Source organism: Paenibacillus sp. D51F (genome assembly GCF_053345695.1).
Map to the genome: position 1 here is coordinate 57672 of NZ_JBKFAO010000009.1, position 115343 is coordinate 173014.

A 115343-nucleotide genomic window follows, 5' to 3' on the forward strand; every position below is an offset into this window, starting at 1 on the left:
AATCACTTTCCTTCAATACAACGTGCTTACCTTTGTAGCCTCGTCGGAAATCCCCATGCACTTTAAGCAAAAATCTGGAGGAAGTCGCTTTTGCGACATCATGGTCAGCGCTAATCACACTGAAATACCGACCTCGTTTCCAGCACGATTTTTCAATTAAGTCATCGTAGTTTGTCGTTATGATATGAACAGGGCTTAATGCTAGAATCTTGTCATGTATCGAGTTAGTTGGCCTTTCCACAGAAAAAACTTCTTCAAGGATTCTGTCGTATTCGTTTTCTCCTTTTACATCATAGAAGATTTGTGGAATACGCAAATATTCGTCTGATGAGTATTTGTCATCTTTGGATTTTCCATATAGTCCTACATGATATTTGTCAACCAGTTCCCGCCATTGCGGGTAGTTTGAAAGAGCTGAAAGCCCTGCACCAACAAAAAACACAAGTTTCCCATTCCTTGAAGCTGTAGTGAGATCGCTTACATACTCATTTAGCTTGTTCATTAGAATCCTCCCTGTTGAGTCATTGTTACTCAACTTCATTTTTCAGTAGTGTTTCCATTTTGTTTCTCGGTTACGACATGTTTATGTACCAAATAAAACTGTTGAGCTGTTCTAAGGTCAATTGGCATATCTTCATTATAAGGATAATCATCTGACTGAAGTTGGTCACCATAAATAGACTGGAGGGCAGAAAGAATGACTTCTGGATCTATAATAGAAACAGCTGAATTATACTGTTCCCGTTCAAAATCTGCGGTACGTCCAATACCATCTGAACCCCAAGCGGTGGGTAAAAATAGTCTCAAAAATTCCATAGCAAAGATTGTTTTTTTTTTCAAATAATTCTTTGATGAAATTTTTAGCTTCATTCTCAGTTCCGAATTTATTCCAAATGAATAACAAATGAAGTACATTCTTCTCATTTCTTTTTATGAAGTCCTCACCTTGCTGTTTTAATTCTTCAGCAATTCTTAATGCTAATTCCGATGCAATCTTCGCTTGTTCATCTGCGGAAAAGCCTCTTGGATTAGGTCGATCTACAGTATCTCGTTTTAACCAACGATAGCATTCCGATGCAAAAGAGAGTGGAGTGGCATTTTTAATCATCTCAGTCGATAGTCGAATTCTTTCGTCCCTATCATCGTTTAAATCAATGAGATCATTGATCAACATTGCAGCTTGTGAAAAAGGAAGTCTGAAATCAAACAAGGCTTCGGTGTGTGGAAAATTGTCTCCTAAAGGAACTAAGGCACTAATCATTACTTCTGCAGCAGAGTTGTTGAAATCTTTAACTCTTCCCCTGAGCTTCATGATAAATGAGTCAGCATTTTGTTCATTAAGTAAATTTAACAAAGAATTTTGAATATCTTCTTTGGACTTATTTGCTGTCTCTGTAATTAGCTTAGAAATTTCTTGATCAGCGATATCACCTTCAGGAACCGTATAAGAAAAATACCGGTTAAAATAATTATCAGAACAGATCCGCTGATTCTTTTCCCATACTTTATCCCAAGATGAGCCATAGGAGGAATCATTAAGTCGTGGGAATAGGAACTTTAATAATTCCTGAACATCTTTAAATGAATCTTCTGAGTAGTTCACGAGTGACGACCTAATTTTGTTTTTCAATTTTTCCTTTTCTTCTTCACCTTTTTTCCTGAATACAGTGGATTGCTCATTTAGAAACAAATCAGAATTTGTACGAATAATTTCATAAAGCTCAGGATAAAAAACTCGCACTGCTTCAATGAGCATAAGATCTACTGGGTTCACTTCACTCTTTAAAATAGGTAGAGAAAAAGTGAGAATGTTCGAATAGAGTTTCGCTTGCCTTGGGGTTTTAAGTTGCCTTTCAATTCCTCTAATAAAATGATTTACGAAAGCTTGTTTTTGCTCATCATTTAATTCAATTCCTGATTGTGTCAATGCATGTTCAATTCCATCAAAGCAAAATTTCCGTAGAGATATAGCACCAGCAGCAGGCAGTTGGAGAGGTACTTGGATTATCTTCTCCAAAAAAGCTTTTCCCGACTGTTTGTTCCCAGTTCCGTAGCGTTCTTGAAGCACGGAGGCAACCATTTCATGATCGAACGCAAGCACATATGCGGTATATTTAAAGTCTGCTGTTAGTTTTACAAGACGAAAAACAGCATGAATTTCATGTGTATCAAGGCGATCAATATCATCAACCAAAACCACAACACGACGTTTTTCTTGTTGTAACGTATCCTCTATCCGCTGCCGTAATTTAACTAAATCTGCCGCAGAAAAAAAAGAGGAGACGCCTTCTGCTATTCGGCCTTTTCCAAAAATTTCTGCGGTTGGTTTACCAAATTTCCTAATAAAGTCACCTATTTTCTCCTTTTTTGAGATGATTGTTCTATCTACAGCCGTGGCTAAATCAAAAAAGAAGGTTTTTAACATCTGCTCTTCTTCGCCGAATCTCCAAGGATTAAAATGTAGACAAACGGTATTTCCATCATTTTTTAATTCTTCTTCAATAAAGTTAAAAACAGTTGTTTTTCCTTCTCCCCAGGCGCCGTAAATACCAATAACTATACTGCTGGGGTCCTTCCTTTCCGCAATGACTCTAGCTACACGCTGTGCAAAAGGCCAACGGCCAAATTTATCTAATTCTGGCGAATGTATAGGTGAGTCGGACGAGTAAGGCTCTGTCATGTTTATCGACAACTCCTTTGGGCTGCAGACGAGATGTATATCTACACTTTTTTACCATTTTATCATGGGTTTTTATATTTAGGACAGGTTTCTACAGCATCTCTCGATCTATTGTTTTATTATAGATGCAAACAGATTTGGAGGAAATCATGCGAAAAGCAGTCGTATTGCTCTTTGTATTCGTGTTCGTTATGACCTGATGTACCTCTTCATCCAATCCAACAATGGTAAGCCAAGCACCAAGCGGTACACCAGCAACCAGTACCCAACCGACGCCAATAAGTGCAGCACCATCTGTTTCTCCTGGGTAGCAGCCTCCAATTGACCCAGCACTCGACTCCAGTAAAAAACCAGCAATCACATACGCATTTACTCAGGTTGGCCAACATCAGGATATGCTCCTGGTTGACGTGAGCGATTCAGCGAAAACAACTCTCACATTGCCATTTATAGCATCACGTATCCCGAAATCGTGAAGGCTATCAAGGAGGCGAGGAAGCGGGGCGTGGTTGTGCGTGTCATCACGGATCGAACGGAGGCCACAGGAAAAACACAATCAGAAGCTTTGAACTGCTGGCCAATGATAAGATTCCGATCAAGCAAAACACGCATAAAGGCCTCATGCATCTGAAAGTGACGATTGCAGACCAAAGCGTCTTCACGACCGGCTCTTATAATTACTCCGCCGCTGCGACTACGACGAACGACGAGGTGCTGGTGAAAATATCGGATCCGGTCATGGCCAAAGAGTGGGATGCGCAATTTGAATGGATGTGGAATGATACCAAAATTTTTTGAAGTCCTGAAATAAACAAACCCCCTGACTTTGCCTGTCGGAGTGTTATTTAATGAGTAATAATGTGAGCAACTTCAATGTGTTCGTCTTCTGGTGTCCGTTTATATTTGTGGCTTGCGACCAAGGCTCAAGGCCCTGGTCCAATTCCGGAATTGGACCAGGAGCGGGTTGCTTCGGAGTCAGTTAGTCGATTTTGTTTTATAATGGATTGAGAAAAAACCGTCCTAGTATTGGGCTGTATTCAAATGGATCGTATCCGTTGGAATAGCAAAGTCTGTGATCATAGACCACGACTTTCGCATACTTGTTGAGTCAATAAAGGGATAATCCGAACTTAGCATCGAATTTGTACTACATGGGAGAGGAAGCCTCCATTTAAACTGTTGGGGGAAGGAAATCCCTCCATCATGTCGAATTTTAGGTTGAGGAGTGTAGGTAAATGGACATACTTGTGTTTCCCTAATGCCCAGCGTCGGTGTTCATCCAAAGGAGGAGCTCCTCGGCTATTCGTCGATCACGGCGACGCTGGATTTTTACTCTCACGTTATGCCGAACATGCAGCCATATGCCGTGAAGGCACTTGAGCAAATATTGAATTGACCACAGCTGCAAAAGGTTGAGGAGGATCAGATTCCCGCAATTGTGGATCGACAATTATTTGATCTGGTACAGCGCATTTTGGATGAACGTGGTCGTGGCAAGAAAGGAAAAGTTGTTGATTTCCTGACCACGAACCAAGATGCTCTTTCAGACAAACTTTTCTGTGTGGATTGCGGACAATCTATGCATTAAATTGAGCGTTCGTGGGGCGAACCTCATTATATCTGTTCCACTCACCACCAGAAAGCGAGATTGGGACATGGATGTATAGGGCGGCACTCTGTCAACAGTAATGAATTGTGGAAGTCGATCTGCGGCAGCAATATCTTTGACATCAATCTAAAATGCCTACCTTCGCTCAATACAACGTTTGATTGAAGGCTACAAAAGTCAGGTGACCAGTTACAATAGGGAAATTCGGAAGATTGAAAATAAAATTTGGCGAATTGAGGATGACAAATATGAGGATAAGATTTCCGAAGATCGGGCAGCTTTTCTAACAAATAAATATGAACTTGAAATGACACGGGTTCATTCCGAAAAAGACAAGTACGAGGAATTGCTCGAACAGCTTAAAACTGTTCCCTCCCTTTCTTTGGAGGACATTCATGCACTGTGTCAGGAACCATCCATTCTTGTGAATGCCCTCATTCGTAAAATATGGATCGACGTGAACGGAAATGTAAGTAAGATTGAGTTTGAATGCAGCCCGTCGATGTCTGCTGCAGCCGCATAATGGGAAAAATGAATATATGTCTGTATACCCGCAAAAAGGAGGATCATTCTTTTGCGGGTCGCTGTTTATATACGGGTCAGTACCCACAACGAGTCACAAAGCACAAGTCTCGATAATCAGGAAGGAGGAGCATTCGAAGCAATCTCCCGCAATGGGTGGATCATCTATGATGTCTACAAAGAGCGTCAGAGCGGTTTGAAGTTAGACAAACGGACGGAGTTTATTCGTTTGGTAAAAGACGTCCGACAAAAGAAGTTCGATGTAGTATGGGTTAAGTCGCTTACCCGTTTTGGGAGGAAGATAGCGGATCTTCACCATTAAGTAGAACAACTGGTTCGGTTGAACATTCGTTTTGTGGCGGAAATTGAAGGAATCGATACGAATCTGAATGACTGGTCAACAAAACTGTCCATGTGGGCCATGTTCGCACAGTGGGAGTCCCAGCAGGAGCGACTGTTCACTAACGTATTGTTTTGTGGGGATTGTGGGGCTAGTATGTATTGCATCGCACGTACATGGGGGCATATCCATTATGCATGTGGCCGCTACATAAGGACGAGACGTTTGAAGTGCTCCCGGCGTTCCGTTAATGAGGCTAAACTGGCTACCGAGGTCTTGGAAAAATTGAAGAGGGCGGTTTACACCAACATTGACATTGATCCGGAGAGCGCTTGCCAGGCGAACATACGAATTGCCTCACTTGAAGATCAAGTAATGGAATTGGTTACCCGTAGAAATCGGGCACAGGATCTCTTTGTCGATGGGAATCTCGACAAGAATGCGTACCATGAGATCCTCGACAGAATCGACAAAACGCTTTCCGATCATCAAGAACAAATCCTTCGACTGCGTAATCAAACTCAGATTACGGGTAAAGGACTGAAGCTACAAGAACAGTTGATGATTGAAAATGCGGACAAATTAACACCCGAGCTGCTCATCAGTTTTGTAAAAAGGGTTGATGTGGCTGTAGATGCAAGTATCCAACGCATTGACTTCTTTTTTTAGCTATTTGTGTATACAGTGCGCAAACCGTACATGTGGAGTGCTGTGTGTCGCTGGTCAGAAAGTAATTATAAGAGCCTCATTTATCTGAATATATGATGAATTAAGCATCTATTTGCTCCATAGTTTGGAGCAAATGATGCTTTTTTATTACTTCAATTTTGTATGGCCTTATCTAGGCAGGAAATATGTCACATTAAATCGAATTCTTCTGTCAATAGTATATTCTTGGCTCTAGTAATTGAAAACTATATTACAAACCAAAGACATATAGTTTCGGAATCAAAGGATCAAACAAACCTTCAGATAAGTGAAAATCTCGCTAACAAACTAGTTAAGGAGAAAGTCGCTAAAGGAGAGGTTTTAGAAAATGAGTCTATTATTAAGGTGTTCGCTTAACCGTGGGTCAACATTGAGTTAAAGGGTAATGAAGTTATGGCTAAAACAGAAAAGTTAATTATTGCATTATAAATTTATCCGAATAAATTTGATTCGAACAAAACCTATTTCATGCTTTGGGAATCTCTTTCCACATGTATAATATCAAAATTATTGAGAAGCCTTTCAAAAATTTTGATATTTATTTTCACACTAGCATTTATTACGTAGATACCTATTCGAAAAAAAATCAAAAGATGAGGTTGAGATTTATGAACATCACTTATAGTAAAGATAATGATATAGTAAGGGCGGCTTTATACTTGGAGTATGGAGGGAAATGTTTTTATGAAGGCTTACCTCTAAGATTCAAAGAAATGCACATAGACCATATTATTCCGGAATCTATAAACAATGAAGAACTTCAAGGTATCATTTCAGAGCTGGGTTTACCTATCGATTTTAAAATTAACAGCTTATATAACTTAGTTCCCTGTTTTCCTAATGTTAATCAAGTAAAGAATAAAAATCAGTATCCACATAAATTTCTAGGGCATTGTATCTATGATGGTGCTGCTAAAAAAGTAGAGGGTGTAAAAAAAAGAATTGAGCAATTATCAAAAGAGTATAAGAATGATAAAGAATTAGCAAAACTAATTGCGCGTTTAAATATATCTGAAAATAAGAAGGACTTGGAAGAATTATATAATGCTTTATCAAAAGAAAAGCCTTTTGAGTTGAAAAGGAAAATCAATAAAGATGAGAATTCTTACACATACGAAAGAAGTTTTCCGAATATCAGATTAGCAGCATTTTTACCTACCTATCCTGAAATGAAGGGAAGTTGTTTAATAACTTTTAGTAATCTAAGGCTAAGGGACTGCATGATATCACTAAATCACAAACAGATAATGGATCAATTATTCGAAGGCGCTAAAAGTAAGCTAGAAAACAAACTCAGAAGCTTTGTGAATTTTTCTGAGGAAATTGAACCAAATACCTACTATGTAAATTTAGCTAATGTTCGGCTCCCCCTTGAAAAGAATGAAGTTGTACAACTATTAGAAATTATTGACGATTTTTATGATTTATACATGGAAGAGTCAACGCTTTTATATAAATCATTTAATCGAGATATTTTTGAAAGTACTGGTTCAGGAAATCGCTTGCGCTTGTTTAAAATAAAAAGACAATTATGGTTTGCACTCCAGAAATTTTGCAAGCATTTCGATTATGCTAATGGCGATTCTGATTGGCATATATTTGATGCGAGCGGTTCAATGCTAAAAGTATATGATAAAATAAAAGAGGAGTTCAGGTTATTTGTCTTCCCGCAAGTAGAACAAAAAGATTTTTTGATAGCAAAAGATGATGATGTATGGTTAGTTTGGACTGATGAATTTTATTGGAATATCAAACTATCCAATTTTGAGAGCAATGATTGTTGGAGTCCCTTATTTTCATATCAATGGTTAGTTACGGAGTTAATCCCACAAGTGATGTTTTGGAATGAGAGCGGCAATGAAAAAATGTTTCGTAAGCGACAGTCTATTGAAGAATTTAAGAAAAGATTTGATTTAACAACATATGTAAGCTCCACGCCTAATTTAACTAATGAAGAAGCTTTATTGGATTTCGTTTCCAACTTACAAGAGTTCTTTCACATTAGACCACATAATACATTCCAACTCAATGGACTCTCTGTAGTATATGGTTGTTTAATTAAAATAATTGAGAAATCAAATATCAGTTCAAGTGAGATTCACTATGTTTCCGGAAAATTAAACTTACGAAATATTAGCGATAAAGAAACATTGCTCCAAGGTATTTCTACCTTGCTGTTAGATGACAAGAATGAAGAAAGCGTTATTTCTTCTTTTTCTCTCGATCTTATTTTTCGATGTATGGTAGTCGTTTTGAGGGATTGCAAGAACTCTTTATCAGTATTGGATACTAGGGAAATCAAATGCAAACTCAATAAGTATTATAATTTGATGATACAAGAAACAGTAAGAAGCGAACTGTAAAAATAAGTGCCACATTTAATCTCTTAGGCATAACAGTAAATTCAGAGCAAACACCATTCAGAAAATTCCTGTTCTCACTGTCTACTCGACACACGTAGAATCGGTGGCTTTGTTGGTGAGGGATGGGTACAGAGGGCTAAGATTTCAGTGGTGGAGCGGGTTTGGGGAGTAGTACAGGCGAAGCGGAAGTGTGAAACACAGAGGCAAGGAAATAGTAGAGTTGACTGATTGTTGACGAAATTGAATTAATAACCAGAGTGAACACCCGACTCTAAATCGGGTGTTTTTAACAACATTTTGGATGATTTATTTTATTTATTTTGGGGCCTCTAAGAAGTTCTTTTTACACGGATGCCATTAGTCCAAGTCGGATGATTCGTGAGATAGTCATTTTTAATTTCCAAGCATTGCGTCGGCAGTTAGGAAGCGAGGAGTCAAATCTTATTCGAAACTAATGATTCAAGCAAATTGCTTGATTCTCTTATTTTTGAAAAAATTAAAGAAAAGGAATAATATATTGGAAATAATCTGTTTAATTAAGGAGTTATAAGATGATGAGTGATAGCATCGAATCCATGCTTCAGTATCTCCCTCATGAAGCCTTGCAAAGGATGGAAGACGAGCTCCATATTTACAGCAAAGGGCGCCGAGCAATTTACTTCGTGAACGAAGAAAATATGGATCGGGCCACCGGGGCATGGGCTCTTGATACGTTGCTGTTACGTTGGTTGCAGTATTCTACGATATCAGACGACCCTAGAAGCGTGAGCAATCTTAATTACCTTCTTAAGGAATACAATCGTGAGAACTCGGATGCGAACCTCAGTCTAGAGGAACTGGTGTCCAACGGTTGGGTTCGAATTGTATGGGACACATACCATTTGCCGAGTAACTTCATTTTTCATAGAAAAAATGTGAATGAACAGTCGGAACATCTTTTCCGGTTTATGAAACGCCTTTCGGAGGTTCCGTACCCCGACTCTTGCGTGATTCTGCTTCAGAATGCTTCCCAGATATTGCAGGAGCATCAAAGCTATTACCCGGGAACTCCGGAATTCGCCTGGTTCCTTGAGTGCGAGATCATAATCGAAAAAGAGGGTGGATACGTTCTAAATTACCGCTCTAATTACGTGGCATTGTACGGGAGCTTTCTTCTTTCGAGGCTATGGATGGAACGGGTGGTCGGACCATCTAACTCGGATCATAGGTTAAACTGGTGGATACGTTATGAGGCGCTGGTCGGTTATAGCGGAGATATCATCCATTTGATTTCATCTTCGTTACTGGGGGACTTGTTGGATGCATGTCTCAATCGACTGTTGAGGGAACGTGATGGGCTCAGTTGGGAAGCAGAAAGACGTCGAATGGCGGCTGAGGCTCTGGCTGAATCTGGCTCAGGGCAGATGGAGCAATATGTGTCCGGAATCTCTCTCCCTAGGGAGGATCACGACCTAGAGAAGTTGTTCTGGTTTGATCGGCCATCGGAGGCCGCTATCGTCATACATCGACCAAGAGAACTCCTACAACAGTTGTTTCACTGGGTTATGAGAGGAGAGGGCATTGGCACGCCATGGCCAGATCGCCCTCGGCTTCAGAGATTGCTGTCAGAACGGAAGGATCGTCCTTTCTTATACCACTACTTGAGGAATGCCGATGCTATAATCATCCCTACGCTACTGACGCACCCGGATTTTGTGGTCGTTGGGATAGCTCTATTGGCGTTATGGGAGCCCTCCTACCCCGGAGATTATTTTAGCCGGGAAACGAGAGAAGAAGCATGGAAGGTCGAGGAACGCCTCTGGTTTAACTCGTTTGCCTACCTTAATCATACGGTGGGCCAAGTGCTTCACGTTGAACAGGGAGTTGTGGCTAAGTGGTTTGAAGAGATCCTCACTTGGTTTGAGAAGCGAATTAGGCGGAATTCATTTCAGTCCCCCGTTGCTCAGTCATCCAAGCTTCAAAGGAAGCGGGAACACCTGCTAGTATGGCTTCGCCAGAAACTCATGGAACGGGATGCGGCCTCGTATGAAGCAATCCTTCTTCAGCATTGGTCAGACGGTCTTCTTAAGGTGCTTGACGGGGAGAACAATCCTCTAGCTCATCTGTCCTTTCCTCAACTTTTGTGGCTTATTGAGCTCAATAAATATGGGGGCCCTGTCGAGCAAATCGAGGAAATGATGGGGCGTGTCATTCAATATTACAGTCAAACCCATCAGCATTGCCGCGACGGCTGGATATGGATAGACCGCATAGCCAACGTCCTGATGCATCCTGCTTGGAACTTAGTCGCAGTGTGGGCGATGCAAAAAACGGAGCAGGAGTCCGAAGATGATAAGTTATTGCAACTTCTTCGGCCGTTCCAAATGGAGGATCTCCAAAAAGAGATCCCCCAAGATGAAGACAAACAATACAGCTGGAATCGCATGACGAGTGATCGAATTGCAATTCACTTGAACCGGTTGGCGGGATGGGTAACGGATTTAAGGGATCGGCAAGATACGACGGGTTACCGCACGCTTGTATCGGCTTTCTCTTCGCTACTGGTGGATAGCCATAAGCAGTATGGAGAAGTTATGTTTCAACCTTTCGGTCCATCGCTCGGTTATACTCCTATGTTCTTTCGTGATGAACCGAATCTCGTGGTCTCAGTCTCCAGTGCGATAAATGTCCTGTCAGATGAGCACAGGGAACACCTGATTCAAGATTTACTAAAAGTGCAACAGGATCCTGGGTTATGGGCTCAACTTTATAGCAAGTTCGAGAGAGACAAGGACAAGCAGGTCATCTTGAGTGAATTGAGCGGCCGTAAAGACGAGCTTCTTCCCGAGGGAGTCGGTTGGGGAAGTGAGTTGCGAGTCAAAATTACGGAGCTACTCAATACCCAGAATGCTGAATTGGCAAGCTTAGCAAGTAAATGCTTGGAAAAATTCCGTTCTGAAGCCTCTCCACGTGTACAAGCCGAATTTCAGGACTGGATGTTTCGAGAACAATTGCGTATTTATTTGGTGAAAAAGGAGTACGATCAAATCCTGAACTGCAACGCGCAACCGGTGGCAGGCAATCAAGCCAATACGTTATCCTTCTACCGAGCGCTCGCTTATCTCGATATGGACCCACCGAACATCGACCAGGCGGTTGTGCTCCTGGAACCTCTTGTCCGGGAGGATGCGGGCAACATAAGCTATTTGGTTAACTTGTATGCTGCATATATTAGGTCCGCTGTGGCAGCAACAGAGATAGGTGAGCAAAGCACATCCGAGGTTTTTGTCGCTAAAGCTAATGGTCTGTTGGCAAGGATTCAGGCATTACCCAAGGAGACGATCGAAGCGGTTAGTGGGTATATCGACACAAATCGCCTATTTATGGAGAGCGTATTGAACAATTCAAGCGCCTTCTGGCAAATCTACGGGGATCTGGACTACGGTCGGCAGCATTCCATCCCAATAGGAACGTATGCGGTTCAGATACTGCTGCACGAACAGAAGTGGGAGGAGGCGGAGAGGAAGCTCGAGATCCTACATCAGCGGCATGGGGAATTCGAGTCGTATACAGAACTGGTACAGACCGTTAGGGAACGTAGGCAAGCGACAGCCCAGCTTATTCCCCCCCACCGTTTGTTACAGGAGCTGCTTCAGTGGCCCTCGATCTCTACCGCGCTTCGCAATTTAAGTATGCTTGACTCCGAAGATCAGGTCAAAGCGATGAAAGGCGACGATTCGGTTACCATACAGGATTATATCTTAGAAACCTTCTTGGACATTTGCAGAGAGGTCTTGAAGTTCTCGCCAAGTATTACGCCTTCCACGACGCAGCAAGCGGAGGAGGACCGATATACCGATCTGCTCGTACTCCTGCTTAACCAAAGGTTATTGCCGATTGGATGGTCGGCCGTTTCGCAGTCGCGTGGAGGTTACACTGGAAAAGCGATGGGTCACCGAGGTGGTATCGGCGAACGGGACATCATCATACAAAACCGGATGCGCACCGAATTGGCAATTGGAGAGGCGCTGAACTTGGGGGGGTTCAGCACTTCTGATATCAAAGTCCATACTCAGAAGATTTTCGGTTACGATACGACCCGCTGCTACTTCCATATCGTACTCACCTGGGGATTTGCGAAAAACCCGGATGATTTGTGGTCGAAATATAAAGCCCTAGTAGCATCAAAGAAAGACCAGCCGTTCCCAGTCGTGGATTGGGGGGAAGCGATGAGAAGGTTCCCAAGGCACGATTTCCGAGGGTTGCGCAGCATCTATTCGCTACACGAAACCGATACGGAGGCGAAGCAAGCGCTAGTGGTTCATCTCTACGTGGACGTGCTTAGCGAGAAGATTAAAGAAGCGGCGGAGAAGGCTCGGAAATAGGTTGTACGCAGGTATTTATAATGGCTGTGGATATGACGGATGGCCGCCAATATGTTGGTTCCGCATACCGTTCGCATAGAATCGGTGGCTTTGTTGGTTAGGAATGGTGCAGAGGGCTGAGATAGCAATAGTAGACCGGTTTTGAGGATTAGTACAGGTGAGGCGGCAGCGTGAAACAGAAACGAAAAATAGATTAATATTTGGTAACACCTGATGTTGAAGTCAGGTGTTTTTTTGATTGTTAAGTAGATAATCTGGTAATAGCAAATAGGTCATCCAAGCTACTCTCTGTTAACTAGTCATGGACTATAATCTATTGATACTAGTTAAGAGTAAGGAAAATACTTAATCATTGAGGCATAAAATATGTGTCTCAATATAGTACCTAAAAGAATAAGGTACTGTTTTCCTTTTCGAAGAATTTATAAAACGCTGTAGAACTATTAGAGTCAGACAATCTGTTGAGTAAACTAAGCAGCACTAAATTATTAATGGTGCTATTTTTGACCCTAAGAGAATTGCTTTTCAACAAGTATTATTTTAACTAAAGGTGAGGTGACTTTCTTGTTCTCTTTAAAGAGATGGCAAATATACCAAATGCCTGAGATTAATTCTGAAGTTAAGTTATTTATTGAATGGTTGGATTTACAGAGATTTTGAATGGGGGAAACCCCCTCAATATATAGTTTTACAGACCAAAATATAAGAGAATATAGGACGAGTTTATACTTTTCTCCGTCGACCCTCTATGAAGATTACGCCATCAATGAAAGTCTCTTTCATTGGCAAACTCAGAGTCGGATTTCGGAAGAAACGAATACAGCTAAGCGATATATCCATCATAAACGCATGGGAATAGAATTGCCTTATTTGTCCGTGAATATAAGGAGGAGAATAACTTTACTTCGCCTTTATCTTCTTAGGAGAAGCCGAGTATGTAAGGCACGATTGGAGATTGAAGGAAGAGATGTCTCCGGAATTGGTGCCAGTGGCAAATAAGGCAATTGGATAGGATGTGAAGGCGTTGATTGAGGTGGCTGCAGTGATAATTGAAAACGAACATGGTCAGATTCTAATAGCTAGAAGTAAGAAGGGGAAGGCGCAAGAAGGCTTGTGGGAGTTTCCAGGTGGTAAGATAGAGAAAAATGAAACGATCAAGGAATGTCTTGAGAGAGAACTGTTAGAGGAAATGAACATTAGGATTCAGCCGTGTGAATCATTTGTTGTAAAATGACCATTATTATGGGTAGTGCGATTTTTGCCTATGTATTTATAGAGGGGGTGGTTGTGCCCCCAGACATATCCAGATGCTGCACGCATTCTCCACACCACCTCGGAGGATTTCTCAACCGGTCATTGTCCTCTCATTCTTTCATTACGCCTGTCCAAGGGGTTGAGGCCCGTCTTGCTCAGTTTCCTGCAGACTCCTGTAATACAAGGTGATGCCTTAAAACCAAGGGACGGGCAGTTATGCGTAATAAAATAGCACGGATATTGACATAACTTTCGGTAGTAACTATAATGGTTACAACGGTGGTGATGCACTTGAAACAAATAAGTACTCGCTTTTCTATTGCTGTCCATATCCTTTCCCTGATTGCTGTCAGCCCAAACGAATGTACGGGGGACTTCATTGCGGGCAGCGTAAATACAAATCCCGTTATAATCCGGAGAATTATGGGGATGTTAAAAAAGATGGGGTTAGTGGAAGTACGGCCTGGGGTTGGAGGTGCTTCTCTACTCAAAGCACCTGAGGAAATTACGCTTCTCGATGTTTATCGGGCTGTAAATGTGATTGAAGACAACCAATTATTCCGTGTTCACGCAGATCCGAATGAGCGATGTCCAGTCGGGCGGAACATTGAGTTGGTTCTCCAATCCGAGTTGAATGAGGCTCAATCCGCTATGGAACACAGGTTGGCACAAACGACTTTGAGCCAACTCACACCAAGGTTCAAATAAATGAGAGCTCCTTTAAGAGAGCTTTTATTTTATAGAATTGTTGTAACTAATACTGTTATAACAATGGGAATTACAACAAAACATATTTGGAGGAATAGAAGATGAAAATGTTAGTCACAGGAGCGACAGGGAATTTAGGGACTTTAGTTGTAGAGACGCTATTGAAATCTATACCAGCGAGTCATCTGGCTGTCAGTGTCCGCAATCCAGAGAAAGCGGAAGGATTGCGGGCTCGTGGAGTAGAAGTTCGTGAAGGAGATTTTGACCGTCCAGAAACATTGGATTCTGCTTTTGCAGGTATCGATCGTTTATTAATTATTTCTGCGGATGGAGACAACGAAACAAGAATTCGGCAGCACACAAATGCTGTTGCTGCTGCAGAGCGTGCTGGAGTTAAATTTATTGCATATACCAGTGCAACGAATGCAAATGAAAGCAAGTTATTCCTTGCTGAAGTACACCGTGTCACAGAAGAAGCCATCGTCAAAACTGGCATTCCTTACTCCTTCTTACGCAACAACTGGTACTTGGAGAATGAAATTTCAAGCATTCAAGGCGTGATAGCAGGAGCTCCTTGGGTGACCTCGGCTGGATCTGGCAAAGTGGGTTGGGCACTGCGCCAAGATTACGCGGCGGCGGCTGCAACAGTATTGGCGGGGAACGGACACGACAATACAATTTATGAACTTTCGGGTAAACTGATGACTCAAGAAGAACTGGCGTCTGCTCTTGGCACGGTACTAGGCAAGGAAGTGCCTGTCCAACAGGTCGATGACGCCACTTATGCCGACATCATGAAAGGCGCAGGTGTACCCGACTTCGTTATCCCTATTCTCGTAAGTATCCAGCAAGACATTCGAGAAGGCGCACTGGAGATCGAAAGTAATGATTTCGAAAAGCTGCTCGGTCGTCCAGTTACGCCAATTAGCGAGGCACTAACTCAAATAGTTAACGCGTAATCTCTCAAACAAAATAATTGAACTTTATCGAAAACCGACCTCTCGTAATGTGAGGTCGGTTTTCGATTTGAAGGTTCAAATCTTGCCAAGTCATTACGAGGAACGACAGTGAAATTCATCGCCCTATCATAGATGATTTTTTCTTTATCTGATGGATTGTCAAGCTAAGTGCGACAGTTCGTTCGATTTGATCCTGGCGTCGTAGATAAAGTGAAGGAGTCGAGCCATCCATTTATGGAGGAAATGAATGAGCATCAAGATGGATTGGACGTGATAGTGCGCGTTCGTCGACGTGATGATTTGCTGCCAGGGGTGCTTGGCTGGGGAGCGGGTGTAATCGTATTGGAACCTGAATCCTTCCAAGACAGAATTCGTGAGGAAGTCCAAAAATGTTGAAACGCTACTGACATAACGCTGTCAGCAGCGTTTTTTTATAATCGGAATGTAAACGTAAAGGAGTGGTGAGATAAAGGTGAAGTACGTCTTGTATCGGTTGGGAGATACAGCCAATCGATATCCACAAGCTCATTCACGGCAGGCGTGACTTCCGCCTAAATTTGAGAGGAAAAAAGCACTTGGTTATGAGTACTGCTACAGCTAATCGGTGAAGCAGGTTACTTTATCAATTATTATAGGAAGGATGATATCTTGTGAATTTCGCTTCTGTGCGCATCATTACCAACGATGTAGATCGTCTCGTCGAGTTCTATGAGAAAGTCATGGGTGTTTCGGCGGAGCGCCCTACGCCTGTGTTTGCCGAACTCGTTGTGCCATCATGTACCCTGGCAATCGGCCACTCCCAGACGGCGCAGCTATTCGGCGCTGGTTCCGTAGCGGCAGCCCATAATCACAGTGTCATCCTCGAGTTCCGCGTCGACCATGTCGAAGCCGAATACGCGCGCTTGAAGCCATTTGTCGATGAATGGGTACAGGAACCGACGACGATGCCATGGGGGAACCGTTCGATTCTGTTCCGGGATCCCGACGGCAATCTTGTCAACCTCTTCGAGCCGGTGACTGAGGAAGCGATCGAACGGTTCAGTGGAAGGCGAACCCTCTAATCAAAAAATAAAGCAGGTCTTCTCCTTGTTTGGGCAAGACCTGTAAAACTTGTATCCAGCCTATCTTCTGTTCGATAATGAAGTAGGCTCTTTTGCCGTTTGATTGATACGCTGAGCCATAAATAAGTAATGGCAAGTTTTTTCGGGAACACTGAGAAAAAAGGAGAGATGAAATTGTCCGATATCGTTGATTTCAAAAACGTATCTACGGTTGGTTTGGAGTCTTCGCCTGTTGCAGAAGCGCTTGCGGGATTGCGCGCGAATGAAGCCCGTTATTTTATGAACAAGTACAAGCATGAGTTTGTGGTCGTGCCAGCCGGCGAAAGCCAGGAAGCCCTTGATTATGTGAACCGGATTTTGAAAGAAGAACGTGAACTTGAGTTTGCGGCCAAGCCTCTAGAAACGTCGCAGTTTCAAGTCGAGAATATCCAATTTACGTACGTCTTTTATGAGGATGGCCTTTCGGTCAATGTCATGTATACGGTTGATGACCCTAAGAAGCGGGCCGTTGGTTTCAAGCTGTCCGAGGGGATGGAAATACCCAAGGAGCTGGAAGAGAAATTCAAGTTCGCCAGGCAGAAGTCCAAGCTGGCTGGAACAATCCGGGGTTCGTTTTTTGTCATCAAAAAAGAATATTTGAGGTAACCGGATGAACGGCTCGAGTCGGGGCGCTGTGCCGGCTCCGTCTCGTCATTCATAAGCGAGCCAAGCATGGCTTGGTTATGCCCAGTGATGCTTCATGAGCAGGCGAGACTTCATAAGCATCGATGTTGGGAGCAAGCTTGGAGCTTTTGTACCCGTTCCCTCATGAGACGACCAAATCCGCTGCTTGCTCCTGTGATAAGCCATGTCCTTTGAGTCGGAATTGGCGGTCGTGTTTCAAGAGCAATCTGGAAAATGCCAAAAAAGCGGCTTGTCCAAGCCGCTTTTCCTGAACGTATAGACGGCGGCTGACGGCAGTCGGCAAAATGACCGCCAGTCCGACACATACTGATGTGGCTCCATCCGTCCGGCTCGCCTATTTCCACCAAGCCGACGTCATCTCTTCCGGAGCGCCGACAACCACAGGTTGTCCGAGCCTAGGGGTTGCGATCGCGACTCCCTCTTGGCGTGCAGCTGCAACGACACGTTCGATGGGATCGGTCCATTGGTGCAGCGCTAACGTAAACGCGCCCCAGTGAATCGGAATCAGCAGATTCGCCTGCACATCAAGATGCGCCTGCACCGTCTGCTCCGGCATCATATGAATGGCCTCCCAGCTTGCATCGTACTGGCCGCATTCCATCAAAGCGACGTCGAAAGGTCCATGCCGTTCGCCGATTTCCTTGAAGTGGGGGCCGTATCCGCTGTCTCCGCTGCAGAAGACGCTCGTATGCCGGCCCTTCAAAACCCAGGAGCACCATAGGGTCGCATTCGAATCCACTCCGCGCCTGCCCGAAAAATGGCGCGCCGGCGTGCAAGCAAGCTGCAGTTCTCCCAAATCAGCGGCATCCCACCAGCCAAGCTCCTCGATCTTGTCCGGAGCGACACCCCATCGGATCAAATGAGCCCGCACGCCGAGCGGTACGAAAAAGCGGCCGACCTTATCCTTGATCCGTTTGACAGTGCCGTAGTCGAGATGATCGTAGTGATCATGGGTAATCAATACGGCGTCCAGAGGCGGCAATTGCTCGGCATCCAGCGGCGGCTGCCCGCTGAATCGTTTGCCGCCGAATATCGGAAAGGGCGACGGCGCGCGGCCAAGCATCGGATCGACCAAGATCGTGTGCCCCTCTATGCGAAGCAGAAACGTCGAATGTCCAAACCAGATGATGCTCGTCTCCTCGGAGCTCGTGAATTCGCCCGGATCGACCCTGTCGACCGAGAGTGCCGCTGCAGGCCGGCGATTATTTCCGCCTTTGAGGAATTCCTTCGCCACGGCCAACATGGTGGCAGGATTGGCAGCCATAGGGGTTTCAATGATGTTGTTGAATCGACGGCCTGAATATAAAGCTTCTTTTGATGCGAACTTCACGCGCTCCTCGCGAGATACCCGTCCGCCTAACGCCGGATAGATTAAAAACGTTGCATAAACAACGGCAATGACTCCAACAATAATGATCAACCACGTCAAGCTGCATCCCGCCTTCGCTCCAACATTCTTCAGTAGAACGGAAAAGATTCGTCCGCGAATCACGAGACTCGCCTTTGGTTCTATAAGTACACGGCCTTATTCATCATAACGCGTCCGACGAGAATTTGCGAAGCTGACTTTAAGTCAAGCTCTCTATTCGAATTAGAGGCTTGAGGACGTAAAAAAACGATCGTCGGCTGCTGCCGAACAATCGTTTTTTTTGCGTTGACTGGTTGATCACCCTCCATTAACGATGGCTATTCGGTAAAATGTTGCAAGTCCTAAAAAAACCTCCCCCGGCATAAACATGCTGGTGAGGAGTGTGAGGATATGGACAAGATGGCGCAGCGTTTTTACCAGTTGAAGCAGAAGCAGAAAGAGATCGAGCAGGAGCTTTCCGAACTCCGCAGTGAAATCATCCATCATTGTCTGGAGCTGGCGGCGCCTGAGCTTGAAGCGGGGAGTTACAGGATCAAGCTCATTTCCCAGGAGCGCAAGGAATACGACGATAAGAAGCTGTATGAGGCTTTGCCCGACCCCGAGCTGTGGCGGCTGCTATCCAAGGCCGATTCGGCCAAGATTGCGAGCCTGATCAAGCTGAAGGTTCTAACGGAAGACAGCCTGAAGGACACCTATTCGGTCAAGAAAGTGACGCTGCTGCAAGTGGATAGGAAGTAATGCGACTGTCGTCGGAAATTTGAAAGCAAATAAAAAAGACAGGGGGATTGAATTCGAGGCCACTGAAAAAGCAGCGTAAGGCGCGAAATCGTTCTGGAGAAACGGAAGAATGATTTCCGTCTGCAGCGACACATTTCAGTGGCCTCATTGAATTCCCGCCTATCTTTTGCCCGTATTCGTGGGGTTATTTCACCATGCCCTGGTCATCCGCAACCGCAAAGTTGTAGTTCACCGATCGGACGAGCTTCTCGCCTTTGTCGTTCAAGCCCTCCACGTCGAAGGAGATGTTGTAGATGCCGGGCTCGGCCGGCGCCGTCAGGGACATGTTCAGGCTGCCGTCGACGGCCAGGTCCGGAAGCTCGCGGGTAGAGGATAAGGATGCCGGGCGGCCGGGGACCGATTTGGTCAGCTTGGGACGCTTGACGCTGCCTTTGATCGGCTTGCCGAAGTCGACGGAGAGCTGGAACGCTTCGCCTTTGCGAACCACTTTGCGGCTCGCCTTCAGCTTCGTGGAGGCTGAGCCCTCGATCTGCGCCATCGCGAAGTAGGCGTCGTTCTTGCCGTCCAGCTTCAGGCTCCATTCTCCCGCCTCCGGCTGCATGATCTGGAATACCCGGCGGACCGCCTTGCCGAAGATGCCGTCCGGATCGCTGTCCGCCGAAGCGGCCACGGAAGGATAGACTTGGCCGGATGGGGAAACGAGAGACAGCGCCGTGTCCTCCCGGCTCGTTATCACTTCCAGGGCGACGCTGCCGATCCCGCTCTCGAGCGGGAACGAGACGGCCGATGCGCCGTCAACGGGGCCGCCGCGAAGGATCAGGCTGGCATCCTGCTCTCCCGCATTTGCAGCAAGAGACGGCGAACCGAGTGTCGCTTGCAGCTGTCCGGACGGAGCCGCTTCCGGCGATGCCTGCAGCTGCCCGCTCGGCATCGCCGCTCCGGACGGGGCAAGAGCGGCCGTGGCCAGCTTCAGCTTCGGCTGCACGAGGCTCCACGTCTGGGAAGCGCGCGCCATGGCGCTGTGGGAGATGTTTTTCGTAAAGCTCCGGATGCCGTAGGGCAGGCCCATGGCGGAATATACGGATACCGCCCCGTCGTCCTCGCCCGGAAGCACGGCATGGGCGAACCAGTAGCTGGTGAAGATGCCGTCGTCTCCCTCGCCTCCGGACATATAGGTCTTGGTCGCATTCACTTCCGGCTTGACGTCGGTCTGGGCGCGGAAGTTCGCCATATAGGACGTTTGCAGCGAGTAGACGGCGTCATCCTGCTGTCCCATGATCGCGCCGAGCCAGGAGGTCCAAGTGCTGTAGGCCATATCCGCCAGCTCCGAGCCCCGGTTGGGCGTCGAGAGCTGATGGACCACGTTCACGTAAGGGGAAGCCCCGTAATAGACGAGCGCCGTCTGCGTGTCGATGCCGCCTTTGGAGTGGGCGATGATGTTGAGCTTGGGCACGTTGTAGTAGGCAGCGACCTTGCGGATCAGGGAGGCGAGAATCGGGCCGTTCTTCCACATGTCTCCTCCCGGACCGTCGGCGTCGGGCAGCTGCACGAACGCCGTCCGGTAGCCGGCATTGTAGGCGGCATCGTAGTAGCTGTCGGTCCCGATCCAGCGCTCATAGTTGGAATGAAGCCCCTGGACGAACAGAAGGACGGGCTTGTCGGACGAGGCTTGGGACGGCACCGCGCCGGTATACCAGTTGCCTGACTGGCCGGATGCATTTTCCTTATGCAGCAGAGGAGCGGGAGCGGCGTGAATCGCTTGAGGGAATGCCAAGGCCGCCCCCATGACCAGCGCAAGCGCGGCTTTCAACCGTTTTGTTCTCAACGTAAATCTCTCTCCCTTCAATAAATGGAATCGTTTTCCACCTATAAATTAAATGAGAAAGATTTACGGAGTATTCGAACGAAATGAAGGTTCTACAAAGACGGCCCGTCCATGGGCGGCAGCGATCACGTCAACGCATCGGTTCCTTCCTGAGGTAGGTCAGCATCATCTCTTCCATCTGATCCAGAATCCGCCGATATTCGCCTTCAGCCCCGTCCAGCATGAAGTTGACAGCCAGCCCGTCCCGAAAGGACCAGAAGATATAGGATGCCGCGGCATCGTCGAGGTCGGAACGGAATTCCCCGCTTGCCTTGCCCTCGTCCAGCAGCCTTCCGATGATGCCGAGTCCCTTGTCCCGGTAATTATTATGCATGCCGATCAGGTCGGGATTGCGGGAGACATAAACCATGAATTCCAGGTGGAAAGTCAGCCATTTCCGCAGATCCGCCAGCGGCTGGCTCCGGAAGCGGGTGAACAGGCTGCGGATTTTAGCCGTAGCGCCATCCAGCTGCTGGAACTGGCCGTGCACCATTTCTGTCATTTCATCCATGCGGCTGTGTGCCAGCTCGATATACATCTCTTCCTTGCTGGAGAAATACCCGTATAGGGCGCCCTTGCTCATGCCGGAGCTGCGGACGATATCGTCCACGGATGTCGCCAGAAAGCCTTTCTCGACAAAACAGTCCAGGGCTGCGTCCAAAATGGAAGCCCGTTTTTCTTTTCGATACTGCTCGGTAACCTTCGGTGCCATCGTTGATCTCCTTCGGCTTTGTTTGCGTGTCATATGTTGTCCGCTAGGGAAATGATAGCATACATTTCTTCCTATGGAGGCTGGATGGAGGAAGAAAGCAAATCCAGTAAGTTTTATCCTTGCCATCCATATAATGTCCATTCTATAATAAAGACTGACCAGTCGGTTTTATTTACGCTGCTCCTATTCTATCATTCCTTGCGGAGGGATCAAGCTTTGATCACATTCAAATGTTTGAGCGAATGCACGTTGGAGGAAGCCGTCAACGTGTGGAATGAAGGCTTTGCCGGGTATTCCGTTCCCATCTCCATGTCTGTCGAGTCTTTTGTGAACCGCCTGGTGCTGGAAGAGCTGTCGCCGACCCTTTCCTTCCTTGCTTGCCGCGACAACCGTGCTGTCGGCATCGTCCTGAGCGGAATCCGCGAGGTGCAGGGCCGGAAGGTCGCCTGGAACGGGGGGACAGGGGTTGCTCAGGAGGAGAGGGGGACCGGAATCGGCCAGGCGATGATCGACCATGCGCTTGAGCTTTACCGGGAACAAGGCGTGGACATCGCGACGCTGGAGGCGATCAGCGAGAACGAAAGGGCGATTCGCCTGTACAAGAGCAGGGGATACGAGGTTGTCGATGAGATGGTCTATCTGGCCTGCGACTCCAAGCTGCCCGATCTCGCGGGGGACGTGGATGGCTTGACGGCTGTGCCTGGCACCGCGCTGGACCTGAAGCCTTATGAGAGGATGCTTCCTTGGCAGTTCCAGTGGCCGAACTATCGGCGCGACGGACAGTCTCTGGTTGTGCTTGAACGGGGAAAGCCAGTCGCCTACGCTCTATACCGGCGCAGCTTAGATTCGGCAGGAACGGGCATCGGCGTTACGATCAGCCAGCTGCGGGTGCTGGATGCAAGAGACGATCACGATGCTCTGCTTCGTTTCCTGCTGGCCCATATTGCCGAGCCCGAGCGGAGCTCGTACAAGCGGACGGTGCCTATGCTTCGTTCCGACGACGCACTGCACCGGCTGTTGACGGAGCTTGGATTCAAGCCGTCCAATCTGGAGCAGGTGTTCATGCTGCAGGAGCTGCAACGCGGCTAATAGGCTATCATCGGAAAGCAGCGAATACAGCAGCCTCTGTTCGGAGTACTTCCGAATGGGGGCTGATTTTATTTGTCCCGAAAGAGGGGAGAATGAAGGGAGGCCACTGAAAAAGCAGCGTAAGGCGCGAAATCGTTCTGGAGAAACGGCAGAAATCAGAGAAATCTGGGGACAACAGCGATCGGAAGATGATTTCAGTCTGCAGCGACACATTTTCAGTGGCCTCGAATGAAGGTGAACCCTTTCAAAGGCTTCAAAGTGGGTATATACACATTAGACAACAATCTGAAGGAGGCTGTGCATATGAGCGACCAATACAAGATGCAGGATCCGACCACCCAATATCAGAAGGCGGGTCCGGATTTTCAGCAGAAGCAGAACCCGCCTGGTCTGGAAAAGGAAATGACGCCGAAGCCCGACGCAGGGGAGAAGTCGTATCGCGGCACCGGCCGCCTAAGCGGCCGCAAAGCGGTCGTTACCGGCGCCGACAGCGGCATCGGCCGCGCAGTTGCGATTGCATTTGCCCGGGAGGGAGCGGACGTCGTGCTGTCCTATCTGCCCGAGGAGGAGCCGGATGCCAAGGAAGTCGTGAAGCTGATCGAAGAGGCCGGCCGCAAGGCGGTCGCCATGCCCGGCGACGTGAAGGACGAGTCCTACTGCGAGTCGCTTATCACTGCTGCGGTGGAGCAGCTTGGAGGCATCGACATTCTCGCGAACGTAGCCGGCATGCAGCAGTTCGTGGAGGATATCGCGGATCTGACGACGGAGCAGTTCGACGCCACGTTCAAGACGAACGTCTACTCGCTCTTCTGGCTGTGCAAGGCAGCTGTCAAGCATATGCCTCCGGGCAGCGCGATCATCAACACGAGCTCCATTCAGGCGTACAAGCCTTCGCCTATCCTGCTCGACTACGCCACGACCAAGAGCGCGAACAACACCTTCACCAAGGCGCTCGCCCAGCAGGTCGCTCCCAAGGGCATCCGCGTGAACGCCGTCGCGCCGGGTCCGGTATGGACTCCGCTGCAGATCAGCGGCGGTCAGCCGCAGTCCAAGCTGGCGAAGTTCGGCGAGAACACGCCGCTTGGCCGTCCGGGGCAGCCAGCGGAGATGGCGCCGGCGTATGTGTTCCTGGCGAGCCCGGAATCGAGCTACGTCATCGGGGAGACGCTGAACGCGAACGGCGGCGAGCCGACTCCTTAAGCCGCGGCCGCTGGAAATTCAGCCTGTTATTGAAGCTGCTGTCGCCTATTCACGTCATAAGCGATTTAACGGATAGATGAAGAACCCGAGCCTATATGGATCGGGTTCTTCTTTTTGATGCCTAATTAATTGAGGGGATATTTGACCTCTAGTATAAATTACCCAGGCCTTTCGTCCGATCTAAGTTATAAACTTACTGGAATATGATTCGTTTGGGGGATGCAAGGAAAGATGTCTTTTTGCGGAAATTGCGGCACCAGACTAAATGAACGCATGTTGTTTTGCAAAGAATGCGGGACAAAAGCAACCATGTCGATCGAAACAGGTTCAATGGAAAAATCGGCAGAGGATGAAGCATTGATCATTGCTTATCCGCCTGAACCGGTCCAGTCTTCAAGCAAAAAAAGGAAGCCGGCAATCTTCCTGGCAGCGGCAGTACTGATGGCAGTCGTGCTGCTGGCCGGAGGCTTTAAGTTCGGTCAATACTGGTTGTCCGCCGATCGCTTGGTCAGCCGGTTTGAGCATGCCTTGCTGCAAAAAGACGGGCAGGCTATCGTTGGCCTGATGACCACCGATGACGAGCGTCTGGACCTCCAAAAGGCAGATGTGCAAGGCTTTCTCGCCTATCTTGAAGAGCATCCGGAAGCGGCGGGAGAATTGACGGGCAGCCTCCGCAAGCAAAGCTTTCTATTGGCAGGGGGAGAAAGTATCTCTCCCGACAGCGAATCAGCCATTCATCTGGTCAAGTCGAAAAAGCTGCTCGTATTGGATTCCTACCGGCTGTCCGTCTCTCCGGTATTCATCGAGCTGAGTACGAATTACAAGGGCGCTTCTTTTCTGGTAGGTGGCAAGGAAGTGGCAAAATCCCAAAATCCGGGCGATCCGTACGTGGATGGTCCGCTCCTGCCGGGAATCTATGCCGTGGAAGCCAGGCTGAAAACCGATTACGTCGATTTGTCCTCCGTGCAAGAAGCCGAGTTATGGGGCGGGGTTCGGGAATATTCAGCGACGCTCGATCTTCAAGGCGATGAGGTGGAGATAAGGACGGGCTTGGAGGGAGACGGATTGCAAGGCAGATTGTACCTGAATGACAAGGATGTCGGCGTGAATCCGTTCGAGAACCGTTCTTACGGACCTGTGACGACAGACGGTTCCCTGAATCTGGCAGTTGAAGCAGACTTTCCGTGGGGGGCTGTCCGATCGAATGAACTTCCTATAATGGACTCGTATATGGAAGTGAATGTGGCGGATTCCGAACCGCTGCAAGCGGCTTTGATCGAGAAGGCGAACCAATTCCAGCAGGAGTGGCTGGAAGGAATGGCGACAGGGGATGCCGCCAAGCTCAAGTCGGGAACCGAAGCCATGAGAGGCGAGCTAAGCCGCAGCATTGAAGAGGCCGGATTGCAGGGGAGGCTGATGACCGCATCCTTTACCGGAGCGGCCTTTGACCTGGACTCGTTCCGTTTGGAATCGGCTGGCGGCCAGTGGCACGGCATGCTCGATACAGCGGTTCACCGTCTGAGGGCGGATTATAGGGCCGATGACTTGCCTCCGCAAGAGCTGAGAGAGGAAGTCGAGCTGCAGGGAATGACGCTCATATACGATGAATCGGCCGCAGTCTGGATGGTCGATTCGGTTCGAGGCTTGTACGGCAGCGAATTAACTAATGAACGGGTGAAATATGTGGAGAATTCCCATCCACAGACCTTTAAATCATCCCCAAGCGCTCTTTTGAATCCTTCGGCAGATTCCGGCAAATCCGAAATCGGTGCTTTCCTTCTCCGCTATCTTGAAGCGTCGGTCGAAGCGATCAATGCGCGGGATTTCCAAGTCGTTGCCGCCATGCATGACCCTGACGGCCCTTCGTACAAGGAGTCGGAGAACTATATTCTCCATCTGGAAGAGAAAGGAATTACCGAGCAGCTGCTGAGCGCCGAAGTGGACGGAATCGAACTCCAGGAGGATGGCAGCTACAACCTTTCGACGAGTGAATCATACGCCATCGCTTACAAGGACGGTACCGAGAAAACAAAGGCCTTCAAGTCTTCTTATAAAGTCGTCCTGATAGACGGCAAGCCGCGCGTGCGGAAATTGCTTGAAGTGAAAGAACAGTAGAAGAAAGGACAGGTTGAATCCATGTATTGCAAATATTGCGGCAGCGAGCTGGAGGAGCAGGCGAAGTTCTGCGTCAAATGCGGGGAGCAAATAGCGCCGGCGGCATCTGCTGCCGAATCGGCTCCGAAACCAGCCGCAGCTATGCCTACAACGGTGGCAGCGGACAATCTGGCGATGACATCAACGGCAAAGTATCGAAAACCGATCCTATTCGGAGCGGTTCTGGTCGTTATAGCCTTGATTATGATCGGCATGAATTCGTTCAGGGGAGGCTCATCCCAATCCAACCCTTCGGCGACAGTGAAGAGTTTTATGAAAGCCGCCGGCAAGCATGACTTCGATGCCATGATGAAGCTCGTCCCGCCCGATGCAAGGCCTGAAGGCGCCGATCTGAAATTGGCCAAGGAAATGCTGAATTACCGGCTGAAGGAGAACAAGGTTGAAATCGTCAGCTTCAAAATCTTGGACGTCAATAAGAGCGAGAGCAGCGCTACCGTTCGATATATGGTTCAAATAAGCCGTGACGGGGAGAAGGACGAGCCTGAGGATGATTCCATTGATTTGGTCCGGATCGGAAAGAAATGGTACATAGAGGAAGATAGTTTAGGATTTTAAATCAAGGAGGCTGTTTTAAATGCAGAAATTTTCCGAGGTTTTAAAGGCACTGAGAAATTGGTATGAATCGTTTGCGTGGTACTCCCTGCTGCGCTCCTTCGAAATGCATCTTCTGTTCGGCGGACTCGGCGTTTTGCTGCTCAAGGTTTTGCTCTACCAGATTCTCCCGTACTCCAGCTATACCACGCTTAATACGCTTTTCTATACGATTCCGCTCTCGGCAATCGCCTATCACGCATTTCTGCTCGGAATATGGCTGACGCTCGCTTCGGTGAATGTAAAGTACACGCCGTACGGCCTATGGGCTTATGCTTTCATTGATCTGTTCCCCTTCACGGGCATGTCCCTTTCATCCCTGATTACGCCTGCCGTTTATATCGTGCTCGGATATGCACTGTTCCGGTATACGAGTTCCTCTTATTCCGAATTGGCAAGCCGTGCTTAGCTTTTGTACATCCCTAATTTGAGGAGGTTGGCGAAATGAGCTTCATGAAGAAAATGAAGTCGGGCTTGAATCAGGTCAAGGACAAAGCGCAGCAAACCGTAGAAACAACCCGCATCAGTTCCCAAATTGCAGGTAAAAAGAAAGAAAAGAGCGCTTTATTTGAACGGATGGGAGAATTCGTTCATCAGACGCTTCAGAGCGGAGAATTATCGGATCAACAGGATCAAATCCTGGCTATGTCGCGAAGCGTAATCGAGCTTGAAGCCGTCATTGCGGAATTGGAGGCTCAGCTGTTCAAGGTAAAGGGAGAGCGCATCTGCGCTTGCGGCTCGGCGGTTTCCCTGGACTCCCGATTCTGCAACAGCTGCGGTCAGCCTATGCAGCATGAGGGGACGATCGAACAGACGGAAGAACCGCTGGAAGAGCTGAAGCCGTCCAAAAGCTGCGGGAACTGCGGCTCCATGATCGATGCCGATTCCAGATTCTGCGTCCTTTGCGGTCATAAAGCCGAGTAGCGGATGACCCCCAAGACCGAGATCGATCGGATTGGGGGTCTGCTGCTTTTGGAGGGGGAGGTACAACATGATTTGTATGGACTGCGGCTCGGAAGAGAAGGGGAATTTCTGCAGAAAATGCGGAGCTGACCTTCATGGGCCATCCAAGGTTTCAGACCCTCGGATGGCTCAGGCAAATTACTCGCAAGAGCCGGCCGCTCTTAATAAGGAAGCACAGAAGCCGGAGCTTCCGGACATAAGCGCGGGGCCTTCCGTGCGGCAATCGGTCCGGCTGAAGGCGAATTCTGCCGTCGTGATTTCCGGCGAGCCTTCGGCACCGGCATTTCGAAGCTGGCCGACTTTGGCGTATAGTCTTGCTTTTGCAGCTCTTTTTATTTATGCCTGTGTCCGCTTATGGACTTGATGGGCTGGGGGGAACGATTTTATGTGGGTCCGTATCATCATGCTGGCTCTGTTCGCAGCGGGGATAGCAGGATTATATGTCTATTTCGAGCATCAAGACAAGCTGCCTGCAGCTTCGATAGCCGCATCGGCTTCGGAAGCTCGACTCAAGGAGCAAGGGCAGCAGAGGGATGAGGAGTGGTGGGCGAAGAAAGAGCAGCCGCTCGAAAGCCGTCTGACCTTCCGTAAAAAATGGACCGTCGTGCATGTGGGGGAGCTGAATACGGATCTGGTTTACGGCAAGAAGCTGGGCGATCTTTCCGAACGGGACGTGTCGCTCAATCCAGATACGGCGGCGATGTACTTTTATCGGCAAGATCTGCTTCCGGATCAGGAGGACCGGCTGGCGGTCATACACGATGTGAACTCCATGGATCGGTTCGTATCCCAGCAGGTGAGCTGGACAAGCCAGGACCGGATCCAGTTGGATTTTCCTGAATTCAACCAGCCGGATGCGCAGTCGAACCCGGACTACGGTTATCTGAACGAAGCAAGGCTGTATGGCGAAATCCCGATGAAGGTCACCCTCGAGGATGAGGAAGGATCGATCCTGATCGAATTTGACGGACAAAGCAAGAGGCTGAAGCCTGGAGAGCGCGCGTCCTTCGTGAAGAGCAAGGAAATCAGCAGCGTCAAGGTGCGATCCAAAGTCGTCGTGAGCAACTATGGCTTATGGGATTCTTCACAGGTGAAATACGTTGTCAGCGGAGAGGGGGCGCAAGGATGAGGAGTGGGGTCGCGCTCGTTCTTGCCGTATGCTTCCTGATCTTGCTCGTCCCTCCACCGCCCGTTCATGCGGATATCATCAATTACAAGGCTGTGAAGCCGTTGCCGGTGTTGTTCGTGCATGGTTATAACGACAAGGGAGAATCGTGGGAGCAATCGGAATTTTATAATTATGTCCAGACACTCGGCGCCAAAGTGATCAGTCTGGATTACAGCGAGTACAACCGGAACGACATCACATCCACGGCCGTTCAGAATCGATTTGCCGAAGCATTGGAAAAGCTGCCTGACGGTAAATTCGATATCGTCGCCCACAGCATGGGCGGCTTGCTCACGCGGTACTATTTGCTTCAGAATGAGGAACTGCGCAGCAGAGTCCGAAGAGTCATCATGATCGGAACGCCTAATCACGGTTCTCCTGTTGCTTTTCTCAATCGGGTGCAGGATATGATCGACGACCCGTCCGACTATTGGATCGGGGGGAGCAAGAACGAGGATGTACGGAAGTACCGCAGCTATTACGAGCAATATGCGGATGAAATGTTTGATCGTTACATTGGGGGGCAGATTCCAAAGCAGCCCTATGAATACTGGCTCAGCGAGCACAAGGATAAGCCCGTCGAACAGCTCCGCAGCGACGAGCTTGCAGAGGCGGGCAATGCCGACTTCCTTAAGTCCGTCGGCACCAATGTTTTGCCGGGCGGGCTGGATTACAGATACAGCCGGGCATTCGATGACTACGCCAAGCTGGCTGCGGCTCGTTCCTATTATCTCGATGACCGGGCGAGACTTTTGGGAGCCTCAGGGCTTGTATTCGACGATGTCGACGGCTCGCATCTCGCCCAAAGAGGCAAGCTGGATGAAGCCACTGCGTTGAAGGAGACCAAATGGTGCAACTTCTGGTTTACAGATTGCCAGAAGGCCAGCGCAAAAAATATCGTCATGGATCGCCTCATGATGGAGCGCTTCGACTTTTTGTACCAAGTCGATGAGGATGGAAGGATGAAATCGCAGCAGTTCGTGGCCAATCTGTTCCTGCACCGCTTGGAGCAAGAGGAGTCCCAATACCGCAGCAAGGCATTGAGCAGCAACCGCTATGTGCCGCAGTATATTACGATCGCAACCGTAGACGACCCTTGGCATGCGATGGGAAGATTGGCCGTTGACCCCTTCATCATCAATCAAAGTTCCTGGAAGTATGAGGAGCATGATTCCGTAGTTCCCATCAGCAGTGTGACGTTGGGTGGAGGACTGGACAAAAATGCAAGGCTGCTGGACCGGAATGTCAAGGATATTCCCGACCCAGGCAAGCTGAAGGAAGATACGGGCCTCCTGCAGGTCAATCGGACCGGTTATGTGGCGCACGGCTCTCAAATGCAGGCAACGGAGCTGCTTCGTCGGGAGTACGACAATCCCTTGACCGGCATAGACGATCAAAGCATCCTTGTGAAGCTGGACGGCTCGGAACAGACTTCCTCGCAAGGCAATCTCTTCGTCGTGCAGCCGACGAATGTATCGTGGGGACAATCGTACCGAATTGAGATCCGCTCGCCCAAGCCTCTTTCCGTCAAAGTGGCGCAGCGGGACGAGTACCAAACCTGGGATGTCATGGAGACCGTAGCTCTTGCGAGAGGGGAACAGGATTTTGTCGGAGAGTACAACTTGAAACCCGAGAGCAAGATAAGCGATTACCTGATTGTCTCTCCTGATCCCGTCTCGATTCGAATCGTTCGCGAAGCCGAGGAGGATGCCGAGGGAGGGGAGCCGTTCACAGGCAACTACCCTTATTATTTGCAGGCCTTGGATTGCAGGCTGGAGAATGGTCGGATTCAGCAGACATTCCGGATTGTGGACCGGATCACCGATCAAGCGCTGCCGGGACTTTCCGGTCAGGACTTTGTGTTCCGACTGGATGGCAAGCCGATTGCAGATGCGAAGCTTACGGTCGATAATCAGACGATTCGATCGGCAAGCAGCATTCTCATGGCGCTGGATTATTCCAGCAGCATGAATGGCAGGCCGAAGCTGCTCTCGATGAATGGCGCCGAAAGATTCATCCTCCACCTTGAGGGAAAAACAACGGCCCAGGTTGGCGTGCTTGGTTTTACGGAGAATGTCAAGGTTCTGTCCGGACTTACGGACAACTACAAGGCGGCCAGCAGAACCGTGTTCACGGACTTGACCGGAGGCACGGGCCTCTATGACGCGATCGTCTCCGGATCGGCCATGCTCTCGGCGGAGAAGGGGCGCAAGACGCTGTTTCTTATGACGGACGGAGAGGACTCCGGGAGCGGCGCGACGATGGAACAAGCCATTCAAGCTGCGAAGGACGCAGACGCGGCGATCTATATCCTGGCGCTCGGACAAGCCAATATGGGCGTTCTGCAAAAGCTGGCTGCAGAGACTTCCGGCAAAGCAGCCTATTCATACAGTGCGGAGGAACTATCGGAGCTCTATCAAATCATGACCGAGCAACGTGATTATATCTATACGCTGACATACAGCGCTCCCGATCTGGACCAAGCCCATTTGCTTGCCATGCGAATGACTGGCAATCGATCCAATAGCTCGGAGACGGCTTACGGCCCGCTGGTGCCGGATTCCCTTCGCAGCTGGTGGACGAAAGGCGTCCAGCTATGGGAAGATTTGAAGGAGGCGTACAAGCCCTGATGGGACGCGTCATACGCTTAGTGGAACCGGATGCGGTTTTGGCTGCGCTGCTTGCGTCGGCCGCGCTGCTGCTGGTCAACGATCAGCTCTCTTGCGCTGTCATTCTTCTCTGCTCGGTATGGTTGTTAACGAGAGACAGAGGTTTTTGGAGCCGGTATTTGAACTTCGCTTTTTTTGCAGGAATCGGTTATTTTGCCGCCCACCGCTTCGATGTGGACAAGCTGCCGGATTGGGGAATAGGAATCATGCTGCCTTTGCTGGCCGTCATTGCCCTATTGCGTCTGCACTCAGCGCCCGAATCGAATCCTGTCCTGGCTGCCGGATTCAGCCGTGTGCTAGGCACGCTACGCCTGCACTGGCTTCCTTTCTCCCTTCTGGCAGGAACGATTCTCTCCTTGCTGGCTGGGAATCGGCTCTCCGTCTATGCTGGAGCGGCACTTATCCTGCTGATTCTGCTTTTGCTCGAGCGGAGCGTTCGTCTGAGGGCAGGATTCGTCCTAATGGGCGTTTACGTTCTTTTGCTTACTCTTTTTGCGCAGCATGGATTGACGGAGCTCAGAATCCGGCCCTTATCTTTTGCTGCTTCTCATTGGGAGCAGGCCGTCTCGCCGCTGCTGATCCTGCTGATCTTGCATGCGGCCGTACAATGGCGTTCGAAGGGGAAGGGGAGGCAGCCGTGACCGAAAAGCTGCGGAAAGCCGTTTTTATTGCAGGCAATGTCATCTTCATCCCGTTGACGCCTATTGTAGCGCTGTTTCTATTGGCGGGAATTTTTTTGAATACGACCGATGCTCCTGCAGATGCGACTTTTCATGTGATGATTGGAGCCGTCTATGGGATTATCGTCTGGTGTTTTTATGCCTACTTGAGGAAGCCATATGAAGGAAACAAGCTGCAGAGGATAATGATCTATGCCATCAGCGCGCTGATCGTACTGCTGATCGTATACGCGGCAGCGTTAGCCGTCTACAAATCCCGCTACTAAGCGGATCCGACCGCATCCTTGGAATAGACAGAGGAGATTCGTACGAACAACTCCGCTGCTGCACCGAGGCCACTGAAAAAGTTGCCGCTGCGTGCGCGGATCATTCTTCCGATCGCTGTTGTCCCCGTATTCCTCTGATTCTTGCCGTTTTGCGGTTGAAATCCGGTGACACCGGGGGCTGGCCGAAAAAGCCGGTTTGCAAGCTGCAATTACGGCGGCTTGCTCTTAGACAGCTTCACGGCAAGCTGCCTTGATTTCGCGGGCCGATCTGTTTATGCCCATACGATCCGAAATAGTGCACTCGGAGCGCGATGGAGCATAGGAATGAGGAGATGAAGGAGGTTGGCGGAGATGGGCAGAAGCTTGCGGTTTCGCAAGGACGGCACATTCAAGATCGTTCAATTCACGGATACGCATTGGCAAAATGGAGAGGCTGAGGATCAGTTGACCCGTGCCTTGATGGAAAGGGTGATCAAGGCGGAGCAGCCGGATCTCATCGTTTTCACGGGCGATCTGATCTACAGCCTGTATTGCCGCGATCCGCTTGGATCGGTGCGCGAGATCGTCTCGGCGGCGGCAGAGAGCGGCATCTCATGGGCGGCCGTGCTCGGCAACCATGACGCCGAGGAAGGCTGCGGCGTCAGCCGCGAGGCGTTGCTGCGAGAGCTGCAGAATGCCGGCGGCAGCGTCACGGGCCATACGCCGGGCATCGGCGGCTGGGGCAATTACGATCACGCCGTGCTCGGCCGCGACGGCAAGCCAGCTGCCGCGCTGTACTTCCTGGACAGCGGCGATTACTCCCGCGTCGATCGGATTCCCGGCTACGGCTGGATCGGCAGGGACCAGTGCGATTGGTACCTCTCCCGCTCGGCGAAGTACCGGAAGCTGGGCGGCGGCGAGCCTTTGCCGTCGCTGGCCTTCTTCCACATTCCTCTGCCGGAGTACAATTCCGCTTGGGAATCCGGCTGCTGCTCGGGCAACAAGCATGAGCGGGTATGCTGCGCCGAGGTGAACAGCGGCTTTTTCGCCGCTATGGCGGAGGCCGGCGACGTGATTGGAACCTTTTGCGGCCATGACCATATCAATGACTTCTCGGGAGAGTGGCTCGGCATCCGGCTCTCCTACGGGCGCGCTTCGGGTTATGCTACCTATGGCCGGGATGGCTTCCAGCGCGGAGCCCGCGTCATTCAGCTGACGGAGGGAAGCCGGGAGTTCGACTCCTGGCTGCGGCTGGAGGACGGAACGGCCGAACGGCAGAGAACGAGCGAGGCTCCGGATGACGTGCCGCTTGAATGAAAAGCAATCGCTGACTGTTCATAAAGGTTTCCATATGCGGCGATAGACGGGTGTTCCCGGGTAATACGGCCCTTGTGAAAATGAGTCTTCATCAACCTAGACTAAAAGTCCCCGTTTCGGGACTTTTTTTCTTATTTAGAACACATGTTCGCATACCAACTCTCTCCAAGCGGCGTTTTAATCTTGCAGGGATTCGCACATACTCGAGGAGGGTATCATCATCCATGATTCCAACCCCAACTGTAAGCTTTACATATGCATGGAGCCGTCCCTATTTGCCGGCGGACGGAACCGGGAAAATCCAGCTGGTCATTGAGGCTCAAGGAGCCGCAAGCGGACAGGCGGCTTCGGAAGGAGCGAGGGAGAACGGCGCCTCTGACACGACTGCCTCCGACTTGTTCCGGGAAGAGCTTCAAAGCCAGTTTGCGCTTGCCGCCCGCCAATTGAGGCTGACACTGCAGCCTTCGGATTACGTCCGATTCAGCGGCATTTCAGGACTTTATGCGGAGGATATTTTCGGCGAAAAAATCATTCATGCTGGAGATATTTACCATAAGCAGGATAAAGCCGTTCTTGTGGAGCTCGAAATCATGCCTCATCAGACCGGCATCCATCCGGTTATGCTCATGGGACTGGAGTATAAGCACGGAGACAGCGGTTCTTCCATCAGCTCGTCCACCCTGGAGGTGACAGCGGAATTCACTCGTGATTCGAAGCTGCTGGGCCTTCCTCCTCATGCCGGCCTGAATCAACGGATCCAGAGCCTCAAGCAGGCTGGAGAAGCTGCCCGGGCGCCATTAGAAGTTAGAGACTTTGGAAGTACAGAAGCTTTCCCGCCGGTATTGCTTCCGTCTGCCGGGGGACGGGTTTCCATAGCGGGTACTATCATCCGTTTTTGACTTTCATTAGCAACGCTAAGCATGACGATGTTCCCTAGCAAGAAGCAGGCGTGAAGCAGTTGGCCGAGCGGCTGAAGGCGCTGCTTCCGGGTTGCCTTAGAGTACCTGGCTAGTTATGTCATGTTGTCATTCGTACTCAGGTGGAAGCTTACCGAGAGGTGCTGCAATCGGAGTTCGGACTGTAGGTGAAAGAGGCGGGGTTCCTTGCGCCGGCCGGAATCAACAGGGTGTCTTTAATTTTTGCATGAAAAAAAGCAGCTCCCCCAGGGATCGGGGGAGCTGCTTGGATTCGTACCCTACTTCTTCACCTTGATCCCCATCGCCTCCGCCAGCTTGTGGAACACATCCGTGTTCTGGAACACGCCGCTGAACAGCTCGGAGCCGCGGCCCGTCGCAGTGACCGGCACGTCTACGCCGGTATGGCCGGAAGTCGTCCAGTCGACGACGAAGCTGTCCTTGGAGCCGACAATCGCGAACGGACCGTCTTCCTTGGAGATGCCGTCGCCGGACTCGTCCTTGTCGTCCACGGCTTCGATGGAGAAGCCGCCCGTTTCATGGTCGGCCAGCACGAGCACGAGGGTATCCGGATTCTTCTTGGCGAAATCCTTCGCGATCTGGACCGACTTGTCCAGCTCCTGGCCGGCCTTGATCGTCAGCTTGGCGTTGTTCTCATGCGCCATCTCATCCGTCGCTTCTTCCTCCACCATCAGGAAGAAGCCTTTTTTGTTCGAAGACAGGGTGCTGAGCGCCTTGCGCGTCATATCCGGCAGCGAAACGACCGGATTGTAGATGTCTCCATCGCCTTCCTCGCGCTGTTGGAACATTTCTTCGTTGGCGAACAGGCCGAGCAGCTTGCCGCCTTTCGCCTTTTGCAGATCGGACGCGCTCGTTACATAGCTGTAGCCGAGCTTTTTGGCTTTCTCGACGAGGTTGCCCTGTGTTCCCTTGCTCTTCTCCGATGGATCCTCAGCAGGCTCGTCCTGGAATTTCCCCGCTTGTCCAGCCGGATACCAGAAGTCCTCGCCGCCGCCGAGAATGACGTCGACCTTGCTCTTGGTCAGGTATTGAAGGGCGATGTCGCTCTGGGCGGAGCGGTCCTCGACATGGGAGGCGAACGCGGCTCCTGTCGCGTCGGTCACCTGGCTCGTCGTCACGATCCCGGTGGAGCGGCCGGTTTCCTTGGCATATTCGAGAATGGTCTTGACGGATTTCTTGTTGGCGTCCATGCCGATGGCGCCGTTATAGGTTTTGACTCCGCTGGCGTAGGCCGTGGCGGAAGCGGCGGAATCGGTAATCGGGCTGGTGGAGCTGGTGTGGATCAGACCTGCGTAAGGCATGGCGTCCATGGCCAGCTTGCCGTTTTGGCCTACGGTAGCGAGCCGGATCGCTTCGCGCTGGGCCAGTCCCATTCCGTCGCCGACGAACAGGATGACGTTTTTGGCCTGCTTGGGGGCCGCGTCCGCCTTTTCGCCGCCAGCAACGGTGATGAGGCCTGCAACCAGAAGAGCTGCGGCTGCCGATCCGGCAAGCGCTGATTTCATGAACGTCTTTTGAGGCGATTTCATACGAATTCCTCCTTAGCGGGTTGAAGTGATTCCAATTTATCACATAAACATCATCGACATATTAATAATTGACGAAGAAATGATGAAGGAAAAGAAAATATATCGGTCGCAATCAGGCTTTGGCTGGCTGCGCATGCTGTCTATAATCCGAACCGATCGGATGCTTCTTCGCAACGTCATTTTCCCCAACCCGCCCAGTTGTGGTAGGGTAGAAGCAGAGGCTTGCAGCCAGAGGATGAATCGGAGGATTCGGCAGTTTAAATACATATAATACAGGCGGCTTACTTGCATTTTTTTCTACATGGGCGTATCTTTCATTATTACAGAAGATTTAGCATACAGGCCATGGCCGTCCTGCCTCATAGCGGGACTCCAGCTTGATTTCGGAATAGGAGGGACCAGGATGCAGCTCATCAATGCGCTTGAAGTGCAGCGCCGCATCGACCAATTGAAGGATCAGGACATTTATCTTCACCTCGAAATGACGACGGGCGCCTACGCGTCCCATAACGATAGCTCTAAGCACCCGGCGGCTACGTTCATCAGCAACGCCTCCATTCAATATTCGCAGGGCTCGATTTCGGGTGTCGGACCGTTCCGCGTCGGCCTGAAGATGGAGCGGGGATGGGTATATTCCGAAGGATTGACCCACTACGAAGAGACCGAGCCGGAGCGGCTGATCATGGCCGGCCATGACAGCGCGGGCAAGCTGGTCGTGGCGCTGCAGCTGAGCCGGGAGCCGTTCTGATGGCGGCGAAGAAAGGAGAGTTGGGTATGAACAAACGCATAGTAGTCGTGCTCCCTCACCCCGATGACGAATGCTTCGGCCTGTCGGGGACACTGGCCAAAATGATCCGGGAAGGCGCCGAAGTCACCTACGCCTGCCTGACGCTCGGAGAGATGGCGCGCACGATGGGCATTCCGCCGTTCGCTAACCGGATCACGCTGCCCCAGGTGCGCAAGCTGGAGCTGGAGGCTTCCTGCCGCATCATCGGCATCCAGGATCTGCGCATGCTCGGCTTCCACGACAAGACGATCGAGTTCGAGGACCGGGAGCTGCTCGACGGCAGTATCGGCGCCATTCTGGAGGAGCTGAAGCCGGACATCGTGTTCACCTTCTATCCGGGCTACAGCGTGCATCCGGATCACGATGCGACCGGCGCCGCCGTCGTCCGCGTCATCGGAGGCCTTCCGGAGAAGGAGCGTCCGGTCGTATACTGCATGGCCTTCGCCAAAGATCATCAGCTGGCGATCGGAACGCCGGATACCGAATTCGATGTCAGCGATTATTTGAAGCAGAAGATCGGCTCCATCCAGGCGCACCGTTCCCAGTTCCAGGTTCCGGGGCTGGATGAGAAGAAGCCGTCCCGCGAGGTTCGGGAACGTTTCGGCACGGAGAGGTTCTGGACGTACCGATTCGAATAATGGCAGCAGAGATCGTCCTTTTCAGGGCGGTCTCTTTTATTTTGCCCTCATGCGACAAGGCCGCCTATGAAGGCAGCTTCGACGCATTCGCCGCTCTTGGCGTCGCCTTGCCGTCCATGCTTTATCAGGTATACACCGGGACGGATGCGGACAAGACGAAGGTCACTGTCCATATCCAGGACCAGGCATCGGGCGAAGTGTTCAATACGGTCGTGTATCCCGACGCCATGAAAAACGGCTGATCGGCTGCAATGTGATGGCCGTCCAGATACGTCAAAAACCCGCCCGAATGAGGCGGGTTTATTCATGCTGCTCAGAGCCTGATTCCAAGCTCTGCGGCCACGCTGCGGATATAGGCGGCTGCCTGCCGATAATCCTCGTTGGTCGACAGATGCTCGATGATCAGCGTCGTATCGGGATGAAGCTTGTTCAGCTCCGTCAGGAAGATCCGGTAGTCCAGCGCTCCCGTGCACGGGATAACCTCGTCCAGATGCACGGTCAGCTTGCTGCCGAGCCGGATATCCTTGGCATGGCAATTGCGGATATGAGGTCCAAGCTTGCGGAAGAAGTCCTGGATCAGCTCCCCGTTCCGGTAATAGGCGCGAGGGCTGGAGATGATGTTGACCGGATCGAAATGCACGCCGAATCCGGGACGGTCGATCGCCCGGATCAGATCCAGGTAGGAATCCGCGGAGTCGGGGAATACCCAGGGCATCATCTCCAGGGCGAATACGGTCCGCTCCGGCTTCACGGCGTCGATGATGCCGCGGGTCGTCTCGACGATCAGCTCGAACGTCTCGCTGCTGAAGTTGTCCGGATCGGGGCCGTCCCATTGCTCGCCCCGCGATCCGGCGATGTTGACGCAGCAGCCCGCGCCGATATGCTCCGCAAGCTTCAGCCGCTCGATGCAATAGGCGGCCGCTCGGCTCCGGGTCTCCTCATCCCGGCTGATCGGGTTGCTCCAGGCGCCTACCTCGGAGATGAGGATGTCGCGCTTGCGCGCAGCCTTCACGTATTCGTCGATCTCGGAGAGGCCGTTTCCTTCTACAGGGAAGGGGGCGGCGCGGAAACCCGCTTCCGCCAGCGCCTCCGACCAGGACTCGGGGTTCATCTGCTCCAGCAACACTTGTCCGCCTAGCCTCATTCGCGATCCCATCCTCTGCTTGTATCGTGCAGCGGGTTTGCCGCCGCCATGCAATCATCCCGACACGGCTGCTCTTGCAAGAGCGCTTCGTCGGTTCTGCCGGCTTGCCTGCCAGTTTCGGCTTGGCTTTGCCAGCGCTTTCAATACTCATTATAGCATAGTATAAACACGCGTTTATACATGCAGGCAGCTTGTCGCCATTCGTATTCCCTCTATGCCCGCTCCATGTTGACAGCGCTTTCCAACTTACGTATAGTGGTATTCATAAACGCGTGTTTACGCTGAAGGGAGCTGGCAGCCGGATGAAAAAGACAGATATCAACAGCGTAGAAATCGCGCGGCTGGCCGGGGTGTCCCGCAGCACCGTGAGCAGGGTCATCAACAATTACTCCAATGTCCCCGCCCACACGCGAGAGAAGGTCATGGAGGTCATCCGGGAACATAATTATTTCCCGAACGCTTCCGCGCAGATGCTGGCCGGCAAGAGCTCCCGCACGATCGGGCTGTTCCTGATCGAGCCCGGCACTGTCGCCAGCGACACGCTGACCAACATGCTCATCGTGAGCGTCATCGAGCATGCTTCGTCCCTCGGGTACTTCGTGCTGACCCATATCATCCGGGATCCGGCCGATACGGTCACACTCCGGAGGGTCAAGGAAATTTTCTTTCAGCGCCGAATCGACGGCGGCATCTTCATCGGAGCGGCGATTCGGGACCCATTCCTGGACGAGCTGGCGGCGGAGGGCTTCACGATCGGGATCGTGGATCAGGTGCAGGACGGCTTGATGCGGCCGGGCCGGCTGACGGCGGAGTTCAACAATGCGCTCGGCATGGAGCAGGCGGTATCGTATTTGCATAAGCTCGGCCACCGGAATATCGCTCTCATCAACGGCGATATGAACCGGCTGTCCGGTCCGCAGAAATACGAAGGCTATGTGGACGCCATGCGGAAGAACGGCCTGACCGTCGCTCCCGAGTGGGTGCTGCCCGGAAGCTTCAGCGAAAGCGGCGGTTATGCGGCCGCGCAGCATCTGCTCCAGGCAGGCGGACCGCTGCCTACCGCCCTGATCGCAGCCAATGACAGCGCAGCCTTCGGCGCTATCCGGGCACTGCGGGAGCATGGGCTGGCCGTGCCGGAGGAGATGTCCGTCATCGGCTTCGACGACCATCCGCTCAGCAGCCGGCATCACCCTGCGCTCACGACGATCCGCTTCGATATGGGGGAGATGCTGCAGAGGCTGACCTCGGCGCTCATCGGAGAGATCGAGCAAGGACAGTCCGATGGAGACGAGGATGATCCTGCCGCCGTCCTCGTCCGTTCGATCAGGCAGGACTGCAGCCTCGTCATCCGGGATTCCTGCCGGAGGATTTGACCGCAAGGCATCGACAAGGGCATTTTCATGAGAGACAACACTCCCAAACCGGAAAGGAAGCTGCTCCCTATGGCAGGATTGCTTGGAAACAACGTCATGACGCAGATCGGAATTCTCGTCCACGATATCGACAAGGTCAGCCAGGCTTACGCGGATTTCTTCGGCATTCCGAAGCCGGAGGCGATGCTGACCGATGCGGCCGACGCCGCGCAGACCGAATTCATGGGAGCGCCCAGTCCCGCCCGCGCCAAGCTGGCGTTCATCGACATGGGCTCGCTGCAGCTGGAGCTGATCGAGCCGGACGAGCATCCCAGCACATGGAGGAACTACCTCGATGAGCATGGGGAAGGCCCCCATCATATCGCTTTTGTCATCGAAGGGATGAAGGAGAAGATCATGCTGCTGGAGGGCAAGGGATTCCCGCTGCAGCAGAAGGGTGAGTATACCGGAGGCCGGTACTCCTACATCGACACGATTCCACAGCTGAAGGTGCTCGTGGAGCTGCTGGAGAACGACTAGAGCAAGGCAGCATGGACTTGCCCGCGTCCGGAGCGGAGCATGGACAGGCGGAATTCAGCCTAACGGGACAGCATCTGGACTCGCCCAAAAGGATGGACAGGAGCCCAGCCCGATCCAAGGAGGTAACACGGACATGAACATTCTCATTACGATTTTCCCGGCAAGCTGGCAAGCGTGCGTCTTGACGTGAGAGACGAAGCGGGAATCGCGGAGCTGGCCGCCTCGCTCAAGCGGAAGGGCGTGAATCTCGGCGCCATCGTCAACAACGCAGCGGTGCTGAAGGCTCGCGACACGGCTATCGAGGAGCTCGACATGAAGGATGTCGAGCATTCCTTCGACATCAATCTGTACGGGCCGATGCGCGTCGTGAAGCATATGCTGCCGCTGCTGCTCCAGCCTCGGGCTTCCATCGTCAATATTTCCTCCGAGGCCGGCAGCTTGACCCACGCTCATCCCGGCGACTACCCGTACGGCATCACGAAGGCGGCGCTGAACATGTTTACCGAGCAGCTGCGCAGCCTGCTGGGCGCGGGCGGCGTGCAGGTGCTCAGCGTGCATCCGGGCTGGATGCGGACGGATATGGGCGGGGAGAGCGCGCCGACGGATCCTCGCCGCAGCGCGGCGGGCATTCTGGACTTGATCGAGCGCAAGGCGGAATTGCAGCCGAAGTTCCATTTCGTCGATTACGAAGGCAAGGAAATGCCGATCTGATCCATCATCTCTGCAGAGCGGAGGCAAAGCCATGAAAACAAGAAGAGGGCAGGGAGCCCGCCTGAAGGAAGACCGCGGCGTCGTCAGCATCCTCGAGACGCTGGATATCGGGACGGGCGAGCGTACCGTGCTGGCCGAATTCGAGGAGCTCATCGAAGCGCCGAACTGGACGGCCGACGGCAAAAGGCTGATCTACAACAGCGGCGGTCTGCTGCATTCGTTCGATCTGGCAGGCCGGACGAGCACACAGATCGACTCCGGCTTCGCCGATTGGTGCAACAACGACCATGTGCTTTCTCCGGACAATTCGCAGGTCGCCGTCAGCCATCATGCCGAGGAGGACGGGCAATCCCGGATATACGTCCTTCCGCTGGCGGGCGGACAGCCGGTGCTCGTGACGCCGATGGCGCCGAGCTACCTGCACGGCTGGTCGCCGGACGGCCGCATGCTGGCCTACTGCGCCGAGCGGGACGATGCGTACGACATCTACACGATACCCGTCCATGGCGGGGTGGAGAGAAGGCTGACGGACGCGCCTGGACTGGACGACGGGCCGGAGTATTCGCCGGACGGCAGGCATATCTGGTTCAACTCCACCCGCAGCGGCCTGATGCAGATCTGGCGGATGGACGCGGACGGCGGGGAGCAGATCAGAATGACGGACGAGGAAAGCAACAACTGGTTTCCCCATGTCTCGCCGGACGGCCGCTCCGTTGCCTATATCGCCTACCGCAAGGGAGATGTCGCCCCGGCCGATCATCCTCCGAACAAGCAGGTGGAGCTTCGTCTCATGCCGATCGCAGGCGGTCCTTCCCGGGTGCTGGCCGAGCTGTTCGGCGGACAGGGGACGATGAACGTCAACTCCTGGTCGCCGGACAGCCGGCAGCTGGCTTTCGTGAGCTATCGGCCGCGCTGAATCGGTTCGCTCCAGCTGATTGATATCGGTCTGGAGGGTAGTATCCACATGTTTAAAGACGAATCCTATTCCAGTCGGAATCAGCCGTTCGATCTGAACGAACTCAAGCCTGGCTCCGCCGATCTCTCCGCCCGAGAGATCAGCGGAGCCTTTTTGCTGTTCCGTCGACACCTCTCTGCCTCCTTCTATAGGAGGAGATCCGCTCCGGCAAGAAACCGATTTACAACGTAACAATGTTATGTTACGTTATTGGCAACAAGGGAGGCTGCTTCATGGAGGAAGATTTGATTTCCAAGAAAGAACTGCTGGAGATGACCGGTATCTCCTATGGCCAGCTGTACCGGTGGAAGCGCAAGCAGCTGCTGCCGGAGGATTGGTTCATACGCAGATCCGCGTTCACGGGGCAGGAAACCTTTTTCCCCCGCCAGCAAGTGCTGGGACGCATCCGTCAGATCATGAACATGAAGGAAGGGCTGTCGCTGGACGAGTTGGCGGATCTGTTCTCGCCGGCTCCGGCAGAGGTGGATCTGAGCCGCGGAGATCTGCTTTCGCGCAACATTGTTTCGCGAACGGCGCTGGAGTACAGCGAGCCCTATCTGGGGACGCCGCATACGTACAGCTTCCAGCAGCTGCTGATTTTGTACGTGTTCGATTGCAGCCTGCAGACGGGACAGATTCATTTGGAAGAGGGCAAGGCCATGCTGGCCGTGCTGCTGGATGATCTTGGCCGGCTGGAGGAGTATGAGGGCGAGCTGGTGCTGCTGCGCAAGATGGGCATGTCCCTTGTCCTGCTTCTGTCCGGGGACCGGGAATTCTATGCCGAGAAGGATGCCAAGATCGTGCTGCGCATTCCGATCGCGAAGAAGACCGAAGAGCTGAAGCTGAAACTATCGGCCCAGGAAGGGCGAATGGAGGATTCAAATGGGAACGAGGAATGATTTGATCATCACCGGAATCGGCGTATCTTCCGGCGGAGACGTCGGAGCGGTTCAGATCGACGGCGTGGGCACGATAAACGGAGCTCTGTCCTGCGAAGAAGAATTCGTCGTGAACGGCAAGGCGACCGTGAAGGGCGGCGTGGAGGCGCGGAAGACCGTCATCAATGGAATGGTGACGATTGAAGGGCCGCTTCGGACGGAAGGATGCACGGTTGAAGGCAAGCTCAAGATGGAGGGCAACCTGGCGGCGGAATCGATCCAGATCAACGGCAGCGTTACCGTCCACGGGAGCGTCGAGGCGGAGAGGCTGGCCTCGAACGGCAAGCTGCAGATGGACTCGCTCAATGCGGACGAGATCAAGCTTATGCTGCAAGGAAGCAGCAACATCCGCGAGATCGGAGGCGGCACGATCGAGGTCATCGAGCTGGAGAAATCGTCCTCAAGGTGGCTGAAGCTGCTGCCGGTGTCCTTGGAGAACAGTCTCACCGCGCAAGTCATCGAAGGCGATGTCATCTACCTGGAGAACACGGCGGCCGGAGTGGTGCGCGGCGCAGTCGTCCGCATCGGACCGGGCTGCGAGATCGGCCTGGTGGAATACAAGGAGAGCTTCGAGCTGTCGGACGGCTCCGTTGTGAGAAGCAATGCCCGGCTGTAGCGCCGGAAGGAGGGATTGGCTGTGAATACGGATTCTGCAAGCCCGCACCAGGGAAATCTGAAGCTGACGGGGACTTCCTCCACGATGGGAGGCAGCTACGATAAGGTCCGGATCGTCGGGGATGCCGTCGTGAGCGGCGGCATCGCATGCAGCGGGATGAGATGCATCGGCACTTACGACATCAAGGGCAGTCTCGAAGCGGGGAGCATCCGGCTCGTAGGCGACGGGGTCTCGGAAGCTCTGCGCGCCGGAACGGTGAAGCTGACCGGGAAGGCGATCGTCGGACGGGATGCCGAGATCGGCGAGCTGGCGGGAGCGGGGGATATCGAGGTGGGCGGCGTTCTCAAGGCCGGAGACATCAGCCTGCGCGGCAGCTTGAGAGTCGCAGGAGATTGCGGAGCGGAGCGGTTCCGGCCTAAAGGGATGTTCGCGATCGGCGGTCTGCTGAACGCCGGGGACATCGACATCAAGCTGTATCAGAACTCTTCCGCCAAGGAAATCGGAGGCGGCAGGATCGAGGTCGCTCGCGGAAGCGTCATCAGTCCGCTCAGCCTCGTATTCCGTCCCTCGTCGGATGCGGTCCTTGAGGTTTCCGTCATCGAAGGCGACGATATTCATCTTGAGCATACTCGCGCAGGAATCGTGCGGGGCATCCGGATTACGATCGGAGAGGGCTGCGAGATCGGCCAGGTGGAATATAAGGAGCGGCTCGATGTGAAGCGCGGCGCCACGGTGGGGGAGCAGCGGAAGGTCTGACCTTTCAAGCGGGAGACCAGGCGGTAGACGCGTGAATCGGCTGATGCTCTAGGAATGAGGCCTGGTCGAAGGAAAAGGCAAGGCCGCTCCACATGAATAGGAGACGCAAAGAACATACGAATCAACGTATGTTCTTTTTTGCGTTCCTTGATTTCCTGATCTTGTTCGCGCTTCTTCGTTTAAAGACGCTGCAGCATTTGTTCGGGTAGAGAATGCTTGCTTATTTAGGGAAGGTTTCATTTTCCCTTTATCTCATTCATTTCACTTTCCTCACTACATTCTCCGCGTTTTTGTTCAGCAAAGCGATTCATCATTTCAGCTACAATCTTGCCTATGCAATTACGTTCATGGCTTCCATGGCGCCCTTATTTGTGTTGTCGCATTATTATATGAAATATATCGATCAAGGCGCTTTGAAGCTGGCTCGCCTAGTTGAAAGGAAGATGGCCGCATCGAACGATAAACGCAAAGCCAAAACCGACAACTCTGCGTTTTTTGGATAGATTATAGAGCTTTGCATGGAGGGGTTCCTCCAGCTCGCCAGGTGTGGTACAACTAGGAAAACGCCGAAGCGAGGTGCCGACGATGAACCTGCAGCCATTGCCTTTGCCGGATGCCGAATTCTTGTCCGATCCGATGATCGATGCCTATCTGGAGCGCATCGGTTACGAGGGCGCGCGAGAGGCGTCCGCCGAGACGCTCTTTGCCCTTCAGAAATGCCATGTCCACACGGTTCCCTACGAGACGCTGGATGTCGTGGGCGGCATCCCGATCTCTCTGTCGATCCAAGATCTGTACGACAAAATCGTCCAGCGCCGGCGGGGCGGCTACTGCTTCGAGCAGAACGCGCTGTTCGGAGCTCTGCTGCAGGCGCTGGGCTTCCGGGTGACGAATTACTTCGGCCGGTTCTGGCGGGACGAGAGCCCGCTGCCTCCGAAGCGTCGCCACCATATCCTGCAGGTCGCGCTGGACGGGCGGAGGTACATGTGCGATGTCGGCGCCGGCGCCGGGTCACCGGTCTATCCCTTGACCATCGAGGAAGGAACCGTGCAGGAGCAGGACGCGGAAGCTTACCGCTTCACACGGGACGAGGTCTACGGCTGGATGCTCTGGGAGCGGAAGCGGGGCGAGTGGAGCTGGGTGTACAGCTTTGTGGAGGATCCGCATCTGCCGATGGATTTCGCCGCATCGTCGTTCTGGTGCCAACATGCCCCCGACTCTCCCTTCCGCCAGGAGAACAAGGCTTCGATTCGGACTCCGCATGGCCGCAACACGCTGCTCGGAGGCGAATTCCGCATCTTCGAGCACGATTCGGTGCGGATAGAGACGCCTGCTGATGAGGAGCAGTACGCGGAGGCTCTGGAGCGCTGCTTTGGGATCCGCCGTGAATAGGGGATAGCGGCGGCGCGATGCCGGAAGCCTGTATTTTTGTGAGTTGAGGCCAATTCTTTCGCCTGCTTCCCCGCTTGGAGAGGTTTATGCAAAAGAGCCAAATTTCTGCGCCTTGCTCGTTTTGGAGCGAGAGCCGCTTGAGATCAAAAAAAATGATGTCCCGTCTGCTGGCAACAGCTTGGGACATCCTATTTCTACTGTTTTCGGACATACGATCCGTTAAATGGTCTCTCGGACAGGTTTTTTCGATTTATCGGACATACGATCCGTTATTTGTCTGGTTCATCCGCTATTCAGGGCTAAATCAGATGAATAGCGGAACCAATGTCCGATAAATCTGTTTTCAAGCCATATTGGCTAAAATAGCGGAACCAATGTCCGGTACATAGGAGATTCCATTAAAGCTCCGAGTGCTTGATGCCGCTGATCCGATCGACCGTGAAATCCGCCTCCGACAGATCCTGATTGCCCGAGTTGGGATTGATGAACCCGATCGCCCGCATGCCGGCGGCCTTGGCCGCTCTCACGCCGTTGCGCGAGTCTTCCAGCACGACGCAGTCGGCAGGCTGGACGCCGAGCACGGCTGCCGCTTCCAGGTAGACGTCGGGAGACGGCTTGCCCTGCGGGACTTCCTCGCCGCTGACGATGCAGCCGAAATAATCGGCGAGGCCGAATTTGCCCAGAACCGCTTCAATGAAAATGCGCGGGGAGGAAGAAGCCAAGCCGATTGCGATGCCGCGGGACTTGAGCTCATCCAGCAGGTCGCGGATGCCTTCGATGGGTTCAATCTCCAGCTTCTCCAGCTCCTGAAGCTTGTCCTTGAGCTGGTAGGCGATGATCTCCTCGGTCGTATGAGTGAAGCCGTATTGTTCCTTGATTGCCGCCCACATGGCGGGATTGGTCATGCCCACGTAGGGTTCGAGTTCCGTCTGCGTAATTTCCGCTCCAAGATAGGCCATCACCCTGATGTCCACGTCAAAATGTAGCGGCTCGCTGTCGATGATGACTCCGTCCATGTCGAACAAAAAGGCTTTGATCATGCGGATATGCCTCCGAATAGGGTTATATTTATGTGGTGTATTGGATGCTGAGTCAGGCTTCGCCAGCCATTAGGCAGCTTCTATGATTGTCATTTGCCATCGTTTTGGTGAAGCTTTCGTGATCGCTTCATTAGAATGATCGCTTCATTTGAATAATCGCTTTAATAGCTTCCTATAACCGGAAAATGATCGCTTCATTAGCTTCATATAACTGGCCTTTAAGCAATCGGAGTGCCGCAAGGCACATCGCTGTCGGGACGAAGCAGCACGACGTCGCCTTCTTCCGGACAGCCGCCAAGCACTAGCACCTCGGACTGGAAGCCGGCGATGCGGCGCGGCGGGAAGTTCACGACAGCGGCGATTTGCCGTCCGATCAGCTCCTCCGGAGCGTAACGATTCGTGATCTGAGCCGAGGACTGCTTGAGGCCGAGCTCCCCGAAATCAATAGTCAGCTTGATCGCCGGCTTGCGCGCCTCGGGAAAAGGCTCCGCCGTCCGGATCGTGCCGATGCGGATGTCCAGCTTCAAAAAATCCTCCAAACTAGATTCCATTCCTTCAGCCTCCTTCGAATCTCTTGAACGATGAACCCAGCGTATTTGCCGCGCGGGCCTGCAATAATTCTGATCCTTCATTCATTGCCGACATCCGCCGGAACAGGCTTCAAGCCTGCGATCGGCTGCCCGATCTCCCGCAGGTTGCCGAGGGCGCCGTAGCGCTGGCGAACCGGCTGCAGCGGATGAAAGGCGAGTTCGGTCCGTTCTTCGATCTGTCTGCCGTTCAGCGCCGGACAGGCCGAGCTTTTTGGAATCAGCGGCTCTGGTGCATGCGCTCAAGTCCGCTCTCCCGCAGCGGCTTCAATGGCTTCCCACTCTTCCCGCAGGATGCCCATCCGGATGGAGTCGTAATACTCCCCGTTCCAGTACCGGCATTTGCGCAGCCTGGCTTCCATCGTCATGCCGAGCTTTTCGCCGACCCGGATCATCCGCATGTTGCCGGACCAGGTCGTATACCCGACGCGTACGAGCGGCATCGTCGAGAACATCTCTCTCATGAGCAGGCGGACGGCTTCGGTGCCGTAGCCTCCGCTCCAATATGCAGGCTCGTAGATGACGATTCCCATTTCCGACCAAAGAGAAGGCTCATGCTCCCAGTAGAAGCCGGCCGTGCCGATGACGGTTCCCGCCGTTTCGATGACCCACCGGTTTTGCGCGAAGGCTTCCTTCCCGTTCAGGAACTCTTCATAGGGAATCGGCTTATGTTCGTAGTAGGGCGCATCCCATTGTTTCCATTCCGGCGCCTCGTCCTTGTAAGCAAGCTCCCAGATGCGCAACAGATCCCTGTCTTCTATTTTTCGCAAAATGACATCCGAATGCATGACCAAACCGCCATCCCCCGCATCTGTTCAATTGTATTTGAATTCGGCATCTAGTTTGGTTCTCTCTGCTAGAGCAAGCAGCCGATACTCCCTAGACGGGATGCAGCCGACCGGAGTTGCATCCAGCCTTCAATAGCTTCCAGCTCTCGACTGCAACCAGCTCTTGACAGCAACCAGCTCTCGACAGCAACCAGCTCTCGACAGCAACGAGCCCTCGACAGCAACAGCCCTCGATTGCAACCAGCCATCGACTGCCTTTTCGCCGCCAAGCAGCCGAAATCCTACACGAGCCGGCGGAATTGAGAAGGAGAAACGCCGACGAGCTTTTTGAAATGCTTGTAAAAATGCGCCGTATCCCAGTAGCCGACAGCTTTGGCGATGTCATGGTTTTTCATCCCCGTGCCGCGGAGCAGCTCCATCGCCTTGTCGATCCGTACCCGGTGCAGGCAGTCGGAGAAGCTGTGGCCGGTCTCTTTGTGGATGAGCTGACCGAGGTAGACAGGATTGACATGGTAGGCGGCGCCAAGCGTCTTGAGCGAATAATCGTGCATATATGACGTCTGGATCTCAGCCAGAATCTGGCGTACGACCGGACTCTGCTCCTGCCTGGCCCCTAGCGCCTGCAAGGCGGTCCGGGCGATGCGCCGCACCTGCTCCTTGAGCTCGTCGAGGGAGGCGCAACGGTACAGGTCGGCGGCGGCTCCCTGAAAGGGAGGGAGATCCCCCTGCTGAAGCGCGTCTCCGACCTGCCGCTTTATTTCCAGAACCATCTCCGTTGCTGCGAGCCGGACATCCTCGGGCCGGATGCCGGAGCTTCCGGCGAGATCGTCCAGATCCCGGCTGATTTTTTCCATTAAAGCTTCCTCGTCCAGCGCCAGCAGCAGCCTGCCATACGTTTCGGTCGGCATGGAAGGGCGAGCCGGCACTGAAGCCGACTCCTCCGAAGCGGCGGCAACCTCATCATACGCCAGAAGCAGCTTCTCCGGGTGAAGCAGAGCGTACTCGAGGGAGGTCAGAGCCTTGCGGTAGGAATTCGGGGCTTGATCAAAACCGTGCTCCGCCGTACCTGCACCGATTCGCAGCGGGCAGCCGATCGGCGATTCCAATTCAATCCTGAGCGCCAGCAGCAGCGAGTGGGCTTGCTCCAACGCTCCGGCATCTGCATCCGGCAGTCCGAGCAGGACGACGAGGCGGTCGTTGTCGTCGAGAAACAACAGATGCGGCGCGCCTGTCTGACTCAACCAGGCAGATGCGGCGAAGCGGATCATCTCTGCGGACGAGCCTTCCGGCATCGAGCCTGCGGCACCGGCTGTCATCATGCCTTCATCCCCTGCGGCCGATGCATCCCCGGCAGCAGCGTCCCATTCCGCAACCGCCGCCATGATGTACGGACTGTCCAGCTTGAGTCCCAGGAACTCCGCCCGCGCCTCCCATTGCTCGGCGCTGATGCGGCCGTTCATCCAGCGGTACATGATGTTGTCGCGGACAAGCTCCACCTGCTCGCCGGTCAGCGCTTCGATCCGGGCGCGGTTCAGCTTCTCCACCGTGGCGCGCAGCGTTTCAGCCAGCTCCGCCATGTCGATCGGCTTGAGCAGATAGTTTTCGATGCCTAGGCGCATGCCTTCCCGGACATAGTCGAATTCGCTGTAGCCGCTCAGAATGATGCATTTCAGGGCCGGATTCCGGATGCGGCAGGCACGGATGAGCTCGAGCCCGTTCATCTCCGGCATGGAGATATCCGTAATCAGAATATCGACTGCCGCCTCGGAAGCTTCCATGTCCTTGAGCGCCAGAAGTCCGTCCTCGGATTCGCCGGCCAGCCGCAGCTGCAGGGAAGGCCAGTCGACGAGGCGGGCGAGACCTTCAAGGATGAACGGCTCGTCATCTACGATCCAGACGTTGTACATCATCTTCCTCCTTTACATGAAGGGGCAGGCGGAGCGTGATCCGCGTGCCTCTGCCCTTTTGGCTGGTCAGGGTGAGGCCGTAGGCGTCGCCGAATTGAAGCCGGATGCGCTCGTTCACGTTGCGCAGACCGATGGAAGAGCCGGCAGACGGGCCGCTACCTGCGGGCGCCGAGGCTGTTGAAGCCCCCTCGGCAGGCGAGGAATCCGCGGCGCCACCTCGTCTCTCCAGCAGCTTCTGGATGGCGAGCAGCCGGTCGATCTCCATGCCTTTGCCGTTGTCCTCCACCTCGATGATCAGGCATGGCTCGCCGTTCGCCGTTTCCTTCCGGGCGGAGATGTCGATCCGGTTATCCGGCGACTTCGGGTTGAACCCGTGCACGACGGCGTTCTCCGCCAGCGGCTGCAGGCAGAGCTTCAGCAGCGGAGCTTCGCGGAGTCCTTCCTCGATCTCGATGGAATAGTGGAGCTTGTCCCGATGGCGGATGCGGTGCAGCTCCAGGTATTGGCGGCAGTAAGCCATCTCGTCCTCCAGCTTGACGATCGTCTCGGGCCGCACGGAATAGCGGAAGAGGGAGGCGAGCACGAACGTCATTTCGCCGACGTCGTCAGCTCCCTGGATCATGGCGCGCATCCGGATAGCTTCCAGCGTGTTGTAGAGAAAATGCGGATTGATCTGCGCCTGCAGAGCCGTCAGCTCAGCCTGCTTCTGCCTGGCATCCGACACATAGACCTGATCGATATAGGCGCGCAGCTCCTCCAGCATCCCGTTGAAGGTCGAGGAAATCTCGCCGAGCTCGTCCTGGCTCCCCACCGGCACCCGAATCGAGAGATTGCCCTGCTTGGCCTGCTTCATCGCCCGGATGAGAATCCTAGTGCGGCGCGCGTGCCGGTACACGGCTCCGTAAGCGAGACCGATCATGATGAGGATGCCGAGAGCGGTCAGCGTAAGCAGCTTGAGCTTGAGCCCCTTGTACTGCAGCTCCATCTCGGCTTCCGGCACGATCGCTCCGACGAACAGATTGCTTCGAGGCGTCCAAAGCGCGGACGTATAGGAGGCCCGGTCGAGCTTGGCGTACCCTTGGGAAGCCAGCAGCGGCTGCATGTGCGGATAGCTGCCTTGCCACTTGCCGGAGGAGTCGAACAGCACCTGCCCGTTCGGATAGAGGACGAGCTGGGAGCCCATGGCGGTTCCGGGATCGCTGCGCAGCAGGTTTCGAATGCCCTCGGAGCTGTAGGTGACGAGCAGGGCGCCTTCATTTTGCAGCGTATCGGGATCGTTGATATCGAAAGTGAACGTATAATCGCCGCTGCCAAGACCGAGCACCGCATTCAGCCCGGCCGTTCGGGAGCTTGCCGTCCGGCTCCCCCTCATGGCGTCGATGGCGCGCTGAACCTCGTCGCCGTCGCGGCTGATCCAGCTGATTCCTTGCGTGTTGCTGCTGTTGAACACGAAGAAGAAACGCTGGCTGCGGCTGTACAAGGCGATCTGGCGGATGTCGTCCTTCTTCTTCATCTGGGCCCGGACATACGTCTCGATGTTCCGGTCCTCCGAGCCGCCGGAGGCGATATATTGGTTCAGCCGGTTTTGGATATAGGAAGGAAAGTCGTAGCGGAGGCAGTAGAGCAGATCGCTCAGCACCGGCTGGTTCTGATAGAGAGTCAGCATGATGTCCTGCGCCTGGTCGAGCCTCTGGTCCAGGTATCGGCTTACGCTGCCCGCCGTCTCGGCCTGCAGCCCGCGCTCCTTGCCCAGCACGGAGTCCCGCGAATAGCTGTACACAAGCGCTCCGAGCGAGCAGAAGGTGACGATCGTGACGAGGGAAAAAACGAGGATGATGCCGTTGAACAGTTTGGAACGGAAATAGATATGGTAGATTTCGGTCAGTTTGGCCAAGTCCGGTTCCCTCCAGCGTCAGTATGCAGCCAGCCTTACCATAGCATGAAGGGAATAGGCGGGCAATGGAATCGGAGGCGTCAGGAAGCTGTTTGGAGGGATTACCTTTAATCTGTACATCAAAGCTAAAGTATCGTCTCTACTAGGGCGCAAATCCGCCGTGCTACAGTTGAAGGGCCGGTAATACCGAGGCAAACTTCGGAAGGGGGACAACTCATGAATAGGCTTGCAACCGCATTCCGGGACCTTCGGCGGAACGGCGCGTTCCTCCTGATGGTGCTGCCGGGCGCCGCCTGGTTCATCCTGTTCTGCTATCTGCCGATGCCGGGGGCGATCTTCGCTTTCAAGGAGTTCCGCGTCGATCTTGGCGGTGGATTTTTCGGAGCGATCTTCCGCTCGGAATGGGTCGGATTCAAAAACTTCGAATTCCTGTTCAAAGCCCATGACGCTTATATCATTACGAGAAACACAGTTCTCTACAATCTCGTGTTCATCGTCCTTGGCCTCGTCTGCTCGGTCGCGATGGCGCTGCTGCTCTTCCAGCTGACGCAGAAGCGGCTCGCCAAGCTGTACCAGACGGCGATGTTCATGCCTTATTTCCTCTCTTGGGTCATCGTCAGCTACTTCACGTTCAGCTTCCTGAGCGTGGACAAGGGCGTCGTCAACCAGCTGCTCGGCACGCTCGGGGTCCAGCCGATCGACTGGTATTCCGATCCCAAGTATTGGCCGTACATCCTCGTGTTCATGAACCTGTGGAAGGGAGTCGGCTACTCCAGCGTCATCTATCTGGCTGCCATCGCGGGCATAGACAAAACCTATTACGAGGCGGCGATGATTGATGGGGCGAGCAAATGGCAGCAGACCTTGCGCATCACGCTGCCGCTCATCCGGCCGATGATGATCATTCTCACGATTCTGGCGGTCGGCGGCATCTTCCGGGCGGACTTCGGCTTGTTCTTCCAGATTCCGCGCGATTCCGGAGCGCTGTTCCCGGTCACCAACGTCATCGATACGTACGTCTACCGCTCGCTCAAGGTGCTGGGAGACTTCGGCATGAGCACCGCGGCCGGCCTGTATCAGTCCGTTGTCGGCCTGATCCTCGTGCTGACCACGAACAAGATTGTCAAAAAAATCAATGAAGAGCAGGCGTTGTTCTGATGAGCATGATCCCGAAAACTGCAGACGCCGCCGCTGTGCCGGCCGGAACAAGCCGCCGCAGCCGCGACTTCCACCGCCTCTCGCCGTTCTGGAACACCGTTTTCCATCTCGTGTCCGGGGGCTTCGCCCTGGCCTGCGTGTTCCCGTTCATCTTTGTTGTCATCATCTCTCTGACGAGGGAGCAGTCGCTGCTGGAGGTGGGCTACCGGATCATTCCGGATGCCCTGAGCTTCAGCGCTTACCGCTATATTTTCCAAACGGGTGACCAGCTGCTGCAATCCTATCTCGTCACGATCGCCATCACGGTGCTGGGAACGTTGCTTACGGTCGTGATGACGACCCTGTATGCCTACGCATTGTCCCGAAAAAGCTTCAAATATCGCGGCTTCTTCTCGTTTCTGGCCTTCTTCACGATGCTGTTCAGCGGCGGTCTCGTGCCGACGTACATCGTCGTGACGCAGTTCCTGCATCTCAAGGATACGCTGTGGGCGCTCATCCTGCCGATGGCGATGAACGCCTTCAACATTCTCGTGCTGCGCACGTTCTTCCAGACGATGGTTCCTGATCCCATCATCGAGTCCGGCAAGATCGACGGAGCGGGGGAGTTCCGCGCGCTGTTCAGCCTCGTGCTGCCGATCTCGCTGCCCGGACTCGCGACGATCGCCCTGTTCAGCACGCTGGGCTACTGGAACGACTGGTTCAACGCGCTGCTCTACATCGACTCCAACAAGCTCGTTCCGCTGCAGGCGCTGCTGATGCGGATCCAGAACAGCATGCAGTTCATCATCCAGAACTCGTCGCTGCTGAGCAGCGGCCAGAGCAAGGAGATGATCCGCTCGCTGCCGCAGGAGACGTCGCGGATGGCGATGGTCGTGCTGGCCACCGGCCCGATCGTGCTGGCTTATCCGTTCTTCCAGCGGTATTTCATCCAGGGGCTGACGATCGGGGCTGTGAAGGACTGACCGGCTCGATGGCCGATGGCAGATAGGGTCCGCTCCGCGGCAGGCTGAAGCTGCTGTAAGGCTAAAAGACCGGTGGGGCCGCTCCGCGGGCCAAGGCTGAACACCGCGTGACGCCGCTTCGCGGCAGGCTGAACACCGGATGATGCCGCTCCGCAGGCGGATGGCCATTCCGATCGCTGTTGAAGTCCGGATTTTCTCGATTAGTTGAGGTCAAGGTGGAAATCCGGCCTTCAAAGGCGAACGCTGACGCTTCTCCACGGCCATTCCGCCTGCTCCGGGCATCCGGCTCAGCCTAGTAGACAGCGCCGTCGCCAAGCAGCTAATCTTCGGCTTCACGGATTCGTGTCGCAGCCGTCGCCGAGCAGCCATGCTTTGGCTTTACGGATTCGTGCCGCAGCCGTTTCCGCTCAGCCAGGTCAGCTCAGCAAGAATCCGCGCAGCTGCTGACGCAGCCATGCTCCGGCTTCGCACGGATTCGTGCCGCAGCCGTTTCCGCGCAGCCAGGTCAGCTTCTCAAGAATCCGCGCCGCTGCTGCTCCGCAGCCATGCTCCGGCTATCGGCAGCGAAGCTTTCGGCACTCCGCCGACCGGCTGGCTGCCTTCGCCAAGCCGGTTCCGGGCCGCTATCGGACATACGATCCGTTATTTGGCCGATTCGGTCGGAAATGGACTTTTATCGGACATGAGATCCGTTATTTGCCCGAAAAAGGGTGATTTAGGTGCTGAAAGCAGGAAATAGCGGAACGTATGTCCGATAATTCCGAAAATCGCTCCAAAACATCAAAATAGCGGAACGTATGTCCGATTGATCCGGCGCCGATTGGCGGAAGAGCGATCAGGATTCCGGGGAGCAACCGATCCAACGAATATTTACGGCCGCCCTCTGTACCGGGCGTCCCTGAATAGATAATCTTATACTTACGGGGGATGAGAACATGAAGAAACGGATGGGAATCATGGCCCTGCTCTTGCTGGCGGGAGCTGTAGCCGGCTGCTCGGGCGGCGGCAATAACAATAATGGCGGCGACAATGCCGCAGCGGGCAATGCCGGAGCGGCGGCCAACGCCGGAACGCCGAAGGCGGACGAGAAGCCGGTCAATCTGGTCTGGTACACGATCGGCACGCCGCCGAAGGATCTGGCCGCCGTCAACGATGAGATCAACAAGTATATCAAGGACAAGATCAACGCCACCGTCGAGATGAAGATGCTGGACTGGGGCGATTATTCCCAAAAGATGCAGATTACGATCAACTCCGGTGAAAATTATGACATCGCTTTCACCAGCTCGTGGGCCAACGATTATTTCGCCAACGCCAAGAAAGGCGCCTTCTACGAGCTGGACGGCCTGCTCGACAAGCAGGGCTCAGGCATCAAGCAGGCTCTGAATCCCACCTTCCTCGAAGGCACCAAGGTGAACGGCCACAACTACGGCGTGCCGACGAACAAGGAGCTGCCGCAGCAGCGCGTATTCCGCTTCAACAAGACGTATGTCGACGAGCTGGGACTGGATATCAGCAACGTGCGTACGATCGACGACCTGGAGCCCCTGCTCAAAACGTTCAAGGAAAAAGAGCCGGGCATCGCGCCGATCCCGGCCAAAATCGCGGAATTCCTGCCGTTCGACCTTCCCGTCAACGATCTGCCGTTCATCGGAGTGCCGCTGAACACGACGGATTACAAGCTGATCAACGTCTGGGATACCCCGGAAGCGATGAGCTACCTCAAAACGATGCACAAATACTATGAAGCCGGCTATCTGCCGCGAGACGTAGCGACGCAGAAGGATGCAGGCGATTACTTCAAGACGGGCAAATGGCTTGTGGACGTCGCCGACGCCCAGCCATACGCCGACAACCTGTGGTCCGCCGACGCCGGCTACGAAGTCGTCTCCAAGCCGATGCAGGACCCGATTACGTTCAACTGGTCCGTGGCCGGCTCCCTGCAAGCTATCAATGCCAAGTCCAAGCATCCCGAGAAAGCGATGGAGTTCCTGAACCTGCTGTATACGGATGCGAATCTCATCAACCTCGTCGACTTCGGCATCGAAGGCAAGCACTACAAGAAAACGGGCGACGAGGTGAAGGAGACGATTCCGGACAGCGGTTACGGCTTCCCGGCTTTCTCCGTCGGCAACATGATGCTGACCTACCTGAATCCGACCGATCCTGCCGACAAATGGGAAAAGTTCAAGGAATTCAACGAATCCGCGACGAACGCTCCGCTGCTCGGCTTCCAGCTTGATACGAGCAGCATTACGACCGAGCTCGCGAACCTGAAGAATACGAAGGAAGCCGTCTACAACGGCCTGTTCTCCGGGACGCTTGATCCGGAGAAGAATATCGCCCAGATCAACCAAAAGCTGAAGGACAACGGTCTCGATAAAGTGATGGCCGAGGTTCAGAAGCAGATCGACGCCTGGAAAGCGTCCAAGTAAGTCCCCGTTATGACCGAGCAGGGTCCTGAAGCCAATAGGCTGCCGGTTCGGGAATGTCGGGAAAGCGTCCAAGTAAGCTTGCGCCATAATCAAACAGGCGTCCTGAAGCCAAGCCGGCTCAGGAACGCCTGTTTTTTGTCTTCCCAACATTCGCGGCGGAAGGTAATATAGGATATTACTAGAGAATTCGAGCGGCCGTGGAGCCGGGGTGCGAGGAGCAGGCTGTGCAGCAGCAAGCGATGAACAGATAAGCAGCAAACAAAGTTTACGATGAACAGATAAGCAGCAAACAAAGTTTACTTTGAACAGATAAGCAGCAGACAAAGGTTATGATGAACAGATAAGCAGCAGACAAAGTTTACTTTGAACAGATGAAGCGGCAGCAAGCGAAGTTACAAGGTGAGTTAGGCTAAGTATCAGAAGGTAAAGTTGTAGGTTATAAGAGCCGACGAAGTTTAGATTCAGGAGCCGACTATGAGAGTTGGCGGGGGCGGAGATTATCATTTCCTCCGCCTCCAATTAAGCAGGAAGGGGCTGGAAAAATGAGCGCTGGAGCTTTGCTGGCATTTAGCCTTGTATCGCTGGGCATGGTCTGCGCGCCTGGACCGAACATGATTTATCTCATTTCGCGGTCGGTCACGCAGGGCCGCAGGGCGGGAGTTATTTCCCTGCTGGGGGTCATGCTGGCCTTTATCGTCTACATCACGGCGACGATGCTGGGGCTGTCCGCTCTGTTCACCGCCGTGCCGGCGATGTTCGTCATCGTGAAGACAGCCGGGGCCGCCTACCTGCTGTGGCTGGCTTGGAATGCGTTCCGCACCGGCAATAAGCAGGGCTTCGCGCTGCGCGCCCTGACGATCGATCCGCCAAAGAAGCTTTTCCTGATGGGCTTCATGACCAACCTGCTCAATCCGAAAAGCGCCATGCTGTATGTCTCGCTGCTGCCGCAGTTCCAAAATCCCGGCGCAGGCTCGCTTCTCGTCCAGAGCGCCACGCTGGGCGCGGTGCAGATGACGGTCAGCTTCGCGGTCAACCTGCTCGTCATCCTGGCGGCCAGCACGATCGCCTCCTGGTTCGGACAGCGGCCGTCGTGGCTGAAATTCCAGCGTTGGTTCATGGGAACGGTGCTGACGGCTCTTGCCGTCCGGATGGCTTTTGAGCGCCGGTAACTTCCTGGTGCAGATGCGGGCATTCTTGTGACGGCTGCCGCCAAAAGAATGCCCGCATCCTATAAGGGCTTTGCCCGGAGTTGACTCCGCGGGCCATCGTGCCGGCAGCGGTTGAGTGCAATTACGGCTGCATTTCCTGCCGAGCCGCCGGCCATCGGAGCAGGCGCCAGCCTGTTCAAAGGTGAGAAGCCCACGTTTTATTTTCTTTCGTGCCCTCTGGGAAACAACGAAAAAGACAGCTTCCGAATAGTCGGAGGCTGTCTTTTTTAGTCCTTGAGCTCCTCCGTCTCTCTGACCTGATTCCGCCAATTCACGGGGGCCAGCGCGTTGACGATCAGCACATAGACGGGGTATGCGAGCAATGCCCCCAGAAGCATCAGCCCGACGGCCGGGTTGGGCTTGTCTCCCGGATCCGTAATCGGGAAGAAGGAGGCGAACGCATAGAAAAACAATGCCGAATAGGGAAGCCACAATATCGCGGATATATAGCGGCTGCGCTTTTTCCCGAATTTCCTCCTCGTCCAGGCATAAGCCAGTACGGTCACGGCAAGCCATAGGATCGCAGGACAGCCCTCTACGACAAGGCGCATCTGCGATCGGCTCCAGCCGGTGAGCCGTCCGATCCGGTAGTAGTTCGCGCCAAGCTCGAAATAGATCGTGAACGGCAGCGCATAAAGCGCGCTGATCAGGTTGAGCCGCAGAAAGCCCGAAGCGAATCCCTGCACGGCGATCCCCTCTTTTCTCTCCCTTATATCCCTGTCAATACTGACGATTGGGGAGGGGAAAAAGACCGCCTGGCTTTCTCAAAACGAAAGGGTTCTGCAGCAAGGCGCTTTTGCAGCTTTCTCAAAAACGAGAGGATTATGCTGCAAGACGCTTTTGCAATCCGGGCAGATAAAGAAGCAGAAAGACCGACCGTCCGGCGGCGAAGACGATGAAGGCGGCCCATAAGCCGTCATTCCCCCAAGCAGGGAAGAAGAGAAGGGCGCTGGCTGCGAATGCCGCCAGAGACAGCAGCATGGAGTTCCGGATCGGTCCCGTTGCGGTCAGGCCGGTAAAGACGCCGTAGAATGCAATTCCCGCGCCCGCTGCGGCGGGGAACAGCATCAGCCAGCCACTATAGGCGAGCGCGCTGCGGATCACCTCCGGGCTGCTGGCGAATAGAGGAATCAGCAAGTCCTTGAACGCCAGGTAAAGCAGCGTCATCAGCAGCGCAGCAGCAGCTGTCCAGACCCAGGTTAGCCGGACCGCGCGGCGCAGCAGGGCGGCGTTTTTGGCCCCTTTGGCTTGGCCGGCGTACAGGCTTCCGGCGTTCCCGATTCCGTCATAGAGATAAGCCATGAAATAATGGATCTGAAGCAGGATGACGTTAGCGGCCAGCAACGTCGTGCCTAGAGCTGCGCTCGCCGCCGTGAAGCCGTTGATCATTCCGAGCAGGCACAAGGTGCGGATGAACAGATCGGCGTTGGCCCGGAACATCCCGGCCCATCCGCCTGCTCCAAGGGCGGCCGCCGCGCCCGGCAGGCTCAGCCGGAAATGGGGTGAACGCAGCACATAGGCCAAGCCGAGCAGCAGGGCGCCGCTCTCCGCGATCAGGACGGCCCAGGCCGCGCCGGCCGCTCCCCAGGACAGCGCCTGCACGAACAGCAACGCCAGCACGAGATTGAGCAGGTTGGCGCCGATTTGGAGGAATAGCGTCTGGCGGATATGCGCCATTCCGAGCAGCCAGCCCAGAAGCGCGTAGTTGGCGAGCGTCACGGGAGCGCCCCAGACGCGGATGCCGTAGTATTGCCAGGCGAAGCGGGCGACGTCGGGATCGGGCTTGTACAAGGCGATAAAGCCGGAGAAGATCGGCTTTTGCAGCAGGATGAAAGCCAGGCCGAGCAGCAGGGACACCGCCAGCGGACGGATGAGCTGGGCGGAAGCCTGCTCCAGGTCGCTACTTCCTCGGGCTTGCGCCGCAAACCCCGAGGTGCTGACTCTCAGGAAGCCGAACAGCCAGTAGAGGGTGTTGAACAAGACTACCGCCAGGGCTGTGCCGCCAAGCACGGCGGGATCCCCGAGGTTTCCGACGACCGCGGTGTCGACCATGCCCAGAAGAGGCGTGGACAGCGTTGCGGCCGTGAGCGGGAGGACGAGCCGCAAGTAAGCGCGGTGTCCGGGAAGGGAAGGATTGTCGTTCACTCCAGAAAGACCTCCAGCAACAGCTTCGTGTAGTCGTGGCGGGCATCGTCGAACAGCTCGTTGTTGCGGAACCGGTCGACGATATGCCCGTTTCGCATGACCATCGTCTCGTCGCTCATGAAGTGGACGGCCGCCAGATCATGCGAGATGAACAGGCAGGACAGCGACAGGTCCTTCTGCAAGTCCTTGATCAGATCCAGAACGGCCGCCTGGGTAGTCATGTCGAGGCTGGCCGTCGGCTCGTCCAGCACGAGGAAGGACGGAGCCGCGCTGATCGCTCTGGCGATGGCGATCCGCTGCTTCTGCCCGCCGCTCAGCTCATGGGGATATTTGCCCATGGCAGAGGCAGGCAGCCGCACCAGCTCAAGAAGCGCGGCTGCGGCAGCCTCCCTTCCGGCCGGTACGCCGTCCAGAATGGCAGGTCGGAATCCTCTCCGCTGGTCGAGCGGCTCCAGGAGGGAGTCGATGATGCGCAGGCGTGGATTGAGAGAGGCGGAGGGATTCTGGAAGACGGCGCCCATGTGCGGCCGGGCTTGCCTGAGCTTGGCTTTGGAGGCCTTGGCAAGCGGCTCGCCTCGAAAGATGATTTCGCCTTCATCCCAACCGCTCAGGGTGAGCAGGCAGCGTGCCAGCGTGCTTTTGCCGCTGCCGCTTTCGCCGACGATGCCGAGGCATTCGCCTTTCTTCAGCTGGAAGCTGATGTCATGCAGCACCGCTTTGTCTCCGTAATTTTTGCGGACGTTCCGGACGGTCAATAGCGTGTTATCGCTGATGGTCATGAAGATCTTCTCCTTCCAGGCCGGCGGAGGAAGCCAGCCGCTCCGGCATCTCGCGCCGCAGCGGGGGAATGGAAGCGATCAGCCGCCGGGAATAAGGATGGGCGGGATGCTCCAGCATTTGCCGGGCGGTCCCGGTCTCCACGATGCTTCCCGTCCTCATGACCGCGATCCGGTCCGCATGCCGGCGGGCATGCCTCAAGTCATGGGTGATCCAGACAATCGAGATGCCGTAGCGGGATTTGGCGGCATCGAGCAGCCCCAGCACTTTGCGCGAGGAGACGCTGTCCAGCGCTGTTGTAGGCTCGTCTGCGATCAGCAACTTAGGGCGCAGCAGCAGGGCGGCGGCGATGGCGGCGCGCTGGAGCTGGCCGCCGCTCAACTGGTACGGATAGCTGCCGAACACCTGCTCGGCAGGCAGACCCGCCTGCTCCAGCTCCTCCAGGCATCGCTGCTTTCGGTCGCGGGCAGCAAGGGATAGATGGGATCCGAGCAGCTCCGTCAGCTGGGAGCCGATCGTCAGGAAAGGGGTGAACGTATTCCGGTAATCCTGGAACACATAGCTGATCTCGCGGCCGAGCAGCCGGCGCCGCGACTTGGCGTCAAGGGCGAGCAGCTCCAGGCCATGCCAGAGAATCGATCCGCTGCATGACAGCTGCCGGGGCAGCAAGCCTCCGATGGCGGCTGCGGTCAGCGACTTGCCGCTGCCGCTTTCCCCGGCGAGCGCCAGCCATTCCCCTTCCTGCAGCTCCAGGCTCAGCGAGCGGACGAGCTCTTGGCTGCCGCTGCGGATGGACAGCTCCGATATCGCGAGCATTATTCCGCTCCCCCTTTGAGCTTGACGTCGTACCGGTCGCGCAGCCGGTTGCCGGCGAAGCCGGCGAGCAGCACCGCGCCCATGACGGCCAGGCCCGGCGCAAGCATGAGATGCGGCGCCGCATGGAAGTAGGCGCGCCCTTCGCTCAGCATGGAGCCCCATTCCGGCGCCGGCGGCTGGGAGCCGAGGCCGAGGTAGGACAAGGAAGCCATCAGCAGGATGATCTTGCCGAGATCCGCGGCCGCGAGCGCGGCGACATGGCCCATTGCATGCGGAAGGATATGCTTCAGGACCAAGCGGACCGGCCGGAGGCCGCTGAGCAGAGCCATCGCGGCGTAGTCCTTTTCCTTTTCCGCCAGCGCGACGCTGCGGGCGAGACGGGCATAGCGCACCCATTTCACGGCGATGACGGCGATGAGCATGGACATGAGCCCGGGTCCCAGAAGCGCGCTCAGAATGATGGCGGACAGGTAGTCGGGAAACGTCATGAAGCCGTCGATGATCGGCTTGAAGATGCTGTCCGTGCGGCCGCCCTTCATGCCGGACAGCAGTCCGAGGGGCACGCCTATGGCGATGGAGACGAGCAGGACGGCCAGGCCGATCCCGATGGTGGGACGGGCTCCGGCGATGATTCTCGCCAGCAGGTCCCGTCCCAGATGGTCCGTGCCGAGCCAGTGCGCCGTTCCCGGCGGCAGCAGGCGTTCTCCCATGGAGATCTCATACGGATTCCAAGGAGTGGGCGATGGGATCGTGACGAGTGCGACAGCCGCTGCGGCAGCAAGCAGCAAGCCGGCGGTTCGCATGCTTATGTTCATGAATGGCGCAGCTCCTTTCGTGCCAGTTCGGGATTGGCAAGCCGGCAAGCCGCTTCCGTCGAACGGTTGACGAGAACGATGAACAGGGCGGCGAACAGCACATAGCCCATAATGACGGGATAGTCGCGTGCAGACACCGCATCGACGATCCATTTGCCGATTCCCGGGTAATTGAACAAGGTTTCGATGACGACCGTTCCTCCGAGCAGGCTGCCCAGGCTTTCGCCGAGCAGCGTCAGCAGAGGGACGAGGCTGTGCCGGAGCTGATGCCGGAAAAAGATGCGGAAGGGATGGATGCCGCGCGCCCGCGCCGACAGGACGAACTCCTGGTTCCCGCTTTCGATCAGGCTGGAGCGGATCAAGCCGACATAGAGGGCTGCCATGGACAGGCCCAGCGTTGCGGACGGCAGGATGAGAGAGGCGATCCCCTCGTTGCCCATAGGGGGAAGCAGTTGAAGGCGAGCCGCGAACAGATCGATCAGCAGCAGTCCGAGCCAGAAGCTGGGCATGGAAGAAACGGCTGCCGAAAAGTAGCGGCTCACCCGGTCCGGCCATCGGTTCCGATGCCTGGCGGCGAGCGCTCCGAGCGGCAGGGAGACCAGCAGCATGACGAGCAGCGAGCCGGCTGCGAGCGCCAGCGTATGCGGAAGCTTCTCGGCGAATTCGGCCGCGACCGGCAGACCGCTCAAGTAGGAGGAGCCTAAATCCAGCTTCAGAAGCTGGGACAGCCAGATGCCGTACTGGCGGTGCAGCGGCAGGTCGAGTCCGAGCTCCGTGCGGATTCCGCCCATCTGGTCCTGGGTTGCGGCCATCTCATCCACCCTCAGGATGCCCCGGACTGGATCTCCCGGCACAAGCTTCAGCAGGCAAAAGCTCAGGAAGGTGAGGCCGAGCAGGAATACAAGCAGGCGCAAGGCTTTTTTGGCGATAGCCGCAGCCATGTCAGCTCGCGACGTCCAGGTCTTTGGTGAGCAGATAATATTCGCTCATCGTCGTTTTCCAGCCGAGGACCTTGCCGCTGTAGACGACAACGTTATTGGGATGGACGATGAACGAGTTCAGCGTCTCGCTGTCCGCGATAGCCATCGCCTGGCGGCTCAGCCGGAGCCGTTCCTCGGCGTCGACGGCCTCATTGAGGGTGCCGATCGCTGCCTGCAGGCCGGGATGGTCGATATGGCTGTAATTCAGAGCTCCCTCCGGCAAATACCCGCTGTTCAGGAAGTAGGAGGCCTCGCCCCGCGGCGCCGTGACCAGACTGTAGGTAGCCAGGTCCCAGTCGTCGTTGGCGGCGAGATATTCATCGATGTTCTCCGCCTGGCGTATATCCAGCTTGATGCCGAGCTCGCCGGCATGGGCTTGGATAAGCTGGGCGATCAGCGGCAGCTCGGCTCGGGAGGAGTAGGTGAGAAGGCGGAAGGAGAGCGGTTTGCCTTGGTCGCTCACCTTGCCCCCCTCGACGGTATAACCCGCCTCGCGGAATGCTTCGCGAGCCTGGTCGAGGCTGAACGCCTTGGGCCTGTAGGCGGGAGAGAACGGCGCTTGGGCCGGGAAGGCGCCGGCCGCCGCCGTAGCCTGGCCGGCCATGATGTCCCTGGTGATCGTCTCGCGGTCGATGAGGAGATCGAAGGCTCTGCGCACTTGCTCCTGCGCGAGATGCCCGTTGCGCATATTGTACATCAGGAGGTGGGTTCTCAGGCTGGACCGGGATTCAAGCGTGAGGGACGGGTCGTTCTGGAGCTGGGCGAAGCTCTCCAGCGGCGGACGGAAGACGATATCGGCGCTCCCGGCCTTGATCGCCATCAGCCTCGCGTTGGCGTCCGAATTGAATAGGATTTCGGCATGATCAAGCTTGACCGGACCGCCCCAGTAGCCGGTATTCCGGTCGACCTTGAGGCTGCTGCCGGAGCGGAAGGCAGCCAGCTTGAAGGGGCCGGTGCCGACCGGATCGGAGTCCGTGGAGGCGGCAGCGACGATGGCGGTGTTGGGGTGGACAAAGCTGGAGGGAAGCTCCGGGTTGGGAGTTTCCGTCACCAGCCTCAGCTGCTGGCCGTCGGCATGGATTTCGCGAAGGCCAAGCGTGTTCCGGACAGCCGGGTTCAGCTCCTGGGCTCGTTCCAGGGACAGCTTGACCGCTTCCGCGTCGAGCGGTTGTCCATCGTGGAAGGCGGCTCCTTCCCGGATATGGAATGTCCAGTGCTGGCCGTCCTTGCTGCTCCATTCGTCCGCCAGACCGGGCTGCAGGCCGAGCTCGTCGCTGATCACGACCAGCGTTTCGGCGATGCCGGCTCTCACGGCGATGTAAGTCGTATCGGTATGAGGGTCGATCGCATGGCTCTGGATATTGAAGAGAAGGCGGAGGTTCTTCCCGCCGGATTGTACCTGCCCGGAATTGCCTGTTCCGGCTTCCTTGGCATCGGAGCAGGCGGCAAGCAGCAGGAGGGAAATTAAAAGAGACGGAAAGAGAAACATCTTCTTGAACATGATACAGGCATCCCCTTGCAGATAATCGTATTTTTTACTATTAACAATCGCGATGGTTCTCATTATAGGGAGAGCGGCACCCTCTGTAAACCTTTTTTTAGGGACATCAACTATCCTTTATACATCGGAGATTTAACTTGGCAGCTGGCAGCACGGGAGATCGGCGGTTCCGGTAGAAGAGGAAGGGCAGGCCAATCCGCCGCGCTCCGAGCATCTGCAAGCGGTATCAGGATCGGATGCGGTACGACGGGGGAGCCGGCAACAGCCCCTCTGCCTGGAGCTGCGCCTTCGGACTGACTTCATGCCCGGCCTTGCGGGCGGATTCATGCGGCTCTAGGACGATATTCTCAAATACTCGCAGTACGGCTCGGCCGCGTATTATGCCGGCGCTATCAACAGCGCCGTCAGCGGCTCCGCGGGGAGCGGCTCGCTCGGATTGCACGCCTGAACGAGGATGACAGCGGGCGGATGATGGTAGCATTTTGTAAATTCTCCTGATATAGTCGTTCTATCAGACTATAGGGGGAATACCTTCATGCCTGCATCCCGCACTATGAAATGGCTGACGGGGGTTATGGAACTGGTCCTCGGCATCCCGCTGGCAGGAGCCTTGATCGTGATCGGCTTCGGTTATGTGCCTTTATTCGTCATGCTTATCCTGCATATCATTACCTTTGCCTTGTCCAAGAGCAATGGCGAATCCAGCAGCGGCTCCATCCTCGGCATCATCACCTCGCTGATTGCCTGGATTCCGTTTGTCGGCATGGCCATGCATCTGGCCACCGCCGTTACGCTGTTCGTCAGCGCGTCCAGGACATTCGCTCCGAATCCGCCCTCGCATCCTCCCGTACCGCCGCCGCCGAGCAGCTTCTAGGCGGCGCGGCTAAGCTCAGCAAGAAGCTCCCTTCGGCGAAAGGGAGCTTCTTTTTTTGTGCAGGCAGCGTCAGCAGAGGCTGGCTGGCGGCATCGGTCCTAACGCGTTCCGAGTGATCGGAATCGGCGCGGCGGCTTCCTTCCGGAACTACTATCGCTAGCGACATCTTGGCTTTCGTCTCGTGCTCCTCGTAGCCCAGATGCGTGTCCATCTCCGCCTCCAGCATTTCCTGAATCGTCTCCGCAAAGAGGTCTTTCAGCGCGTTTTGAGCATCCTGTGCCGTGACCAGCTTGTTCTCCTTAATAAATGCCCGCAGTTGCTCCTTCGTCCACAATCCTATGTGTTCTCCCCGACCTTTCGTCATCTATCTTCATCTTTTACAGACTGAAATAAAATGACAGCTGCCTTAGTTCTTTTCATATTGCTGGTTATCATAACTAGTTCTTTCTGTTTCTAAACAAATAACATTTTTAAACCCTGCCAGCTTTGTACTGACAGGGTTTAAAAGTGCTCTTAAAGTCCGTTTCTCAAAATTTCGTAAACTAGCGGAATCTATCATGTAGAGAGTATAACTGCCGCGACCTCTTTTCCAACACGTTCATATGATGCTTTATTAAAGAAAGGGATGATGAGATGGAAACCTATTATTGCTGCATGCGACACATGAACCAGAGAGTCCGCATTACGACTAGAGACGGTCGTGTACACGAAGGAAGAATCGTAAGAGTGGATCGTGGTAACGTGTACTTGGAGACAGATCGAAGAGACGGACCTGTAACGACCTCCGCTTTCTTGCCCTATGGATTCAGGGCTCGCACCTCCATATTGACGTTAAGCCTGTTCACACTGCTCGCGATTGCTCTAATCTAATGTGCCGATCCCCTCGCTACGAGGAGATTTTTTTGGAATCAAAAAACACGAAGCGTAGCCAAAAATGCGCTTCGTGTTGCATCAATCCACCGTTACTTCCAGATTTCACGAGCGGTTTCAACAACTATCCCCAGCGACCCTGCTGCGCGTTTGTTGGCAGGGTTTTTTGTATAACAATTTGATTGTGTAATATAAGTATAAATACAACATATACGGACACGCCGTTATACAATCCGAAAGCATCGGTAAATAGACTCACCTGCATTTTGGAGGCCGCTGAAGAACTTGCGGTTTTTCGGAGAGTACAGGAGGTAGACGGAAAAATGCGACACCCGATCCGGATTTTCGGACGGTGTCGCATTTTTCATGGGTTCTTTCGCTGTTTCTTAGTCTGCCATCCTCATGATTCGCTATAAATTCACTGCGAATATTGCCATTGCCCCTTGTATTTGCATGTCTAACAGACCCGAGGAATCGGCTACGTCGTAACGATGCCAATTCTTGAGCTCGCTGTTTTTTGCTTCTATTTTATAGCGTTCTTTCTCTTTTTCTTTAAAGAACTCTGTTTCCTGAAAAGCCATTTGCTCTGTGTGCTCTCCTGATTTTATGCTCACCGAGTACGTTTGCTCTTGGCTCCTTCTTTGCAGCATCCCTCTTTGAAAGGGCATCCCTTACACATTATGCCGAGTAATAAAGTAAGTTTGATTCCGAGTGGTGGCAACATCCTCAACTGCAAAGACAAATATGCCGAAATCATTCGCGTTGAGCTCTCGATCTAGTTCTTCCATTGTATAATCGTTAGCTCCACAAGTGCTGGCATACCAGGAATTAACCTCAATCTGTCGTTCAAGAGCCGCGGCAATCTCTCTAGCATAAGGGATCGCTTCTCTCGAGCTGCCAATAAAAGCTCTAGGTTTTCTATTCATCGTCATTTGTATAATCTCTTAAAGTGTATGAATTACCATGACCGCGAACATCTTAAGTATACAGACTCCTACCCATATAGGAAAAAATTCTCCATCTAACCGATAACGGCTGAAGAACCTGGCGGAAGCATGTCAAAATTCATCTGAAGCTCAGAATATCGCCTTTCCAACGAAGCGAGCGTTCGCACGTTGAAACCTTTCCAACCGAAAAAGACCGATCAGCCTATGGCGATGACTTCGTGGTCTTCAGCGACCATCTCCTCCAGCACATCAAGTGAATTCTGAACGTGAAAAATCGGGATCGGTTTTCGGCCGACGACACGAGCAAGGTAATCGGTATTTTTCCGCTTTGAACCGGGTCCCCGATCACCCACTCGTTAGGTATTGATGGATCACGTCCGAATGTGCTTTAACGAAATCTGCGTACACGCACTTATAATTGAACCCGAGCTCCCGAAGATTGAACAAAAGAAGAACTGCTCCCGTGCTTCGGAAACGGCACGGGGGCAGTTCTCTTTTTAGCGGCCCATTCACGCTTGCCGGGCGGGGTTGGGGATAAGCCGAAATGGGCGTCCATTCCGCTCGAAGCTTGCTGCCCCGTCTAAGGGAGAGATTTTGCCGCATCCGAGCCGACGGCTTTGAAGTATTGCCGGACATGCCCCCGGAACTGCTGCGCCGCCTCGGACAGATAACGGCGGCTGCCGAAAGCCATTCCGATCGTCCGCCTGCAGGAGGGACCGGCCAGCTTCAGCAAGCGAAGCTCCGGGGAGAGAGGCCGGTTGACCGACAGCTCAGGCACGAAGGCGATGCCGAGCCCCCGCCGCACGAGGTTGCCGATCACCTGGGGCTCGTCGCCCTCGAAGGCGGTGAACGGGCTGAAGCCCGCCTCGCCGCACAGCCGGTCGGTCAGCACGCGGAAGTCATGTCCGGCATTCATGCTGATGAAGCGCTCTTCCCGCAGGTCTTCAAGCTGGACCGAGGCCTGTCCGGACAAGCGGTGAGATGCGGGCGCCAGCAGGAAAATCTCTTCCTCATAAAGAGGCTCCCAGACGACTTCTTTCCCTTCTACGACGGCGGAGGAAAGGACGAGGTCGGCTTCGCCGCTCTCCAGCTGGCGCTTCATCGAGGCGGAGGAGCCGATGCGCTGCCGCAGCCGCACCAGCGGGAATTGCGTCAAGAAAGGGCCGAGAAGCCCCGGAAGCAGATGGGGGAGAGAGACGGCGATCGTCACGGAGCCCTCCTGCAGGCCGGCCAGCTGCCGGATTTCACGGCGTCCCTCCTGAAGCTCCACGAACGCCTTGTCTACACGTTCCAGAAAGGCGCGTCCAAACGAATTGAGCCGCAACTGGCGGCCCTGGCGGTCGAACAGCGGCACGCCTAGATCGTCCTCCAGCCGGGAGATCGTCTTGCTGAGCGAAGGCTGGGCGATCTTGAGCTCCTCCGCGGCCCGGGTCATATGCTCCAGACGGGCGACCGTCTGGAAATATTGCAGCTGGAGCAGTTCCATTCCGCATTCTCCATTCATAGCTTTGAGTGTATGATATTATTCATTTTCATGTATTATACATAATCGATTCTACCGAGTAAAATGGGAAGCCGATACGGTCCGCTCGGAGCGTGATTATGGAGGAGGAATGAATGGCGTGGAAGGATTTCGGCATATATTCGGGGATTGGAAACGGCTGCTGCATCATGCGCATGGACGGATCGCGCTGGGCTTCCTGATTCTGGTTCCCTTGATTTATTTGGGACTGTTCCTGTCCGGCTACTGGAATCCGTACGGCAAGCTCGACAAGCTGCCAATCGCGGTCGTCAATGAAGACGAGGGAGCCATGCTCGGCGGCAAGCCGATTCATGCCGGAGCTGACTTCGTAAGCGAGCTGCAGCGGAAGCGGACGATGGATTTCCGCTTCGTCACGGCCCGGGAGGCGCATGACGGCCTCAAGGATGGAACGTATTACATGACGGTAACCGTTCCGGAGGACTTCTCCTCCTCCGCGGCCAGCCTGATGGACGCCGATCCGAAGCCGGCACGGCTTCTGTACGAAACCGACGCGGGACGCAACTTCGTCGCCTCGCAGGTCGGCTCAAGCGCCGTCAAGGAAATGAAGGCTGGCATTCAAGCCAGCCTGACCAAGGCTTATGCAGACGGCGTGCTCAGCTCCATGAAGAGCATGGCGGATGGACTCGGGAGCGCGGGCAGCGGCGCGCTCACGCTGCATCAAGGCACGGAAGCAGCCTATGCGGGGCTGAAAAGCGTTGCGGACGGGGCCGTAGAGCTGGCTGCAGGAACGGCCAAGCTCAGCGGCGGCGGAGCCAGGCTGTCGGCGGCATCGCAGCAGCTGAAGCAAGGCGCCGCAAGCGCGGCTGCAGGCAGCTCCAGCCTTGCGGATGGCATGGCGAAGCTCGCAGCGGCGCAGAAGCGGCTTCAGACCGGTTCGGACACAGCCATCTCCGGCATGGACGGACTTGCAGCTTCAAGCTCCCAAGCCGCGGCCGATCAAGCCAAGCTGGCGGCCGACCTGGCGAAGCTGCAGGATGAGCTTGCCGCCTATGCGAAGGATAAGGAAGGAGCGGGCGACGACTCCGCTCTGGGCCGGCTGCGGGAGCAGCTGGCTCAAGCCGGGGCGGCCTCGCAAGCGTTGGCGGCAAGCCAGCGTAAGCTGGCTGCCGGAGCCGATAAGCTCGCAGCCGGGGAGCAGAGGCTCCAGAGCTCGCTGAAGCAGTTCGGCGGCGGGCTTGCCGATGCCGCCGCCGGAGCTTCCGGCTTGAAGGCCGGCACCGCCAAGCTGAGCGCCGGCATGGACGGCTGGGCCGCAGCCTTTCAGTCGCTGCGCAGCGGCATGGAAGGCCTCGCAGGCGGCGCGTCGGGGTTGGACAGCGGCACCGCCAAGCTGCTCGGCGGCATGAGCAAGCTGGACGCCGGCACGGGCGAGCTGTCGGCCAAGCTTGCGGATGCGGCGCAGCGCACGGGCAGCCTGCGCACGGGCAGCGGCGTCTCCGCCATGCTCGCGGAGCCGGTGCAGCTGGTGGAATCGGAGCTGCACGAGGTTCCGAGCTACGGCGTCGGCATCGCGCCTTATTTCCTGTCGCTCGCGCTGTTCGTCGGCGGCATCATGGGCGCCAACATCCTGCCGCTCGGGCGGAGGCAGGACCAGGCCCTCGGCGGCACGGCCCAGTGGATCAACAAGCTGGGCCTGTTCTACACAGTCGGCATCGCGCAGACTGCGATCGTCGTCGCCATCGCTCTCTTCGGCTTCCGAATCGAGCCGGCCAGCACGCCGGCATTCATCGGCTTCAGCCTGCTGGCGTCGCTGACGTTCCTGACGATCATCTACATGCTGGTCACGGTCTTCGGCTTCATCGGCAAGTTCCTGTCCGTCACGCTCCTTGTCGTGCAGCTGGCTACTTGCGGCGGCACGTTCCCGCGCGAGCTCAGCGCGCCGGTTCTGCAGGCTGTCGGCCGATACCTGCCCATGACCTTCTCGCTGCACGGCTTCCAGAGCGCGATCTCGATCGGAGACGGCTCCTGGACGGCGGCGAATGCGCTGGCGCTGACGGCATGGCTTGCAGCCGCCGCTCTCGTCAGTCTCGCCTTCAACATCGCGCATGCCCGGCGGGATCCGCGGCTGGCAGGGGAGGCAGGGGCGGCTTAGAGAGCCGGCGGCCGCCCGCAGACCCCGATGCGATTCGACACCGTGCTGATACCGAACCATGAATGTCCAAGCTGCCAGCTGGATTCCCCGAAGCTGGGACAGAACGCCGGTTTTCGTTTAATGTTCCTTATCAGCATCCAGGCTCGGACAAGATCGGAGGCGAATAGACAGTGGAACAGAGACGAATCGCAGCGAAGGAATGGGACGGCAGGCTGCGCCGGGGAATGGTCGATTTTTTCAACTATTTGCTTTCGGGCGGATTCAGAAACGGCGTGATGGAGGAGGGGAAGGAAGCTGCTTCCCTGGCTCAGGAGCTGTTGGATGCGGAAGCAGCGGCAAGGTACAGGCAGGAGCGGCTGGGCGGCTTTCTGACCGAATGCAGCCAGCTGATCCTGCTGCCCGGGGCCACGGAGGATGGATTGGAGAGAATCGCTTTTCGGGTGAACGGGATGCGGCTTGAGAATCTCAGCCTGCTTGCTCCCCATACGACACAGGGCAACCGCGCCGAGGCGTTCGTGAACGGGCCGGACAGCCTGGCGGTCATTCTTGAAGAAATCGGACGCGCCGAGCGCTACATCCATTTCTCCGTCATGCTCTTCTTCAACGACAAGTCCGGCAACCGGGTGGCTGCCGCTCTGGAAGCGGCTTTGCAGCGCGGCGTCCAGGTGCGCCTCATGGTCGATGCCACGCTGAGCGCCTTAGGCTACGACCATGATCTGGAGTACGGCCGTTTCGCGCTTCTCAAGGAAAGGCTGGAGGCGGCGGGCGCGGAAGTCGTCAACACGTTCGAGAGCTGCTGTCCCAAGGAGGCATGGCCGGCGAAGCGCAAGGAGCTGGCGGAGAAGGGCGTGCCGGACAGCAGCCTGTATGTCCACGATTTCGCTCAAGCCCAAGCAGAGACGGGGCTCAACATCATCAACCACCGGAAATTCATCGTGCTGGACGGGCATACGCTTATACTCGGCAGCCTCAACGTAGGCGATCAGTACCTGGGCGACACGCCGATCATCGCGGAGGGGAATGTCATTGCCGGCGGCCGTCGGATGGGAATTCCGGGCAGCCCGAAGGAATGGCATGACGGCTGCTTCCGGATCCGGGGAGGGGCGGCGTATTCCGCGAACCGGATTTTCGCCGCTCAATGGGGCGTAGTGGCCGGGGAATCGTTCGATCCCGGGGATGAATTCTATTGCCCCTCCTCGGCGAACAGACGATATGGAGACGAGGAATGCACGCTGGTCGCCAGCTTCGCCGGCAATCCGGTGAACTTGATCCAATCGTATCATCTCGCCCTGCTGGAGCATGCCGCCGATGAGACCGTCATCGTGAATCCTTATCTCATCGATGACGAGTTCTGGAAGACTCTGCAGAGCCTGGAAGCGGACAGGGCTGCCCATATATCCATTTGCAATCCTCTCCAAATCAACGATCACCCGACCAATCTCGCCGCCGTCCGAGGCCATATGCGCTCGCCTTTCGAGAAGGGCGTTTCCTTCTACGATTACAGCGGGACGGAACGGTTTTCCCATTGGAAAGTGGCTTACGACCGCAGGGCGGATGCCGTGTTCCACGGCTCCTACAACTTGAACGAGCGCAGCGCCTGCCATGACTTCGAGCTCGGCATCCTGGTGAGAGGCGAAGCCTTCGCGGATACGGTCAGGGAAATGATCGGCTACGATCTCGGCGTATCCCGCAAGATCGAGGATGCCGGGGAGTTTTTCAAGCATCCGGCGCTCCATCCCAGCACCTATCTCAACAAGCTCATGAGCAAGTTTGCTTGAGGATGCATTCATCGGTATTGAAGCCTCCGCTTCGGGCGACATCCTGAGGGAGGCTTTTTACCGTCCCTGTCTTCCTGCGAAGCCGCCCCGTCGGCTCTTGACGAAGGAGATGAATTCGATTAATATCTAATTAGATAGTTATTAAATCCTCGAAAAGGAGGCTGGCCTTCATGCAGCTGGAGAAGGTTGTCGCTTACCACAAGGCTCTGGCCGATCCGACGCGGATCCGGATGCTGATCCTGCTGGCCGAGGGCGAGCTGAACGGACAGGCGCTCGCAGAGAAGCTTTCGCTGACGCCGGCGACGATCACCCATCATGCGGCCAAGCTGCGTGAGGCAAGCTTGATCAACGAGCGGCGCGACAAGAACACGATTTATTTTACGCTCAACGATTATTTCATCCGCAGCGGAGCGCAAGGGGCCGCCAGCTTGATCTACCGCCGGACGGCGGACAGCAGGGAGGAGAACCCGACGATGGACGAACGGATGGAGAAGTTCCGCAGCGGGGTGCTGAACAATTTCTTCGACAAGGACGGCAGGCTGAAGAGCATCCCGGCCCAGCTGAAGAAGAAGCTGATCGTGCTGGAGCATCTCGCAGGCCGGCTGGAGGCGGGGCGCAGCTACGAGGAGAAGGAGATCAATGCTTTCATCAAGGAGGTTCACGACGACTTCGCCACGATCCGGCGAGAGTTCATCATGCATCAATTTTTGTTCCGGGATAAGGAAATCTACGAGCGGAATCCGGTCGAGATGTGGCCTCGGTGGGACGCCTTGTCCTGAGCCTTGTCGAATTCCATCCCTCTTTCAAGGCTTCGGACACAACGTCCGGAGCCTTTTTCCGCCTCTTTCGTCCCTTGCTGGGAAGAGGCACATAACCTGGAACAGGCTGGTTATAATACCGGTACTTGCACATTCAGGGAGGGGGAGAAGGACGATGGGGAGCTGGCGGGGCAAATCAAATCTGTTCAAGCGTACCGGTGCCGTTCCCGTCAAAGACTTGACGCTGCGAAAGTATGAGGGCATGCAAGCGTCCGCCAAACTGGATGAAATGCTCCGCATGCTGAAAGAGGTTTTCGGGGAAACGGACGACATTGCGATCAGGCAGTTCCGCATCTTCGGAAGCTTCAATGCCGCAGCCGTCTTCCTCGAGCCGATGGTCGACCAGGACCGGATCAACCGGGACATCCTGCAGCCTTTGATGACGGCCATGAAGGACGAGCAAGCGCAAGGGCTGCATGCGAGCCGGATCGCCGATTATGCGCTCCATGACTATCTGCATGCCGCGGATGCGAGCGCGGAGATCATGATCATCCCGATGCTTCTCGCTGTGACCTCTGGCGAAACGGTGATCTGCATCGACGGGAGCAACAAGGCGCTGATCGTCAACACCCGCGACGTCAAGAAACGGGCGATCGAGCAGCCCCAGACCGAGCAGGTCATACGCGGCCCGCGCGAAGGCTTCATCGAGTCGCTCGATACGAACATCGCGCTCGTGCGATCCCGTCTCTCGACGACCGACCTCAAGGTGAAGATGGCCCCGATCGGCAGGCGTGGGTATACGAATGTCGCCGTCTGTTATTTGTCGAGCATCGCGGATCCAGCTATCGTCGAGCGGGTGCTGGGCAGGCTGGCCAAAATCGATACGGACGCCATCCTGGACGCCGGTTATATCGAGCAGTTCATCGAGGATCAGCCGTTCTCCCCGTTTCCGCAGATCCAGAACACGGAAAGGCCGGACAAGACCGCAGCGGCGCTGCTGGAGGGGCGGATCGCCATCCTGAGCAACGGCTCTCCGTTCGCGCTCATCGTTCCTTGCTTCTTCAGCCAGTTCTATCAGACGCTGGACGATTATACGGAGCGGTTCCTCATCGGCAGCCTGATCCGGTTGATCCGGCTGGTTGCGCTTGTCACCTCCCTTATTTTCCCTGCTCTTTATGTATCGTTGATCTCCTTCAACCCGGAGCTGATTCCGACCGACTTCGCCGTGGCGGTGGCGGGAGGCAGAGCCGGCGTCCCTTTCCCGACGGTGATTGAGGTGCTCATGATCGAAATTTCGATGGAGATTCTCCGCGAAGCGACCATCCGCCTTCCCCAGCTGATCGGCGGCGCGCTCAGCATCGTCGGCGTGCTCATCATCGGGCAGGCGGCCGTCGCGGCCGGCTTCTCCAGCCCGATCACTGTCGTCATCGTCGCTTTTACGACGATCGGCTCGTTTGCTACTCCCGCCTACAACGCCGCCATCGCCTTGCGGATGCTGAGGTTCCCGCTCCTTATCCTGGCCGGCTCGTTCGGCTTGTTCGGCGTGCTGATCGGACTGCTCCTCATCGCGAACCATCTGCTTGCCTTGGAATCGTTCGGCGTGCCTTATATGGCTCCGTTCGTGCCGGGCAATTGGCAGAGCTTCAAGGATCTGCTTATTCGCGGTCCCATCTGGTGGATGAGAAAGCGCCCTTCGCATCTGCACACGCTGGATGCCAACCGGTTGCCGCCCGATGCTGCGGATGCGCCGATGCTGAGAACGCTTCAGTATGGCAGCGAGGAGGGTACCCAAGGCCCATGAGTGATACGCTTTCGATATCTTCCATTCGAATGGCCGCGGTCGTGACGAGCGCCAATGTGGGCATCGGCGTCCTGACCCTTCCGCGATTCGCCGCCGTAGGGGCGGAAAGCGGAGCTCCGCTGCTGACCGTAGCAGGAAATGTCTGCGGCGCCATATCTCTGCTGCTGCTTGCTTATCTCTGCAGCCGCCATCCGGGAGAGAACCTGATCTATTTCAGCGAAAAGCTGGTCGGCGCTCCGGTCGCGCGAGTCATGAACGGGCTGCTGATCCTGTATTTCCTGCTCGTGTCCGGCATATCGCTGCGGCAGTTCGGGGAAGTCGTCGTGCTTGTCCTGCTCCAGAAGTCGCCCATGCAGATCATCGAATGCATGCTTTTGCTGGTCGTGGCCTTGTCGGCCCGGCGGGACCTGATCAAGTTTTCGTTCGTCCACTCTTTCTACCTGCCGTTCATCCTGCTGCCGGGCCTGTTCATCGTGCTGATCGCGACCCGCAGCATCGATCCGGACAATCTGCTGCCGCTGATCGGAAACCATCACGGAGACTGGCCGAACGAATCGGTGAAGATCGCTTCCTTATCGCAAATGTCCTTCGTGTTCTGCCTGCTGGTGCCGCTCATGAAATTTCCCAAGCGGGCGGCCTCATCCGTCGCGATAGGCGCGGCGGTCGGCGGCGCGCTTTATCTGCTGGTCGTCCTGACGACGGTGGGCATGTTCGGATCCGAGGAGACGAAGATTCTGACCTATCCGACGCTGGAGACGGCGCGCAGCGCGTCTATGGGCGCCGGCCAGCGGCTGGATGCGCTGTTCCTGATCATCTGGGTCATCTCGATCTATACGACGATCTATGCGACCTACTACTTCTCCGTCCATGCCAGCCGCGATCTGTTCCGCCTCGGAGACCATCGCATGTTCGCTTCCTTCTATATGCCGGCCGTGTATGCCGTGTCGATGATTCCGTCCAACATCCATGTTCTCTACTCCTTGTGGGATTGGTCCGGGCGGTACGGATTTTTGCTGACGGCAGCGTATCCCTTGCTGCTGCTGGTCATGTCGTTCATCCGGTCGGGAAGGGGGCAGGCCCATGCCTAGATGGAGGCGGATGCTGGCCTTGGCGCTGGCGGCGGCGATCGCATTGCCCTTGTTGAGCGGCTGCTGGGACCGGCAGGAGCTGGAGAACCGCGCTCTTATTCTCGGCATGGCGATCGATGAGGTGAATGAAGAAGCAGACCGCGACAACGAGCATGCGACTCATCTGAATGTGCCGGAATCGTTGCGGAACCACCGGATTCTGGTGACGGCCCAGATCGCCATTCCCGGCAGGGTGCCGCTCGGTCCGGGAGAGAGCGGGGGCGGCAAGCAGGGAGGGCTGCCGGTATGGGTCGTGAAGGTGACGGGTTATTCCATCGACGATGCGCTCAGCAACCTGCAGCAGGAAATCGCCGATCCGCGCAGCCTGATCCATCTGCGGATCATCGTCGTCAGCGAGAAGATCGCCCGCAGAGGGATGGAGGACATCAACGACTACTTCCGCCGCAACTCGGAGGTGAGGCGCTCCACCTGGATCGTGGTTTCGGATATCGAGGCGAACAAGCTGATGAACGTAGCGCCGCCGCTTGAGCGCGTCCCTACCCTCTATCTGCTGTCCATGATTGAAAAGGCGGTGGAGATGGGCAAGTTCCCTCCCCAGTTCGCCGGCAATTTCTGGAGCGCCGAATCCCGCCTCGGACAGGACGAGTTCCTTCCTTACGTGTCCATCCGCCAGAAGGAGAAGATTCTGCTCAAAGGAATGGCGCTGTTCCACGGGGGGAAAATGATCGGCCATTCGGAGCCGATCGAGATCGGCAGTTATATGGCCATCAAGGGGCTCAATCCGGGAGGGTATTCCGTCCTGGGGGACGTGCCGGGCATAGGAGCGATCATGCTCAAAAGCAACCGCCGCATAGCCGAGACGAAGGTTTCCATCCGGGACGGCAAGCCTCACGCGCATATCGTCGTCCATCTGGACACCAGCGTCGAGGAGAAGATCGACGGCGAATCCGAGCGCTATACGGCGGAGGATTTCGACCTGATCCGCAAAGATATGGAGAAGGAGGTCTACTACTTACTGCTGGAATTCATTCGCAAAACCCAGCGCTACCGGAGCGATCCGTTCGGCTTCGGGGAAATGCTGCGCGCCCGGGAGCCTGCGTACTGGAACAGCCGCATCAAATCCAAGCAGGATTGGGAGCGGGAGTACGCAGGCATGGAATTCGAGCTGGAATGCAAGGTCGCGATCCGCAGGGAAGGGCTGAAGCTCAATTGATCTCGTGCAAGGAGGCTTGGACCGAATGCTCGATTATACATACAGCCTCGTCGTGTTCGTCATCCTGAGCCTGCTGTGCGGCCTGTTCATGCTGACGGCGGATTTTCGGATGTACGAATGGCTCGGCAAAAAGAAGGAAGGCAGCTGGACAAAAGGGCTGGCCTGGATTCAAATCGGCTTTTCCGCGGTCGGAGCAGCCGTCCTGGCGGTCTTCCACCTGCTGTTGTGAGCACTGGGACGCGGCCCGAATTCGGGGGAGAGAATCGGCATGCCGCTCGGCTTCCCGGATAAATCGAATGCATCGCAGGTGAGCGGAGGGAATCTCGAATAGGGATTGTACTTTTGGCTCATCTTAACCAAGCCTGAATTCACATGTAGGAGGACTAGCCTTGAACAATCAGCCTTACCAGCCTCAGTTCCAGTCCATGAGCCAGCCTGGACAGCCGTTGCAGCAGCATTCGTTCGCGCAGCCGTACCAGCCGCAGCAGCCAGGATTTCAGCAGCAGCATCAGCAGGCCCAGCCATATCAGCCGCAGCAGGCACAGGGCGCTGCGCCTTCCGCCCCTCAGCAGCAGATGAACCTGAACCATGGCGGACATGAGTTTTTCGACATGCATGAGATTCTGTCCGGCATGATCAACGTCCTCGACCAGTTCATGATTTTCCGCGGCTTCGTCAAGGATCAGGAGCTGCTCGGCATTTTGGACCGCCAGTACAACTTCATCCTCTCCCAATACAACCTGACGGCCGAATGCTTCGCGACGGGTCAGAAGCCGCATCAGGAAACCGGCACGTACATGATGCAGCAGCCGACCAACGTGACCTTCGGCATCAAGCCTTCCCAGCCGAAAAAGCCGAACCAGTCGCTCGCGGACGTCAAGGATGCCGGCATCAGCGGCCATATGCTCGGCTTGATCAAATCAACCGCGTCCTTGCTGGCGATGGCTTCGCCGGAGATTACGAATCCGGTCGTGCGCCGCGTCGTCGCTTCCCAGATCCAGAACTATGTGGAGATGGCATTCGAGATTTTCCTCTTCCAGAACAAGCATGCCTATTACCAGGTGCCGCAGCTGAAGCAGAACGACATGCAGTCGATGCTCGGCTCCTACGTTCCGGCTCCCGGCCAGCCCCAGATGCCGGCTCCGAATTCCTTCAGCCGCTACCAGTAGCTGATTCCCGGAAAATGAAGACGGCTCATGCGATGTCGCATGAGCCGTCTTGTCGTTGGTTCGGAGGCGGGGCGTCCGCTCAGCGGCGGGGAGGATTTCCGGTAGATTCCCGGATCAGAAGCTTCGTATGCAGCAGCGTCTCGGCGTAAGGCATGCCCGGATCTTCCAGTCTGGCCAGAAGCCGCTCGACCGCACACCGGGCATAGAGCGGAAGATCGACATCGACCGTCGTGATGGGCGGTGTCGCCAGCCGGGAGAGATAGCCGTTGTCGAAGCTGACGACGGAGGCGTCCTCGGGCACGCGCCGCCCGAGCTGCTGCAGCGCGGAGCTTACCATGAAGCCGTACCCGTCGTTGACGCAGAACCAGGCGGTAGGCCCGCCGCTCAGCCCTTCCAGCCGTGTGCGGATTTCGTTGCTGTCCTCGGCCGCATCGCTCAGCAGCCAGGCCTCCTTCAGCTGCAAGCCGAGTTCGAAGGCTGCGAGCCTCATCCCCTCCAGCCGTTCGTAATAGCTCGGAGCAAAAGAGATGTTGCCGACATAACCGATGTCACGATGTCCGAGTCCGTATAGATGCCGGATGGCTTCGTAGGCGCTGAACCGGTTGTTGGTCAGGATGCAGTCCGCCTGCAGATCGGGATGGTGGTGGTCGATCAGGACGGCGGGAATGTCCGTATCCAGCACGGCCTGGATATAGGGGGTCGTAATATGGGACAGGATGAGCACGCCGTCCACGGCCCGCTGCTGGATGAACGGCGGGAGAGTCAAGGACTCCGCATCGTTCGGGCTGATGGATTGGATGACCAGCTCGCAGCCGATTTTCTTGAGCTCCCGGTCGATGCTCAGGTAGATGTCGCTGAAGAAGCTCTTCATGGAAAAGGCGTAGTCGGAAGCGATGAGCGCGATCGTCCGCGGCTTCGCCGCCGGGCCGGCTTCCTCTGTATTGCCCCTTCTGGTATAGGTGTAGCCCATCTCATCGGCCGTCTTCATGATGAGTCGGCGGGTCTCGTCGCTTACGCCGGGCTTGCCCGTCAAAGCTTGGGAGACCGAGTTCTTGGACAGATTAAGCCTGTCGGCGATGTCCTGCATCGTAATTTTCGATTTCAAAAGAGTCAGCCTCCGTCATGCTCGCTCTTCGGACCGGAAGCCCGACGCGCAGCCATTCGTCTATCATTGTTTCCGCAGCGGGGCGGGAATGTCAAGCTTCGACGGGAGGAAAATACATATCGGAATGGATCACAATCCCGCTCTTCAATTGTAACGTTACTAAAAGAAATAGTAAAGATAATCGTCCATAAATAAAATGAATTTATCGGGTTGTAACTTGACACGACCTTGATTAAGCTCCATAATGGGTCTCATAAGCGCTTTCATTTCACTTTTGATCATTGACAGCTGGATGACAGAGAATGATTTTTAACATGACAAATCAGGGAGGACATGCAGAATGAAAAAGAGAGTCCCAATGGTTTTATCCGTTGCTTTGATCGCGGGCATGCTGTCCGCTTGCTCCACCGGCCAGGGAAGCCGGAACGAATCCGGCTCGGCATCCGGGGAAGGCGTGACGACGATCGAGTTCTGGGCGGCGCCGAATCCGACGCAGCAGGCTTACTGGCAGGAGATGGCCAAGGCGTATGAAGCCCAGAACGGCAAGGTCAAGATCAACGTCAGCGCGATCAAGGAATCGCCGACCTCCGAAGCCAGCATCCAGGCCGCGCTTGCGGCCAAGAGCGCGCCGACGATGTCGGAGAACATCAACCGCGGCTTCGCGGCCCAGCTGTCGAGCAGCAAGGCGCTTGTCCCGCTGGATACGCTGGAAGGATACGACGGCCTGCTCAAGGGACGCAGCATGAGCAAGACGATCGAGCCGTGGAAGTTCGCGGACGGCCATCAATACGTGCTTCCGATCTACTCCAATCCGATGCTGTTCGGCTGGCGCCTCGATACTCTGAAGGAGCTCGGCTACAACGAGCCGCCGAAGACGTACGGCGAAGTGCTGGAGCTGACCAAGAAGCTCAAGGACAAATACGGCGACAAGAAATACCTTTGGGCGAAGCCGGATCTGGCCGACCCTACCGCCTGGAAGCGCTGGTTCGACTTCTACATGCTGTATGACGCCGCGTCGAACGGCAACATGTTCATCGAAGGCGACACGTTCACGGGAGACGAGAAAGCCGGCATCGAAGTGCTGACGTTCGTCGACAGCCTGCGCAAGGAGAAAGGGCTGCTGGCGCGTCAGGTGACGGATCCGTTCGAGAACGGCACGGGCGTGTTCACCGATGTCGGTCCGTGGACCTTTACGACCTGGGCGGAAAAATACCCGAACCTGAAGTACAACGAAACCTATGCGCTGACGATGCCTCCGGTGCCTGACGGCGTCGATCCGGCCCAAAGCAAGACGTTCGCGGATACGAAGGGACTTGTCATCTACGCTTCCGCGACGAAGGCCCAGCAGCAGGCGGCGCTTGATTTCGTGAAGTGGGTGTACAGCGACGCCAAGAACGATGCGGTCTGGTTCAAGCAGACGAATCTGCCGCCGGCCCGCGACGACCTGTCGACCAACGAATCGTTCAAGGCGATCCTGGACGAGAGTCCGCAACTGAAGCCTTATGCGGAGAACGTGCCGAATGCCGTGCCGCCGATGGACAACGCCAAGTACAACGACCTGCAGACGATCATCGGCACGGAGGCTTTCAACAAAGTGGTCAAAGGCGAAATCGCTCCTGCCGAGGGCTGGGCGGCGATGAAGGCTGCGCTGGAGAAAGCCCTGAAATAAGGGAGGTTCCGCTGTCATGGACCAACGCAACAACAAGCTGGGCTGGATGTTCGCCAGCCCTTACCTCATCTACTCGCTGATCTTTTTCTTCGTGCCGCTCTTATGGTCTTTATTCCTGTCGTTTACGAACTGGGACCTTATCGCCCCGACGTTCAATTTCGTCGGGATCAGCAATTTCCTGGACGCGCTGCAATCGCCGGCCGTCCATGCGGCATTCTGGAATACGTACAAATTCATGATGGTCTTCGTCCCGCTCGTCACCGTGATGGCGATCGGCGTCGCCGTCGTCGTCCATGGACTGCCCCGGTTCAAGGGGCTGTTCCTGATCGGATTTTTCCTGCCGTACCTCAGCTCGGGCGTCGTGTCCGCGCTGATCGTGAAGGGGCTGCTGTCCTACACGAGTCCCGTCAATGAATTCCTCCGAGGAATCGGCATGGATATCAACTGGCTCGGCTCGCCCTTCTCGGCGCTCTTCGTTGTCGGCCTGATCCTCGCCTGGAAGTTCACCGGCTATTATGCGCTCATCATCACATCCGGCCTGGAGAGCATCGACAAGGAAGTGTATGAGGCCGCCGCCATCGACGGAGTCAAGGACAGCCAGCGGTTCTGGCGGATCACGCTGCCGCTGCTGTACCCGTCGCTCTATACGACGCTGATTCTGGCGTTCGGCGTGACGTTCGGCATCTTCACCGAGGTGTATCAGCTGACCGGCGGCGGTCCCGGCAATGCGACGAACACCTGGCAGATGGAGATCTTCAAGCAGGCGTTCTCGAACATGCAGGTCGGCTACGCCTCCGCGGTCGCGCTGCTGGCATCGCTGGCGACGTTCGCCTCGATCTTCGTGATCCGCAAAATACTGGAGATATGGGGGAAGCGGAATGGTTGGGTCTAAAAAACGCAGCGGCGCCAGGCGGGCCATCCGTTACTCGCTCGCCCTCGTGCTCCTGCTCATCATGGTTTATCCCTATCTGTACATGGTGCTCAGCTCGTTCGCGGACTGGACGCAGATCGACAAGAAGCTGTTCCCGACGAGCTTCACGCTCAAATCCTACGAGTGGCTGTTCAGCGGCGGCGAGACGGGCATCACCCGTCCTTGGCTGAACGCGTTCATGAACAGCATCATCGTCTCGGTCGCCTCAACGGCGCTGATGATGCTGTTCGGCATCATGGTCGCCTACGCGCTGTCCAAGCTGAATTTCTTCGGCCGCAATGCAATGAACAACTTCGTCCTGTTCCATATGTTCTTTCCCGCGATCATCCTGCTGGTGCCGACGTTTCTGATCATCCAGCGGGTCGGACTCTACGACACGTATCTGGGCCTGATCATTCCGAAGGCGGTCAGCCTGTGGGCCATCTTCATGTACACGAACTTTTTCAAGGCCGTGCCGACAGTGTTCATCGAGGCGGCCAAGCTGGACGGGGCATCCGATCTGAAAATCATGTTCCGAATCATGCTGCCGATGTCGAAGTCGATCACGACCGTCATCTTCCTGTTCCTGCTCATGGAGCGCTGGACCGAGCTGCTGTGGGACATGATCGCGGTCAAGAGCGATTCGATGCTGACGCTGAACGTGCTGCTCTCGCAGATGTTCGGACCGTACGGCTCCTATCCCGGACCGCTGTACGCCGCTTCGACCATCCTGACGCTGCCGATCATCGTCATGTTCCTGATCTTCAGCAAGAAATTCCAGGAAGGCATGCAGTTCAGCCTCAAGTAAACATCCCATGCAGGGAGGAAACCTTCTATGAATACTCAGAAGCTCGAGCCGTCCTCGTGCCGGAAGCTGCTGGCGGAATACCGGGCATCCGGCGCACGTGCCGAGGCGCCGGAGCGGATTCCGTTCGCGGAAGTCGGGGAGAAGGATGTGTACAATATCGCCGCGCCTATCGTGGAGAGCGGCCGGCTGGTCATCCCGGGCCGCGTGGAATCCCGTGACAGCGAGCATTCCGCAGTCGTCTTCTTCGAGGAAGCGGGCGGACGCTGGCTGCCGCTGGAAGGGGCTCCGGTTCTGGAGCTCCAAGACCCGTTCCACTGCCGCATCGGCGGCGAGCTGGTCGTCGGGGGCGTGGAGATCTATCCCCATCCGGACAACGAAGGCGCGCTGATGTGGAGGACCGTCTTTTACCGCGGCAGCGGACTGGAGGATTTGAAGCCGTTTTTCAAAGGCCCGGACGGAATGAAGGATATCCGCCTCGTGGAGCTTGCCGATGGAGAGGTCGGGGTTTTCACCCGTCCCCAAGGCGAGAAAGGCGGCCGCGGCAAGATCGGCTTCGCGCAGGCGGCGTCGCTGGAGCAATTGACGCTCGACCTGATCGAAAACGCGCCTCTGCTGGAAGGACAGTTCGCGGAAGGCGAATGGGGAGGGGCCAATGAAGCCCATCTGCTGCAGGACGGCCGGATCGGCGTGCTCGGACATGTCGCCTGCTTCGACGAAGCGGGAGACCGGCATTATTACCCGATGGCGTTCGTATTCGACCCGGTCAGCGCCAGCTGCTCGGAGCTGGGCATCCTCGCCGAGCGCAGCGTCTTTCTGCCTGGTCCGGCCAAGCGGGCGGACCTGCAGGATGTCGTATTCAGCGGGGGACTGCTTCGCAGGACAGACGGCACGGCCGTCCTGTACGCAGGCATCAGCGACGCGGACGCGCAAAGGCTGGTCATCGACGACCCGTTTGCCGGCTTGTAAGCTTTGTCCGCATTATATAGTTAAGATACAAAGGAGTTCATGCCATGAATAGCTACCGTTACGAACAGAATCCGCTGGTGACCCCGGCGGACGTGAAGCCGCATCGCGAGGATTTCGAGGTCATCGGCGCCTTCAACGCAGGGGTGGCTGAATACGACGGCGAAGTCATCCTGCTGCTGCGCGTGGCGGAACGCCCGATCAGCGCGGATCCGGAGGTGGTGCTGGCCCCCGTGTACAACACGGAGAAAGGCGGTTTGGACCTCATTCCGATCTCCAAGAATGACGAGCGCTACGACTTGTCCGATCCGCGCGTCATCGTGCGCAAGGAGCATGCGCCGGCTTTCGAATACCTGACTTCCCTCTCGTACCTGCGCATCGCGCGCAGCCGGGACGGCAGGAGCTTCACGGTCGACGAGGAGCCGTTCATTTATCCGACGCAGCCGCTGGAGATCTTCGGCATTGAAGACCCCCGCATCACGCAGATCGGGGATACCTACTATATCTATTTCTCGGCCGTGTCGCCCGTCGGCATCGGGGAATCGCTCGTCTCGACCAAGGATTTCAAGACCATCACGCATCACGGCATGATCTTCGGGCCGGACAACAAGGATGTCATCATCTTCCCCGAGCGCATCGGAGGCAAGTATTACGCCCTTCACCGCCCGACGACCAAAAGCTGCGGCCGCCCCGAGATGTGGATCGCGGAATCGGACAACCTGCTGTACTGGGGCAACCACCGCCATCTCATCGGCCTGCGCGAGGGCATGTGGGACAGCGGCCGCATCGGCGGCGGAGCCGTTCCGATCCGGACGGAGCGAGGCTGGCTGGAGCTGTACCACGGCGCGACCAAGGATCACCGGTACTGCATGGGAGCCGTGCTGCTCGACCTGGACGATCCGTCCAAGGTGATTGCCCGCTCCGGCAAGCCGATCCTGGAGCCGGAAGCGGATTATGAGCGGGACGGCTTCTTCGGAGGCGTCGTCTTCTCCTGCGGCGCTCTCGTCGACGGAAATCGCGTCCGCATGTATTACGGCGCCGCCGACACGTCCATGGCTTGCGCGGAGCTCAGCCTGGCCGGCATTTTGGACAGCCTGGAGCCGGTCTGATCCGCTGCAGCATCAAAAGCATCAAAAGCATCAAAAGCATCAAAAGCATCAAAAGCATCAAAAGCATGCATCAAAAGACTCGGCCATTTCCGTTCCGATGCGAGGAATCTTTCTGGAGAGCACCAGCCCTGGCGGCATGCCGGGGCTTTTTTGCGATCATCATGGGGAGGCATCGAATCGGTTTAAACCGTTCTTCACCTGCGAAGCGGGGCGGAGTCTGGTAGACTGGCGAAAAGAAGAGATCGGGAAGGCAAGGCATCCGGTTCCCCGCTTGCTTATCCCGCGATACGGAGGCTGTACCATGATCAATGCCAACGAAATGCCCCTCACAAGCAAAAACATTACGGAAGGACTGAGAGAGATAGGAGTCGAGGAAGGGATGCTGCTGCTGGTCCACTCCTCCATGAAGGCATTCGGCCGCTGGGTTGTCGGCGGGCCGGAAGCCGTCGTGCTTGCCCTCGAGGAAGCTGTCGGGGATAGCGGCACGATCGTCATGCCCGCGCAATCGTCGGATCTGTCCGAGCCTTCCTACTGGATGCGTCCGCCGGTTCCGGAATCTTGGTGGCCGCTGATTCGCGAAGAAATGCCCGCCTATCGTCCGGACTTGACGGCCACCCGAGGGATGGGCGCCGTCGTGGAATGCTTCCGCCGTCAGGAGGGCACGCTGCGCAGCGCCCATCCGCAGGTGAGCTTCGCCGCTCGAGGACCGCTGGCGAGGACGATTCTGGAGCCGCATCTGCTGTCGCCTGCCCTCGGAGAAGGTTCCCCTCTTGAGCGGATGGCCGGGCATGGCGGCCGGGCTCTGCTGCTGGGAGTCGACCACGAGAGAAACACCACGCTGCATCTGGCCGAGCATCGCGCTTCCTACCCCAATAAGGAGCTGCTCAGCCAAGGCTCGCCCATGCTGAGGGACGGCCAGCGGGAATGGGTGACCTTCGAGGATCTTGCCTACCGCGACGATGATTTCAACACCGTGGGCGACGCCTTTGAAAGGGATTGCCCGCTGGCCGCAAGAGGGCGGATCGGGGATGCGCTCGTACGGCTGCTGCCGCAGCGGGAGCTGATCGACTACGCGGCGGCCTGGATGGAGGCCAACCGTCACTGAAACATGCGGCCTGGATGGAGGCCAGCCGGCACGGCTGCATGAGGACGGCCTGGATGGAGGCCAATCGGCGCTTGACTGCGGCCGGCTGTTCATGGAGGCCGGCCGTCACGGGCCATATGGCTTTAAAGGGTATCCGAATAGGCTGTTTGCCGCCACTCGCTTGCCGGATAGTCCCGACGGATCTGGAGAATCCTACCTCCATGAGGAGGATGGGAAGCATGTCCGAACATCTGAAGCATCCTCCGGCTGCCGCCGCCGGAGATTCGTGCTCCTCCGAAGGGGGCGCAAAAGGCGATCTCTCTTGGTGGGAGCTGTCGCTGTTCGGGGCGGGCTGCACGATCGGGACGGCTTTTTTCCTCGCAACCGGCATCGCCGTCCGTCGGAGCGGCTTTCTCGTGCTGCCGATTTTTCTGGCTGCGGCCGCGGCCACTTATTTCGTCTATGAGGCGCTGGCTTCCATGACGGCGGAGCAGCCGGAAAAGGGCTCGTTCCAAGCGTATGCCAAGAAAGCATATGGCAGATGGGCAGGCTTCAGCACCGGCTGGATCTATTGGTCTTCCGAGCTGCTCATTCTCGGCGGTTCGCTGACAGCTCTCGGGCTGTTCACGCGGTACTGGCTTCCGTCTGTTCCGCTGTGGGTTTTCGCTGCAGGCTACGCCGTGCTGGCACTCGCCGTCGTCGTGCTGGGGTCCAAAGGAATCAACACGGCCGAGAACCTGTTCGCCGTCGTGAAAATCGCGGCCGTCGGCATGTTCATCGTCGTGGCCGCCTTCATGCTGCTGAGCGGAAAAGCATCCTTGGCGGCAAAGCCGGCCGAGTGGAAGGGGCTGCTGGAGGCCGGGGGCTGGAGAGGCGCCTGGAGCGGGCTTCTGTACGCCTTCTACGCCTTCAGCGGCATCGAGGTGATGGGTTTCATGGCTGCCGGACTGAAGCGGCCTGCGGATGCCCCCAAGGCAGGACGCATCATGCTGCTCGGCATCGGCATTCTCTATCTTCTGTCGATCGGCCTTGCCGTTCTGATCGTGCCGCGCTCCGCGATGAACGCCTCCGAAAGCCCTTTTCTCCAGGCGCTCGAGGTCATGAGGCTGCCCGTGCTTGTCCATGCGCTGAACGGGGTGCTGATCGTCGCCGGATTCTCGATCCTCGTCGCCTCCCTGTACGGCGTTTCCACCATGCTGGTATCGCTGGCATCGGATGGAGACGCCCCGCATTGGCTGGCGCTGAGAGCGGGAGCCCGCCGCCTGCCTTGGGCGGCGCTGCTCGTCAATGCGGGCGGCATGGCCGTCTCCGTCGTGCTGGCGCTGCTTCTGCCCTCGACGCTGTTCGAGCATCTGGCGACAGCCGGCGGCCTGGTGCTTCTATATGTATGGATGTTCATCGTCGCAACTTATCTGAAGCTGCAGAAGCCGGGGCTTCCGGGCCGGATCAAAAGCGGGACGGCGCTCGCCCTCATGGCGGCGGCAGTCTCCGGCTCGCTGCTGGAGCCTGCAGGACGCCCCGGCTTCTGGGCGAGTCTGGCGATTGCCGTCGTCACGCTGGCCATGTCGAGGCGCTGGAAGGGTGAACAGCCTCCGCCAGCGGGGGAGGAGCACCCCGGGGGCGATGCTTGCGGGCCAAAAATCCCGCGAGGATGATTCCTCGCGGGATTTCGAATTTTAATCGCCGTCAGGCAGCTTGATCTTGCCGCTCAGGAAGGGACATTTCGACAAGGCGCTGTCGTCGTCCCGCAGATAGTATTGCTGCCATTCCTGGTTGTCCTGCTGGCCGTACCATTTGAGCGACGGATGGGCGGGGATGCCGTCGTAGTCCGCCAGCTTCCGGCGGATGATTTTTTTCATGTTGCGGCCGAAGGGCGTGGAGTCGTTGATTTCCCGGAAAACCCAGCGGGGCTGGAAAGCCACGAGAAAACCGGAAAAGGAGCGGCTGCGCCGGACCACATGGGCCGGAGTGGCGCAAAAGGCGAAGTACGGCTCGCCGCCGTAGCAGAATTCCCATTCGTGATGCCCGGGATCTCGAGGAATCGATTCCGGCCAAGGTGCCGCGTCCAGCTTGGAAGCATCGCTGAGAAGAGACCAGAACAGCTCCTCGTAGTTTTCCACGGAAGCGCTCTCCAGCAAATCTTCGGGAGTGCTGAAGAAGATGACCAGCGAGGCGTATTTGCCCGTTTCTCGGGACAAAGGACCGTACTGCGCAAGCAGATCGGCCACTTCGCGTGCCGCTGCTTCCGTACGGGGGTCAGGAGCGAACCCGAACCGCAGGTTATCGGTCAAGAACCCTTGCCTGCCCGGCACGCAAGGATAGGAATTGTCGTCGTCGGCGATCATGGAAGCAAAGCTCAGGTAGGCTTCCCGTTCCCATTTCTCCAGTGACATCGAGTGATGATCAAGCCAGCTTTTCGCATGCAGTTGTGCCATCCGTCCTTGCCATCCTCCTTTGAAACGTCGCTTCATCGTATGTAAGGAGGGGGGGGAGGGGTGAACGTCCCGGCATTCTAGGCCGTCAGCTGGAGGAAGGCCTGCCAGCCGAAGTAAAGGCCGAAGCCGATCAGCGACAGCCCTGCCAGGGAGGAGATGCCTTGCAGGATGCGGCTGCTGGCGAAACGCCGCAGCGAGCTTGCGAGTGCGGCCATGACGACGTCCCATAGCAGGATGCCCGCGAAAATTCCGGTGCTGTGCAAGAGCAGCAGGGAGAGGCCTTCATGGGAGCTGCCGGCGATCAGGGAGCCATAGATGCCGAGCCAGAACAGGATATTGAGCGGATTGAGCAGCGCCATCAGGAAGCCGGAGCGGAAGGATGCGGTTCGCGCCGTTTCCTCATGGAGCGGACCCGGCAGCGAAGGAGAGGCGGCCTTCAGCGTTTCGAGACCGGTGTACATGAGCACGAAGAAGCCGAAAGAGAACAGCAGCGTGCGCATGAAGCCGGTCGCCAGGAAGTTCGCCACGCCGAAATAAATCAGCAGCATGTACAGCAAGTCGGCCGCCATGGCGCCGATTCCGACCAGCCATGCATGGATGAAGCCGAAGCGGGCTCCCTTGTCCAGCTGGGCGGCGTTGATGGGGCCGATCGGAGCCGACAGGGACAGTCCCAGCAGCACATAGGCCATAAAGGCGTTCATTCGCAATCCACCTCCGAAGGAAATAGGCTTGCCTGCATGGGGTACAAGTCATCCTATTCGGAGGCGGATTTTTGTAGAAGGACAAATAGGGGCGCCGGAGCGGCGTCCCTGCAGGAAACAATCCGATTAAACGACTCCAACGACTCCGATGTATCAACCGGCCCATTCATCCATCGCAATCATCGCTCTAAATCATCAGTCGCAATTTCGCTCTAAATTATCCATCGCAATCATCAGTCGACAACTTCGACGCGGATCGGCGTGCAGGCATAGCCGTTGCAGGCGCTCTCCGAGCAGGGGCAGGCAGAGACGGCGACGACCAGATCCATTTCCGCCCTCAGCTCCACGGCGTCGCCTGCCTTCGATAGCGGACGCTCGACGGAAATGCTGCCGTCCGGATGGATGACGGTGTTCATGAACACGTTGAACGCGTAATGCTGGTCCGGCTCCGGCAATCCGTACGGCTCCAGCGCCCGGGTCAGGTTTTCGTGGCAGCTGGCGTGGTTTTTCTTGCCGTACAGGAACTCGTACATCTCCGGACGGCACGACGCGTTGATGAAATCGTGGATGCCGACGTCGTCGGAGACAACGGTCAAGATCGGACGGTATTTGTTGGAGTAAAGAATATCCCCCGGACTGACCTTCATCTTGTGGAGGGCGTCCATCGTCACGTTCGGATCGATCCTCTCGGTCGTGTCGTCGGCACGGTAAGCGACGAAATCGGCTACCTGCTCGCCTTCGACATCCGTCACCCGGATGATCTGGCCTTTGTTCACCTTGAAGCCGATTCCTTCACCGGCAGGAATCAGCCAATTGCTCTGCGGCATGCCCGGTTGCTCCCTTCCTATGGTCATCTTGTCAGTATGGCTGGAAGGCGATCGGGGCATGCATCTGGAGGGCAAGACCATCGGGAACGGCGGAAAAGTTGTCTGTCCGGCTCGCGGCGTGATATCCTGCTTGGTAGACATATCGTTTCCGGCAGAGGCGAGGCCATGGACCGGGAACATGCTGAAAGGGGTATTGCGCATTATGAGCAAGGGCGCATTCATGGGGGAAGACAGGCAAGCCTGGCTGGAGTCGTTCCAGTTCTCCATTCCGCTGAAAATCCGTTATTGCGAGACGGACATGCTGGGGCATGTCAACAACGTCAGCTACTTCATGTATTTCGAGCAGGGCAGGATCGAGTACGTCGAGAACCTGGGGCTGACCGACGAGCTGTTCAGCGACAAGACGGTATCCGTCGTGGCGGATCTCGAATGCCAGTACCTGGGCCAAATTTACCTCCGCGACCAGCTGCGGCTGCATGTGAAGACAGCCAAGCTTGGACGCTCGTCCATGGACATCCATTACGCGCTTACCGTCGGGGAAGAGCTCAGGGCCGCGGGACGCGGCACGGTCGTGCTGATCGATACGGCAAGCGGCCGCAGCACCGCCATCCCGGATCATGTGCGCGAGGCGCTCCGCTCCTTCGAGGGCGAGGGAATGACCGGATAACCGGACTTCGGTCCAGGACAGGAACATTCCACAGACCGTATGCCTCTAGCGCCCGATCGCGGTAAGCTGGTTCCAGACGACATCTTGCGGGCAGGGCAAGCGGAAGAAGACTATTTCGGCCGAACGAGCCGTATGTATAAGCGGAAGCTGCCACCGGCTAAGATCTTGAAGGAGGAACCCCCTTTGGTACCTATAAGCCAGCAGAGGATCCTGGTCTTGACCGGGACGCTGGGCGACGGCCACAACCAGGCGGCCAGAGCCATTGCCGAAGCGGCGGCGCGGCAATATCCCGACGCCGTTGTCCGGGTCGTGGATTTCATGCAATGGACGCATCCCAAGACGCATTCCGTAGGCAGATTCTTCTACATGCAAGGCGTCAAGGGCTTGCCGTCCTTGTACGGATATCTATACCGCGCCACCCGGGACGAGAACCGCCTGTCCGGGATGTTCAAGCAGATGCGCACGTACCGCTCGGGGAGGATGATGGAGCTGCTGGACGAATTCCGCCCCTCCGTCGTGGTCAGCACCTTCCCGCCCGCAGCAGCCGCGATGTCCCGTCTCAAGACGGCCGGGCTGACCTCGGTCGCCACGGCGACGGTGATGACCGATTACGCGCGGCACAGCTACTGGCTGCATCCCGGCACGGACCGGTACATCGTCGGCTCCGAGTCGATCCAGCGCTCCCTGACGGAGCTTGGCATACCGGCGGGAGCCGTATCCGTCACCGGCATGCCCGTCCGCTTCTCCTTCGGACGGGCATACGACCGTCAGGAGCTGCGGCGCAAGCATGGACTCAGCCCCTCGCTGCCGGTCGTTCTCGTCATGGGCGGGGGCGACGGCTTGATCGGACGCCGGCTGCTGACGCTGCTGGATTCCGCCGAGGACATGCCGCCCGCCCAGTACGTCTTCGTCTGCGGGCGCAACGAGAAGCTGCGCCGCCAGCTGGAGAAACGGCTGGAAGGCATGGGCGGACCGCATCGGATCCTGGTGACGGGATTCATCGACTACGTGCATGAGCTCATGGCGGCAGCCGACGTCATGGTGACGAAGCCGGGCGGCCTCACCGTCTCCGAGGCTCTGTCCCAGGAGCTGCCGATGATTCTGTTCAAGCCGATTCCAGGACAGGAGCAGGAGAACTCGGCTTATCTGACGCGTATGGGAGCGGCGGTGGAAGCCCGCTCCAAGTCGGATCTCATGCGGCGGCTGCGCCAGGTCATCGCGGAGGACGCGCTGCGCGCCCGCCTGCGCAAGAACGCATCGCTGAACAAGCCGGAGCATGGCGCGGACCGGGCCGTGCATGCGATCATCCGGATGCTGGGCCAATCGGCCGAAGTGGCGGACGCCGCGGCTCTTCTCCAGGCGGGACGCTTGGCGGCTGCGCATGCATGACAGTTGAGCGGGCAGGAGGAAGAATGCGCCGCAGCATAGTAGTCCAGGAACTTGTAGCGAAGCATGCACTTGTGCAAAGCTCCAAAGCTGCGGGAAGCACGACTAGGGAATTCGGCCATTGGGCCGAATTCTTTTTTTGCGCTTTTTCGGCTGTCGGCTTCAGGCGGACTGAAGAAGACTGATATTACGGTGCGAGTGCCAGGCGGCAAGCTGGTTACCCGCCGGAAGACATCGCCGCTTATCTGGTCTTCCAGGAACAGATCATGAAGGGCATGACGGCGGGTGCCGTCAAAGGCTGAAGAAGAATCGTCCTTAATATGGAATTTTATGTATAAATATGAATTATATATAGTCCTAATGGTTTAAAATATTCATAAAATTAGGTCTATAGATTCAATAAAAACCGGCTCCGTTTGGTTGGGAACCGGTTTTTTAATGCGAAGTCAATAGGACCTCTGTGCAAAAAAAAATAGGTTATGCTACTTAGTTCATATTGACGGGTTGTCTTTATGCATTCTATAATGGCAATGACTAAATGCAAATGTTGGTAATTGTAGAACTTTACTGCAATATTGATATTGTCGTCGATTGCCGTAATATTCTGAAGGAGTAACCGCTATGGTCTATGATGGCATCCTTATCGGCCTTGTCGTCGGGTTTATCCGGGCAGGCTGGAAGAGCGGCTTGATCGCTCTCGGCAATACCCGCATCAAGGGCGGTTGGGTTTTTCCGCTGCTGCTTATTGTCCAGTTCGGTTTGTTCTATCTGCAAGATTATGTGTCCTTTTTCGCTCGATTCAACTCCTATTTTTATATGCTCGTTTATGTTGCAGGTCTTTCTCTCCTCTACGTAAACCGCTCTTACAAGGGAATTCATTTACTTTTTATTGGCGTCTTTCTGAATTTCCTGGTCATGCTAGTGAACGGCGGAAGAATGCCGGTGTCGCTGGAGGCTGCCTCCGTACTTGATCCTCATTATATTGAAATGCTGAGGAACGGAGATGTACTGTACAAGCATATTCTTCTCGATAGTTCAACTAGACTCTCGTTTCTGGGAGACATCATACCTTTGGGTCCTCCTTATCCAAGAAGGCAGGCCATCAGTATTGGAGATGTAATCATGAATATAGGTATCTTCTTCTATATTACATCGCAAATGTCTTCCCATAAAACTCATGAAGAGCAGCCTCGCACAGAAGCGGCTTGATCTTGAAAAAAGGGGCTTTGAAGCTTGAAAGGAGGTGACGAATATGAAAAAAGTCAATGTTAAAGTCATTCTCTTTAATCTTGCCATCATTGCTTCCTTGGGAGTTGCGCTGACTTCGGGACTTAAGGTATTTTAATATTTCAAAAAAAAGGAAACGGAATAATTGTTCTGTTTCCTTTTTAATATTTACCCGTTAAGAGGGAGAGCCAGGATGAAACAGTTGAAAGCTATTGCAGTTGCACTTAAAACCCCCTCATACCTCTATGTAGTTCTGCTATCTTTAATGGGTGGTCTATTATTGCTTTCTTACTTTCTTCCTGTCGGGATCACCATTTCTAACGACAGATGGATCACTATTTACGCCATGACTGCAGGAGTCGTCTTGCTTGACTACTTCATGTTTCAACTCCCGCCTGAAGGGCACCGTCAATCCATGGACTCCACTATTTTTTTGGCGACCGTATTTGTATACGGAGTAGAGCCAGCCCTGCTCACATTGACGATAAGTGCGTTTATCATTGTTTTCAATCACAAGGATACCAAGTGGTGGAAGCATTTCCTGAACCTATCCATGTATACCATTATGATAGTAGTTGCCAATTACGTCTATTTACAGCTTGGCGGAGCAACAGGAACCTTTAAGACATCTTACTTGTCTGCGTTCATTGTTTCGCTTGCGGCCTACTTCTCTATAAACGTCCTTTTGATTGGAACCTATTATTTTTTGGTCTACAAAGGAAGGCTCGTCGAAATCCTTCGAATGTTTATCAAGGAAGTTCTCTTTGCTTATCTCAGCATTTTACTGTTGTCGATGATTCTGGTTATCTTACTCATTTATACCCGTCTTTTTGGTCTTTTCCTGTTCTTGATTATCGCTACGCTGCTGTCCCACGTCTTCAAACAGCTTTTCCTCATGTACCACGAAATCAACGACAAAGCCAACAAGGACCAGCGGACGGGGCTGTACAACCACAGCTACCTGGAAGAGAAGCTGGATGACTTCATAAAAACCTACCGCGAGGATGGGAAGATTTTCTCCTTCGCGATGCTTGATCTCGACGACTTCAAGAAATACAACGATCTCTATGGACATCCGCAAGGAGACAAGCTGCTCAGCTTCGTCGGCTCCATCATCAAGGCGGAATGCGAGCCTCATGAATTCGTCTGCGCCCGCTACGGCGGAGAGGAATTCGCGGTCATCATGCCGGGCTATAGCAAAAACGAAGCCCGCAAATTCATCAACCAGCTGCGCAAGACGGTGAACAACTCTCCGTTCGAAGGCGTCGAAATTCTCCCGCATGGATGCGTGTCGTTCTCGGCCGGCGTCATGGAGATGAATGCCGATACATACGAGAAATCGCAGCTTGTCGGCTTGTCCGACCGGGCGATGTACATTTCCAAGTCCAAAGGCAAGAACACGGTGACGATCTACGGGGAGCAAACCTATCTGCCGCAGAAGTTCGAGCATGAGATCAACGAGCTGGAGCAGCAGATCCGGGTATTCCTTTCCAAGGATGTCTACACGTTCAAGCATTCCAAGAGGGTGTTCTCCTACGCGGTGGACATGGCGGAGAAGCTCGGCCTGAACGAGGAGGAGCGGCGGACGCTCATTCTCGGCGCGCTTATCCATGACATCGGCAAGCTGGAGATTCCGAGGGAAGTGCTGACCAAGAGAGCGAAGCTGTCCAAGGAAGAATGGGAGCTCGTCAAGCAGCATGTCACCTTCGGCAAGGAGTTCCTTCTCGCATCGGGAACCTATTCGGATCTCGTGCCGCTTGTCGAGCTGCATCATGAACGTTATGACGGGACGGGCTATCCGCATGGGCTCAAGGGGACGGAGATTCCGAAGCTGGCCCGGCTGCTTTGCATCATCGATTCCTTTGACGCGATGACGACCGAGCGTCCTTACCAGCGGACCCGCACGTTCGCGGAGGCCGTGGAGGAGATCCAGGCTTGCTCAGGGTCGCAGTTCGATCCGGAGCTTGCCGTTCCGTTCATCGCTTACGTCAACCGCCGGATCGAGCAGGACGATATCCCCGAGGAGATCATCCAGCAGCTCCGGGAACAGCAGGAAAGAGAAGGCGCTTGATTCGCTGGCCGTTTGCCGATGAGGCAAACGGCCTTTATTATTTTCCTTTAGCCTATTGACGTTTTAGGGGACAAAAAGTCATAATTTAATAGAATGTAAACGCTATACAGGTCTCCTGGACGACAAACGCAACTTCAAAGGAGGCTGAACGCATCGCATGAGCAAGCCTGACAAAGTAGCTTTGAGGCTGCAGGAAACGATGGATCGCCGCCGCATCGTCGGCATGGCCTGCGCGTTTCTGATACGCGGACGGCTCGTCTGGAGCGGAGGTCTGGGACTGGCGGACAAGGAAAGAGGCTTGCCGGTGTCGGACAAGACGATCTTCCGCATCGCCTCCATATCCAAGACGGTCACGGCGGCCGCGATGCTCCAGCTGGTGGATCGCGGGTTATGCGGCTTGGACGACGACGCAGGCAAGCTCGTCGGCCTTCCGCTCCGCAATCCGGCCTTTCCCGACCAGCCGGTTACGCTGCGGCAGCTGATGACCCATACATCGGGACTGCGCGACGAATACGCCGGCTTCGCGGCCGCTTCCCGCCAGGATCCGATGATTCCGCTCTCCGAGCTGATCGTTCCCGGAGGACAATGGCATTCAGCCAAGCTGTGGGGGGACAAGCCGCCGGGGGACCCGGCCGGTTATGAATACTCCAACCTTGGCGCGATTATCCTGGCTACGATCATCGAGCGGCAGAGCGGCGAGCGCTTCGACCGCTATTGCCGCAAGCATCTCTTCGAGCCGCTCGGCATGCGGGATTCCAGCTTCAACCTGCAGGATTTCGAGGAGCCCGACCGGATCGCGGTCCTCTATGAGTACGATGCCGATGCCGGAGATTATGCTCCGGCCGCAGACGCATTCCGAGGCAGGCTGCCGGAGCTGACGGACTTGCGGGATTATGTTCCCGGCGCCAATGGATCGCTGTTCGGGCCGCAGGGCGGCCTCCGGACGACCATCGCGGATCTTTCCCGCTGGCTGGAGATGCTGGCTGGCAAGGGCGAGCGCAGCGGAGTCCGGATTCTCAGCAAGGAGACAGCGGAGCAGATGCAGGCCCGGCAGTGGTCGAGAGTTCCGCAGGAAGGCTTCTATCGGGAAGGCGGCCTGCAGCTTCAGCGGACGCATGACCTCATGCCCGGCAGGTTGATGATCGGCCATGCCGGCGACGCCTATGGGCTGCGCAGCGGAATGTATTTCGATCCCGAAGCAGGGATCGGCATGATCTACGCCATGAACGGGCTGGACGACGCCAAGGAAGGCCATGTGTTCACCGCCGCGGAGACCGATCTGGCGGCTGCGATGGCCGACATATTCCTGCGGAAAAAGAATGAGCGTTAGCGGTGTCTTTGCCCGGAGCCTGCAAGGCCGCCTTTTTAGCACAGCATGGACCGGGAGCCTGCAAGGACGCCTTAGCGAAGCCTGAACCGGGAACCGGGAATTGCCGTTGGAAGTGCATGACATGTCGGTGCTTGCCGGTCGGCCGCAGTCATCGCCGAATCGGCATGGGCCATTAGCAGGATTTCTCATTTACAACCCGCTCGAGTCGATGTTAGAATAATTAACATCAATACGGCGCATGAAGCAGACAAGGGAGAATGACGGATGCCTTTCGACAAGAACACGCTGTATCTCATAGGCGATGCCCAGTCATCCGTGAACAATCCGATCACCCAGCAGTACAGCGCTTTTTTCATCGGGCTCGTCGTTGGGAAGGAATCCGGGATCATCATCGATGCCGGCTGCTCCTCCACCATTCCGCTCACTTCGGAGTTTGTCCGCTCGATCTTCATCGGCCACTCCGTCCTGGACGTGGAGCTGGTGGCCGAGGAAATCCGGAGCAGGTACCACGGCTCTTCGCAGAAGGCATTGATCGTCGCCTTCAAGGACGCCTCCAAAAAATTCAAATCCACGCTCAATGACTAGAAGAGCAGGCCTCGGCGCCTACTTCCGGTACAGCGTACGCTGCTTTATTTATCCGTATGGCGGGACATTCCGGCATGCACGTAAATAAAACCCAGCCAACGGACCCAGGGACAAGCATGTCCCCGGCTGTTGGTCTGGGTTTTTTTCATACTCTTTATTCGATCGATCATTTCTTATATTCCGGGAGGATGGCCAATGAAGCTCTATATTTCGGTAGACATGGAAGGCATAACAGGTCTTGTGGACAGCACGCACGTCGATTCGAGCCAGCGCAGCTACCCTCGCGGCCAGGTCATCATGACGGACGAGGCGAACCATGTCATCGGCACGGCATTCGACGAAGGCTGCTCCGAAGTGATCGTCAACGACAGCCATTCCAAAATGAACAACCTGCTGATCGAAAGGCTGCATCCCGACGCCCAGCTCATCACCGGAGACGTCAAGCCGTACTCCATGGTGCAGGGGCTCGATGCATCGTTCGGCGGAGCCGCCTTTCTCGGCTACCATACGATGGCGGCCACCCGCGGCGTTCTCAGCCATTCGATGATTTTCGGCGTGACAAAGATGTACATAGGTGACACCGCCATCGGCGAGCTCGGCTTCAACGCCATGGTAGCCGGCCATTACGGCGTCCCCGTCCTGCTCGTGGCAGGCGACGACGAGACGGCGGTGGAGGCGGAGGCGCTGCTCCCGGGGGTGACGACGGCAGTCGTCAAGAAGGCGATTTCGCGAACGGCGGCTCTGTGCCTGACTCCGGACAAGACTGGCCAGCTGCTGAGGGAGAAGACGAAGGAGGCTCTCGACAACCGCTCCCGCGTCAAGCCGCTGGCTTCGCCGGAGCACCCGCATCTGTCGATCGAATTCGCGAACTACGGACAAGCCGAATGGGCCAACCTGATGCCGGGAACCCGGATCGAGGGCAACAGCCCGGTCGTCTCCTTCCAGGCCAAGGACATTCTCGAAGCGTACCGGGCCATGCTGGTCATGATTGAGCTGGCGACAAGAACCAATTACTGCTAAGACGTTTTGCCAGACCGATTAAGGGGAGTGACAGAAGGTGGCATCTTACATCCTGAAGCGGCTTGTCTCCATGCTGGTTACGCTGTGGCTGATCATCACGGTGACCTTTTTCCTCATGCATTCCGTGCCGGGGTCCCCGTTCGACAAGGACGGCAAGAACAGCAACCCGACTGCGGTGCAGAACATGATGGCTTATTACCATCTGGACGAGCCGATTGGCGTTCAATACGTGCTCTATCTGAAGTCTTTGCTCAAGCTGGATCTCGGTCCGTCGATCGGGCATTTCCCCGACAGCGTGAATTCGATGATCAGCCGCGGCTTCCCCGTTTCCTTCCAGCTCGGCATGATCGCGATCCTGTTCGCCATCGTCGCGGGCATCGCGCTCGGTACGGTCGCCGCCCTGTACAAGAACCGGCTGATCGACCAGGCGGCCATGGTGCTCGCCGTGCTCGGCATCGCGGTGCCGAACTTCGTCGTGGCGACGCTGCTGATCAAATACGTGGCTGTGGAATGGCATCTGCTGCCGGTCGCCATGTGGGGAACCTGGCGCCACGCCGTGCTGCCGGGGCTGGCGCTGGCTACCGGTCCCATCGCCATCATTGCCCGCATGACGCGGGCCAACATGGTGGAGGTGCTCACCTCCGATTATATCGAGACGGCCCGCGCCAAAGGACTGCATCCGTTCGTCATCGTCACGAAGCATGCGCTGCGCAACGCGGTGCTGCCGGTCGTCACCCTGCTCGGGGCGCTGATCGCCAACGTCCTGACGGGAAGCTTCGTCATTGAGAAGATTTTCGCCATTCCCGGCATGGGCAAGTATTTCGTGGACGGCATCAACAACCGCGATTACTCGGTCATCATGGGCACGACCGTGTTCTACAGCGCTTTGCTGCTGTTCATGATGTTTCTCGTCGATATCGCCTACGGCCTCATTGATCCCCGCATCAAGCTGCACCGGAAGGAGGGCTGAGCATGAGCGTACCGGATTCCCTGTTTGTCCCGATGAACCGCTCCGCCGTGGATGCGGAAGCGATCGTTCGGCCCCGCCTCGGCTTCTGGAAGGAATCGTGGAACCGGCTGCTGGCCAACAAGCTCGCGTTCGCTGGAGCCGTCATCATCATCCTGCTCGCCATTCTCGCTGTATTCGGCCCGATGCTGACGGACCAGAGCTATTCCAAGCAAGTCCTCACCGATGCGAACATGAGCCCGTCCGCCGAGCATTGGTTCGGCACGGATGACCTGGGCCGGGACGTATTCGCCCGCATTCTCTACGGAGCCCGCATCTCGCTGTTCATCGGCCTGATGGCCACCCTGATCGACCTCATCATCGGCATCGTGTACGGGGGCATCGCCGGGTATGTCGGCGGCCGCGCAGACAATCTGATGATGCGTTTCGTGGATATGCTGTACGGCGTTCCCTATCTGCTCATCGTCATTCTGCTCATGGTCATCATGGGGCCGGGCCTGCTGACGATCATCGTCGCGCTCAGCGCGACGGGATGGATCGGAATGGCCCGCGTCGTCCGCGGCCAGGTGCTGACGCTGAAATCGTCGGAATATGTGCTGGCTTCCCGTTCGATCGGCTCCAGCGGCTGGCATATCATCCGCAAGCATCTGCTGCCCAACGCGATGGGCGTCATCATGGTGCAGATTACGTTCTCCGTGCCTTCGGCCATCTTCGCGGAAGCGTTCCTGAGCTTCCTCGGCCTCGGCATCCAGCCGCCGCTCGCGAGCTGGGGCGTCATGGCGAGCGACGCGCTCGGCGTCATCCTCTCCGGCCATTGGTGGAGGCTGTTCTACCCGGCATTCTTCATCTCCATGACGATGCTGGCGTTCAATCTGGTCGGCGACGGCCTGCAGGATATCTTCAACCCTAGGCAGAGGAGGTCATGAGCATGTGGAGACGGTCCAAAAAAGCGTCGATATCCCCAGTCGCGGCTCCCGAAGTCCCGGCCAGGGAAAAGGCGGACGACCCGTCGGAGCAGCCTTCCGCAGCCTATGGAAGCCGGACGGTACCGTCCGAAACGGCAGCTAGGGAAAAGCCGGCGAGCCGTGAACCGAAGGAAGCTGAAGACAGGACGCCCGGCAAAACCCTGATGGCCGTCGAAAATCTGCGAGTCAGCTTCCGGACCCACGGCGGAGAGGTGCAGGCGGTGCGCGGAGTCGATCTCCAGCTTCGCGAAGGCGAGACGCTGGCCATCGTCGGGGAATCGGGCTGCGGCAAAAGCGTCACCGCCCGCAGCCTGATGAGGCTGCTGCCGGAACAGACGTCGAAGCTCGGCAAGGACTCGCGCATCGTCTGGAAGGGCCGGGACCTGACGCGGCTCAAGGAAAAGGAGCTGCGGAAGCTGCGCGGCGCGGAAATTTCGATGATCTTCCAGGATGCGATGACGGCGCTCAACCCGACGCTCACCGTCGGAGAGCAGCTGATCGAGAGCATCGCCCTGCACCGCAAGGTGCCGAGATCGGAAGCGCGCAGGATCGCGGTGGAAATGCTCCGCCTGGTCGGCATTCCGAGTCCGGAAACACGGCTGAAGCAATATCTGGGAGAGTTCAGCGGCGGGATGAGGCAGCGCATCATGATCGCCATCGCCGCCTCCTGCAATCCGTCGCTCCTCATCGCCGACGAGCCGACGACGGCTCTCGATGTGACGATTCAAGCCCAGATTCTGGAGCTGTTCCGGATGCTGCAGCAGAAGACCGGCGTCTCCATCGTGCTGATTACCCATGATCTGGGCGTCGTAGCCGAAACGGCCGACCGCGTCTGCGTCATGTATGCCGGCGAGATTGTGGAGTCTGGCTCCGTTCGGGAACTGTTCCGCAGACCCCGGCATCCGTACACGAGGGGGCTGCTGGCCTCGATGCCGCGGCTCGACCGAGACCGCTCTCGCCAGCTCGAGCCGATTCCGGGCACGCCGCCGGATCTGTTTGCGCCGCCGCCGGGCTGCGCCTTCGCGGCTCGATGCCCTCATGCGATGGAAGTGTGCCGGCTGCATCATCCGGCAGCGACGCAGGTAGGAGGCAGCCATTCGGTGTCCTGCTGGCTGGAGGATCCTCGGGCGCAGCAGGCTCCGCCGTCTTCCGCGGCCGGACGGTCGGCCGCGATCGGCTAGCCTTTCGCTGGGCTGCGGCCGGGAGCCGTTTGTTCCACATCATTTTAGCCGCTTTTTATTCGGAGCCAAGGGGGGACAAGGGGAGCCGCGCCAGGCCTGCGGCAGACAGATTAGAGGCAGGCCGTCTGACCAGATGAGACATCGGCGATATGACTTCGTTTGCGACCTCAGTGGACGCAGCGGGTGGAATGATGATGTAGAAGCGACAGCGATCTTAAGGATCATCCGCCGGCGGAGTGCAGCGAGGCGTGCAACGACTTATATCCCACTATTCGAATAAAAGGGGAGAACCACGACCATGTCCATGAAAAAGATGTCTGTTACGTTGATCAGCTGCGTGCTGCTGGCAGGAACGATTCTGGCCGGCTGCGGAGACGGCAACGATGGAGGAGGCACCGGAGAAGCCTCCGGCAAGATCCTCCGCTACAACAACGGCAAGGAGCCGACTTCCCTCGATCCGCCGATCGGCTTCGACCAGATTTCCTACGACGTGGTGAACAACGCCTTCGAGGGGCTGACCCGCCTCGGCAAGGACCAGAAGCCGGAAGCGGCGATGGCGAAGGAATGGAAAGTGTCCGACGACGGCCTGAAGTACACCTTCACCCTGCGCGACGGCATCAAATGGTCCAACGGCGATCCCGTGAAGGCATCCGACTTCGAATACGCCTGGAAGCGGCTGCTGAACCCCGACACGGCCTCCGACGCGGCCTTCCTCGCTTATCCGATCGTAGGCGCGGAGGAGTACAATTCCGGCAAAGGCTCCGCCGATGCTGTCGGCATCAAGGCGACGGACGACAAGACGCTTGAAGTCACGCTGGCCCATCCGGCGGCCTGGCTGATCCAGATGACGGCGAGCCCGGCCTTTTTCCCGGTCAACCAGGCCGTTGTCGAGAAGGATGCGAAGTGGGCGGGCGAAGCGGCGACGATCGTCGGCAACGGACCGTTCACGATTACGGAATGGAAGCATGACGACGAGCTGAAGATGGTCAAGAACAAGGATTACTGGGATGCATCCAGCGTGAAGCTGGGCGGCGTCACCTATAAAATGGTCAACGATACGAATACCGCCTACCAGCTCTTCCAATCCGGCGAGCTCGACACGACCGGCAGCATTCCGTCCGACATGGCCGACAAGCTGTTCGAAGAGAACAAGGTCAAGGTCGAAGAGGCGGCGGGCACGGCGTTCTATCGCTTCAACGTCACGATGGAGCCGTTCAACAACATGAACATCCGCAAGGCGTTCGCCGAAGCGGTCGACCGCCAGCAGCTTGTCGATCTCGTGCTTCGCCAGAAGCACAAGCCGGCCGTCGCCTTCATTTCCCCGGGCCTCGAGGATGCGGCCGGAGGCGATTTCCGCGAGAAGGGCGGAGATCTGCTGAAGTTCGACGCGGCCGATGCCAAGGCGCTGCTCGCCAAGGGCATGCAGGAAGCCGGCTATTCCAAGCTTCCGGACATTACGCTGACCTACAGCACGAACGACATCAACCAAAAGGTCGCCCAAGCGATGCAGGCGATGTTCAAGGACAATCTCGGCGTCGACGTCAAGCTGGAGAGCAAGGAAAGCAAGGTGATGGTCGCCGAGCAGAAGAAGCTGCAGCTGCAGCTGTCCCGCTCCTCCTTCCTGCCTGACTTCGCGGATCCGATCAACTTCCTGGACGGCTTCCAGTCGGACAATCCGTTCAGCCGTACGGGATGGAAGAACGCCAAGTACGACGAGCTGATCAAGGGCGCTTACCAGCAGAGCGACGAGAAGAAGCGCTTTGAGATGATGCATGAAGCCGAGGCCATCCTGATCGACGAGGCTCCGATTCTGCCGCTGTACTTCTACAACACGGTCAATCTCGAGAGCGACAAGCTGTCCGGCGTCGTGCGCCATCCATTCGGCTTCATCGACTTCAAATGGGCGGAGCTGAAGTGAGCCGTCCGGGCCTGATCCGCCCGCGCAAGCTGCAGCCCGGCGACACGGTCGGAATTCCGGCCCCCGCTAGTCCGGGCGACCGGGAGCAGGCGGAGGCTGCCGCAGGCCATCTGCGGCGCCTCGGCCTGAACGTGAAGCTCGGCCGGACGCTCTCGCTGCGCCGCGGCTACCTGGCCGGAAGCGACGAAGAGCGCGCGGAGGAGCTGAACGGACTGTTCGCAGATCCGGACATCGCCGCCATCATCTGCGCGCGCGGCGGATACGGGACGGCACGCATTGCGGATCGGCTCGACTACGGCTTGATCCGGCGCAACCCCAAGATTTTCTGGGGGTACAGCGATATTACGTTTCTCCATTCGGCGATCGGGCGGCTCAGCGGCCTGGTCACCTTCCACGGGCCGATGATGATCGACTTGAAGGAGCTGCCGGATGGCGAGGACGGAGCCGGCCATGCCCGTCCCCATCCGCTTACGCTGGAGGGGTATAACGGTCTTCTCGCCCCGCATAATCTTCACTATACGGAAGAAATCGCTCCCCTTCGGGTGCTGGTTCCGGGCGAAGCGAGAGGCCCGCTTGCCGGCGGCAATCTGTCGCTCCTCGTCAGCACGCTGGGAACGCCGTACGAGATCGACACGAGGGGCAGGCTGCTGCTGATCGAAGACATCGACGAGGAGCCTTACCGCGTCGACCGGATGCTGTGCCAGCTGAAGCAGGCCGGCAAGCTGGATGATGCCGCCGGCATCGTCGTCGGCGACTTCCATAACTGCGAGCCTTCGAAGCGCAAGGAGTCTCTGAGTCTCGACGAAGTTCTGGCGGATTACATCGTGCCGGCCGGCAAGCCGGCTATGGCTGGCTTCCGAATCGGGCACTGCTCGCCCAATATCGCCGTTCCGCTTGGGGTGGAAGCTGTACTGAACACGAGCGGCCGAAGCCTTGTTTTCAACGAATCCGGATTCTCGGACGGCGCAGAGCCGGCTTAGAGCATCCCGCCCAGCCGCATGAGGAGGACAACAGCATGAACATTGAAAGCATACAGGTGATGAGGCAGTCGACCCCTCTCCACAAGCCGTTCAAAACCGCGCTGCGCACCGTGCACGACCAGGAATCCATCCTGGTCCGGATCCGGGACCGCGACGGCCGCGTCGGCTGGGGAGAGGCGCCGTCCACGATCGTCATTACCGGCGACAGCCTCGAGAGCATCGAGTCGGCGATCCGGCTGACGTTCGCCCCGCTGCTCGTCGGGCAAAGCCTGCTCGGATACGAGCGCCTGCTGCAGAGCGTGCACGGAGCGATGGTCGGCAGCAGCAGCGCGAAGGCGGCTGTGGACATGGCGATCTATGACTTGGTCGCCCAGCATTGCGGCTTGCCGTTGTACCAATTCCTCGGCGGCTACAAGGACCGCCTGGAGACGGACTTCACGGTCAGCGTCAACTCGCCCAAGGAGATGGGCGAGGATGCCGCGAGCTGCGTCCGGGAAGGCTTCAACGTGCTCAAGATCAAGGTCGGCAAGGACGATGTGCAGGAGGACATCGAGCGGATCCGCGAAATCCGCAGCCGCGTAGGCGGCGGGGTGAAGATCCGCCTCGACGCCAATCAGGGCTGGCAGGTGAAGGACGCCGTCCGGGCGATCCGCCGCATGGAGGATCTCGGACTCGACATCGAGCTGGTGGAGCAGCCGGTCAAAGCCCACGACATTGAGGGGCTGAAGGCGGTCACCGACTCGGTCCAGACTCCGATCATGGCGGACGAGGCTGTCTTTTCGCCGGCGGAGGCGCTGCGCGTGCTCCAGATGCGGGCGGCCGATCTCATCAACATCAAGCTGATGAAGTCCGGCGGCATTTACAAAGCCCAGCTCATCAACGGCATGGCGGAGCAGTACGGCGTGGAATGCATGGTCGGCAGCATGATCGAATCGCGGGTGGCGGTGACGGCGGCTGCCCATCTGGCGGCGAGCAAAAAGAACATCACCCGCTTTGATTTCGACGCTCCTCTGCTGCTGAGGAGCGACATCGTCGACGGAGGCGTCCGCTACGACGGCCGCGTCATGACGTTCCCGGATGCGCCGGGACTGGGCATCCGGGATGTGCGCGTCGCGGCCAGCCCGGGGGCGGCGGTATCATGAGCGCGGCTTTGAGGGAAGCGCGCGCGGCGGTGCCTGTCGCGACCGTATGGACGGGACCGGGCTCGCCGCGGGAGCTGGATGGTCCGGCGCTGGCCAATCCGGCTGAACTGCGCGGCTGGCTGTCTTCCATGACGGTGGACGACCGCCTGGACCTTTGCGAGAAAAATCGGGTGCAGACGCAGCTGCTCTATGGCGAGCGCGTGCTCGTGGCCGAGGAGAAGGAGGGCTGGGCTCGTGTATTCATTCCGGGGCAGAGCACCTGCAAGGAGCCTCTCGGCTATCCCGGCTGGGTGCCTCTGGCGCAGCTGGCTTTCCCTTCTCCGGGAGCGTTTCCGGACGGAGCCTGCCGAAAGAGCGAGGAGCGGCAGGAAGGGGAGCGGGCATCCGGCCGCTGCGCCGTGGTCACCGCCGACACTGCCTGGCTGCTCGATTCCGACCCGGACGATGCTGGAGGCGGCGCGCCCAAGCGGCTCATGGAGCTGAGCTATCTCACGCGGCTGCCGGTCGCGGAGGATGACGCCGAAGGCTTGACGGTGCTGCTGCCGGAAGGCGGCAAGGGCTGGCTCCAGCGCGGCGATGCCGACGTTGCGGCTGTCAGCCGTCAATCGGCCGGCGGCCGCGGCGATCATGCCGGCCGCTTCATCGTGGAGCAGGCACGCCGTTTTCTCGGCCTTCCCTACCTGTGGGGCGGCATGTCGTCGCTCGGCTACGACTGCTCGGGCCTGGCGTTCAGCATGCACCGGGCGGCCGGCATCGCCATTCCGAGAGACGCCTCCGACCAGGCGCTGGAAGGGCAGGCTGTCGACCGGGAGGACCTGACTCCGGGCGACCTGCTGTTCTTCGCTTATGAAGAAGGCAAAGGGAGAGTCCACCATGTCGGCATCTACGCAGGCGGCGGGCGGATGATCCATTCCCCCCGTACGGGGCGCTGCGTGGAGCTCGTCAAGTTCGACGAGAACTATGAGCTGTACCGCGAGCATTGCGCTTCGCGGCGTTATTGGAACCAATAGGACTTGATGGTCCGGCCTGCTGCCATTCGGCGGCGGCCGGGCTTTTTTCATCTGCGGAATTTATTGCTGCGGCATGGTAAGGGAAGAACGAGGATGCGGTTGAGCAGTTGGCCGGAATTGAAATTGAATTCATAATATCTGAAGCTCTGACCAGAGAAAAGTAGGGCAGCAGCAAATGACCATCCACTATCTATTAGACCTGCGGGGAAGAGTCCGATGCTGGATTTTATTTCCTCCGGGTTAGAAACTTTTCATCCGGTGGCCCGATCGGGCTCCCTTTGTTATACTAATTGCAAATCTAGCAAACACTGAATGATAGAGTGGAAAGAAAGGGGAGCCGCCCATATGAAGCTGACGGTCGATCCGGAAGCGGCCCGCTGGTATAAGCAAGAGCTGAATCTGCAGGAAGGCGACCAGCTGCGCGTCTTCGTGCGTCTGGGAGGCTGCGGCAGCGTGCAGCCGGGGCTGTCGCTCGGAATCATGAAGGACGAATCGCGCCGGCCCGGCTTGCGGCAGGAGGAGGAAGGGCTTGTCTTCTTCATGGAAGAGGACCAGCTCTGGTATCTCGACGGAAAGGAGCTTCATCTGCGCTATGACTCCGCGCAGGACGAAGCTTTCATGGATGTCTACTAAATTCTGCAAGCGGAAGGGAGCGCATGGAATGAGAAGATGGCTGGTTGTCCTGCTGGCCGCTCTGGTATTGGCGGCAAGCGTGCCTGCCGGACCGCCCTCGGCCGCGGTTGCTGCGGCAGCGGTATCGTACAAGGTTGCGACCAAGTCGCTGCCTGTCCTCAAGGAACCGGATCGGAAAGCAGCCGTCAAAGGGTATTTGACCCAAGGAGCGACGGTTCAGGTTACGGACGAGCAATTCGGCTGGATGAAGGTGAGCGGACAGGGTCTCACCGGATGGGCGGCGGGCCACTACCTGGTCAAGTCGGCCTCCGGCTCCGGAACGTCGGGTTCGGCATCTAGCGTGTCCCTGTCCGGCGCTGCAGGCCAGAAGTCGAGTGTCATCACGGGAAGCGGAGTGCGGGTGCGCAGCGGCCCCGGCACCGGCTATTCGGTCATCGGGAGCGTTACGACAGGCGACCGTGTGACCCTGCTCAAAACCTCCGGGCAATGGAGCAGCGTCAAGACGTCGGGCGGGCTGGCCGGCTGGGTCAGCAGCCAATACATAAGCTCCAGCGGGACTTTGGTGAGCACGGGCGGAGGCAGCGGCCCCGCCGCCGGCAGCGCGATGGGGAGCCTCAAGGGCAAGCGGATCGTCATCGATCCCGGCCATGGCGGCAACGATCCCGGCATGATCGGCACCACGCACAAAACCGAAGAGAAGGATCTTACGCTCAGCACATCCAAGCTGCTCGCCGACGAGCTTCGGGCGAGAGGCGCGAGCGTAGTTCTGACCCGTACGAAAGACAGCGAGAAGCCGTCGCTCCCGGACCGGGTCCGGATCGCGGAGCAGGCGTCGGCGGACGCCTTTGTCAGCATTCATTACAATTCCTCTCCTACAAAGGCTTCCGGCACGCTGGTGTTCTATTACTCCAAGAACAAGGATGTCCCGCTTGCAAGAGCGGTGGAAGGCCCTCTGGAAGGGCTGAGCCTCGGCACGAACGGCATTTCGTTCGGAGACTATCATGTGCTGCGGGAGAACAGCCTGCCGTCGGTGCTGCTCGAGCTTGGATTCCTCAGCAACGCCAAGGACGAGGCGGAGGTGCGGACGGAGAAGTACCAAAAGGAAGCCGCTGCCGCGATCGCGCAAGGCTTCGAAGCCTATTTCGCCCGCAAATCAACCTGAGAGAAGGATAAATGCCCATGAATTATGTCATCCTGGGATTGCAGGCCGTCATTCTGGCTGCCGTCGCGCTGCTCTATATCACACGTCCCAGGAGCCGCTCCGGGACAGACCCGTCGCTTCTGCGGGAGCTGGACCGGATCCGGGACGACGTCCGCAGCTACACGGCGGAGCATGCGGCGCAAGGCCGGCAGGAGGCTGCCGCCGCCGCGCGCCAGAACCGCGAGGAGCTGGCGGCTTCCATGAACGCCATGAACCGCACGCTTATGGGCAACATGAACGACATGGCGCTGCAGCAGAAGCATCTGCTGGACAGCTTCTCCGAGCGTCTCGCGGAGCTGACGCGTGTCAACGAAACGAAGCTGGAGCAGATGCGCGGCACGGTGGAGGAGAAGCTCCGGCATCTGCAGGAGGACAACAACCGCAAGCTGGAGCAGATGCGCGCCACTGTCGACGAGAAGCTGCATGCGACTCTGGAGCAGCGGCTGGGCGAATCGTTCAAGCTGGTCAGCGACCGGCTGGAGCTCGTGCATCAGGGACTCGGCGAAATGAAGAGCCTGGCGAGCGGCGTCGGGGATCTGCGCAAGGTGCTGACCAACGTCAAGACGCGGGGCACGCTTGGCGAGATCCAGCTCGGCAACCTGCTGGAGCAGACGCTGACGGTGGAGCAGTACGACCGCAATGCCGCTACGCGTCGGGGCAGCAGCGAGCGGGTGGAATTCGCCGTCCGCATTCCCGACAAGCATAACTCCAATCAGATCATCCATCTGCCGATCGACTCCAAGTTCCCGATCGAGGATTATCAGCGTCTGCTGGACGCCTTGGACGCGGACGACCATCTGGCCGCGGCGGAATGCTCCAAGCAGCTGGACGCGCGCATCAAGCAGGAGGCGAAGTCGATCCGCGACAAGTATATCGATCCGCCGAATACGACCGACTTCGGCATCATGTTCCTGCCCGTAGAGGGCCTCTTCGCAGAGGTGCTCCGCCGCCCCGGCCTATGGGAGCAGGTTCAGCGCGAGTTCCGGGTCGTCATCGCAGGACCCACGACTCTGACCGCACTGCTGAACAGCCTTCAGATGGGCTTCCAGACGCTGGCGATCCAGCAGCGCTCGAGCGAGGTGTGGCAGGTGCTCGGCGCCGTGAAGACGGAGTTCGGCAAATTCGGAGATCTGCTCGACAAGACGCAGAAGAAGCTGCAGGAGGCAAGCAACTCCATCGACGCGGCGGCGGTCCGTTCCCGCGCGATCGAGCGCAGGCTGCGCAAGGTGCAGGAGCTGCCGGCCGGAGAGGCTCCGGACCTGCTGCTGGAGGCCGCATCGGAATGAGGAGGCTGCCGTGAGCATCGCCAATCTGCTCGTGACCGGGTACAGGGCGCATGAGCTGAACATTTTCTCGCAAAAGCACGAAGCGATTCCGTTCATCCGCAAGGCGGTTGAGAACCGTCTCGTTCCTTTATTGGAGGACGGACTGGAATGGATCATCTCGCCGGGGGGCTATGGCTTCGATCTGTGGGCCTGCGAGGCCGCGATCGCTCTCAAGCGGGACTACCCGCAGCTCAAGATATCGATCATGACGGCGTACGCCAATCCCGACGAGAAGTGGAAGGAAGACCGCAAAGCCTATTATGAAGGCATTTTGCGGCAGGTCGATCATCATGTCAGCGTCAGCAAGCAGCCCTATGAGGGCGTATGGCAGCTGACCGCCCGCGACAGCCTGCTGCTGCGCAAGACCGACGCCATGCTGCTGTTCTACGACGAGGAGATGGGAGAGGGCAGTCCGAAGTATTTCAAGGAACGGGCGCTGCGGAAGCAGCAGGACGAAGACTATCCCCTGTTCACGATTACGGCGGAGAGCATCCAGAGCATCGCGGAGGAAGAGCGGCTGGCGGATTGAACAACAGAAAAAGGCTGGAGCACGCAGAAGGTTTGCGGCTCCGGCCTTTTTCTATTTAGATGAAATGTCTTATCGGAACGGTCATTGCCGGGTTCATCGCGGATTCAGGACGTTTTCCTCCAGCGCCTCGAACCGGTTGCCGTACGTCTTCTCCAGATGCCGATCGCCCCATTCGCATAGCGAGGTCAGAATGGATTGAAGGGATTCGCCATAGTCGGTCAGCTCGTATTCCACCTTCGGCGGCACCTGGTTGTAGCTGATGCGGTTCACGATGCCGTCCTGCTCGAGCTCGCGCAGCTGCTGGGTCAGCATCTTCTGCGAAATGTCCGGCATGAGCTGGCGGAAGTCGCAGGTCCGCTTCTTGCCATTCGTCAGATGGCATAGGATCACGGTCTTCCATTTGCCCCCAATGACGTCAAGCGTCGCTTCGACAGCGATATTGTATTTTTTCATGGTTGCGGTTTCACTCTCCTTGCATCGCAAAAGGAACTAAAAAGTGGCTATGGTACTTGAAAGTGCGTTCTGTTAAATTTGTTGTAACAGTTCCATAATAACATCTACCGGCAAGAGATAACATAAAGGGGCTGAATTCAAGTGCAATCATTAAGCTCGAGAAAAAATACGCTGGCGCTGCTGTCACTTGCAATCAGCGCCTTTGCCATTGGAACGACGGAATTCATCAGCGTAGGACTGCTGCCGCTGATCTCCGGAGATTTGGACATACCGGTCACGATGGCTGGACTGACCGTGACGCTGTACGCGCTCGGGGTCATGTTCGGCGCCCCGGTGCTGACATCGCTGACCTCGTCCATTCCCCGCAAGACGCTGTTGATCGCCATCATGCTGGTCTTCATCGCCGGCAACAGCCTGGCCGCCTTCTCGACCGGCTTCGGCATGCTGCTCGCGGCCCGGGTTCTGTCGGCGCTCGCGCATGGCGTGTTCATGTCGATCGGTTCGACGATCGCCGCCGATCTGGTTCCGGAGGACAGGCGTGCCAGCGCGATCGCGGCTATGTTCACGGGTCTTACTGTCGCGACGGTGACGGGAGTTCCGCTCGGAACCTTCATCGGGCAGCAGCTGGGATGGCGCTCCGCTTTCATCGGCATTGTGATCATCGGGATTATCGCTCTCGCAGCGGCATGGGCGCTAGTTCCCGGTCAAGGTTTGCGTCAGGGAGAAAGGACGCCGCTGAAGGAACAGGTCAAGCTATTGACCAGCGGCAGGCTTGTGCTGGCCTTCCTCATCACGGCGCTCGGTTATGGAGGAACGTTTGTCGTCTTCACTTATTTATCCCCATTGCTCCACGAGATAACCGGATTCAAGGAATCCGCAGCGGCGCTGATCCTGCTTCTGTACGGAATCGCGATCGCAATCGGAAATCTCATCGGGGGAAAAGCGGCCAACCGCAGGCCGCTGCCGGCCCTGCTCGTCATGTTCGCCGTGCAGGCGGTCATTCTTGTGGTCATGATGGCGGCGCTGCCGCATAAGACAGCCGGACTGATCGCGGTGTTCGCGATGGGGCTGTTCGCCTTCATGAACGTGCCGGGACTCCAGCTCCATGTCGTGCAGCTGGCGGAACGTTACGCGCCCAAGGCGGTCGATGTCGCTTCGGCCGTCAACATCGCCGCATTCAACGGCGGCATCGCGCTGGGAGCATGGCTTGGCGGCATGGTGACCGACCATATGGGGTTGATCCATACAACGTGGACGGGAGCCATCATGGTGGCAGCCGCAGTCGTCTTGACCGCATGGAGCCTGCTTTTGGAGAAGAAAAGCTTGAAGGTCGAAGCGATGCCTGCCAAAAGGCAGACGGTTTGAGCTTCTCGAGACGCACGCTGTACAAGGACGGCCGAGTGAAGGCGATTGGCGTCAGCAACTTCCATGTCCGCCATCTGGAGGATTTGATGAAGGACGCTGCGGTGCGCCCGATGGTCGACCAGGTCGAGTTCCATCCGCTTTAAGAACGAAAACGCTCCGCAGACGGAAGGAGGATTCCTTCCGCTGCGGAGCGTTTTTTTTTGGAGGGGCGAGCCGACTGTCAGGATGCCGGCGAACGGACGGCCTAGATCAGACCTGCCGCTCTTCTTCGGCCCGGTCCATCGTGAAGCCGATCAGCCGCCGCAGATCCGCCGTGCGGATGGGAGCATGCTCCCCGGAGCGGCTCAGCAAGTCGCATAGCGCCACCATATCCTCCAGCAGCGCCAGCTCTCTCCACCGCTCCGGCAGGAAGCCTCCGCCTGACCGGTAGCCGGCGGCGAAGGCTTCCTCGGCCGCGGTGCCGCGAGGCTCGTAGCGGAGCCAGTTGCCGATGTCCGCCATGGCGCTGCCTGCATAGGCGAATTCCCAGTCCAGGACGGCCGACAGCTGGCGGCGGCCGCCTGTCCGAACGCCAAGCACGTTCAATGCGTTGTAGTCGGAATGGACGAGTACGGGTTGCATGGCATGCCGGTCGAGAAGAGGCGAGAAGCTGATGCCGAAATGCTCAAGCCTCCGCGTCGTTTCCGTTCCCAGCAGATTTCCTGCTGCCGTCTCCAGACAATGCGCGATGAATCCTCGCCAGCCCTCTCCGCTCAACGCGAGCGGCTCGCTGACCGCAAGCTCCCCGTCCAGGAAGCCGGCTTCCTTGAACCGGATGTCATGGATGGCCGCCAGCGTATGGCCGGCTGCACGATGCCATTCCGTCTTGGCCTCGATGCTGCAGGAGCGGAGCTCTTCCGCGAGCAGCACGCCAGGCATCCATTCCATGATCGCCCAGGGAGCAGGATAGAGCGAGCCGCTCCAGTCGGATGCCAGGAGGCGGGGCAACGGAAGGCTTCCGGCGAGCAAGCGGGAAATGGACGCTTCCTTGCGCGCGACAACCTCACCCTGCCTGTAGATTCTCAGGGCGTAGGAATGCCCTCCCGAATCCAGTTTGTACACGAGGTTGCTGAGCCCGGCTCCGGTGCGCTGAGGCGTGCAATGCCGCAGCTCCGGCAAGGCGGCTGCAGCGAGCTCGCGGATGATGTGCGGCTCGGGCTCCGGCGGCGTTTCTCCTCGTTCCCAATTCTCCTTCATATGATCAGGTCCCCTTTCAAATCCATCGTGAAGCCATCTCACCAACAATCCCGCAAAAGCATAAAGTAGGCATATGTCAAAATATCGAGATGGAGTGAGAGCCTGTGCATGAACCGTTTTCTGCTGACGGCGTGTCCGAACATTTCCCTGTGGAACCGTTCCCTGAACGTTTCCGGCTGCTTCGGCAGCAAGGAGCCGGCTTGGCGTTGACGGCGACTATTCCATTCGGCTTGCCTGCCGGCTTCGATTGCCGAGGCCTCTTCGGCAGGTCCTGGAGCTCCGGTCCGAAGGCGGGCAAGGGAGAGCCGGGAGCCAAGACCAAGTCCGTGCCGAAGCCGCTGGCCAAGTTCCTTCCGAAGGAGCTGCTGCAGGTTGATGCGCTGAGTCCCATCTCGATCCAGGTCATATTCAGCAGGCCGCTTGCGGACGAGGAGCTCGAGGCGGAGACGGCGAGGGCCTCGTTTAAGCTTACAAGCGATCTGGAGCTGTCCGGATCGCCCCGGCTGAAGGCGGGAACGAAGGCCTGCTACATCGTCCCGACTGCCCTGCAGCAGCCGGGCAAGCGTTATACGCTCTCCTATCGGGGCGGCGACAAGCTTGGCTTCAAAGCAGGCGTAGACCGCCTGTTCTTCCGATATGTGCGGCAGATCTCGTACGACACGATTGAGGTGGTGTCGCTGCTCGCCGACGGCGTCGCCGATTGCGGGATGGTCTGCGCGGAAGAAGCCGGGACGGACTCCTCGGTCCCGCAGCTGAAGCTGAATCCGGACAACGTGAGCGGCAGCAGGCACTATCAGATCGTTCCGCCTTTGGAAGGAAAGACGGTGCGGGTGTGCCCCGAAGGAGGCTTGCCGCTCCTTGCCGGATATGTGGAGAGGACACAGCTCCAAGACGGCGTGCAGGCTCCGCAGTTCCGCCTGCCCGAAGGGTATGCGTTCACTCCGGGACAGCTCTATTCAGCGGATATGGATTGGGGGCGGATCGGCCGGGACGAATTCGCGGGGAGTACCTGGCAAGCGCTCAAGATCAAAGGAGTCCGCTTGATCGAGCCGGATCTGATCCGGGTCGAG

General features: G+C 56.2%; 105 protein-coding genes and 5 pseudogenes (2 of these 110 cut by a window edge). 80 read left to right on the plus strand and 30 right to left on the minus strand.

What is annotated here, in order from left to right:
• Together ACLBWT_RS16875 and ACLBWT_RS16880 are read right to left on the minus strand one after the other, a co-directional pair.
• On the minus strand, nucleotides 1-502 hold the 5' portion of the coding sequence (locus ACLBWT_RS16875) for an SIR2 family protein (protein ID WP_447664297.1). It extends 2444 nt beyond the left edge of the window; only the first 502 of its 2946 coding nucleotides appear in the window; its start codon is at nucleotides 500-502; the stop codon falls past the left edge of the window.
• Between the two features lie 243 nt (nucleotides 503-745).
• The gene (locus ACLBWT_RS16880; RefSeq protein WP_447664298.1) at nucleotides 746-2680 is read right to left on the minus strand and encodes a KAP family P-loop NTPase fold protein; all 1935 of its coding nucleotides are present in this window, start codon (nucleotides 2678-2680) and stop codon (nucleotides 746-748) included.
• A 472-nt stretch (nucleotides 2681-3152) separates the two neighbouring features.
• Here ACLBWT_RS16880 and ACLBWT_RS16885 point away from each other — a divergent pair.
• The 13 genes and pseudogenes from ACLBWT_RS16885 (at nucleotide 3153) to ACLBWT_RS16945 (ending at nucleotide 17213) form a co-directional block, all read left to right on the plus strand.
• A pseudogene (locus ACLBWT_RS16885) lies at nucleotides 3153-3478 on the plus strand (phospholipase D-like domain-containing protein).
• A gap of 992 nt (nucleotides 3479-4470) precedes the next feature.
• Nucleotides 4471-4812 carry a hypothetical protein gene (locus ACLBWT_RS16890; RefSeq protein WP_447664299.1) on the plus strand — a complete coding sequence of 114 codons (342 nt, stop codon included), beginning with the start codon at nucleotides 4471-4473 and terminating at the stop codon, nucleotides 4810-4812.
• Nucleotides 4813-4863: 51 nt separating this feature from the next.
• Nucleotides 4864-5133: a recombinase family protein gene (locus ACLBWT_RS16895; RefSeq protein ID WP_447664300.1), complete on the plus strand. Its 270-nt coding sequence runs from the start codon at nucleotides 4864-4866 to the stop codon at nucleotides 5131-5133.
• 18 nt (nucleotides 5134-5151) lie between these two features.
• On the plus strand, nucleotides 5152-5820 hold the full coding sequence (locus tag ACLBWT_RS16900; RefSeq protein ID WP_447664301.1) for a zinc ribbon domain-containing protein: 669 nt from the start codon (nucleotides 5152-5154) through the stop codon (nucleotides 5818-5820).
• A 647-nt stretch (nucleotides 5821-6467) separates the two neighbouring features.
• Complete coding sequence (locus ACLBWT_RS16905) at nucleotides 6468-8222, plus strand: hypothetical protein (RefSeq protein ID WP_447664302.1); 1755 nt, start codon at nucleotides 6468-6470, stop codon at nucleotides 8220-8222.
• Between the two features lie 551 nt (nucleotides 8223-8773).
• Nucleotides 8774-12586, plus strand: a complete 3813-nt coding sequence (locus tag ACLBWT_RS16910) for a hypothetical protein (RefSeq protein WP_447664303.1) — start codon at nucleotides 8774-8776, stop codon at nucleotides 12584-12586.
• Between the two features lie 729 nt (nucleotides 12587-13315).
• A pseudogene (locus ACLBWT_RS16915) lies at nucleotides 13316-13598 on the plus strand (DUF3427 domain-containing protein); the annotation flags it as partial.
• A 21-nt stretch (nucleotides 13599-13619) separates the two neighbouring features.
• On the plus strand, nucleotides 13620-13820 hold the full coding sequence (locus ACLBWT_RS16920) for an NUDIX domain-containing protein (protein ID WP_447664407.1): 201 nt from the start codon (nucleotides 13620-13622) through the stop codon (nucleotides 13818-13820).
• 311 nt (nucleotides 13821-14131) lie between these two features.
• Nucleotides 14132-14548, plus strand: a complete 417-nt coding sequence (locus ACLBWT_RS16925; protein ID WP_447664408.1) for an Rrf2 family transcriptional regulator — start codon at nucleotides 14132-14134, stop codon at nucleotides 14546-14548.
• 101 nt (nucleotides 14549-14649) lie between these two features.
• On the plus strand, nucleotides 14650-15507 hold the full coding sequence (locus tag ACLBWT_RS16930) for an SDR family oxidoreductase (RefSeq protein WP_447664304.1): 858 nt from the start codon (nucleotides 14650-14652) through the stop codon (nucleotides 15505-15507).
• 234 nt (nucleotides 15508-15741) lie between these two features.
• On the plus strand, nucleotides 15742-15903 hold the full coding sequence (locus ACLBWT_RS16935; protein ID WP_447664305.1) for a hypothetical protein: 162 nt from the start codon (nucleotides 15742-15744) through the stop codon (nucleotides 15901-15903).
• A 254-nt stretch (nucleotides 15904-16157) separates the two neighbouring features.
• Entirely contained in the window at nucleotides 16158-16568 is a 411-nt protein-coding gene (locus ACLBWT_RS16940) for a VOC family protein (RefSeq protein ID WP_447664306.1), read from the plus strand.
• A 174-nt stretch (nucleotides 16569-16742) separates the two neighbouring features.
• Entirely contained in the window at nucleotides 16743-17213 is a 471-nt protein-coding gene (locus ACLBWT_RS16945; protein WP_447664307.1) for a phage tail protein, read from the plus strand.
• Nucleotides 17214-17586: 373 nt separating this feature from the next.
• On the opposite strand, the gene ACLBWT_RS16950 is transcribed toward ACLBWT_RS16945, so the two are convergent.
• The gene (locus ACLBWT_RS16950) at nucleotides 17587-18681 is read right to left on the minus strand and encodes an MBL fold metallo-hydrolase (protein ID WP_447664308.1); all 1095 of its coding nucleotides are present in this window, start codon (nucleotides 18679-18681) and stop codon (nucleotides 17587-17589) included.
• A gap of 330 nt (nucleotides 18682-19011) precedes the next feature.
• Between ACLBWT_RS16950 and ACLBWT_RS16955 the strand changes: the two genes are divergently transcribed.
• Complete coding sequence (locus ACLBWT_RS16955) at nucleotides 19012-19359, plus strand: hypothetical protein (protein WP_447664309.1); 348 nt, start codon at nucleotides 19012-19014, stop codon at nucleotides 19357-19359.
• Nucleotides 19360-19543: 184 nt separating this feature from the next.
• Here the strand turns inward: ACLBWT_RS16955 and ACLBWT_RS16960 are convergent, their stop codons facing one another.
• Entirely contained in the window at nucleotides 19544-21184 is a 1641-nt protein-coding gene (locus ACLBWT_RS16960; RefSeq protein ID WP_447664310.1) for an esterase/lipase family protein, read from the minus strand.
• A 130-nt stretch (nucleotides 21185-21314) separates the two neighbouring features.
• The gene (locus tag ACLBWT_RS16965) at nucleotides 21315-21935 is read right to left on the minus strand and encodes a TetR/AcrR family transcriptional regulator (RefSeq protein WP_447664311.1); all 621 of its coding nucleotides are present in this window, start codon (nucleotides 21933-21935) and stop codon (nucleotides 21315-21317) included.
• Nucleotides 21936-22151: 216 nt separating this feature from the next.
• Here ACLBWT_RS16965 and ACLBWT_RS16970 point away from each other — a divergent pair, with 216 nt between their 5' ends.
• Together ACLBWT_RS16970 and ACLBWT_RS16975 are read left to right on the plus strand one after the other, a co-directional pair.
• Entirely contained in the window at nucleotides 22152-23024 is an 873-nt protein-coding gene (locus tag ACLBWT_RS16970) for a GNAT family N-acetyltransferase (RefSeq protein WP_447664312.1), read from the plus strand.
• A gap of 303 nt (nucleotides 23025-23327) precedes the next feature.
• Nucleotides 23328-24224, plus strand: a complete 897-nt coding sequence (locus ACLBWT_RS16975) for an SDR family oxidoreductase (protein ID WP_447664313.1) — start codon at nucleotides 23328-23330, stop codon at nucleotides 24222-24224.
• Nucleotides 24225-24409: 185 nt separating this feature from the next.
• Here ACLBWT_RS16975 and ACLBWT_RS16980 read toward each other — a convergent pair whose 3' ends face one another.
• Nucleotides 24410-24589 (minus strand): hypothetical protein, encoded by a 180-nt coding sequence (locus ACLBWT_RS16980; protein ID WP_447664314.1) that lies wholly within the window; start codon nucleotides 24587-24589, stop codon nucleotides 24410-24412.
• A gap of 76 nt (nucleotides 24590-24665) precedes the next feature.
• On the opposite strand from ACLBWT_RS16980, the gene ACLBWT_RS16985 reads away from it, so the two are divergent.
• The 10 genes from ACLBWT_RS16985 to ACLBWT_RS17030 all read left to right on the plus strand — a co-directional run bounded on the left by ACLBWT_RS16985 (nucleotide 24666) and on the right by ACLBWT_RS17030 (nucleotide 34931).
• On the plus strand, nucleotides 24666-26339 hold the full coding sequence (locus ACLBWT_RS16985; protein WP_447664315.1) for a zinc ribbon domain-containing protein: 1674 nt from the start codon (nucleotides 24666-24668) through the stop codon (nucleotides 26337-26339).
• Nucleotides 26340-26360: 21 nt separating this feature from the next.
• On the plus strand, nucleotides 26361-26954 hold the full coding sequence (locus ACLBWT_RS16990; protein WP_447664316.1) for a zinc-ribbon domain-containing protein: 594 nt from the start codon (nucleotides 26361-26363) through the stop codon (nucleotides 26952-26954).
• 19 nt (nucleotides 26955-26973) lie between these two features.
• Nucleotides 26974-27399 carry a hypothetical protein gene (locus ACLBWT_RS16995; RefSeq protein WP_447664317.1) on the plus strand — a complete coding sequence of 142 codons (426 nt, stop codon included), beginning with the start codon at nucleotides 26974-26976 and terminating at the stop codon, nucleotides 27397-27399.
• Between the two features lie 35 nt (nucleotides 27400-27434).
• Nucleotides 27435-27914, plus strand: a complete 480-nt coding sequence (locus ACLBWT_RS17000; protein WP_447664318.1) for a zinc ribbon domain-containing protein — start codon at nucleotides 27435-27437, stop codon at nucleotides 27912-27914.
• A gap of 424 nt (nucleotides 27915-28338) precedes the next feature.
• A complete protein-coding gene (locus ACLBWT_RS17005; protein ID WP_447664319.1) occupies nucleotides 28339-29082 on the plus strand; it encodes a hypothetical protein in 744 nt (247 codons plus the stop codon).
• The gene (locus ACLBWT_RS17010; protein WP_447664320.1) at nucleotides 29079-31751 is read left to right on the plus strand and encodes an alpha/beta fold hydrolase; all 2673 of its coding nucleotides are present in this window, start codon (nucleotides 29079-29081) and stop codon (nucleotides 31749-31751) included. The genes ACLBWT_RS17005 and ACLBWT_RS17010 overlap by 4 nt, the downstream gene beginning before the upstream one ends.
• Nucleotides 31751-32431, plus strand: a complete 681-nt coding sequence (locus ACLBWT_RS17015; RefSeq protein ID WP_447664322.1) for a hypothetical protein — start codon at nucleotides 31751-31753, stop codon at nucleotides 32429-32431. Before ACLBWT_RS17010 ends, ACLBWT_RS17015 begins: the two co-directional genes overlap by 1 nt.
• Nucleotides 32428-32736, plus strand: a complete 309-nt coding sequence (locus tag ACLBWT_RS17020) for a hypothetical protein (RefSeq protein ID WP_447664323.1) — start codon at nucleotides 32428-32430, stop codon at nucleotides 32734-32736. The genes ACLBWT_RS17015 and ACLBWT_RS17020 overlap by 4 nt, the downstream gene beginning before the upstream one ends.
• A gap of 351 nt (nucleotides 32737-33087) precedes the next feature.
• Nucleotides 33088-34032: a metallophosphoesterase family protein gene (locus ACLBWT_RS17025; RefSeq protein ID WP_447664325.1), complete on the plus strand. Its 945-nt coding sequence runs from the start codon at nucleotides 33088-33090 to the stop codon at nucleotides 34030-34032.
• 224 nt (nucleotides 34033-34256) lie between these two features.
• A complete protein-coding gene (locus ACLBWT_RS17030; protein WP_447664326.1) occupies nucleotides 34257-34931 on the plus strand; it encodes a hypothetical protein in 675 nt (224 codons plus the stop codon).
• Nucleotides 34932-35227: 296 nt separating this feature from the next.
• Here ACLBWT_RS17030 and ACLBWT_RS17035 read toward each other — a convergent pair whose 3' ends face one another.
• Nucleotides 35228-36496: an alkaline phosphatase gene (locus ACLBWT_RS17035; protein WP_447664327.1), complete on the minus strand. Its 1269-nt coding sequence runs from the start codon at nucleotides 36494-36496 to the stop codon at nucleotides 35228-35230.
• Nucleotides 36497-36899: 403 nt separating this feature from the next.
• Between ACLBWT_RS17035 and ACLBWT_RS17040 the strand changes: the two genes are divergently transcribed.
• The 3 genes from ACLBWT_RS17040 to ACLBWT_RS17050 are packed head-to-tail and all read left to right on the plus strand — an operon-like array spanning nucleotide 36900 to nucleotide 38163.
• Complete coding sequence (locus tag ACLBWT_RS17040) at nucleotides 36900-37244, plus strand: YojF family protein (RefSeq protein ID WP_021882082.1); 345 nt, start codon at nucleotides 36900-36902, stop codon at nucleotides 37242-37244.
• 26 nt (nucleotides 37245-37270) lie between these two features.
• Nucleotides 37271-37921 carry a bacillithiol biosynthesis deacetylase BshB2 gene (bshB2, locus tag ACLBWT_RS17045; RefSeq protein WP_447664328.1) on the plus strand — a complete coding sequence of 217 codons (651 nt, stop codon included), beginning with the start codon at nucleotides 37271-37273 and terminating at the stop codon, nucleotides 37919-37921.
• Between the two features lie 41 nt (nucleotides 37922-37962).
• The gene (locus ACLBWT_RS17050) at nucleotides 37963-38163 is read left to right on the plus strand and encodes a hypothetical protein (RefSeq protein WP_447664329.1); all 201 of its coding nucleotides are present in this window, start codon (nucleotides 37963-37965) and stop codon (nucleotides 38161-38163) included.
• A gap of 71 nt (nucleotides 38164-38234) precedes the next feature.
• Here the strand turns inward: ACLBWT_RS17050 and ACLBWT_RS17055 are convergent, their stop codons facing one another.
• Entirely contained in the window at nucleotides 38235-39065 is an 831-nt protein-coding gene (locus ACLBWT_RS17055; RefSeq protein ID WP_447664330.1) for a sugar phosphate isomerase/epimerase family protein, read from the minus strand.
• A gap of 302 nt (nucleotides 39066-39367) precedes the next feature.
• On the opposite strand from ACLBWT_RS17055, the gene ACLBWT_RS17060 reads away from it, so the two are divergent.
• From ACLBWT_RS17060 to ACLBWT_RS17095, 8 genes are all read left to right on the plus strand, one after another.
• Complete coding sequence (locus tag ACLBWT_RS17060; protein ID WP_447664332.1) at nucleotides 39368-40438, plus strand: LacI family DNA-binding transcriptional regulator; 1071 nt, start codon at nucleotides 39368-39370, stop codon at nucleotides 40436-40438.
• 69 nt (nucleotides 40439-40507) lie between these two features.
• Entirely contained in the window at nucleotides 40508-40957 is a 450-nt protein-coding gene (locus tag ACLBWT_RS17065) for a VOC family protein (RefSeq protein WP_447664333.1), read from the plus strand.
• Between the two features lie 174 nt (nucleotides 40958-41131).
• Nucleotides 41132-41668: an SDR family NAD(P)-dependent oxidoreductase gene (locus tag ACLBWT_RS17070; protein ID WP_447664335.1), complete on the plus strand. Its 537-nt coding sequence runs from the start codon at nucleotides 41132-41134 to the stop codon at nucleotides 41666-41668.
• 31 nt (nucleotides 41669-41699) lie between these two features.
• On the plus strand, nucleotides 41700-42584 hold the full coding sequence (locus ACLBWT_RS17075; protein ID WP_447664336.1) for a TolB family protein: 885 nt from the start codon (nucleotides 41700-41702) through the stop codon (nucleotides 42582-42584).
• 272 nt (nucleotides 42585-42856) lie between these two features.
• The gene (locus ACLBWT_RS17080) at nucleotides 42857-43522 is read left to right on the plus strand and encodes a YhbD family protein (RefSeq protein ID WP_447664337.1); all 666 of its coding nucleotides are present in this window, start codon (nucleotides 42857-42859) and stop codon (nucleotides 43520-43522) included.
• Complete coding sequence (locus ACLBWT_RS17085) at nucleotides 43506-44177, plus strand: polymer-forming cytoskeletal protein (RefSeq protein ID WP_447664338.1); 672 nt, start codon at nucleotides 43506-43508, stop codon at nucleotides 44175-44177. Before ACLBWT_RS17080 ends, ACLBWT_RS17085 begins: the two co-directional genes overlap by 17 nt.
• 21 nt (nucleotides 44178-44198) lie before the next feature.
• Entirely contained in the window at nucleotides 44199-44933 is a 735-nt protein-coding gene (locus ACLBWT_RS17090) for a bactofilin (protein ID WP_447664339.1), read from the plus strand.
• A 585-nt stretch (nucleotides 44934-45518) separates the two neighbouring features.
• Nucleotides 45519-46325, plus strand: a complete 807-nt coding sequence (locus ACLBWT_RS17095) for an arylamine N-acetyltransferase family protein (RefSeq protein WP_447664341.1) — start codon at nucleotides 45519-45521, stop codon at nucleotides 46323-46325.
• Between the two features lie 398 nt (nucleotides 46326-46723).
• Here the strand turns inward: ACLBWT_RS17095 and ACLBWT_RS17100 are convergent, their stop codons facing one another.
• The 5 genes from ACLBWT_RS17100 to ACLBWT_RS17120 form a co-directional block, all read right to left on the minus strand.
• Nucleotides 46724-47365 carry an HAD family hydrolase gene (locus ACLBWT_RS17100; protein WP_447664342.1) on the minus strand — a complete coding sequence of 214 codons (642 nt, stop codon included), beginning with the start codon at nucleotides 47363-47365 and terminating at the stop codon, nucleotides 46724-46726.
• A 218-nt stretch (nucleotides 47366-47583) separates the two neighbouring features.
• Nucleotides 47584-47916 (minus strand): chaperone CsaA, encoded by a 333-nt coding sequence (csaA, locus tag ACLBWT_RS17105; RefSeq protein ID WP_447664344.1) that lies wholly within the window; start codon nucleotides 47914-47916, stop codon nucleotides 47584-47586.
• 278 nt (nucleotides 47917-48194) lie between these two features.
• Nucleotides 48195-48740, minus strand: coding sequence for a GNAT family N-acetyltransferase (locus ACLBWT_RS17110; RefSeq protein ID WP_447664409.1), 546 nt, complete (start codon nucleotides 48738-48740; stop codon nucleotides 48195-48197).
• 281 nt (nucleotides 48741-49021) lie between these two features.
• The gene (locus ACLBWT_RS17115) at nucleotides 49022-50647 is read right to left on the minus strand and encodes a response regulator (RefSeq protein WP_447664345.1); all 1626 of its coding nucleotides are present in this window, start codon (nucleotides 50645-50647) and stop codon (nucleotides 49022-49024) included.
• Entirely contained in the window at nucleotides 50622-52541 is a 1920-nt protein-coding gene (locus tag ACLBWT_RS17120) for a sensor histidine kinase (RefSeq protein ID WP_447664346.1), read from the minus strand. Before ACLBWT_RS17120 ends, ACLBWT_RS17115 begins: the two co-directional genes overlap by 26 nt.
• Before the next feature lie 216 nt (nucleotides 52542-52757).
• Between ACLBWT_RS17120 and ACLBWT_RS17125 the strand changes: the two genes are divergently transcribed.
• The 4 genes from ACLBWT_RS17125 to ACLBWT_RS17140 all read left to right on the plus strand — a co-directional run bounded on the left by ACLBWT_RS17125 (nucleotide 52758) and on the right by ACLBWT_RS17140 (nucleotide 58265).
• Nucleotides 52758-53699 carry an ABC transporter permease gene (locus ACLBWT_RS17125; RefSeq protein WP_048746705.1) on the plus strand — a complete coding sequence of 314 codons (942 nt, stop codon included), beginning with the start codon at nucleotides 52758-52760 and terminating at the stop codon, nucleotides 53697-53699.
• Complete coding sequence (locus ACLBWT_RS17130) at nucleotides 53699-54661, plus strand: carbohydrate ABC transporter permease (RefSeq protein WP_447664347.1); 963 nt, start codon at nucleotides 53699-53701, stop codon at nucleotides 54659-54661. Before ACLBWT_RS17125 ends, ACLBWT_RS17130 begins: the two co-directional genes overlap by 1 nt.
• Before the next feature lie 935 nt (nucleotides 54662-55596).
• Nucleotides 55597-57096, plus strand: coding sequence for an ABC transporter substrate-binding protein (locus ACLBWT_RS17135; protein WP_447664349.1), 1500 nt, complete (start codon nucleotides 55597-55599; stop codon nucleotides 57094-57096).
• 542 nt (nucleotides 57097-57638) lie between these two features.
• A complete protein-coding gene (locus tag ACLBWT_RS17140; RefSeq protein WP_447664350.1) occupies nucleotides 57639-58265 on the plus strand; it encodes a LysE family translocator in 627 nt (208 codons plus the stop codon).
• Nucleotides 58266-58531: 266 nt separating this feature from the next.
• Here ACLBWT_RS17140 and ACLBWT_RS17145 read toward each other — a convergent pair whose 3' ends face one another.
• The 7 genes from ACLBWT_RS17145 to nikA form a co-directional block, all read right to left on the minus strand.
• On the minus strand, nucleotides 58532-58990 hold the full coding sequence (locus ACLBWT_RS17145) for a hypothetical protein (RefSeq protein ID WP_447664351.1): 459 nt from the start codon (nucleotides 58988-58990) through the stop codon (nucleotides 58532-58534).
• Nucleotides 58991-59126: 136 nt separating this feature from the next.
• Complete coding sequence (locus tag ACLBWT_RS17150) at nucleotides 59127-60449, minus strand: MATE family efflux transporter (RefSeq protein WP_447664353.1); 1323 nt, start codon at nucleotides 60447-60449, stop codon at nucleotides 59127-59129.
• Nucleotides 60446-61228, minus strand: a complete 783-nt coding sequence (locus ACLBWT_RS17155; protein WP_447664355.1) for an ABC transporter ATP-binding protein — start codon at nucleotides 61226-61228, stop codon at nucleotides 60446-60448. Before ACLBWT_RS17155 ends, ACLBWT_RS17150 begins: the two co-directional genes overlap by 4 nt.
• Nucleotides 61212-62042 (minus strand): ATP-binding cassette domain-containing protein, encoded by an 831-nt coding sequence (locus ACLBWT_RS17160; protein ID WP_447664356.1) that lies wholly within the window; start codon nucleotides 62040-62042, stop codon nucleotides 61212-61214. Before ACLBWT_RS17160 ends, ACLBWT_RS17155 begins: the two co-directional genes overlap by 17 nt.
• Entirely contained in the window at nucleotides 62042-62857 is an 816-nt protein-coding gene (nikC, locus tag ACLBWT_RS17165) for a nickel transporter permease (protein WP_447664357.1), read from the minus strand. The genes ACLBWT_RS17160 and nikC overlap by 1 nt, the downstream gene beginning before the upstream one ends.
• Nucleotides 62854-63798 (minus strand): nickel ABC transporter permease, encoded by a 945-nt coding sequence (gene nikB / locus ACLBWT_RS17170; RefSeq protein WP_447664358.1) that lies wholly within the window; start codon nucleotides 63796-63798, stop codon nucleotides 62854-62856. The genes nikC and nikB overlap by 4 nt, the downstream gene beginning before the upstream one ends.
• Nucleotide 63799: 1 nt before the next feature.
• Entirely contained in the window at nucleotides 63800-65338 is a 1539-nt protein-coding gene (nikA, locus tag ACLBWT_RS17175; RefSeq protein ID WP_447664359.1) for a nickel ABC transporter substrate-binding protein, read from the minus strand.
• Nucleotides 65339-65873: 535 nt separating this feature from the next.
• Between nikA and ACLBWT_RS17180 the strand changes: the two genes are divergently transcribed.
• The gene (locus ACLBWT_RS17180; protein WP_447664360.1) at nucleotides 65874-66212 is read left to right on the plus strand and encodes a hypothetical protein; all 339 of its coding nucleotides are present in this window, start codon (nucleotides 65874-65876) and stop codon (nucleotides 66210-66212) included.
• Nucleotides 66213-66392: 180 nt separating this feature from the next.
• Here ACLBWT_RS17180 and ACLBWT_RS17185 read toward each other — a convergent pair.
• A pseudogene (locus ACLBWT_RS17185) lies at nucleotides 66393-66552 on the minus strand (IS256 family transposase); the annotation flags it as partial.
• A gap of 54 nt (nucleotides 66553-66606) precedes the next feature.
• Between ACLBWT_RS17185 and ACLBWT_RS17190 the strand changes: the two are divergent.
• Together ACLBWT_RS17190 and ACLBWT_RS17195 are read left to right on the plus strand one after the other, a co-directional pair.
• Nucleotides 66607-66669, plus strand: coding sequence for a YjcZ family sporulation protein (locus tag ACLBWT_RS17190; protein WP_447664410.1), 63 nt, complete (start codon nucleotides 66607-66609; stop codon nucleotides 66667-66669).
• A gap of 176 nt (nucleotides 66670-66845) precedes the next feature.
• Nucleotides 66846-67082, plus strand: coding sequence for a hypothetical protein (locus ACLBWT_RS17195; protein WP_447664362.1), 237 nt, complete (start codon nucleotides 66846-66848; stop codon nucleotides 67080-67082).
• A 410-nt stretch (nucleotides 67083-67492) separates the two neighbouring features.
• On the opposite strand, the pseudogene ACLBWT_RS17200 reads toward ACLBWT_RS17195, so the two are convergent.
• The 3 genes and pseudogenes from ACLBWT_RS17200 to ACLBWT_RS17210 all read right to left on the minus strand — a co-directional run.
• Nucleotides 67493-67758, minus strand: a pseudogene (locus ACLBWT_RS17200) (transposase); the annotation flags it as partial.
• Nucleotides 67754-68014, minus strand: coding sequence for a TIR domain-containing protein (locus tag ACLBWT_RS17205; RefSeq protein ID WP_447664363.1), 261 nt, complete (start codon nucleotides 68012-68014; stop codon nucleotides 67754-67756). The pseudogene ACLBWT_RS17200 and the gene ACLBWT_RS17205, both read right to left, overlap by 5 nt.
• A gap of 595 nt (nucleotides 68015-68609) precedes the next feature.
• Nucleotides 68610-69515 carry a LysR family transcriptional regulator gene (locus ACLBWT_RS17210; protein WP_447664364.1) on the minus strand — a complete coding sequence of 302 codons (906 nt, stop codon included), beginning with the start codon at nucleotides 69513-69515 and terminating at the stop codon, nucleotides 68610-68612.
• A gap of 136 nt (nucleotides 69516-69651) precedes the next feature.
• Between ACLBWT_RS17210 and ACLBWT_RS17215 the strand changes: the two genes are divergently transcribed.
• From ACLBWT_RS17215 to ACLBWT_RS17250, 8 genes are all read left to right on the plus strand, one after another.
• Nucleotides 69652-71664, plus strand: coding sequence for a YhgE/Pip family protein (locus ACLBWT_RS17215; protein ID WP_447664365.1), 2013 nt, complete (start codon nucleotides 69652-69654; stop codon nucleotides 71662-71664).
• Between the two features lie 170 nt (nucleotides 71665-71834).
• Nucleotides 71835-73442, plus strand: coding sequence for a phospholipase D-like domain-containing protein (locus ACLBWT_RS17220; protein ID WP_447664366.1), 1608 nt, complete (start codon nucleotides 71835-71837; stop codon nucleotides 73440-73442).
• Between the two features lie 170 nt (nucleotides 73443-73612).
• Nucleotides 73613-74221, plus strand: a complete 609-nt coding sequence (locus ACLBWT_RS17225; protein ID WP_447664367.1) for a DUF2087 domain-containing protein — start codon at nucleotides 73613-73615, stop codon at nucleotides 74219-74221.
• Between the two features lie 154 nt (nucleotides 74222-74375).
• Nucleotides 74376-76001, plus strand: coding sequence for a spore germination protein (locus ACLBWT_RS17230; RefSeq protein WP_447664368.1), 1626 nt, complete (start codon nucleotides 74376-74378; stop codon nucleotides 75999-76001).
• Nucleotides 75998-77089, plus strand: a complete 1092-nt coding sequence (locus ACLBWT_RS17235; protein WP_447664369.1) for a GerAB/ArcD/ProY family transporter — start codon at nucleotides 75998-76000, stop codon at nucleotides 77087-77089. The genes ACLBWT_RS17230 and ACLBWT_RS17235 overlap by 4 nt, the downstream gene beginning before the upstream one ends.
• On the plus strand, nucleotides 77082-78302 hold the full coding sequence (locus ACLBWT_RS17240) for a Ger(x)C family spore germination protein (protein WP_447664370.1): 1221 nt from the start codon (nucleotides 77082-77084) through the stop codon (nucleotides 78300-78302). The genes ACLBWT_RS17235 and ACLBWT_RS17240 overlap by 8 nt, the downstream gene beginning before the upstream one ends.
• A 25-nt stretch (nucleotides 78303-78327) precedes the next feature.
• On the plus strand, nucleotides 78328-78531 hold the full coding sequence (locus ACLBWT_RS17245) for a CLC_0170 family protein (RefSeq protein ID WP_447664371.1): 204 nt from the start codon (nucleotides 78328-78330) through the stop codon (nucleotides 78529-78531).
• 346 nt (nucleotides 78532-78877) lie between these two features.
• Nucleotides 78878-79471 (plus strand): spore coat protein, encoded by a 594-nt coding sequence (locus ACLBWT_RS17250; protein ID WP_447664411.1) that lies wholly within the window; start codon nucleotides 78878-78880, stop codon nucleotides 79469-79471.
• 79 nt (nucleotides 79472-79550) lie between these two features.
• Here ACLBWT_RS17250 and ACLBWT_RS17255 read toward each other — a convergent pair whose 3' ends face one another.
• On the minus strand, nucleotides 79551-80576 hold the full coding sequence (locus ACLBWT_RS17255) for a LacI family DNA-binding transcriptional regulator (protein WP_447664372.1): 1026 nt from the start codon (nucleotides 80574-80576) through the stop codon (nucleotides 79551-79553).
• Between the two features lie 340 nt (nucleotides 80577-80916).
• Here ACLBWT_RS17255 and ACLBWT_RS17260 point away from each other — a divergent pair, with 340 nt between their 5' ends.
• From ACLBWT_RS17260 to ACLBWT_RS17290, 7 genes are all read left to right on the plus strand, one after another.
• Nucleotides 80917-82245, plus strand: coding sequence for an ABC transporter substrate-binding protein (locus ACLBWT_RS17260; protein WP_447664373.1), 1329 nt, complete (start codon nucleotides 80917-80919; stop codon nucleotides 82243-82245).
• A 16-nt stretch (nucleotides 82246-82261) separates the two neighbouring features.
• Nucleotides 82262-83137 carry a carbohydrate ABC transporter permease gene (locus ACLBWT_RS17265; RefSeq protein WP_447664374.1) on the plus strand — a complete coding sequence of 292 codons (876 nt, stop codon included), beginning with the start codon at nucleotides 82262-82264 and terminating at the stop codon, nucleotides 83135-83137.
• On the plus strand, nucleotides 83124-83963 hold the full coding sequence (locus ACLBWT_RS17270) for a carbohydrate ABC transporter permease (protein ID WP_447664375.1): 840 nt from the start codon (nucleotides 83124-83126) through the stop codon (nucleotides 83961-83963). Before ACLBWT_RS17265 ends, ACLBWT_RS17270 begins: the two co-directional genes overlap by 14 nt.
• A gap of 27 nt (nucleotides 83964-83990) precedes the next feature.
• Nucleotides 83991-84929, plus strand: a complete 939-nt coding sequence (locus ACLBWT_RS17275; protein WP_447664376.1) for an MTP-1 family protein — start codon at nucleotides 83991-83993, stop codon at nucleotides 84927-84929.
• Nucleotides 84930-84973: 44 nt separating this feature from the next.
• Entirely contained in the window at nucleotides 84974-86035 is a 1062-nt protein-coding gene (locus tag ACLBWT_RS17280; RefSeq protein ID WP_447664377.1) for a BtaManbiosPhlase, read from the plus strand.
• Between the two features lie 301 nt (nucleotides 86036-86336).
• Entirely contained in the window at nucleotides 86337-87140 is an 804-nt protein-coding gene (locus tag ACLBWT_RS17285) for an aminoglycoside N(3)-acetyltransferase (RefSeq protein WP_447664378.1), read from the plus strand.
• 218 nt (nucleotides 87141-87358) lie between these two features.
• Nucleotides 87359-88774 carry an amino acid permease gene (locus ACLBWT_RS17290; protein WP_447664379.1) on the plus strand — a complete coding sequence of 472 codons (1416 nt, stop codon included), beginning with the start codon at nucleotides 87359-87361 and terminating at the stop codon, nucleotides 88772-88774.
• Nucleotides 88775-88795: 21 nt separating this feature from the next.
• On the opposite strand, the gene ACLBWT_RS17295 is transcribed toward ACLBWT_RS17290, so the two are convergent.
• The 3 genes from ACLBWT_RS17295 to ACLBWT_RS17305 all read right to left on the minus strand — a co-directional run bounded on the left by ACLBWT_RS17295 (nucleotide 88796) and on the right by ACLBWT_RS17305 (nucleotide 91082).
• Nucleotides 88796-89554 (minus strand): YqcI/YcgG family protein, encoded by a 759-nt coding sequence (locus tag ACLBWT_RS17295; RefSeq protein ID WP_447664380.1) that lies wholly within the window; start codon nucleotides 89552-89554, stop codon nucleotides 88796-88798.
• Between the two features lie 77 nt (nucleotides 89555-89631).
• Entirely contained in the window at nucleotides 89632-90255 is a 624-nt protein-coding gene (locus ACLBWT_RS17300) for a LysE family transporter (protein ID WP_447664381.1), read from the minus strand.
• A 233-nt stretch (nucleotides 90256-90488) separates the two neighbouring features.
• Nucleotides 90489-91082, minus strand: a complete 594-nt coding sequence (locus tag ACLBWT_RS17305; RefSeq protein WP_447664382.1) for a DUF1989 domain-containing protein — start codon at nucleotides 91080-91082, stop codon at nucleotides 90489-90491.
• A 202-nt stretch (nucleotides 91083-91284) separates the two neighbouring features.
• On the opposite strand from ACLBWT_RS17305, the gene ACLBWT_RS17310 reads away from it, so the two are divergent.
• The 18 genes from ACLBWT_RS17310 to ACLBWT_RS17395 all read left to right on the plus strand — a co-directional run bounded on the left by ACLBWT_RS17310 (nucleotide 91285) and on the right by ACLBWT_RS17395 (nucleotide 111219).
• Nucleotides 91285-91749 carry an acyl-CoA thioesterase gene (locus ACLBWT_RS17310; RefSeq protein ID WP_447664383.1) on the plus strand — a complete coding sequence of 155 codons (465 nt, stop codon included), beginning with the start codon at nucleotides 91285-91287 and terminating at the stop codon, nucleotides 91747-91749.
• A 183-nt stretch (nucleotides 91750-91932) separates the two neighbouring features.
• Nucleotides 91933-93138: an MGDG synthase family glycosyltransferase gene (locus ACLBWT_RS17315; RefSeq protein WP_447664384.1), complete on the plus strand. Its 1206-nt coding sequence runs from the start codon at nucleotides 91933-91935 to the stop codon at nucleotides 93136-93138.
• A gap of 618 nt (nucleotides 93139-93756) precedes the next feature.
• Nucleotides 93757-94344, plus strand: coding sequence for a DUF5317 domain-containing protein (locus ACLBWT_RS17320; RefSeq protein ID WP_447664385.1), 588 nt, complete (start codon nucleotides 93757-93759; stop codon nucleotides 94342-94344).
• 865 nt (nucleotides 94345-95209) lie between these two features.
• Complete coding sequence (locus ACLBWT_RS17325) at nucleotides 95210-96433, plus strand: bifunctional diguanylate cyclase/phosphohydrolase (RefSeq protein ID WP_447664386.1); 1224 nt, start codon at nucleotides 95210-95212, stop codon at nucleotides 96431-96433.
• A gap of 157 nt (nucleotides 96434-96590) precedes the next feature.
• Nucleotides 96591-97763, plus strand: coding sequence for a serine hydrolase domain-containing protein (locus tag ACLBWT_RS17330; protein ID WP_447664387.1), 1173 nt, complete (start codon nucleotides 96591-96593; stop codon nucleotides 97761-97763).
• A gap of 264 nt (nucleotides 97764-98027) precedes the next feature.
• Entirely contained in the window at nucleotides 98028-98348 is a 321-nt protein-coding gene (locus ACLBWT_RS17335; RefSeq protein WP_447664388.1) for a DUF3870 domain-containing protein, read from the plus strand.
• Nucleotides 98349-98543: 195 nt separating this feature from the next.
• Complete coding sequence (locus ACLBWT_RS17340) at nucleotides 98544-99368, plus strand: M55 family metallopeptidase (protein WP_447664389.1); 825 nt, start codon at nucleotides 98544-98546, stop codon at nucleotides 99366-99368.
• A gap of 37 nt (nucleotides 99369-99405) precedes the next feature.
• Complete coding sequence (locus tag ACLBWT_RS17345; RefSeq protein WP_076359292.1) at nucleotides 99406-100338, plus strand: ABC transporter permease; 933 nt, start codon at nucleotides 99406-99408, stop codon at nucleotides 100336-100338.
• A gap of 2 nt (nucleotides 100339-100340) precedes the next feature.
• Nucleotides 100341-101261 (plus strand): ABC transporter permease, encoded by a 921-nt coding sequence (locus ACLBWT_RS17350; RefSeq protein ID WP_447664390.1) that lies wholly within the window; start codon nucleotides 100341-100343, stop codon nucleotides 101259-101261.
• A 203-nt stretch (nucleotides 101262-101464) separates the two neighbouring features.
• Nucleotides 101465-102481 (plus strand): ABC transporter ATP-binding protein, encoded by a 1017-nt coding sequence (locus ACLBWT_RS17355; protein WP_447664412.1) that lies wholly within the window; start codon nucleotides 101465-101467, stop codon nucleotides 102479-102481.
• A gap of 304 nt (nucleotides 102482-102785) precedes the next feature.
• Nucleotides 102786-104399 carry a peptide ABC transporter substrate-binding protein gene (locus ACLBWT_RS17360; protein ID WP_447664413.1) on the plus strand — a complete coding sequence of 538 codons (1614 nt, stop codon included), beginning with the start codon at nucleotides 102786-102788 and terminating at the stop codon, nucleotides 104397-104399.
• Nucleotides 104396-105379 carry a S66 peptidase family protein gene (locus ACLBWT_RS17365; protein WP_447664391.1) on the plus strand — a complete coding sequence of 328 codons (984 nt, stop codon included), beginning with the start codon at nucleotides 104396-104398 and terminating at the stop codon, nucleotides 105377-105379. The genes ACLBWT_RS17360 and ACLBWT_RS17365 overlap by 4 nt, the downstream gene beginning before the upstream one ends.
• A gap of 35 nt (nucleotides 105380-105414) precedes the next feature.
• Entirely contained in the window at nucleotides 105415-106521 is a 1107-nt protein-coding gene (locus ACLBWT_RS17370; protein WP_447664392.1) for a dipeptide epimerase, read from the plus strand.
• Nucleotides 106518-107531, plus strand: coding sequence for a C40 family peptidase (locus tag ACLBWT_RS17375; RefSeq protein WP_447664393.1), 1014 nt, complete (start codon nucleotides 106518-106520; stop codon nucleotides 107529-107531). The genes ACLBWT_RS17370 and ACLBWT_RS17375 overlap by 4 nt, the downstream gene beginning before the upstream one ends.
• Before the next feature lie 345 nt (nucleotides 107532-107876).
• Complete coding sequence (locus tag ACLBWT_RS17380; RefSeq protein WP_447664394.1) at nucleotides 107877-108164, plus strand: HesB/YadR/YfhF family protein; 288 nt, start codon at nucleotides 107877-107879, stop codon at nucleotides 108162-108164.
• A 28-nt stretch (nucleotides 108165-108192) separates the two neighbouring features.
• Nucleotides 108193-109326, plus strand: coding sequence for an N-acetylmuramoyl-L-alanine amidase (locus tag ACLBWT_RS17385; RefSeq protein WP_447664395.1), 1134 nt, complete (start codon nucleotides 108193-108195; stop codon nucleotides 109324-109326).
• 17 nt (nucleotides 109327-109343) lie between these two features.
• Nucleotides 109344-110651 carry a DNA recombination protein RmuC gene (locus ACLBWT_RS17390; RefSeq protein ID WP_447664396.1) on the plus strand — a complete coding sequence of 436 codons (1308 nt, stop codon included), beginning with the start codon at nucleotides 109344-109346 and terminating at the stop codon, nucleotides 110649-110651.
• A 16-nt stretch (nucleotides 110652-110667) separates the two neighbouring features.
• Nucleotides 110668-111219 (plus strand): DUF1273 domain-containing protein, encoded by a 552-nt coding sequence (locus ACLBWT_RS17395; protein WP_447664414.1) that lies wholly within the window; start codon nucleotides 110668-110670, stop codon nucleotides 111217-111219.
• 93 nt (nucleotides 111220-111312) lie between these two features.
• Here ACLBWT_RS17395 and ACLBWT_RS17400 read toward each other — a convergent pair whose 3' ends face one another.
• Nucleotides 111313-111672 (minus strand): winged helix-turn-helix transcriptional regulator, encoded by a 360-nt coding sequence (locus ACLBWT_RS17400; protein WP_447664397.1) that lies wholly within the window; start codon nucleotides 111670-111672, stop codon nucleotides 111313-111315.
• Nucleotides 111673-111813: 141 nt separating this feature from the next.
• Here ACLBWT_RS17400 and ACLBWT_RS17405 point away from each other — a divergent pair, with 141 nt between their 5' ends.
• Together ACLBWT_RS17405 and ACLBWT_RS17410 are read left to right on the plus strand one after the other, a co-directional pair.
• Nucleotides 111814-113037, plus strand: a complete 1224-nt coding sequence (locus ACLBWT_RS17405; protein ID WP_447664398.1) for an MFS transporter — start codon at nucleotides 111814-111816, stop codon at nucleotides 113035-113037.
• Nucleotides 113038-113051: 14 nt separating this feature from the next.
• Nucleotides 113052-113174, plus strand: a pseudogene (locus tag ACLBWT_RS17410) (aldo/keto reductase); the annotation flags it as partial.
• 112 nt (nucleotides 113175-113286) lie between these two features.
• Here ACLBWT_RS17410 and ACLBWT_RS17415 read toward each other — a convergent pair.
• The gene (locus ACLBWT_RS17415) at nucleotides 113287-114273 is read right to left on the minus strand and encodes a phosphotransferase family protein (protein WP_447664399.1); all 987 of its coding nucleotides are present in this window, start codon (nucleotides 114271-114273) and stop codon (nucleotides 113287-113289) included.
• A 206-nt stretch (nucleotides 114274-114479) separates the two neighbouring features.
• Here ACLBWT_RS17415 and ACLBWT_RS17420 point away from each other — a divergent pair, with 206 nt between their 5' ends.
• Nucleotides 114480-115343, plus strand: partial view of a hypothetical protein gene (locus ACLBWT_RS17420; protein WP_447664400.1) — the 5' portion only. The gene runs 279 nt beyond the window's last position; only the first 864 of its 1143 coding nucleotides appear in the window; it begins with the start codon at nucleotides 114480-114482; the stop codon falls past the right edge of the window.

Coding starts and splice junctions, on each gene's coding strand:
- ACLBWT_RS16880 (WP_447664298.1), bottom strand. CDS start 2,680: ATGACAGAGCCTTACTCGTCCGACTCACCTATACATTCGCCAGAATTA.
- ACLBWT_RS16905 (WP_447664302.1), top strand. CDS start 6,468: ATGAACATCACTTATAGTAAAGATAATGATATAGTAAGGGCGGCTTTA.
- ACLBWT_RS16910 (WP_447664303.1), top strand. CDS start 8,774: ATGATGAGTGATAGCATCGAATCCATGCTTCAGTATCTCCCTCATGAA.
- ACLBWT_RS16930 (WP_447664304.1), top strand. CDS start 14,650: ATGAAAATGTTAGTCACAGGAGCGACAGGGAATTTAGGGACTTTAGTT.
- ACLBWT_RS16935 (WP_447664305.1), top strand. CDS start 15,742: ATGGAGGAAATGAATGAGCATCAAGATGGATTGGACGTGATAGTGCGC.
- ACLBWT_RS16955 (WP_447664309.1), top strand. CDS start 19,012: ATGGACAAGATGGCGCAGCGTTTTTACCAGTTGAAGCAGAAGCAGAAA.
- ACLBWT_RS16965 (WP_447664311.1), bottom strand. CDS start 21,935: ATGGCACCGAAGGTTACCGAGCAGTATCGAAAAGAAAAACGGGCTTCC.
- ACLBWT_RS16975 (WP_447664313.1), top strand. CDS start 23,328: ATGAGCGACCAATACAAGATGCAGGATCCGACCACCCAATATCAGAAG.
- ACLBWT_RS16980 (WP_447664314.1), bottom strand. CDS start 24,589: ATGATCAATGCTTCATCCTCTGCCGATTTTTCCATTGAACCTGTTTCG.
- ACLBWT_RS16985 (WP_447664315.1), top strand. CDS start 24,666: ATGGCAGTCGTGCTGCTGGCCGGAGGCTTTAAGTTCGGTCAATACTGG.
- ACLBWT_RS16990 (WP_447664316.1), top strand. CDS start 26,361: ATGTATTGCAAATATTGCGGCAGCGAGCTGGAGGAGCAGGCGAAGTTC.
- ACLBWT_RS16995 (WP_447664317.1), top strand. CDS start 26,974: ATGCAGAAATTTTCCGAGGTTTTAAAGGCACTGAGAAATTGGTATGAA.
- ACLBWT_RS17000 (WP_447664318.1), top strand. CDS start 27,435: ATGAGCTTCATGAAGAAAATGAAGTCGGGCTTGAATCAGGTCAAGGAC.
- ACLBWT_RS17005 (WP_447664319.1), top strand. CDS start 28,339: ATGTGGGTCCGTATCATCATGCTGGCTCTGTTCGCAGCGGGGATAGCA.
- ACLBWT_RS17010 (WP_447664320.1), top strand. CDS start 29,079: ATGAGGAGTGGGGTCGCGCTCGTTCTTGCCGTATGCTTCCTGATCTTG.
- ACLBWT_RS17015 (WP_447664322.1), top strand. CDS start 31,751: ATGGGACGCGTCATACGCTTAGTGGAACCGGATGCGGTTTTGGCTGCG.
- ACLBWT_RS17025 (WP_447664325.1), top strand. CDS start 33,088: ATGGGCAGAAGCTTGCGGTTTCGCAAGGACGGCACATTCAAGATCGTT.
- ACLBWT_RS17030 (WP_447664326.1), top strand. CDS start 34,257: ATGATTCCAACCCCAACTGTAAGCTTTACATATGCATGGAGCCGTCCC.
- ACLBWT_RS17035 (WP_447664327.1), bottom strand. CDS start 36,496: ATGAAATCGCCTCAAAAGACGTTCATGAAATCAGCGCTTGCCGGATCG.
- ACLBWT_RS17040 (WP_021882082.1), top strand. CDS start 36,900: ATGCAGCTCATCAATGCGCTTGAAGTGCAGCGCCGCATCGACCAATTG.
- bshB2 (WP_447664328.1), top strand. CDS start 37,271: ATGAACAAACGCATAGTAGTCGTGCTCCCTCACCCCGATGACGAATGC.
- ACLBWT_RS17055 (WP_447664330.1), bottom strand. CDS start 39,065: ATGAGGCTAGGCGGACAAGTGTTGCTGGAGCAGATGAACCCCGAGTCC.
- ACLBWT_RS17060 (WP_447664332.1), top strand. CDS start 39,368: ATGAAAAAGACAGATATCAACAGCGTAGAAATCGCGCGGCTGGCCGGG.
- ACLBWT_RS17065 (WP_447664333.1), top strand. CDS start 40,508: ATGGCAGGATTGCTTGGAAACAACGTCATGACGCAGATCGGAATTCTC.
- ACLBWT_RS17075 (WP_447664336.1), top strand. CDS start 41,700: ATGAAAACAAGAAGAGGGCAGGGAGCCCGCCTGAAGGAAGACCGCGGC.
- ACLBWT_RS17080 (WP_447664337.1), top strand. CDS start 42,857: ATGGAGGAAGATTTGATTTCCAAGAAAGAACTGCTGGAGATGACCGGT.
- ACLBWT_RS17085 (WP_447664338.1), top strand. CDS start 43,506: ATGGGAACGAGGAATGATTTGATCATCACCGGAATCGGCGTATCTTCC.
- ACLBWT_RS17095 (WP_447664341.1), top strand. CDS start 45,519: ATGAACCTGCAGCCATTGCCTTTGCCGGATGCCGAATTCTTGTCCGAT.
- ACLBWT_RS17100 (WP_447664342.1), bottom strand. CDS start 47,365: ATGATCAAAGCCTTTTTGTTCGACATGGACGGAGTCATCATCGACAGC.
- csaA (WP_447664344.1), bottom strand. CDS start 47,916: ATGGAATCTAGTTTGGAGGATTTTTTGAAGCTGGACATCCGCATCGGC.
- ACLBWT_RS17110 (WP_447664409.1), bottom strand. CDS start 48,740: ATGCATTCGGATGTCATTTTGCGAAAAATAGAAGACAGGGATCTGTTG.
- ACLBWT_RS17115 (WP_447664345.1), bottom strand. CDS start 50,647: ATGTACAACGTCTGGATCGTAGATGACGAGCCGTTCATCCTTGAAGGT.
- ACLBWT_RS17125 (WP_048746705.1), top strand. CDS start 52,758: ATGAATAGGCTTGCAACCGCATTCCGGGACCTTCGGCGGAACGGCGCG.
- ACLBWT_RS17130 (WP_447664347.1), top strand. CDS start 53,699: ATGAGCATGATCCCGAAAACTGCAGACGCCGCCGCTGTGCCGGCCGGA.
- ACLBWT_RS17135 (WP_447664349.1), top strand. CDS start 55,597: ATGAAGAAACGGATGGGAATCATGGCCCTGCTCTTGCTGGCGGGAGCT.
- ACLBWT_RS17140 (WP_447664350.1), top strand. CDS start 57,639: ATGAGCGCTGGAGCTTTGCTGGCATTTAGCCTTGTATCGCTGGGCATG.
- ACLBWT_RS17155 (WP_447664355.1), bottom strand. CDS start 61,228: ATGACCATCAGCGATAACACGCTATTGACCGTCCGGAACGTCCGCAAA.
- ACLBWT_RS17160 (WP_447664356.1), bottom strand. CDS start 62,042: ATGCTCGCGATATCGGAGCTGTCCATCCGCAGCGGCAGCCAAGAGCTC.
- nikC (WP_447664357.1), bottom strand. CDS start 62,857: ATGAACATAAGCATGCGAACCGCCGGCTTGCTGCTTGCTGCCGCAGCG.
- nikB (WP_447664358.1), bottom strand. CDS start 63,798: ATGGCTGCGGCTATCGCCAAAAAAGCCTTGCGCCTGCTTGTATTCCTG.
- nikA (WP_447664359.1), bottom strand. CDS start 65,338: ATGTTCAAGAAGATGTTTCTCTTTCCGTCTCTTTTAATTTCCCTCCTG.
- ACLBWT_RS17180 (WP_447664360.1), top strand. CDS start 65,874: ATGCCTGCATCCCGCACTATGAAATGGCTGACGGGGGTTATGGAACTG.
- ACLBWT_RS17195 (WP_447664362.1), top strand. CDS start 66,846: ATGGAAACCTATTATTGCTGCATGCGACACATGAACCAGAGAGTCCGC.
- ACLBWT_RS17205 (WP_447664363.1), bottom strand. CDS start 68,014: ATGACGATGAATAGAAAACCTAGAGCTTTTATTGGCAGCTCGAGAGAA.
- ACLBWT_RS17210 (WP_447664364.1), bottom strand. CDS start 69,515: ATGGAACTGCTCCAGCTGCAATATTTCCAGACGGTCGCCCGTCTGGAG.
- ACLBWT_RS17225 (WP_447664367.1), top strand. CDS start 73,613: ATGCAGCTGGAGAAGGTTGTCGCTTACCACAAGGCTCTGGCCGATCCG.
- ACLBWT_RS17230 (WP_447664368.1), top strand. CDS start 74,376: ATGGGGAGCTGGCGGGGCAAATCAAATCTGTTCAAGCGTACCGGTGCC.
- ACLBWT_RS17235 (WP_447664369.1), top strand. CDS start 75,998: ATGAGTGATACGCTTTCGATATCTTCCATTCGAATGGCCGCGGTCGTG.
- ACLBWT_RS17240 (WP_447664370.1), top strand. CDS start 77,082: ATGCCTAGATGGAGGCGGATGCTGGCCTTGGCGCTGGCGGCGGCGATC.
- ACLBWT_RS17245 (WP_447664371.1), top strand. CDS start 78,328: ATGCTCGATTATACATACAGCCTCGTCGTGTTCGTCATCCTGAGCCTG.
- ACLBWT_RS17250 (WP_447664411.1), top strand. CDS start 78,878: ATGAACCTGAACCATGGCGGACATGAGTTTTTCGACATGCATGAGATT.
- ACLBWT_RS17260 (WP_447664373.1), top strand. CDS start 80,917: ATGAAAAAGAGAGTCCCAATGGTTTTATCCGTTGCTTTGATCGCGGGC.
- ACLBWT_RS17265 (WP_447664374.1), top strand. CDS start 82,262: ATGGACCAACGCAACAACAAGCTGGGCTGGATGTTCGCCAGCCCTTAC.
- ACLBWT_RS17270 (WP_447664375.1), top strand. CDS start 83,124: ATGGTTGGGTCTAAAAAACGCAGCGGCGCCAGGCGGGCCATCCGTTAC.
- ACLBWT_RS17275 (WP_447664376.1), top strand. CDS start 83,991: ATGAATACTCAGAAGCTCGAGCCGTCCTCGTGCCGGAAGCTGCTGGCG.
- ACLBWT_RS17280 (WP_447664377.1), top strand. CDS start 84,974: ATGAATAGCTACCGTTACGAACAGAATCCGCTGGTGACCCCGGCGGAC.
- ACLBWT_RS17285 (WP_447664378.1), top strand. CDS start 86,337: ATGATCAATGCCAACGAAATGCCCCTCACAAGCAAAAACATTACGGAA.
- ACLBWT_RS17290 (WP_447664379.1), top strand. CDS start 87,359: ATGTCCGAACATCTGAAGCATCCTCCGGCTGCCGCCGCCGGAGATTCG.
- ACLBWT_RS17295 (WP_447664380.1), bottom strand. CDS start 89,554: ATGGCACAACTGCATGCGAAAAGCTGGCTTGATCATCACTCGATGTCA.
- ACLBWT_RS17300 (WP_447664381.1), bottom strand. CDS start 90,255: ATGAACGCCTTTATGGCCTATGTGCTGCTGGGACTGTCCCTGTCGGCT.
- ACLBWT_RS17305 (WP_447664382.1), bottom strand. CDS start 91,082: ATGCCGCAGAGCAATTGGCTGATTCCTGCCGGTGAAGGAATCGGCTTC.
- ACLBWT_RS17310 (WP_447664383.1), top strand. CDS start 91,285: ATGAGCAAGGGCGCATTCATGGGGGAAGACAGGCAAGCCTGGCTGGAG.
- ACLBWT_RS17320 (WP_447664385.1), top strand. CDS start 93,757: ATGGTCTATGATGGCATCCTTATCGGCCTTGTCGTCGGGTTTATCCGG.
- ACLBWT_RS17330 (WP_447664387.1), top strand. CDS start 96,591: ATGAGCAAGCCTGACAAAGTAGCTTTGAGGCTGCAGGAAACGATGGAT.
- ACLBWT_RS17335 (WP_447664388.1), top strand. CDS start 98,028: ATGCCTTTCGACAAGAACACGCTGTATCTCATAGGCGATGCCCAGTCA.
- ACLBWT_RS17340 (WP_447664389.1), top strand. CDS start 98,544: ATGAAGCTCTATATTTCGGTAGACATGGAAGGCATAACAGGTCTTGTG.
- ACLBWT_RS17350 (WP_447664390.1), top strand. CDS start 100,341: ATGAGCGTACCGGATTCCCTGTTTGTCCCGATGAACCGCTCCGCCGTG.
- ACLBWT_RS17355 (WP_447664412.1), top strand. CDS start 101,465: ATGGCCGTCGAAAATCTGCGAGTCAGCTTCCGGACCCACGGCGGAGAG.
- ACLBWT_RS17360 (WP_447664413.1), top strand. CDS start 102,786: ATGAAAAAGATGTCTGTTACGTTGATCAGCTGCGTGCTGCTGGCAGGA.
- ACLBWT_RS17370 (WP_447664392.1), top strand. CDS start 105,415: ATGAACATTGAAAGCATACAGGTGATGAGGCAGTCGACCCCTCTCCAC.
- ACLBWT_RS17375 (WP_447664393.1), top strand. CDS start 106,518: ATGAGCGCGGCTTTGAGGGAAGCGCGCGCGGCGGTGCCTGTCGCGACC.
- ACLBWT_RS17380 (WP_447664394.1), top strand. CDS start 107,877: ATGAAGCTGACGGTCGATCCGGAAGCGGCCCGCTGGTATAAGCAAGAG.
- ACLBWT_RS17385 (WP_447664395.1), top strand. CDS start 108,193: ATGAGAAGATGGCTGGTTGTCCTGCTGGCCGCTCTGGTATTGGCGGCA.
- ACLBWT_RS17390 (WP_447664396.1), top strand. CDS start 109,344: ATGAATTATGTCATCCTGGGATTGCAGGCCGTCATTCTGGCTGCCGTC.
- ACLBWT_RS17400 (WP_447664397.1), bottom strand. CDS start 111,672: ATGAAAAAATACAATATCGCTGTCGAAGCGACGCTTGACGTCATTGGG.
- ACLBWT_RS17415 (WP_447664399.1), bottom strand. CDS start 114,273: ATGAAGGAGAATTGGGAACGAGGAGAAACGCCGCCGGAGCCCGAGCCG.